At 57.9% G+C, this 115343-nt stretch carries 107 protein-coding genes, 1 other RNA gene and 3 pseudogenes (2 of these 111 cut by a window edge); 44 read left to right on the top strand and 67 right to left on the bottom strand.

Annotation, left to right across the window (positions count from 1 at the left end):
* Positions 1-136, top strand: the 3' portion of a protein-coding gene (locus ABVR31_RS05495; RefSeq protein ID WP_010617609.1) for a hypothetical protein. Its footprint begins 44 nt before the window's first position; only the last 136 of its 180 coding nucleotides appear in the window; the start codon falls outside the window, past its left edge; it ends in the stop codon at positions 134-136.
* Positions 137-190: 54 nt separating this feature from the next.
* Here the strand turns inward: ABVR31_RS05495 and ABVR31_RS05490 are convergent, their stop codons facing one another.
* The 4 genes from ABVR31_RS05490 to ABVR31_RS05475 all read right to left on the bottom strand — a co-directional run bounded on the left by ABVR31_RS05490 (position 191) and on the right by ABVR31_RS05475 (position 4423).
* The gene (locus ABVR31_RS05490; RefSeq protein WP_372772033.1) at positions 191-967 is read right to left on the bottom strand and encodes a DUF3750 domain-containing protein; all 777 of its coding nucleotides are present in this window, start codon (positions 965-967) and stop codon (positions 191-193) included.
* A gap of 123 nt (positions 968-1090) precedes the next feature.
* Positions 1091-1855, bottom strand: coding sequence for an SDR family oxidoreductase (locus ABVR31_RS05485; protein ID WP_372772031.1), 765 nt, complete (start codon positions 1853-1855; stop codon positions 1091-1093).
* Positions 1856-1865: 10 nt separating this feature from the next.
* Positions 1866-3053 carry an arabinose transporter gene (locus ABVR31_RS05480; protein WP_072208956.1) on the bottom strand — a complete coding sequence of 396 codons (1188 nt, stop codon included), beginning with the start codon at positions 3051-3053 and terminating at the stop codon, positions 1866-1868.
* Between the two features lie 53 nt (positions 3054-3106).
* Positions 3107-4423 (bottom strand): amidohydrolase family protein, encoded by a 1317-nt coding sequence (locus tag ABVR31_RS05475; protein WP_058758314.1) that lies wholly within the window; start codon positions 4421-4423, stop codon positions 3107-3109.
* Between the two features lie 140 nt (positions 4424-4563).
* On the opposite strand from ABVR31_RS05475, the gene ABVR31_RS05470 reads away from it, so the two are divergent.
* Positions 4564-5472: a LysR family transcriptional regulator gene (locus ABVR31_RS05470; protein ID WP_372772028.1), complete on the top strand. Its 909-nt coding sequence runs from the start codon at positions 4564-4566 to the stop codon at positions 5470-5472.
* A gap of 6 nt (positions 5473-5478) precedes the next feature.
* Here ABVR31_RS05470 and ABVR31_RS05465 read toward each other — a convergent pair whose 3' ends face one another.
* The 3 genes from ABVR31_RS05465 to ABVR31_RS05455 all read right to left on the bottom strand — a co-directional run bounded on the left by ABVR31_RS05465 (position 5479) and on the right by ABVR31_RS05455 (position 7357).
* Positions 5479-5847, bottom strand: a complete 369-nt coding sequence (locus ABVR31_RS05465; RefSeq protein ID WP_315658766.1) for a hypothetical protein — start codon at positions 5845-5847, stop codon at positions 5479-5481.
* A gap of 125 nt (positions 5848-5972) precedes the next feature.
* On the bottom strand, positions 5973-6893 hold the full coding sequence (locus tag ABVR31_RS05460; protein WP_372772026.1) for an NADP-dependent oxidoreductase: 921 nt from the start codon (positions 6891-6893) through the stop codon (positions 5973-5975).
* 20 nt (positions 6894-6913) lie between these two features.
* A complete protein-coding gene (locus tag ABVR31_RS05455) occupies positions 6914-7357 on the bottom strand; it encodes an ester cyclase (protein WP_058770844.1) in 444 nt (147 codons plus the stop codon).
* Between the two features lie 95 nt (positions 7358-7452).
* Here ABVR31_RS05455 and ABVR31_RS05450 point away from each other — a divergent pair, with 95 nt between their 5' ends.
* Positions 7453-8364 (top strand): LysR family transcriptional regulator, encoded by a 912-nt coding sequence (locus tag ABVR31_RS05450; RefSeq protein WP_211727083.1) that lies wholly within the window; start codon positions 7453-7455, stop codon positions 8362-8364.
* Between the two features lie 113 nt (positions 8365-8477).
* Here ABVR31_RS05450 and guaA read toward each other — a convergent pair whose 3' ends face one another.
* Both guaA and guaB read right to left on the bottom strand, forming a co-directional pair.
* Positions 8478-10058, bottom strand: a complete 1581-nt coding sequence (guaA, locus tag ABVR31_RS05445; RefSeq protein WP_021506569.1) for a glutamine-hydrolyzing GMP synthase — start codon at positions 10056-10058, stop codon at positions 8478-8480.
* Positions 10059-10130: 72 nt separating this feature from the next.
* On the bottom strand, positions 10131-11597 hold the full coding sequence (gene guaB / locus ABVR31_RS05440) for an IMP dehydrogenase (RefSeq protein WP_021506568.1): 1467 nt from the start codon (positions 11595-11597) through the stop codon (positions 10131-10133).
* A 168-nt stretch (positions 11598-11765) separates the two neighbouring features.
* Here guaB and xseA point away from each other — a divergent pair, with 168 nt between their 5' ends.
* The 4 genes from xseA (at position 11766) to ABVR31_RS05420 (ending at position 14883) form a co-directional block, all read left to right on the top strand.
* The gene (gene xseA, locus ABVR31_RS05435; RefSeq protein ID WP_058770878.1) at positions 11766-13133 is read left to right on the top strand and encodes an exodeoxyribonuclease VII large subunit; all 1368 of its coding nucleotides are present in this window, start codon (positions 11766-11768) and stop codon (positions 13131-13133) included.
* Positions 13134-13258: 125 nt separating this feature from the next.
* Complete coding sequence (locus ABVR31_RS05430) at positions 13259-14272, top strand: M4 family metallopeptidase (RefSeq protein ID WP_372772022.1); 1014 nt, start codon at positions 13259-13261, stop codon at positions 14270-14272.
* On the top strand, positions 14269-14598 hold the full coding sequence (locus ABVR31_RS05425; RefSeq protein WP_021314501.1) for a protealysin inhibitor emfourin: 330 nt from the start codon (positions 14269-14271) through the stop codon (positions 14596-14598). The genes ABVR31_RS05430 and ABVR31_RS05425 overlap by 4 nt, the downstream gene beginning before the upstream one ends.
* Before the next feature lie 102 nt (positions 14599-14700).
* On the top strand, positions 14701-14883 hold the full coding sequence (locus ABVR31_RS05420; protein WP_071813581.1) for a general stress protein: 183 nt from the start codon (positions 14701-14703) through the stop codon (positions 14881-14883).
* 86 nt (positions 14884-14969) lie between these two features.
* Here the strand turns inward: ABVR31_RS05420 and ABVR31_RS05415 are convergent, their stop codons facing one another.
* From ABVR31_RS05415 to ABVR31_RS05355, 13 genes are all read right to left on the bottom strand, one after another.
* Entirely contained in the window at positions 14970-17408 is a 2439-nt protein-coding gene (locus tag ABVR31_RS05415; RefSeq protein ID WP_372772020.1) for a glucose/quinate/shikimate family membrane-bound PQQ-dependent dehydrogenase, read from the bottom strand.
* A 329-nt stretch (positions 17409-17737) separates the two neighbouring features.
* Entirely contained in the window at positions 17738-17965 is a 228-nt protein-coding gene (locus tag ABVR31_RS05410; protein ID WP_058758301.1) for a zinc ribbon domain-containing protein, read from the bottom strand.
* 84 nt (positions 17966-18049) lie between these two features.
* Positions 18050-19540: a ribosome biogenesis GTPase Der gene (gene der / locus ABVR31_RS05405; RefSeq protein WP_021506563.1), complete on the bottom strand. Its 1491-nt coding sequence runs from the start codon at positions 19538-19540 to the stop codon at positions 18050-18052.
* Between the two features lie 176 nt (positions 19541-19716).
* Positions 19717-20898 carry an outer membrane protein assembly factor BamB gene (gene bamB, locus ABVR31_RS05400; protein ID WP_372772018.1) on the bottom strand — a complete coding sequence of 394 codons (1182 nt, stop codon included), beginning with the start codon at positions 20896-20898 and terminating at the stop codon, positions 19717-19719.
* Between the two features lie 19 nt (positions 20899-20917).
* Positions 20918-21535: a YfgM family protein gene (locus ABVR31_RS05395; RefSeq protein WP_021506561.1), complete on the bottom strand. Its 618-nt coding sequence runs from the start codon at positions 21533-21535 to the stop codon at positions 20918-20920.
* A gap of 39 nt (positions 21536-21574) precedes the next feature.
* Positions 21575-22849 (bottom strand): histidine--tRNA ligase, encoded by a 1275-nt coding sequence (gene hisS / locus ABVR31_RS05390; protein WP_031279395.1) that lies wholly within the window; start codon positions 22847-22849, stop codon positions 21575-21577.
* Positions 22850-22954: 105 nt separating this feature from the next.
* The gene (gene ispG, locus ABVR31_RS05385) at positions 22955-24076 is read right to left on the bottom strand and encodes a flavodoxin-dependent (E)-4-hydroxy-3-methylbut-2-enyl-diphosphate synthase (protein WP_021506559.1); all 1122 of its coding nucleotides are present in this window, start codon (positions 24074-24076) and stop codon (positions 22955-22957) included.
* Positions 24077-24114: 38 nt separating this feature from the next.
* A complete protein-coding gene (rodZ, locus tag ABVR31_RS05380) occupies positions 24115-25137 on the bottom strand; it encodes a cytoskeleton protein RodZ (RefSeq protein WP_150058768.1) in 1023 nt (340 codons plus the stop codon).
* The gene (pilW, locus tag ABVR31_RS05375; protein WP_372772014.1) at positions 25127-25861 is read right to left on the bottom strand and encodes a type IV pilus biogenesis/stability protein PilW; all 735 of its coding nucleotides are present in this window, start codon (positions 25859-25861) and stop codon (positions 25127-25129) included. The genes rodZ and pilW overlap by 11 nt, the downstream gene beginning before the upstream one ends.
* 75 nt (positions 25862-25936) lie before the next feature.
* Positions 25937-27106, bottom strand: coding sequence for a bifunctional tRNA (adenosine(37)-C2)-methyltransferase TrmG/ribosomal RNA large subunit methyltransferase RlmN (locus ABVR31_RS05370; protein WP_021506556.1), 1170 nt, complete (start codon positions 27104-27106; stop codon positions 25937-25939).
* 187 nt (positions 27107-27293) lie between these two features.
* Positions 27294-27725, bottom strand: coding sequence for a nucleoside-diphosphate kinase (ndk, locus tag ABVR31_RS05365; RefSeq protein WP_021506555.1), 432 nt, complete (start codon positions 27723-27725; stop codon positions 27294-27296).
* 169 nt (positions 27726-27894) lie between these two features.
* Positions 27895-30213: a peptidoglycan glycosyltransferase PbpC gene (pbpC, locus tag ABVR31_RS05360; RefSeq protein WP_372772012.1), complete on the bottom strand. Its 2319-nt coding sequence runs from the start codon at positions 30211-30213 to the stop codon at positions 27895-27897.
* Between the two features lie 6 nt (positions 30214-30219).
* On the bottom strand, positions 30220-35100 hold the full coding sequence (locus ABVR31_RS05355) for an alpha-2-macroglobulin (protein ID WP_372772010.1): 4881 nt from the start codon (positions 35098-35100) through the stop codon (positions 30220-30222).
* A gap of 146 nt (positions 35101-35246) precedes the next feature.
* Here ABVR31_RS05355 and sseA point away from each other — a divergent pair, with 146 nt between their 5' ends.
* Complete coding sequence (sseA, locus tag ABVR31_RS05350) at positions 35247-36086, top strand: 3-mercaptopyruvate sulfurtransferase (RefSeq protein ID WP_372772008.1); 840 nt, start codon at positions 35247-35249, stop codon at positions 36084-36086.
* A gap of 193 nt (positions 36087-36279) precedes the next feature.
* On the opposite strand, the gene sseB is transcribed toward sseA, so the two are convergent.
* The 5 genes from sseB to trmJ form a co-directional block, all read right to left on the bottom strand.
* Positions 36280-37047, bottom strand: a complete 768-nt coding sequence (sseB, locus tag ABVR31_RS05345) for an enhanced serine sensitivity protein SseB (protein WP_058758294.1) — start codon at positions 37045-37047, stop codon at positions 36280-36282.
* 52 nt (positions 37048-37099) lie between these two features.
* Positions 37100-38386, bottom strand: coding sequence for an aminopeptidase PepB (gene pepB / locus ABVR31_RS05340; RefSeq protein WP_058758293.1), 1287 nt, complete (start codon positions 38384-38386; stop codon positions 37100-37102).
* 57 nt (positions 38387-38443) lie between these two features.
* On the bottom strand, positions 38444-39613 hold the full coding sequence (locus ABVR31_RS05335; protein WP_372772006.1) for an IscS subfamily cysteine desulfurase: 1170 nt from the start codon (positions 39611-39613) through the stop codon (positions 38444-38446).
* 89 nt (positions 39614-39702) lie between these two features.
* Positions 39703-40200 (bottom strand): Fe-S cluster assembly transcriptional regulator IscR, encoded by a 498-nt coding sequence (gene iscR / locus ABVR31_RS05330; protein WP_031279392.1) that lies wholly within the window; start codon positions 40198-40200, stop codon positions 39703-39705.
* 135 nt (positions 40201-40335) lie between these two features.
* Entirely contained in the window at positions 40336-41079 is a 744-nt protein-coding gene (trmJ, locus tag ABVR31_RS05325) for a tRNA (cytosine(32)/uridine(32)-2'-O)-methyltransferase TrmJ (protein ID WP_031279390.1), read from the bottom strand.
* A gap of 122 nt (positions 41080-41201) precedes the next feature.
* Here trmJ and suhB point away from each other — a divergent pair, with 122 nt between their 5' ends.
* Complete coding sequence (gene suhB, locus ABVR31_RS05320) at positions 41202-42005, top strand: inositol-1-monophosphatase (protein ID WP_058758291.1); 804 nt, start codon at positions 41202-41204, stop codon at positions 42003-42005.
* 48 nt (positions 42006-42053) lie between these two features.
* On the opposite strand, the gene ABVR31_RS05315 is transcribed toward suhB, so the two are convergent.
* The 3 genes from ABVR31_RS05315 to ABVR31_RS05305 all read right to left on the bottom strand — a co-directional run bounded on the left by ABVR31_RS05315 (position 42054) and on the right by ABVR31_RS05305 (position 44863).
* Entirely contained in the window at positions 42054-43067 is a 1014-nt protein-coding gene (locus tag ABVR31_RS05315) for a hypothetical protein (RefSeq protein ID WP_058758290.1), read from the bottom strand.
* Positions 43068-43268: 201 nt separating this feature from the next.
* Complete coding sequence (locus ABVR31_RS05310; protein WP_141496579.1) at positions 43269-44246, bottom strand: nickel/cobalt transporter; 978 nt, start codon at positions 44244-44246, stop codon at positions 43269-43271.
* Positions 44237-44863 (bottom strand): DUF1007 family protein, encoded by a 627-nt coding sequence (locus ABVR31_RS05305; RefSeq protein ID WP_315658802.1) that lies wholly within the window; start codon positions 44861-44863, stop codon positions 44237-44239. Before ABVR31_RS05305 ends, ABVR31_RS05310 begins: the two co-directional genes overlap by 10 nt.
* A gap of 158 nt (positions 44864-45021) precedes the next feature.
* Between ABVR31_RS05305 and csiE the strand changes: the two genes are divergently transcribed.
* Positions 45022-46290 (top strand): stationary phase inducible protein CsiE, encoded by a 1269-nt coding sequence (gene csiE, locus ABVR31_RS05300; protein WP_315658804.1) that lies wholly within the window; start codon positions 45022-45024, stop codon positions 46288-46290.
* Here the strand turns inward: csiE and ABVR31_RS05295 are convergent.
* Positions 46287-47423, bottom strand: a complete 1137-nt coding sequence (locus tag ABVR31_RS05295; RefSeq protein WP_288445472.1) for a 3-phenylpropionate MFS transporter — start codon at positions 47421-47423, stop codon at positions 46287-46289. The two genes, csiE and ABVR31_RS05295, sit on opposite strands and share 4 nt — an antisense overlap.
* Before the next feature lie 124 nt (positions 47424-47547).
* Complete coding sequence (glyA, locus tag ABVR31_RS05290) at positions 47548-48801, bottom strand: serine hydroxymethyltransferase (protein ID WP_021506540.1); 1254 nt, start codon at positions 48799-48801, stop codon at positions 47548-47550.
* 337 nt (positions 48802-49138) lie between these two features.
* Between glyA and hmpA the strand changes: the two genes are divergently transcribed.
* Complete coding sequence (gene hmpA, locus ABVR31_RS05285) at positions 49139-50323, top strand: NO-inducible flavohemoprotein (RefSeq protein ID WP_372772001.1); 1185 nt, start codon at positions 49139-49141, stop codon at positions 50321-50323.
* 51 nt (positions 50324-50374) lie between these two features.
* Here hmpA and glnB read toward each other — a convergent pair whose 3' ends face one another.
* From glnB to purL, 5 genes are all read right to left on the bottom strand, one after another.
* On the bottom strand, positions 50375-50713 hold the full coding sequence (glnB, locus tag ABVR31_RS05280) for a nitrogen regulatory protein P-II (RefSeq protein ID WP_007886217.1): 339 nt from the start codon (positions 50711-50713) through the stop codon (positions 50375-50377).
* Between the two features lie 77 nt (positions 50714-50790).
* Entirely contained in the window at positions 50791-52122 is a 1332-nt protein-coding gene (glrR, locus tag ABVR31_RS05275) for a two-component system response regulator GlrR (protein ID WP_058758284.1), read from the bottom strand.
* A 2-nt stretch (positions 52123-52124) separates the two neighbouring features.
* Positions 52125-52796, bottom strand: a complete 672-nt coding sequence (gene qseG, locus ABVR31_RS05270; protein ID WP_150058775.1) for a two-component system QseEF-associated lipoprotein QseG — start codon at positions 52794-52796, stop codon at positions 52125-52127.
* Between the two features lie 3 nt (positions 52797-52799).
* Positions 52800-54227 carry a HAMP domain-containing sensor histidine kinase gene (locus tag ABVR31_RS05265; RefSeq protein ID WP_141496574.1) on the bottom strand — a complete coding sequence of 476 codons (1428 nt, stop codon included), beginning with the start codon at positions 54225-54227 and terminating at the stop codon, positions 52800-52802.
* 641 nt (positions 54228-54868) lie between these two features.
* On the bottom strand, positions 54869-58759 hold the full coding sequence (gene purL / locus ABVR31_RS05260; protein ID WP_372771998.1) for a phosphoribosylformylglycinamidine synthase: 3891 nt from the start codon (positions 58757-58759) through the stop codon (positions 54869-54871).
* 270 nt (positions 58760-59029) lie between these two features.
* On the opposite strand from purL, the gene mltF reads away from it, so the two are divergent.
* Entirely contained in the window at positions 59030-60487 is a 1458-nt protein-coding gene (gene mltF, locus ABVR31_RS05255; protein ID WP_021506534.1) for a membrane-bound lytic murein transglycosylase MltF, read from the top strand.
* On the opposite strand, the gene tadA is transcribed toward mltF, so the two are convergent.
* Positions 60484-60978 carry a tRNA adenosine(34) deaminase TadA gene (gene tadA, locus ABVR31_RS05250; RefSeq protein ID WP_241798360.1) on the bottom strand — a complete coding sequence of 165 codons (495 nt, stop codon included), beginning with the start codon at positions 60976-60978 and terminating at the stop codon, positions 60484-60486. The genes mltF and tadA overlap by 4 nt on opposite strands.
* Positions 60979-61035: 57 nt before the next feature.
* Entirely contained in the window at positions 61036-61674 is a 639-nt protein-coding gene (gene yfhb / locus ABVR31_RS05245) for a phosphatidylglycerophosphatase C (protein ID WP_010618503.1), read from the bottom strand.
* Between the two features lie 216 nt (positions 61675-61890).
* Here yfhb and ABVR31_RS05240 point away from each other — a divergent pair, with 216 nt between their 5' ends.
* The 6 genes from ABVR31_RS05240 (at position 61891) to ABVR31_RS05215 (ending at position 66175) form a co-directional block, all read left to right on the top strand.
* Positions 61891-62730: a MurR/RpiR family transcriptional regulator gene (locus ABVR31_RS05240; RefSeq protein ID WP_021506531.1), complete on the top strand. Its 840-nt coding sequence runs from the start codon at positions 61891-61893 to the stop codon at positions 62728-62730.
* 182 nt (positions 62731-62912) lie between these two features.
* A complete protein-coding gene (locus ABVR31_RS05235) occupies positions 62913-63275 on the top strand; it encodes a GtrA family protein (RefSeq protein ID WP_058781808.1) in 363 nt (120 codons plus the stop codon).
* On the top strand, positions 63272-64183 hold the full coding sequence (locus tag ABVR31_RS05230; protein WP_372771995.1) for a glycosyltransferase family 2 protein: 912 nt from the start codon (positions 63272-63274) through the stop codon (positions 64181-64183). The genes ABVR31_RS05235 and ABVR31_RS05230 overlap by 4 nt, the downstream gene beginning before the upstream one ends.
* On the top strand, positions 64180-64872 hold the full coding sequence (locus ABVR31_RS05225) for a hypothetical protein (RefSeq protein ID WP_372771993.1): 693 nt from the start codon (positions 64180-64182) through the stop codon (positions 64870-64872). The genes ABVR31_RS05230 and ABVR31_RS05225 overlap by 4 nt, the downstream gene beginning before the upstream one ends.
* Positions 64862-65602, top strand: coding sequence for a hypothetical protein (locus tag ABVR31_RS05220; RefSeq protein ID WP_372771991.1), 741 nt, complete (start codon positions 64862-64864; stop codon positions 65600-65602). The genes ABVR31_RS05225 and ABVR31_RS05220 overlap by 11 nt, the downstream gene beginning before the upstream one ends.
* Before the next feature lie 324 nt (positions 65603-65926).
* Complete coding sequence (locus ABVR31_RS05215; protein WP_010617759.1) at positions 65927-66175, top strand: YfhL family 4Fe-4S dicluster ferredoxin; 249 nt, start codon at positions 65927-65929, stop codon at positions 66173-66175.
* On the opposite strand, the gene acpS is transcribed toward ABVR31_RS05215, so the two are convergent.
* The 11 genes from acpS to rpoE form a co-directional block, all read right to left on the bottom strand.
* Positions 66172-66552, bottom strand: a complete 381-nt coding sequence (gene acpS, locus ABVR31_RS05210) for a holo-ACP synthase (protein ID WP_010617758.1) — start codon at positions 66550-66552, stop codon at positions 66172-66174. The two genes, ABVR31_RS05215 and acpS, sit on opposite strands and share 4 nt — an antisense overlap.
* Complete coding sequence (pdxJ, locus tag ABVR31_RS05205) at positions 66552-67283, bottom strand: pyridoxine 5'-phosphate synthase (RefSeq protein WP_372771989.1); 732 nt, start codon at positions 67281-67283, stop codon at positions 66552-66554. The genes acpS and pdxJ overlap by 1 nt, the downstream gene beginning before the upstream one ends.
* A gap of 60 nt (positions 67284-67343) precedes the next feature.
* Entirely contained in the window at positions 67344-68081 is a 738-nt protein-coding gene (recO, locus tag ABVR31_RS05200) for a DNA repair protein RecO (RefSeq protein ID WP_058775641.1), read from the bottom strand.
* Positions 68082-68084: 3 nt separating this feature from the next.
* On the bottom strand, positions 68085-68987 hold the full coding sequence (era, locus tag ABVR31_RS05195; RefSeq protein ID WP_058758278.1) for a GTPase Era: 903 nt from the start codon (positions 68985-68987) through the stop codon (positions 68085-68087).
* Positions 68988-69035: 48 nt separating this feature from the next.
* Positions 69036-69716 carry a ribonuclease III gene (rnc, locus tag ABVR31_RS05190; protein WP_021506523.1) on the bottom strand — a complete coding sequence of 227 codons (681 nt, stop codon included), beginning with the start codon at positions 69714-69716 and terminating at the stop codon, positions 69036-69038.
* A gap of 118 nt (positions 69717-69834) precedes the next feature.
* Positions 69835-70806 carry a signal peptidase I gene (gene lepB / locus ABVR31_RS05185; RefSeq protein ID WP_372771986.1) on the bottom strand — a complete coding sequence of 324 codons (972 nt, stop codon included), beginning with the start codon at positions 70804-70806 and terminating at the stop codon, positions 69835-69837.
* A 9-nt stretch (positions 70807-70815) separates the two neighbouring features.
* Positions 70816-72615 (bottom strand): translation elongation factor 4, encoded by a 1800-nt coding sequence (lepA, locus tag ABVR31_RS05180; protein ID WP_058758277.1) that lies wholly within the window; start codon positions 72613-72615, stop codon positions 70816-70818.
* Between the two features lie 218 nt (positions 72616-72833).
* A complete protein-coding gene (rseC, locus tag ABVR31_RS05175; RefSeq protein WP_021506520.1) occupies positions 72834-73298 on the bottom strand; it encodes a SoxR-reducing system protein RseC in 465 nt (154 codons plus the stop codon).
* Positions 73295-74251 (bottom strand): sigma-E factor regulatory protein RseB, encoded by a 957-nt coding sequence (gene rseB, locus ABVR31_RS05170; RefSeq protein WP_031279374.1) that lies wholly within the window; start codon positions 74249-74251, stop codon positions 73295-73297. The genes rseC and rseB overlap by 4 nt, the downstream gene beginning before the upstream one ends.
* Positions 74251-74907, bottom strand: coding sequence for an anti-sigma-E factor RseA (rseA, locus tag ABVR31_RS05165; protein WP_372771983.1), 657 nt, complete (start codon positions 74905-74907; stop codon positions 74251-74253). Before rseA ends, rseB begins: the two co-directional genes overlap by 1 nt.
* Positions 74908-74934: 27 nt before the next feature.
* The gene (gene rpoE / locus ABVR31_RS05160) at positions 74935-75513 is read right to left on the bottom strand and encodes an RNA polymerase sigma factor RpoE (RefSeq protein ID WP_372771981.1); all 579 of its coding nucleotides are present in this window, start codon (positions 75511-75513) and stop codon (positions 74935-74937) included.
* Between the two features lie 442 nt (positions 75514-75955).
* On the opposite strand from rpoE, the gene nadB reads away from it, so the two are divergent.
* Positions 75956-77563, top strand: coding sequence for an L-aspartate oxidase (gene nadB, locus ABVR31_RS05155; protein WP_059009950.1), 1608 nt, complete (start codon positions 75956-75958; stop codon positions 77561-77563).
* On the opposite strand, the gene ABVR31_RS05150 is transcribed toward nadB, so the two are convergent.
* Positions 77560-78309 (bottom strand): tRNA1(Val) (adenine(37)-N6)-methyltransferase, encoded by a 750-nt coding sequence (locus ABVR31_RS05150; protein WP_215800742.1) that lies wholly within the window; start codon positions 78307-78309, stop codon positions 77560-77562. The two genes, nadB and ABVR31_RS05150, sit on opposite strands and share 4 nt — an antisense overlap.
* A gap of 137 nt (positions 78310-78446) precedes the next feature.
* Between ABVR31_RS05150 and srmB the strand changes: the two genes are divergently transcribed.
* A complete protein-coding gene (gene srmB / locus ABVR31_RS05145) occupies positions 78447-79775 on the top strand; it encodes an ATP-dependent RNA helicase SrmB (protein WP_021506515.1) in 1329 nt (442 codons plus the stop codon).
* A 186-nt stretch (positions 79776-79961) separates the two neighbouring features.
* On the opposite strand, the gene grcA is transcribed toward srmB, so the two are convergent.
* On the bottom strand, positions 79962-80345 hold the full coding sequence (gene grcA, locus ABVR31_RS05140) for an autonomous glycyl radical cofactor GrcA (protein ID WP_021506514.1): 384 nt from the start codon (positions 80343-80345) through the stop codon (positions 79962-79964).
* A 264-nt stretch (positions 80346-80609) separates the two neighbouring features.
* On the opposite strand from grcA, the gene ung reads away from it, so the two are divergent.
* Positions 80610-81287, top strand: coding sequence for a uracil-DNA glycosylase (gene ung, locus ABVR31_RS05135; RefSeq protein ID WP_058775636.1), 678 nt, complete (start codon positions 80610-80612; stop codon positions 81285-81287).
* Between the two features lie 45 nt (positions 81288-81332).
* Here the strand turns inward: ung and grpE are convergent, their stop codons facing one another.
* Positions 81333-81911 (bottom strand): nucleotide exchange factor GrpE, encoded by a 579-nt coding sequence (gene grpE / locus ABVR31_RS05130; RefSeq protein WP_372771978.1) that lies wholly within the window; start codon positions 81909-81911, stop codon positions 81333-81335.
* A 122-nt stretch (positions 81912-82033) separates the two neighbouring features.
* On the opposite strand from grpE, the gene nadK reads away from it, so the two are divergent.
* From nadK to bamE, 3 genes are all read left to right on the top strand, one after another.
* Positions 82034-82912: an NAD(+) kinase gene (gene nadK / locus ABVR31_RS05125; RefSeq protein ID WP_058758272.1), complete on the top strand. Its 879-nt coding sequence runs from the start codon at positions 82034-82036 to the stop codon at positions 82910-82912.
* Positions 82913-82997: 85 nt separating this feature from the next.
* A complete protein-coding gene (gene recN / locus ABVR31_RS05120) occupies positions 82998-84659 on the top strand; it encodes a DNA repair protein RecN (protein ID WP_372771976.1) in 1662 nt (553 codons plus the stop codon).
* A gap of 184 nt (positions 84660-84843) precedes the next feature.
* Positions 84844-85191 (top strand): outer membrane protein assembly factor BamE, encoded by a 348-nt coding sequence (gene bamE / locus ABVR31_RS05115; RefSeq protein ID WP_021506509.1) that lies wholly within the window; start codon positions 84844-84846, stop codon positions 85189-85191.
* 50 nt (positions 85192-85241) lie between these two features.
* Here bamE and ABVR31_RS05110 read toward each other — a convergent pair whose 3' ends face one another.
* Both ABVR31_RS05110 and ABVR31_RS05105 read right to left on the bottom strand, forming a co-directional pair.
* On the bottom strand, positions 85242-85532 hold the full coding sequence (locus ABVR31_RS05110) for an RnfH family protein (RefSeq protein ID WP_021506508.1): 291 nt from the start codon (positions 85530-85532) through the stop codon (positions 85242-85244).
* Complete coding sequence (locus ABVR31_RS05105) at positions 85525-85959, bottom strand: type II toxin-antitoxin system RatA family toxin (RefSeq protein ID WP_021506507.1); 435 nt, start codon at positions 85957-85959, stop codon at positions 85525-85527. The genes ABVR31_RS05110 and ABVR31_RS05105 overlap by 8 nt, the downstream gene beginning before the upstream one ends.
* A 159-nt stretch (positions 85960-86118) precedes the next feature.
* On the opposite strand from ABVR31_RS05105, the gene smpB reads away from it, so the two are divergent.
* The 3 genes and pseudogenes from smpB to ABVR31_RS05090 all read left to right on the top strand — a co-directional run.
* Positions 86119-86601 carry an SsrA-binding protein SmpB gene (gene smpB, locus ABVR31_RS05100; RefSeq protein WP_021506506.1) on the top strand — a complete coding sequence of 161 codons (483 nt, stop codon included), beginning with the start codon at positions 86119-86121 and terminating at the stop codon, positions 86599-86601.
* A 43-nt stretch (positions 86602-86644) separates the two neighbouring features.
* Positions 86645-87009: a transfer-messenger RNA gene (gene ssrA, locus ABVR31_RS05095) on the top strand.
* Positions 87010-87332: 323 nt separating this feature from the next.
* Positions 87333-88274: pseudogene (locus tag ABVR31_RS05090) on the top strand (primase-like DNA-binding domain-containing protein); the annotation flags it as partial.
* Between the two features lie 276 nt (positions 88275-88550).
* On the opposite strand, the gene ABVR31_RS05085 reads toward ABVR31_RS05090, so the two are convergent.
* Positions 88551-89234, bottom strand: coding sequence for a restriction endonuclease (locus ABVR31_RS05085; RefSeq protein ID WP_372771972.1), 684 nt, complete (start codon positions 89232-89234; stop codon positions 88551-88553).
* A gap of 201 nt (positions 89235-89435) precedes the next feature.
* Entirely contained in the window at positions 89436-90161 is a 726-nt protein-coding gene (locus tag ABVR31_RS05080) for a hypothetical protein (RefSeq protein ID WP_372771970.1), read from the bottom strand.
* Between the two features lie 472 nt (positions 90162-90633).
* Between ABVR31_RS05080 and ABVR31_RS05075 the strand changes: the two are divergent.
* Positions 90634-90919, top strand: a pseudogene (locus ABVR31_RS05075) (capsid portal protein); the annotation flags it as partial.
* Between the two features lie 36 nt (positions 90920-90955).
* Here the strand turns inward: ABVR31_RS05075 and ABVR31_RS05070 are convergent.
* The 4 genes and pseudogenes from ABVR31_RS05070 to ABVR31_RS05055 form a co-directional block, all read right to left on the bottom strand.
* Positions 90956-91255, bottom strand: a complete 300-nt coding sequence (locus tag ABVR31_RS05070; protein WP_262265090.1) for a DUF1493 family protein — start codon at positions 91253-91255, stop codon at positions 90956-90958.
* Positions 91249-91467 (bottom strand): annotated as a pseudogene (locus tag ABVR31_RS05065) (STM2901 family protein); the annotation flags it as partial. The pseudogene ABVR31_RS05065 and the gene ABVR31_RS05070, both read right to left, overlap by 7 nt.
* A 129-nt stretch (positions 91468-91596) precedes the next feature.
* Entirely contained in the window at positions 91597-92025 is a 429-nt protein-coding gene (locus ABVR31_RS05060) for a tautomerase family protein (RefSeq protein WP_372771968.1), read from the bottom strand.
* 68 nt (positions 92026-92093) lie between these two features.
* The gene (locus tag ABVR31_RS05055) at positions 92094-92849 is read right to left on the bottom strand and encodes an SDR family NAD(P)-dependent oxidoreductase (protein WP_372771966.1); all 756 of its coding nucleotides are present in this window, start codon (positions 92847-92849) and stop codon (positions 92094-92096) included.
* A gap of 231 nt (positions 92850-93080) precedes the next feature.
* Here ABVR31_RS05055 and ABVR31_RS05050 point away from each other — a divergent pair, with 231 nt between their 5' ends.
* The 4 genes from ABVR31_RS05050 to ABVR31_RS05035 all read left to right on the top strand — a co-directional run bounded on the left by ABVR31_RS05050 (position 93081) and on the right by ABVR31_RS05035 (position 95873).
* A complete protein-coding gene (locus ABVR31_RS05050) occupies positions 93081-93992 on the top strand; it encodes an AraC family transcriptional regulator N-terminal domain-containing protein (RefSeq protein WP_372773979.1) in 912 nt (303 codons plus the stop codon).
* 284 nt (positions 93993-94276) lie between these two features.
* Positions 94277-94630: a hypothetical protein gene (locus ABVR31_RS05045; RefSeq protein ID WP_021506488.1), complete on the top strand. Its 354-nt coding sequence runs from the start codon at positions 94277-94279 to the stop codon at positions 94628-94630.
* 190 nt (positions 94631-94820) lie between these two features.
* Complete coding sequence (locus tag ABVR31_RS05040) at positions 94821-95006, top strand: YegP family protein (protein ID WP_021506487.1); 186 nt, start codon at positions 94821-94823, stop codon at positions 95004-95006.
* Between the two features lie 210 nt (positions 95007-95216).
* The gene (locus tag ABVR31_RS05035) at positions 95217-95873 is read left to right on the top strand and encodes an epoxyqueuosine reductase QueH (protein ID WP_031279356.1); all 657 of its coding nucleotides are present in this window, start codon (positions 95217-95219) and stop codon (positions 95871-95873) included.
* Positions 95874-95910: 37 nt separating this feature from the next.
* Here ABVR31_RS05035 and ABVR31_RS05030 read toward each other — a convergent pair whose 3' ends face one another.
* On the bottom strand, positions 95911-96588 hold the full coding sequence (locus ABVR31_RS05030; protein WP_372771963.1) for an SDR family oxidoreductase: 678 nt from the start codon (positions 96586-96588) through the stop codon (positions 95911-95913).
* A 159-nt stretch (positions 96589-96747) separates the two neighbouring features.
* Complete coding sequence (mgtA, locus tag ABVR31_RS05025) at positions 96748-99471, bottom strand: magnesium-translocating P-type ATPase (protein ID WP_372771961.1); 2724 nt, start codon at positions 99469-99471, stop codon at positions 96748-96750.
* Positions 99472-100222: 751 nt separating this feature from the next.
* Between mgtA and ABVR31_RS05020 the strand changes: the two genes are divergently transcribed.
* The 6 genes from ABVR31_RS05020 (at position 100223) to speG (ending at position 105813) form a co-directional block, all read left to right on the top strand.
* Positions 100223-101791, top strand: coding sequence for an ABC transporter substrate-binding protein (locus ABVR31_RS05020; RefSeq protein ID WP_372771959.1), 1569 nt, complete (start codon positions 100223-100225; stop codon positions 101789-101791).
* The gene (locus ABVR31_RS05015) at positions 101791-102843 is read left to right on the top strand and encodes an ABC transporter permease (protein ID WP_021506482.1); all 1053 of its coding nucleotides are present in this window, start codon (positions 101791-101793) and stop codon (positions 102841-102843) included. The genes ABVR31_RS05020 and ABVR31_RS05015 overlap by 1 nt, the downstream gene beginning before the upstream one ends.
* Entirely contained in the window at positions 102840-103697 is an 858-nt protein-coding gene (locus tag ABVR31_RS05010) for an ABC transporter permease (protein ID WP_031279350.1), read from the top strand. The genes ABVR31_RS05015 and ABVR31_RS05010 overlap by 4 nt, the downstream gene beginning before the upstream one ends.
* Positions 103687-104520 carry an ABC transporter ATP-binding protein gene (locus tag ABVR31_RS05005; protein WP_088515750.1) on the top strand — a complete coding sequence of 278 codons (834 nt, stop codon included), beginning with the start codon at positions 103687-103689 and terminating at the stop codon, positions 104518-104520. The genes ABVR31_RS05010 and ABVR31_RS05005 overlap by 11 nt, the downstream gene beginning before the upstream one ends.
* Positions 104513-105178: an ABC transporter ATP-binding protein gene (locus ABVR31_RS05000; RefSeq protein ID WP_021506479.1), complete on the top strand. Its 666-nt coding sequence runs from the start codon at positions 104513-104515 to the stop codon at positions 105176-105178. Before ABVR31_RS05005 ends, ABVR31_RS05000 begins: the two co-directional genes overlap by 8 nt.
* Before the next feature lie 89 nt (positions 105179-105267).
* Complete coding sequence (speG, locus tag ABVR31_RS04995; RefSeq protein ID WP_021506478.1) at positions 105268-105813, top strand: spermidine N1-acetyltransferase; 546 nt, start codon at positions 105268-105270, stop codon at positions 105811-105813.
* An 87-nt stretch (positions 105814-105900) separates the two neighbouring features.
* Here the strand turns inward: speG and ABVR31_RS04990 are convergent, their stop codons facing one another.
* From ABVR31_RS04990 to ABVR31_RS04975, 4 genes are all read right to left on the bottom strand, one after another.
* Positions 105901-106323, bottom strand: a complete 423-nt coding sequence (locus ABVR31_RS04990; protein WP_058758247.1) for a hypothetical protein — start codon at positions 106321-106323, stop codon at positions 105901-105903.
* Positions 106324-106422: 99 nt separating this feature from the next.
* The gene (mmuM, locus tag ABVR31_RS04985) at positions 106423-107355 is read right to left on the bottom strand and encodes a homocysteine S-methyltransferase (RefSeq protein WP_372773977.1); all 933 of its coding nucleotides are present in this window, start codon (positions 107353-107355) and stop codon (positions 106423-106425) included.
* Entirely contained in the window at positions 107345-108760 is a 1416-nt protein-coding gene (mmuP, locus tag ABVR31_RS04980; RefSeq protein WP_058776476.1) for an S-methylmethionine permease, read from the bottom strand. Before mmuP ends, mmuM begins: the two co-directional genes overlap by 11 nt.
* 133 nt (positions 108761-108893) lie before the next feature.
* Positions 108894-109232, bottom strand: a complete 339-nt coding sequence (locus ABVR31_RS04975; RefSeq protein ID WP_021506475.1) for a DUF2002 family protein — start codon at positions 109230-109232, stop codon at positions 108894-108896.
* A 149-nt stretch (positions 109233-109381) separates the two neighbouring features.
* Here ABVR31_RS04975 and ABVR31_RS04970 point away from each other — a divergent pair, with 149 nt between their 5' ends.
* From ABVR31_RS04970 to proV, 6 genes are all read left to right on the top strand, one after another.
* Complete coding sequence (locus ABVR31_RS04970) at positions 109382-109699, top strand: DUF883 family protein (RefSeq protein ID WP_021506474.1); 318 nt, start codon at positions 109382-109384, stop codon at positions 109697-109699.
* 344 nt (positions 109700-110043) lie between these two features.
* Entirely contained in the window at positions 110044-110286 is a 243-nt protein-coding gene (gene nrdH, locus ABVR31_RS04965) for a glutaredoxin-like protein NrdH (RefSeq protein WP_021506473.1), read from the top strand.
* A gap of 4 nt (positions 110287-110290) precedes the next feature.
* Positions 110291-110695, top strand: a complete 405-nt coding sequence (gene nrdI, locus ABVR31_RS04960; protein ID WP_021506472.1) for a class Ib ribonucleoside-diphosphate reductase assembly flavoprotein NrdI — start codon at positions 110291-110293, stop codon at positions 110693-110695.
* The gene (nrdE, locus tag ABVR31_RS04955; protein WP_072209956.1) at positions 110674-112812 is read left to right on the top strand and encodes a class 1b ribonucleoside-diphosphate reductase subunit alpha; all 2139 of its coding nucleotides are present in this window, start codon (positions 110674-110676) and stop codon (positions 112810-112812) included. The genes nrdI and nrdE overlap by 22 nt, the downstream gene beginning before the upstream one ends.
* A gap of 8 nt (positions 112813-112820) precedes the next feature.
* Positions 112821-113780, top strand: a complete 960-nt coding sequence (nrdF, locus tag ABVR31_RS04950) for a class 1b ribonucleoside-diphosphate reductase subunit beta (RefSeq protein WP_336701409.1) — start codon at positions 112821-112823, stop codon at positions 113778-113780.
* Positions 113781-114387: 607 nt separating this feature from the next.
* Positions 114388-115343, top strand: the 5' portion of a protein-coding gene (proV, locus tag ABVR31_RS04945) for a glycine betaine/L-proline ABC transporter ATP-binding protein ProV (RefSeq protein ID WP_372771953.1). Its footprint extends 241 nt past the window's final position; only the first 956 of its 1197 coding nucleotides appear in the window; it begins with the start codon at positions 114388-114390; its stop codon lies off the right edge, out of view.

Raw genomic sequence — 115343 nt, 5'->3', positions numbered from 1 at the left:
AAAAATGCAGGTGCTGCGCGTTGCGGGCGATACGCTGTGGTGCGCCCGCGTTGACGATCCGATCAAAAAAGAGATCGAGGTGAAGGCCGACAGCGTCAATCTCTATCATGAAGACGGGGATTTCGGCGTCTGTTAACGGCTGCGAGCCCGCGCCGCCCGCGAACCGATGCTGTCGCGGCGCGGCGCTGTCTCAGGGCTTATCATTCTGTAAATTATCCTGCCCTACCCCGCCGATAAACGGCAGCCGCAGACGCAGCGGGGTGAAATCCAGCCCCAGATTCAGTCCCAGCAGATTCACCTCCACGCCCTCTTCCGCTCCCAGCGTCACGCCCAGCACGCCGAGCAGCGACAGCTGCACGCCGCGCCCGGATGGCGGCAGACCAAGCGGATGCAGCAGCGAACGGAAATCCTTACCGATAGCATTGGCGGGCAAATCGAGCTTCAGCGCCGGCACTTCACGGCCAATGTGAGCGAGGAAGGTGTTGCTGTTGGGGCCCGGCCACGCATGATAGGTGTTGGGCCACGGATAGGATTGAATCGCCGCTTCAATCTGCGGGATCATCGCCTGCGCAGCCGCACCGCGATGTGACACCAGCAAACGCGGACGCGCACCGTACCAGTAGCCGTCCGGCAGATTGCTGTTGCGCCGCACTTTATCGCCGCTGCCCCAGCTGATCACCTCATAACGGTTGTAGCGGGTTTCTCCGGCGCGCTTAAAGATAATCCACGGATGCACGGCCACCGCGCCTTTCCAGCCGTAGGTCGGCGCAGCATACACCTGCACAATCGCCTCACTGGCGAAGCGCTGCGGATCCGGTGCCAGCCCGGCCGAATCACGGCGCGCTGTCGCCCAGCCGCCGCGTTCGGTGGTGAACTCACCGCTGCGCGTCGCCTGCGCCAGGCTGGCCGCCAGCGACAGTAACACCACACAGAGAAAAGAGAGTAAAACAGCTTTAACAGGCAACATGCATGGACATCCCGGTGGTGAAAAAACGCTCCCGCCATGATGCGCTGAAACGGCAGCGTCTGTATTCACCAACTATGCGGTGGACAAAAAATGCGTTGCGGTGCCCGGTCAGCTGATTTTTCCTTAGTCAGGCAGGGCGATACCACTGATATCGGCGCATATCGCCAGCAACTGCTGCTGCAGCCGTGGATTGCGCGCCTGCGGATTGGCCGCCAGCGCCTGACGGTGATAAAAGTACTCTCCGCTGACCCGCGCCTCATCGGCGGTGGCTAACCACACCTGGGTACGATGCGCCTGATCAAGATCGTCGGGTGCGCCGGCACCGCCCATTTTGGTCGGCACCCAGCCTGGCTCCAGCGCGTTGCTGTATACCTGCGGCCAGCGCCGGGCGATGGCAAACGCCAGTATGGCATCATGCAGTTTACTCTCAGCATAAGCCTGCGAAGCGTGCCAGCGCCGCCGCTGCCACAAAATATCATCCAGGTTAGCTTCGGCATGATGATGCATGCCGGAGCTGAGGTAAATCAGCCGCTGCGGCCGTTCAATCAGCGCCGTAAGAATATAGGGTGCCAGCGTGTTGATGGCGAACAGATGCGGCAGGCCATCTGCGGTTAACTGATAAGGCTCGCGATAGCCAACCGCCACGTTGTGGATCACCGCATCAAATATGCCGAGCGCATTAACCTGCTGCGCCACACTGCGGGCGCCGGCGATGGTTATCACGTCGCCGCTGACCACGGCTTCAGCCTGCGGTAGCGCCTCCTGCGCGGCGCGGGCACGCGCGGCGTTGCGTCCGTGCAGCACCACCTGATGGCCCTGCTCAACCAGCAGTTCAGCCGCCATCAGCCCGAGGCCGGTGGATGAACCGGAAATAAAAATACGTGACATGGAAAACCCCTTAAGCGTGAAGTGAAGCGGCGCGCGATGTCAGCGCCAGCAGCGCACCGAGCAGCGCACAGGCCGCACCAAACAGATAGACGGCGGCATAGCTGAAGTGGCTGGCGATGGCACCGGCAATCGGTCCGGAAATACCATAAGCGATGTCGAGAAAAGCAACGAAGGCGCCCATGGCGCTGCCGCGACTGGCCGGCGGCACGCGCTTCAGCGCTTCCACGCCGAGGGCGGGAAAGATCAGCGCACAGCCAAGACCGGTAATCAGCGCGCCGGTGAGCGCCAGGGTTTCGTCAGGCGCAAACCACAGCAGCATCTGCCCCAGCGCCTCCACCAGCAGTGAATAAGCCGCCACGCGGTAGCCACCAATGCGATCCGGCAGATGTCCCAGCACCAGGCGCACGGCGATAAAACCAACGCCAAACGCGGTCATCACCCAGCCGGCCAGCTGCCAGTGACGCGCGGCGAAGTAGAGCGAGGCGAAGGCCGTCAGGCCGGCCAGTCCGACGCCCTGCAGCATCAGGCCACAGCCTTCACGCCAGATGCGGCCAATCACCCGATAGAACGGCAAACGTGTCCCTCCGACCACGCGATAACCGCTGGCAGCCGTGGCGATGAGCGCTGCCAGCAGCGGAGCCGCGATGCAGGCCAGCATCGCCGCCGCTAAGCCGACGTGCTGATACAGCATCATACCGGCAGGGGCACCGAGCGACAGCGCGGCAAACATGGCGATGCCGGTCCAGGACATCGACAGACCGGCACGCTGTGGCCCGACCGAGGCGATTGACCAGGCCACGCAGCCGGTGACGAACTGGCTTTCGCCCATGCCCGCCGCCAGCCGTCCGGCAATCACCAGCGCCAGACTGACCGCCGGTGAAAAGCCCGGCAGCGCGGCCAGCCAGTAGAGCACGCCAGCCAGCGCACACACCGCCGCGCCCTGCAGCGCCGAGCGCTTACCGCCAACGCGATCGGTCAGTTGACCGGCGTAACCGCGCGTCAGCACGGTGGCAACAAACTGTATCCCGATCACCAGCCCGACCCACAGGTTGCTGAAACCGAGATGCTGATGGATAAACAGCGGGATTACCGGCAGCGGCAAGCCGACCGCCAGATAACCGCAAAACAGCGCGGCAATCACGCCGGTCGCTGGTCGCGACAAATGCGCAGCTTCAGCCTGCGCGCTTAATGCAGACATAACAGCCTCCATAAATGAACAGACAGCGCGGCAGGCCGCCGCGCTGCGGAAAATCAGGCAAACAAAGGATGGTGATAGCCGCTGGCATTCAGCAGATAGTCGCGCGAAGCGGTGATTTCCGCGTTCAGCTGTGCCACATCGACGTTGAGCAACTGACCATGACGTTTACGCAGTTCACCCGCCACCATCACGGTATCAACATCGGCGCGTTGCACCGCCTGCACCACCGTTGCCGTCACGCTGGTCAGCGGGAAAACGCCAATACCATCGGTGCGCAGCATAATGACGTCGGCCTGTTTACCTGGCGTGAGCGTGCCCGTTTGCTGCTCCAGCCCGGCCGCACGCGCGCCGTTAATCGTGGCCGACTGCAGTACGGCTTCCACGCTAATCGGTGCCGGTACGTCGCTTTCGCCCCGGAAGCGGCGATAGCGCATCGCTGAGCGCTGCTGGTTAAACAGCGCCTGCATTTCACCGAACAGATCGCTGCCGAAGGCGGTATCAAGATCGATACCGAGCGCCGGCGTCATTCCGCGATCGACCGCCTGCTGCCAGGCAAAGCTGTCGTCGTCGAAACCAAACAGCGCATCCGAACGCGGATTCACGGTAATGTTGACGCCCGCGTCCGCCAGCTGCTGCCAGGTGTGCGCCGGTACGCGCGTACAGTGGTTGAAAATGTTGTGCGGACCCAGCAAGCCGGCTTCGGCAAACTCCGCCGGCAGCTGCGCCAGGTCACCAATAAACTCGGTGAGAATGCGCATATCCAGCTCGCGCGCCACGCGCCACCACGCCAGGTTGAGCTGGCCAAACAGGCCAACCTGCACACGGCTGCCGGCGTGGTTCCAGCGGCTGGCGAGACGGGCCAGATCGCCCGGCAGATGATCGCTGGAAGCCTGCTTATCCATTGCTGCGCCAACCATGTGCAGTGCACGAATCCCGCTCTCCTGCAGCGCGTCAAGCGCCGCATCGGTATGCGCCGGACTGCGTGAACTGTGGCAGGCATCAATCACCGTGGTGATGCCGGCATCCAGGCATGCCAGCGCCGTCAGCCGGGTGCTCAGGTACATATCCAGCGGACGGTAATGCGCGCCGAGCGTTTCTGCCACCACATCGATATAGACAAACAGGTCGTCAACGTTGGGCATCAGGCGGCGCATCGCACCGAGCCACATATGGTGATGCGCATCCACCAGGCCCGGCATCACGATATGGCCGCGGGCATCAATCACCTGCGCATCGTCGGCGGAAAGGTTTTCCCCCACGGCGGCAATACGATCGTCCTCAATCAGCACATCGCCACAGACGAGGTCGGGCACGCTGGCGTCCAGCGTCAGGATAGTGCCGCCTTTAAAAAGGGTGCGCCGTACAGTCATAACATTCTCCTCAAAAGGGATCAGGAATCCGGCGGTCAGTGCCGGTCGCGTTTCGGGGCACACAATAAGTTGCAGCGCATTTTTGATAAAGGTAGGCTCAGGCAAATGATCTTTGCTAAAAATCAAAGATGGAGAACAGGATGAGTTTTGATGGCCGACTATTATCCGGCATGAGCGTGCTGGCAGCCGTGGTTGAAGCCGGCAGCTTCAGCCGCGCTGGCGAAGTGCTGGGGTTGTCCGCCTCGGGCGTCAGCCGGGCGATTTCACGACTGGAACAGCGTCTCGGCGTGCGCCTGCTCGATCGCACCACCCGCACCCTGCATCTCACCAGTGAAGGTGCCAGCCTGTATGAGCGGGCGGCGCCGCATCTGGAAGGGATTGAAGAAGCAGCAAACTACGTCTCCGGCGCCGCCGTGACGGTGCGTGGTACGCTGCGCGTGAGCCTCAATCCGCTGTTTTCCCGCTATGTGCTGGCGGCAAAGCTGCCGCTGCTGCGTGCCCGTTATCCGCATCTGGAACTGACGATTTTGCAGCAGCCCGATGTGGGCGATCTGGTAGCAGAAGGTATTGATGTTGCGGTGCGTTTCGGGCCACAGCCGCCGTCCACCATGACCTCACGCCTGCTGTTACAAACGCGCGTCCTGACGGTGGCCGCCCCGGACTATCTGGTACGCTGTGGCCGCCCGACGCAGCCGCAGCAGCTGACTGAGCACAATTGTCTGCAATACATCGATCCGCGCAGCAATAAGCCCTTTAGCTGGGAGTTTCATCGTGGCACGCAGCGGCTGACGGTCGCCACCCACGGCCATCTGACCACCACCGATCCGGATTTAATGGTGCAGGCGTGCGTCGGCGGTGCCGGCGTAGCCCAGGTGCTGGCGCTGAGCGTGCAACATCTGATCGCCAGCGGTGAACTGATCGAACTTTTCCCCGACTGGCCTGACGAAACCTATCCGCTGTTTATCACCCGGCCTTCGCGCCGTCTGGCCCCGGCGGCGGTGGAGGCATTTCTCGGGTTTTGCCTGGAGATTTGTGCGGAACAGAGCTGACGCAAATTACCGATTATCCTCAGCGCGTGTTTGCCGATAATAGCCCACCAGCTGAACGATGAAGGTGAGGGTCGCGAGTAAAAACAGTATCCCACCCAGGGGAATGGTGCCGAGCAGGAACCAGCCCATGACGCCTAATTCATACAGCAACTGGCCGCGATCTTCTCCCAGGATGTAACAGGGATGCACGTTGCCTTCGTCCAGCTGGCAGCCTGCCAGACTGGCGACATATCCGGCGCCCATCGCGCAGATCAGCGGCAGAAACGCGAGAAAAGCCGTACCGCACAGCATCACAAGATAAAGAATGATGATGGATGTCAGCGGGCGTTTGCCAGGTGGTGCGCGCTTGCCCGCGGCTCTGAAATTAAACAGCACGTTTCCTCCTGAAGCCTCTGCCGTTAACGCCAGATTATTAACACATCCTTATCCCCTGCGACAGACCGGTAAACAAACGCCCGCGGGGTAGCGGGCGCGTTTTTACTGCGACATGACGCCAGGCGTTAAGGATTGGCGCGGATAATCACTTTGCCGCGCGCATGGCCGGTCGCCACCTTCTCCAGTGCGGAGCGTGCATCATCCAGCGAAAAGATAGCGTCGGTGATGACCTGTAACTGCCCGGCCTGGAACAGGCTGCTCGCCCGGGCAAGATACGGCGTCGCGCTGGCGAAGAAGACAAACTCGCCGTGCTGGCCGCTGGTAGGCGTGATGCCAAACTCCACCAGCGTGGCAATGCGCCCGCCGGCGCGCAGCACGGACCAGGAGCGGCTCAGCGTTTCGCCGCCGACGCTGTCTATCACCAGGTCGATATCGCGCGTTGTTGCGAAGTCCTGCGTGCGGTAGTCAATCACTTCATCGGCGCCCAGACTGGTCACCAGCGCGTGGTTTTTCGCCGATGCCGTGGCGATGACATAAGCGCCCGCCTGATGCGCCAGCTGGACGGCCATGCTGCCGACGCCACCCGCTGCGGCGTGAATCAGCACGCGCTCGCCGCGCTGCAGCTGACCCACATCGAACAATGCCTGCTGCGCGGAGCCAAACGCGGTAGGCAGCGCCGCGGCCTGTTCGGCGCTCATCGCTGCCGGGACAAGGCATACGTCATCGGCGGCGATCACCAGGCTTTGTGCAAAAGCCCCGCCTGCGCCAGGTGGCGTGCGCCCGAATACGCGATCGCCCGGTTTTAAATGGCTCACGCGCTCGCCAGCTGCTGTAATCACGCCGCAGAAATCCATGCCCGGCACGTAAGGCAGGTCCACCGGGAAAACCTGCTGCATGTGCCCTGAGATGATTTTCACATCCAGCGGGTTAACGCTCGCCGCTTCAACCTGCACCGTCACCTCATCCGGACTGGCGGCGCGAAGTTGACGTTCGCCAATCGTCAGCACATCGGCGGTGCCAAACGTATCAATCAATGCTGCTTTCATTATCAACTCTCCGGTCTGATTCAGGCTTGTGGCGGAAACTGGCCAAGCTGGAGGAACAGGCCAAACCAATCTTCCATGTGCCAGGTGGTGATCAGACGGCCGTCCTCCAGCGCATGGAACTCATGCAGACGGAAGCTCACTTTCTTGCCGGTCGGCGCGATACCGAAAATTTCGCCGAGATGGGTGCCGCTGATTTCCGCCCGCGCCGCGATGCGGCCAGGCTCCTGAATCATGTCATGCACCACGATCTGCACGTCCGGAAAAGCCTGCGCCAGCATGCGAATGATCGGCTTGATGCCTTCCGGCCCGGGCGCCTGTCCCGGCGCCAGCGGAATGTCTTCCCATGACGGAGCCAGCACGCTATCGACCAGATCGGGGTTGTTGTCGCTGAAGGCCTGATAGAGCGTCTCTACCGCCTGTCGTTCAATTTTCAGCCGTTGTACGTATTCTGCTGCTGGATTCATCGTTATTCACTTTCAGGTGAGGGTTGGTTGTGGAATTTTGCGCAGCGCCCTACAATTCGTCCAACAAATATTTAATATGAGTGATTATTTGCCGTATGGATTTTCATGGCATCGATCTCAATCTGTTAGTGGCTTTTGACGCGCTGATGAACGAGCGCAACGTCACGCGGGCGGCAACCCAGGTGGGCGTCAGCCAGCCGGCGATGAGTGCCGCTTTGTCACGGTTACGCACCCTGTTCGGTGACCCGCTGTTCATGCGCAGCGCGGAGGGTTTACTGCCGACCGCGCGTGCGCGCGATCTGTCCGGCCCCATCGCCGGGGCGTTGCGCCAGCTCGAAGCGACGCTGGTGGCAAAGCCCGCGTTTGCAGCGGAAAAAGCGCAAATAAACTTCAAACTGGGCGTGTCGGAGTATCCGGCTTTCGTGTTGCTGCCTTCGTTAATGCAGGCGCTACAGGACGTCGCCCCCGGCGTGTCATTGAATGTGCAGGCGTTTACCAACCGCGATCACGCGGTCGATTTGTTAGATGCCGGCGCGATTGATGTCGCCATCGGCGTCATGCCTACCCATAGCGATAGCCGCATCATCTCCCGGCCGGTATTGCGCGACGAATTCGTCACCATCGTCGCCAGCAACCATCCGGCGGCCAGACGCGGCATGGACATGGAGAGCTACCTGGCGCTGCCGCATATTCTGGTCTCGCCGGAAGGTGAACTGTACGGCCTGGTTGATCAGGTACTGGCGCAGCAGGGTAAAAAGCGCCGGCTGGGGCTGACGGTCCAGCAGATGTTTACGGTGCCGTCTATCGTGGCGCAAACCCACATGACCGCGACCGTGATGAAGCGCGTGGCGCTGCATGCGCAGGCCAGTCGCCAGCTGGTACTGTTCCCTCCACCGCTGTCGTTGCCTGAAATGGTGTTCAACCTGATCTGGCACCGGCGCAGCGACGCGCATCCCGCCCAGCAGTGGTTCAGAGAATTTATTGAACAACAGGCGGCACGGCTGTAGGCGCTGTATCTGAATTCTGCGCGGATCGGGCGATGCGAAAGATGGCAGGATAAAAAAGCCCGCAGTTACGCGGGCTTTGAGGCTTCAGGTGCTGGCGGTTGCCAGTGCGGGCGTTACTCCCACTCAATCGTCGCAGGCGGTTTACCTGAAATATCATAAACCACGCGTGAGATGCCGTTCACTTCGTTGATGATGCGGTTGGAGACGCGGCCGAGGAAGTCGTACGGCAGGTGCGCCCAGTGGGCCGTCATGAAGTCGATGGTTTCGACAGCACGCAGGGAAACCACCCAGTCGTATTTACGGCCATCGCCCATCACGCCGACGGAGCGCACCGGCAGGAACACGGTAAAGGCCTGGCTGACTTTGTTGTACAGATCGGCTTTGCGCAGCTCTTCGATAAAGATGGCATCAGCACGGCGCAGCAGGTCGCAGTACTCTTTCTTCACTTCACCCAGTACGCGCACGCCCAGACCCGGGCCCGGGAAGGGATGGCGGTACAGCATGTCGTAAGGCAGGCCGAGTTCCAGACCGATTTTACGCACTTCATCTTTGAACAGCTCTTTCAGCGGCTCAACCAGGCCCATCTTCATCTCTTTCGGCAAACCGCCCACGTTGTGGTGCGATTTGATCACGTGCGCTTTACCGGTAGCCGAAGCCGCCGACTCAATCACGTCCGGATAGATGGTGCCCTGCGCCAGCCATTTCACGTCGGTCAGCTTCAGTGCTTCTTCGTCGAACACTTCCACGAACACGCGGCCGATGATTTTACGTTTGGCTTCCGGATCGTTCTCGCCCGCCAGCGCGTCGAGGAAGCGCCCTTCTGCCGCAACGTGCACGATGTTCAGACCAAAGTGGTCGCCGAACATGTCCATCACCTGCTCAGCTTCATTCAGACGCAGCAGTCCGTTATCGACGAACACACAGGTCAGGCGCTCGCCAATCGCGCGGTGCAGCAGCATCGCGGTCACGGATGAGTCCACGCCGCCGGACAGGCCGAGAATCACACGGTCTTCACCCACCTGCTCACGGATGCGCTCTACCGCGTCTTCGATAATTTTGGCTGGCGTCCACAGCGCTTCACAGCCGCAGATGTCGCGCACAAAACGCTCCAGCATGCGCAGGCCCTGACGGGTGTGCGTCACTTCCGGGTGGAACTGCACGCCGTAGAAACGCTTCTCTTCGTTGGCCATGATGGCAAACGGGCAGCTTTCGGTGCTGGCAACCGTCACGAAGTCTGCCGGGATCGCCGTGACTTTGTCACCGTGGCTCATCCACACGTCGAGCAGCGGTTTGCCCGCCGCGCTGATGGCATCTTCGATATCACGCACCAGCGCGCTCGGGGTTGTCACTTCAACCTGCGCATAACCAAATTCACGCTCGTTCGAGCCTTCAACCTTACCGCCCAGCTGCATCGCCATGGTCTGCATGCCGTAGCACACGCCCAGCACCGGCACACCAGCGTTGAACACATATTCCGGCGCGCGCGGGCTGTTATGCTCGGTGGTGCTTTCCGGACCACCGGACAGGATGATGCCGTTCGGGTTGAACTGGCGGATTTGCTCTTCGGTGACATCCCACGCCCAGAGTTCGCAGTAGACGCCCAGCTCACGCACGCGGCGCGCGACCAGCTGCGTATACTGAGAACCAAAATCGAGGATCAAAATACGATGTTTATGAATATTTTCAGTCGTCATTGAGGCGTTTCCATTGGGATGGACTTAATAATAAAAGCGCCCGGCTGGAGCCGGGCGGGAAATCTTACGGGATTATGAACCCATGCGGTAGTTCGGTGACTCTTTGGTGATGGTCACATCGTGCACGTGGCTTTCGTTAATGCCGGCGCCGCTGATGCGCACGAACTCGGCTTTGGTGCGCAGATCGTCGATGGTCGGGCAACCGGTCAGGCCCATGCAGGAGCGCAGGCCGCCCATCTGCTGGTGCACGATCTCTTTCAGGCGGCCTTTATAGGCAACGCGCCCTTCGATACCTTCCGGCACCAGTTTGTCGGCGGCGTTATCGCTCTGGAAGTAACGGTCAGACGAGCCTTTGGACATCGCGCCCAGTGAACCCATCCCGCGGTAGGATTTGAACGCACGTCCCTGATAGAGTTCGATTTCGCCCGGTGATTCTTCGGTACCGGCCAGCATGGAGCCAACCATTACCGCCGACGCACCCGCAGCGATGGCTTTGGCGATGTCGCCAGAGAAACGGATACCACCGTCAGCGATGACCGGAATACCGGTACCTTCCAGCGCTTCAACCGCGTCGGATACCGCCGTGATCTGCGGTACGCCAACGCCGGTAACGATACGGGTAGTACAGATGGAGCCCGGGCCGATGCCCACTTTCACCGCGCTCACGCCCGCGTTAGCCAGCGCCAGTGCGCCTGCACCGGTCGCCACGTTGCCGCCGATGATTTCAAGGTCCGGATATTTTGCGCGGGTTTCACGGATACGCTGCAGCACGCCTTCGGAGTGGCCGTGCGAGGAGTCGATCAGCAGTACGTCAACGCCCGCAGCGACCAGCGCATCAACGCGCTCTTCGTTGCCGGCACCGGCACCCACTGCGGCACCGACGCGCAGACGACCCTGCGCATCTTTACAGGCGTTAGGTTTACGCTCGGCTTTCTGGAAATCTTTAACGGTAATCATGCCCAGCAGGTGGAAGCTGTCGTCAACAACCAGCGCTTTCTCGACGCGTTTTTCGTGCATTTTCTGCAGCACGACTTCACGCGCTTCACCCTCTTTCACCGTCACCAGGCGCTCTTTTGGCGTCATGACCGCGGTCACCGGCAGCGTCATATCGGTCACGAAGCGCACGTCACGACCGGTAATGATGCCCACCAGCTCGTTGTCGGCGTTAACCACCGGATAACCGGCGAAGCCGTTACGTTCGGTCAGCTCTTTCACCTCGGCCAGCGTGGTGGTTGGCAGCACGGTCTGTGGCTCCGTTACGACGCCGCTTTCGTGTTTTTTCACCTTGCGAACTTCATCCGCCTGGCGCTCAATCGACATGTTTTTGTGGATAAAGCCCAGACCGCCTTCCTGCGCCAGCGCAATCGCCAGACCGGCTTCGGTCACGGTGTCCATCGCTGCAGACAGCATAGGAATGTTGAGACGGATGTTTTTGGTCAGCTGGGTGCTGAGATCGGCCGTGTTGGGTAAAACAGTGGAGTGAGCGGGAACGAGCAGGACGTCGTCAAATGTGAGGGCTTCTTTCGCGATTCTTAACATTGCAATATCTCCACCTGGGGCGTTTAAAACAGATAAAATATTGCCGCGGCATTATACAGGCCGAAATCGGTTGCCTCCAGTGTTTTTTCGGAAAAAGTCTTGATCCTCCGGGGCAGGCATGTAGTATCGGTTAATTAACCCTCTGATTTGAAATTTGATCCTCATCACATGTCGCTACCGCCAACCGCCAATATTTTTACTGTCAGCCGCCTGAACACCACGGTGCGCCAACTGCTGGAAAATGAGATGGGCCTGGTGTGGCTCAGCGCTGAAATTTCCAATTTCACTCAGCCCGCTTCCGGTCACTGGTACTTCACTCTGAAGGACGATGGCGCGCAGGTGCGCTGTGCCATGTTCCGCAACAGCAATCGACGCGTCAGCTTTCGCCCGCAGCACGGTCAGCAGGTGCTGGTGCGCGCCAGCATCACGCTGTATGAGCCGCGCGGCGACTATCAGCTGATTATCGAAAGCATGCATCCGGCCGGTGAAGGGCTGCTGCAGCAACAGTTTGAGCAGCTGAAAGCCCGGCTGGCGGCGGAGGGCCTGTTCGACCAGCAGTTTAAACAGCCGCTGCCGGAGCCGGCGCGCCAGGTGGGTGTGATCACCTCCGCTACCGGCGCGGCATTGCACGATGTGCTGCGCGTGCTGCATCGCCGCGATCCCTCGCTGCCGGTGGTGATCTATCCGACCGCAGTGCAAGGCGTTGATGCGCCCGCCGCCATCGTGCGCGCCATCGAGCTGGCCAACCAGCGTGACGAGTGCGACGTGCTGATCGTCGGGCGCGGCGGCGGTTCACTGGAAGATCTGTGGAGCTTCAACGACGAGCGCGTGGCGCGGGCCATCTTTGCCAGCCGCCTGCCAATCGTCAGCGCCGTTGGGCATGAAACCGATGTCACTATCGCCGACTTTGTTGCCGATCTGCGCGCGCCGACGCCTTCTGCCGCTGCCGAGCTGGTGAGCCGCAACCAGATCGAGCTGCTGCGCCGTTTGCAGTCTCAGCAGCAGCGCATGGAGATGGCGATGGATTATTACGTGGCGCAGCAGCAGCGCCGCTTCACCCGGCTGCAGCATCGTTTGCAACAGCAGCATCCGCAGCTGCGCCTGGCACGCCAGCAAACCACGCTGATTCAGCTGCAGCGTCGTCTGCAGGAAGCGGCCGACCAGCGGCTGCGCCTGGCGCATCGCCAGCAGGATCGCCTGCTGCAGCGCCTGCAATCCCAGCAGCCGCAGGGACGTATTCTGCGCGCTCAGCAACAGTTACAGCAGTGGCACTACCGGCTGCAGCAGGGCATGGAAAAACAGCTCAATCACAGCCGGCAGCGTTTTGGTACGCTGGCAGCACAGCTGGAAGGCGTGAGTCCGCTGGCGACGCTGGCGCGCGGCTTTAGCGTCACCACCGATGCTCAGGGCCAGGTGGTGAAAAAGACCCGTCAGCTGCATACCGGCGATCTGCTGCGTACCCGGCTGGATGATGGCTGGGTGGAGAGTCAGGTGACGGCGTTACAACCACAGAAGACGCGCAGCCGTAAGGCGTGATAATCTTTTCAGCCGCATAAATGGTTGATAACCCCCTGTAAATCGCGCGGGCTGCAGACGCAGCGGCGCGCGATTGATAAGCGGGTCTATACTTTCTGACATACCCATCCGTCAGGGAGTCCGACATGCCTTACAGCGTTATTCCTCCGTATATTCTGCGAAATATCATCGATAACTGTTCCGGCGCACAGCAGGATTACGCGCGGCGCACCCTCACCCACGTGCAACAGCTGATGGCGGAACATCCTCACACCGCCAGCACAGCCAGCACTGCGCAGCCCGGCAGTGTTTTGCGTGCTATCTACGATGCGGGTAATACGCAAAATCTGCCCGGCACCCTGATCCGTGAGGAAGGCCAGCCCGGTAACGGTGACGTCGCCGCCGACGAAGCGTGGAACTATCTCGGCATCACCTATGATTTCTACTGGCAGATCTATCAGCGCAACTCGCTGGACAACAAAGGCCTGAAACTGGATGGCACCGTGCATTACGGCAGGGAGTACCAGAACGCCTTCTGGAATGGCCAGCAGATGGTATTTGGCGACGGCGACGGTGAGATCTTCAATCGCTTTACCATTGCCATTGATGTGGTCGCGCACGAGCTGACGCACGGCGTGACCGAAACCGAAGCCGGGCTGATTTACTTCCAGCAGGCAGGTGCGCTCAACGAATCGATGTCCGATGTGTTCGGCTCGCTGGTGAAGCAGTATCACCTTAAGCAAAGCGCCGACCAGGCCGACTGGATCATCGGCGAAGGGCTGCTGGCGGCGGGTATTAAGGGCAGTGGCCTGCGCTCGATGTCTGCGCCCGGTACCGCCTATGACGATCCGCTGCTCGGCAAAGATCCGCAGCCTGCCGATATGGATCACTATATCGACACGCGCGAAGACAACGGCGGCGTACATCTTAACTCCGGCATTCCCAATCGCGCCTTCTATCTGGCAGCGACCGCGCTGGGCGGCTTTGCCTGGGAACGGGCCGGTCAGGCATGGTACGACACGCTATGCGATAAGGAATTGCCGCAGGATGCCGACTTCAGCACCTTTGCGCGCTTTACCGTACAGCATGCCGCAAAACGTTTTGATAATACGGTGGCACAGGCGATCCAGTCCGCGTGGCACGAGGTAGGTGTAAGGTGAATATTCAGCTGACCGATGACGCCATCATTGAGCTGGCGCGTGAAGGCGGCATTGCATTTATCCCCGGCCTGCGCAGCGAGCGGCGATTTGCGCTGGCGCAGCTGCCGGAACCGCAAAAGCAGCGCGTGTGCAACGTGCTGGAGCAGGCGCTGCCGCTCGGCGAGCCGGAGGAACAGGCCGCCAGTATCGGGCGCGGCGACCAGCGCTATTTTCGCATCCAGATAAGCTACGCGACCCACCGCGAAGCCGGAACGATTGTGATTCTGATTCCGGAAAACGTTGCGCCTCCTGAACTGCAGGCGCTGTGGCGCGATGGCGAAGAATAACTTAGACAGTTCCCACAGCATCGCCGTAACTAACTGACTATACTGGATAACGTGGCTAGCTAGTCCACATCAAAGAAAATACCCTTAGATGAGGTCTCTGCTATGACACAAACCAAGCAACGAGGCGGTGCCGGGAACTTTGCAGAGGACCCGGAGCGCGCCAGGGAAGCCGGTAGCGCGGGCGGCAAAGTCAGTGGGGGCAATTTCAGGAACGATCCTGAGAGAGCCAGGGAAGCTGGAAGAAAAGGAGGTCAAAAAAGCCGTCGCCCCTCTAAGCAGAAGTAAGTAAGGATCCTTACAGGAAGGAGTACGCCACGGACGGTTAATAAAAAAGGCCGACATCATGATGTCGGCCTTTCTTTTACTGCGGCTTACTTGCTGTCGGGCAGCGCGTAAGCAATCACGTAATCACCGCGATCCGGTGACTGACGCGCACCGCCTGCGGAGATCAGGATGTACTGTTTGCCGGTTTTCGGCGAAACATAGCTGATCGGTCCGCCCTGGCTGCCCACCGGCAGACGTGCTTTCCACACTTCTTTACCGGTTGAGCTATCAAAGGCGCGCAGGTAGTAATCCTGGGTGCCGGCAATAAATACCAGACCGCCCTGCGTTGCCAGCGTACCACCCAGCGTCGGCATACCGACCGGCATCTGCGCATGCATTTTGATACCAAACGGACCGGTATCCTGCACCGTACCAACCGGCACCTGCCACACAATCTGACGGGTCTTCATGTCGATGGCCGACAGCGTACCGAACGGCGGTGCCTGGCATGGAATGCCCAGCGGCGACATGAAGCGGTTTTTGTTTACTGCGTACGGCGTGCCTTTCAGCGGTACCGCACCCATGCCGGTGTTGATGGCTTCACCGCCGTTGCTGGCAGCCGATTTGGTGGTGTCCTGCGGAATCATCTGCACCCACAGGCCGAGACGCATATCGTTAACGAACATGTACTGGTTGTTCGGATCGAACGAGATGCTGCCCCAGTTCATGCCGCCGAGCGAGCCCGGGAAGCTGAGCGAAACATCGGTGTCCGGCACCGTGAACAGGCCGTCATAACGCATGCCTTTAAAGGCAATACGGCAAGCCAGCTGGTCAAACGGCGTCGCACCCCACATGTCTGACTCGGTCAGTTTCTGATTGCCAATGTTTGGCATTTCTACCGAGTGCGGCTGAGTTTTGGTGTACTGCTCGTTCGGGATATGGCCCTGCGGCATCGGCAGCTCTTCAACTTTGGTCAAAGGCTTGCCGGTCAGGCGATCCAGCACCCAGATCATGCCGGTTTTCCCGCCGATCACTACCGCAGGTTTGGTGGTGCCGTCCTTCATCGGGAAATCCACCAGGCTCGGCTGCATTGGCAGGTCGAAGTCCCACAGGTCATTGTGGACCGTCTGATACACCCACTTCTCTTTACCGGTGGTGGCATCCAGCGCCAGCACCGACGCGCCATATTTGTGGTCCAGCGCGGTACGGTTGGCACCCCACAGGTCCACCGACGAACTGCCCATCGGCAGGAACACGGTGTTCATCGCCGGATCGTAAGAGATTGGCGCCCATGAGTTTGGCGTGCTGCGGGTGTAATCCTGACCCGGCATCAGCACGGCATTTGGATCTTCATTGCCCGGGTCAAACGCCCAGCGCATCTGGCCGGTGATGACGTCGAAGCCACGCAGAACGCCGCCAGGCATGTCTGTCTGTACGTTATCCGCAACGCGACCGCCTACCACGACCGTGGTGCCCGCCACCTGCGGCGGCGAGGTCAGCTGATATTGCGGGTCCGGCGCGCTGCCAAGACCTTGCTTCAGATCGACCACACCGTGGTTACCGAAGTTTTCACACAGTTCACCGTTATCGGCGTTGATGGCAATCAGACGCGCATCGATGGTGTTCATCAGGATGCGACGCTGGCAGCTATCGCCCGCCGCCAGCGTTACCGCTGGCACCGGCGTGGAGCCCGGCTGCGTTGGCTGCTGTACCGGTTTGGTGGCATCAAAGTACGCCAGACCACGGCAGCGGTTCCACACCTGCGCCTGCGCATTGATTTCGCGCTTCCAGATCTGCTTACCGCTGTCGGCTTCCACCGCAATCACATTGTTGTGCGGCGTACACAGATACAGGGTATTACCCACCTGCAGTGGCGTTTCCTGATCTTCTGCACCGTTACCGGTCGGGCTGATCGGCGTGTCGCCGGTATGGAACGTCCAGGCAACCTGCAAGTCTTTCACGTTGTCGCGGGTAATCTGGTCGATAGCGGCAAAACGGTCACCCTGCGGCGTACGGCCGTAGCTGCTCCAGTCCTGCTGCGGTTTGCTTTTATCTACCGGGATCAGCGGCAGCTGCTTGCCGGTGAAGGCCACAGTCGGATGCGGCTGGAACATCTGGACAAAGGTGACCACCATACCAACGGCAATCACCGCCGACAGCGCATACGAAAGCTTCGCCAGCGAGGCCTTGCCTTCACGCTTACGCAGCGCCGGCCAGGTAATAAACGCCAGCACCATCAGGCCAGCCGGCACCATCAGGCGCGACACCAGCGGCCAGAACTGCCAGCCAGCATCGTACAGCGCCCAAATCAGCGTACCGGCGAAGACCAGAATGAACAGCGTAACCGCCGAGGATTTACGGCGAAAGAACTGAATCGCCGACAGTAACATGACGATACCGGCAATGAGGAAGTACCAGCTGCCGCCCAGGGCCACCAGTTTACCGCCACCGATCGCGAAGAACAGGCCGATCGCCAGCAGGACCAGTCCGAATAACACGGACCAGATACTCAACCCTTTACCGGGACGAGCGGAATTTTCTGCCATAACACAAACTCTCCTGAAAAAATAACGCGTGGCGGCCGGAATGCGGGAGCAGCCGGTCAATGTCCTCCTGACTGAGCAGGGACAGGAAGTTATCCGTTACGCTTTATTTTATATCTGTTGGTACGGGAGCTACGCCCGTTATGCAGCGCTTGTGAGCGAGGCCGCAGGATCAATATCCGCTGGCATTCGCGACAAGGCGGGCAGGATTGTACCATCCGGTACAATTAAAAGTGAACATCCATAACGCGGTAGTTACTGGGCAATAGCATTTTTGCTACAAACGCAGCGCGAAGCGAGCAGCCAGTGCCACTTCGCGCTATCGCAAACCCTCATTCCATGACGTCTTCCGGGCGATAATGCACGCGTCTGCTGGAGATCAGGCCGTGACCGTGGGTACAGAAATAATCTATGGCACCGCACGCCTTCAGCACCTGCAGCGGCTGCTGGCAGTCGGGACAGCAGGCCAGCGCGGTGAAATGACGCTGGCAGTGCGGGCAATCGAAGCGTTGTTCGCTGTAAGTGAGCGGTTGCTGACAGTGAGGGCATGGGGTGAGCATGATGACTCCGGAATCGTGGCTGAGGATCGTGATAAACCGGATGTTACGCCAAAAAAAGAGGGCCCATTCGGGCCCTCATCATGTTTAGCGTTTGTTTTTCTTCAGATGCGATATCAGACGCTTACGCTTACGCTGCTGGGTTGGCGTCAGCAGGTTACGTTTGCCCGCATACGGGTTATCGCCCTCTTTAAACTGGATGCGAATCGGCGTTCCCATCACGTTCAGCGAGCGGCGGAAGTAGTTCATCAGGTAACGCTTGTAGGAATCCGGCAGATCCTTCACCTGATTACCGTGAATCACCACAATCGGCGGGTTATAACCACCGGCATGCGCGTATTTGAGTTTCACGCGACGGCCACGCACCAGAGGCGGCTGATGGTCGTCAGCAGCCATGTTCATGATACGCGTCAGCATGGAGGTATTTACGCGCTTGGTCGAGCAGTCGTACGCTTCGGTCACGGATTCAAACAGGTTGCCCACACCGCTGCCGTGCAGTGCCGAGATAAAGTGCACGCGCGCGAAGTCGATAAAGCCGAGACGGAAGTCCAGCGTCTCTTTCACTTCATCTTTAATCTCCTGCGACAGGCCATCCCACTTGTTGACCACAATCACCAGTGAGCGCCCACTATTCAGGATAAAGCCGAGCAGCGACAGGTCCTGATCGGAAATGCCCGCACGCGCGTCAATCACCAGCATCACCACGTTGGCATCTTCAATCGCCTGCAGCGTTTTGATGACGGAGAATTTTTCCACCGTATCAGTGATTTTGCCGCGCTTACGCACGCCCGCGGTATCAATCAGAATGTACTCGCGGTCATCACGCTCCATCGGAATGTAGATGCTGTCGCGCGTGGTGCCCGGCATGTCGTACACCACTACACGGTCTTCACCGAGGATACGGTTGGTGAGCGTTGACTTACCTACGTTCGGACGCCCGACAATCGCCAGTTTGATCGGCAGACCGGTCGGATCGAAGGCTTCTTCCTCTTCTTCCTCCAGCGCTTCACCGTTCTCTTCGGCGGCTAACGCGGCCCAGTAGGCTTCGTTTTCGTCCTCTTCGCTGACTTCCCGCGGCGCGATATCATCCATCCACGGCAGCAGCGCGGTTTCCAGCAGGCTGGTGACGCCACGACCGTGCGACGCGGCAATCGGGTGAATCTCACCCAGGCCGAGCGCGTAGAAGTCCAGCACCGCAGCATCCGGATCGAGACCATCAGTTTTGTTGGCAACGAGGAACGTCGCTTTATCGCGCGAACGCAGATGATTGGCGATCTGCTGATCCGCCGGCATGACGCCAGCACGCGCATCAACTAAAAACAGCACCACATCGGCCTCTTCAATCGCCAGCAGCGACTGCTCCGCCATGCGGTTTTCCACGCCTTCCTCGGTGCCATCAATACCGCCGGTATCGATAACAATAAATTCGCGCCCTTCCACTTCGGCGCGACCATATTTGCGATCGCGAGTCAGTCCAGGGAAATCGGCCACTAACGCATCACGTGTGCGCGTTAAGCGGTTAAACAGCGTGGATTTCCCCACATTGGGACGCCCAACCAGCGCGACCACAGGTACCATAACACTTGCCTCAGTTTTAAAAATAAATCGCCCGAATGGCGTGATTATAACGGCATTTGCCGTCAGGTTCAGGCCGCAGGCGCCAAGAATATCATGCCTGACTAAAAACAGAACGGCCCCTGACGAATCAGGAGCCGTATCAATGCGTGCGAAACGCTGCCCGTCGGGCCATCGCCTTAACGGGTGATGGCGTAGACCTCACCGCCTTTCGCCTGGATCAGCAGCTTGTCACCGGCCACGACTGGCTCGGTCTGGAAGCCCTCGCTGTCCAGTTTCTGCTGCGCCACAAAGCGGCCGTCCAGGGTGTTGATCCAGTGCACGTAGCCTTCGCTATCGGCGACCACCAGGTAACCGTTGAACAGCACCGGAGACGTCAGGTTACGGTGCAGCAGATCGCTCTGACGCCAGATCGCCACGCCGCCATCGGCGTTGAGCGCAATCACGCGGTCATCCTGATCCACCAGATAGATGCGACCGGCATCGACGATCAGATCTTTGACGCCGCCGATTTCACGCTTCCACAGAATCTGACCGGAACGCAGATCCAGCGCCGTCAGGTTACCGTTGTAGGCCAGCGCATAAACCACGCCATTGACGATCACCGGCGTGGTGTCGACATCGTTAAGACGATCAATCTCAGTTGCGCCGCTTGGCTGGGAGATACGCTGCTGCCAGATCAGCTGGCCCTGGTTCATGATCACCGCGCTGACGCGGCCGTTATCGCCGCCAACAATCGCGCCGCCGAACGCTACTGCCGGCGCCGATTCACCGCGCAGCGACAGCGCTGGCATATCCAGATTCACGCTCCATTTCACCGCGCCGCTGCTCTGATCGAGCCCCTGCAGCATACCGTTGCTGGTGTGAATCAGCACCAGACCATCGCTCACCACCGGACGCGACAGTGCTTCACCAGCCACTTTGGTCTGCCAGGCAATGCTGCCGTCGCTGCTGTTCAGGGCAAATACCTGCCCCCGCTCGCTACCGATGTAAAGGCGATCGCCATTGGCCGTGATACCGCCAGACAGCAGTGCCGAAATGTTTTTCGAGAAGAAGCCGGTCTTCTCAGAGAGGTTCACTTTCCACTTCTCTTTGCCGTTGCTGGCGTCGAGCGCTTTCACGATACCGAAGCGGTCGGCGGCATACACGGTGCCGTCCTGCCAGGCGGGATGCAGATTGGAGTAGAAATCACCCACGCCGTCACCGACCGAGGTGCTCCACGCGGTTTCCGGCGTGAACTGGTTTTCAACCTTCGGCAGCGGGGCCATTTTCACTACATCTTCTTCGCCGCTGAACAGCGAGCAACCGCTGAGCAGAGTGACTGACATCAGCCCTGGCAGCAGGTATTTACGTAATTCCATGTGCGCTCTCTTGACTGGCTTAACTTAAGTTATTCATCTTCATCTGCAGCATCTGCTTCAGCGCAGGAGAAGCCTGCGATTCCGCACCTTTGCTCCAGGCATCGCGGGCGCCCTGCTTATCGCCTTTGCTCAGCAGTGCTTCGCCACGAATGTCCGCCACAATGGCTGTCCAGCCATCACCCTTTACATTGTTCAGGGTAGTAAGGGCGGCATCGGCCTGATTTTGCTGCAGTTGAATGCGTGCCAGACGCAGGTTGATCACCGCCTGCAGATTGGCATCTTTGGTGTCTTTCAGCCCGCTCTGTAACAGCGTGATGGCTTTGTCTAACTGATTGGCGGCAACGTACTGTTTAGCCAGATCCAGCGCGGCCAGCGCACCGTAGGTGTTGTTGTTCTCGCTGGCGAAGCTGGCGACCGCTTCCAGCGTCTGCGGCTTGTCTGCCTGCATGGCGCTGGTCAGCTGCTGATACTGCGCCGACGCGGCTTTGTCCGCTCCTTCCTGATGGCTGCTCCAGAAACGCCAGCCACCCAGTGCAGCGATACCGACGATAACCCCGACCGCCAGTGCTTTGCCATTATTGGCAAAGAAGCGACGCAGCGCATCAACCTGTTCGTTTTCGTTGCTGTAAACTTCCACGCAATCCCTCTCCTTAAAATGCCTGTTGCAGTGCTGCGCTTACTGCAGCAGCGTGTGCAGCGTCGCGGCGGCGTCGCTCTGCGCCAGCGTCTGCTGATCGCCGGTGCGCAGGTCTTTAATCACCACCTGGCCCGCTTTCACTTCGTCTTCGCCCAGCACCAGCGCAATGCGTGCGCCCCACTTGTCTGCACGGGCAAACTGCTTTTTGAAGTTACCGCCGCCGAAGTTGGTCATCAGCTTCAGCGCCGGGTCGGCATCACGCAGTTTTTCCGCCAGTTGCATCGCGGCGGACTGCACGCCCTGCCCCGAAGCGATAACATAGACATCAACAATGCGCGTCGGTTCAAATTCCGGATTCACCGCCTGCACCAGCAGCACCAGACGCTCGAGCCCCATGGCAAAACCGACCGCCGGCGTCGCGCGGCCGCCCAGTTGCTCCACCAGACCATCATAGCGACCGCCGCCGCACACGGTGCCCTGCGAGCCGAGGCTGCTGGTCACCCATTCGAACACGGTGCGGTTGTAGTAGTCGAGGCCGCGTACCAGGCGCTGATTGATGCGGTATTTGATGCCGGCATCGTCGAGCAGCGCGCACAGGCCGCTGAAGTGTTCACGTGACTCCTCGTCGAGGAATTCACCCAGCGTCGGCGCGTCGTTAAGCAGCGTCTGAATATCCGGATTTTTGCTGTCCAGCACGCGCAGCGGATTGGTATACATGCGGCGTTTGCAATCTTCGTCCAGCACCTCTTTATGCTGTTCGAGGAAGGCCACCAGCGCGCTGCGGTAGTTGGCGCGCGCGTCCAGTGAACCGATGGAGTTCAGCTCCAGCTCAACGTGGTCAGCAATACCCAGCGCTTTCCACCAGCGATGGGTCAGCATGATCAGCTCGGCGTCCACGTCCGGCCCCTGCAGGCCAAACACTTCGACACCCATCTGGTGGAACTGGCGATAGCGCCCCTTCTGCGGACGCTCGTAGCGGAACATCGGACCGATGTACCACAGGCGCTGCTCCTGATTGTACAGCAGACCATGTTCGATACCGGCGCGCACGCAGCCTGCGGTGCCTTCCGGACGCAGCGTCAGGCTCTCGCCGTTGCGGTCTTCAAAGGTGTACATCTCTTTTTCAACCACGTCGGTGACTTCACCGATCGCGCGGCTGAACAGTGGGGTTTGCTCGACGATTGGCAGACGGATTTCACTGTAGCCGTAGCTGGCCAGCACCTGCTTCAGGGTGCCCTCAATACGCTGCCAGATGGCGGTATCTGCCGGCAGGTAATCGTTCATCCCGCGAATCGCTTGAATATTCTTCGCCACGTTAAAATCTCTTAATACAAAAAAACCTGTCCGGCATCATACCTTATGAGGATGAAACCGCACAGGTTCAATCACAACTGGCGTGCGCCGGGCGCACACCGTCCTTTATTTTTCCAGCTGCTGCACGTTGATGCGACGGCTCTCGTCCAGCATGGTGGCTTTTGCACGGATGCGCGCTTCCAGCTGATCGATCATGTCATTGTTGTCGAGGCGATCGCGCTGGCGCACGCCATCTTCGTAGAAACCGCTCTTCTTGTTGCCGCCGGTGACGCCGAGCGTCGAGACCGTGGCTTCGCCGGGACCGTTCACCACGCAGCCAATGATCGAGACGTCCATCGGCGTGATGATGTCTTCCAGCCGCTCTTCCAGCGCGTTCACCGTGCCAATGACGTCAAACTCCTGGCGCGAACAGGTCGGGCAGGCGATGAAGTTGATGCCGCGTGAGCGGATGCGCAGTGATTTCAGGATGTCGTAGCCGACTTTGACCTCTTCAACCGGGTCGGCGGCCAGCGAAATGCGCAGCGTATCGCCAATCCCTTCCGCCAGCAGCAGACCAAGGCCGATCGCTGATTTCACCGCTCCCGCACGCGCGCCACCGGCTTCGGTGATGCCAAGGTGCAATGGCTGATCAATGGCTTTTGCCAGCAGACGGTAAGATTCCACCGCCAGGAACACATCGGAGGCTTTGACGCTCACTTTGAACTGGTCAAAGTTGAGGCGATCGAGGTGATCAACATGACGCATCGCGGATTCGAGCAGCGCCTGCGGCGTTGGCTCACCGTATTTTTCCTGCAGATCTTTTTCCAGCGAACCGGCGTTAACGCCGATACGGATCGGAATATTGTGGTCACGGGCGCAGTCCACTACCTGGCGAATACGCTCGTTGTTACCGATGTTGCCCGGGTTAATGCGCAGGCAATCGACGCCGTACTCGGCCACTTTCAGAGCGATGCGGTAGTCAAAGTGAATGTCCGCTACCAGCGGCACGTTGACCTGCTGCTTAATCAGTTTGAAGGCTTCCGCCGCATCCATGGTAGGCACGGACACACGCACGATATCCACGCCGACGCGCTCCAGCTGACGGATCTGATTCACCGTGGCTTCGACGTCCGTGGTACGGGTGTTGGTCATTGACTGAACGGCGATAGGCGCGCCATCGCCAACCGGCACCTTGCCGACGTAAATACGTGTAGATTTGCGACGGATAATGGGTGCTTCGTTATGCATATTCTCTCTCCACAATTACCCGGAAAGCGCGCTGCGCGTTATTGCGCACCCAGCGTCAGACGGGCAACCTGGTTATTACGGATAAAACGACTTAAATCAACGGGCTGATTCTGATATTGCACGTCAACCGCACCCGGAGCGCCAATTTTCAGACGATACGGAGCGGTGCCGGACAGGCTGAGTTTACCGCCGCTACGTTGCAATCCGCTGAACAGCTTCTTACCGGTCGCATCGGTGACTTCCAGCCAACAGTCAGCTTTGAAGTTCATCACCACTGCGTTAGGATCGCCCGCGGGCTGGCTGACGGCAGCGGTACCGGTTGGCATTGAGCCTGCCGGCACGCTGTTGGCCGGCGCCGGTGAGGTGGCCGCTGGCGGTGCGTTGTCAATCGGCGCCTGGCTCGGAGACACCACCGCGTTGTCGCTGCTGGTTGCCGTGTTGCTGCTGGTCGCTGCTGGCGCACTGCTGGTACTGCCAGCGTTGTCTGGCGTGCTGACCGCACCGGCACCGGTGTCGATCGGCGTACCGGCCGCGTTAGTATCGCTGTCGGTAGTGCTGTCCGTGCTGTTGTCACCCAGCGGAATCGACTGGCTGTTGTCGCTGCTGCTGCCGTTCTGGTCAGCCATCGACACCAGATCCGCCTGCGAGGCTTTATGGTTCTGCCACCACCAGGCGCCGGTCAGGCCGACCACCACGAAAATCACCAGCCAGGTGAAGATCATCAACCAGCCGTCACGCTTTTTACGACGCTTACCCAGTGAGAAGCTCTGCATCGGCTCAATTTTCGCCGCACGCACCGGAGCCTGCTTCGCCATCATCGGCAGCAGGTCATCTTCAGGTACATGCACCAGACGCGCATAAGAGCGAATATAGCCGCGCAGGAAGGTCGAGGCCAAATCCGCCGGGGATTTATCCTCTTCAATATCACGCACGGTAGAAAGTTTCAGGCACAGGCGCTCAGCGACGTTTTGCTGGGTCAGCCCCATCTGCTCACGGGCCAGACGCAGGCGTTCACCTGTGGAATGTACTGCAGAATTCTCTTGAGTGGCTTCAGTATTCATTAGCTAAATAACGCTGGTACTGTATCGATTGTGGAAAACTTCGCGCCAACCGGTCGCCATAACGTGTAACGTCAGCAGCGTTTCCCTGTTGCGCGGCGAAACGTATCTGTAACCCCAGACTCTCTGCCGTTGCCGGCAAATGCTGATGGTAAACTTCTAAAAGCAGCGGCACTGAAGCCCACTGCTGCTGTTCAAGCCGTCGTTCCACTTCCGTCAGCAGCATACTGCCCTGCTCCGGTGCGGCATCCAGCGCGAGATCGAACTGCTGGCGCGCGGCGCGATCCTCTCCCGCCTGCAGGTAACAATAGCCCGAAAACAGCAGGGCATCCTGAGCGGCGTCGCTGTGCTGCGCTTCAGTTGCCAGCTTAAACTGTTGATGCGCTTCGTCATACTGCCTCAAACCGCAGAGAAACGCACCGTAATTGTTAGCCACATAACCATTCAGCGGCGCTAACTGCTGCGCGCGCTGGTAGTAATGGCGCGTCCGGGCGTTATTCTGCTGTGCCTGCGCGACGCGCGCAAGCGCCAGCGGCACCCGGTAATCGCGCGGCGCGGCCTGCTGCGCGCGCAGCAAATTGCGCTGCGCCGCGGCATAATCCTTCACCGACAAATAGTGCAATCCCAGCTGCAGCCGGATATCGGCCGCTCCGTGCCGCGCCGGTGCTTCGACACACCCGGTTACAACAAAGCCGGCCAGCAGCGCGGCGGGTAATCCTTTACGCATCTCAGTCTCTCCCTGTCAGTTCAGCGCAGAGACTGCCATGCCTGACGCCCGATGCGTAGCAGCGGGCGCGATCTTTCAGAGCGCCTTCACAGAGATGGCTTCACCGGCCATTTTTTTACGCAGCGTACGCTTGGTGCGGTCGATAACATCGCCGGCCAGCTGACCACAGGCGGCATCAATGTCGTCGCCGCGCGTTTTACGCACGATGGTAGTGAAACCGTACTCCATCAGCACTTTGGAGAAGCGGTCAATACGGCTGTTCGAGCTGCGGCCATACGGCGCGCCCGGGAAGGGGTTCCACGGAATCAGGTTGATCTTGCACGGCGTCTCTTTCAGCAGCGCCGCCAGCTCATGCGCATGTTCGGTGCTGTCGTTGACGTGATCCAGCATCACGTACTCAATCGTCACGCGGCCCTGATTAGCGTTGGATTTGCCAATGTAGCGCTTCACCGCCGCCAGGAAGGCTTCGATGTTGTACTTTTTGTTGATTGGCACGATGTCATCGCGGATGGTGTCATTCGGTGCGTGCAGCGAAATCGCCAGCGCCACGTCGATCATATCGCCGAGCTTGTCCAGCGCCGGCACTACGCCCGAGGTCGACAGCGTCACGCGACGTTTGGAGAGGCCGAAACCGAAGTCATCCAGCATGATCTCCATCGCCGGCACCACGTTGGTAAGGTTGAGCAGCGGCTCGCCCATGCCCATCATGACCACGTTGGTGATCGGACGCTGGCCGGTCACTTTAGCGGCACCGATAATTTTTGCCGCGCGCCATACCTGACCGATGATTTCAGACACGCGCAGGTTACGGTTAAAGCCCTGCTGCGCGGTCGAACAGAATTTACACTCCAGCGCACAGCCTACCTGCGAGGAGACGCACAGCGTGGCGCGGTCGGCTTCCGGGATATACACGGTTTCCACCAGCTGATCGCCGACGCGAATCGCCCACTTAATGGTGCCATCGCTGGAGCGCATCTCTTCCGCCACTTCCGGCGCACGAATTTCAGCGCGCTGCATCAGCTTGCCACGCAGCACTTTATTGATGTCTGTCATCTGCTCGAAATCATCGCAGCAGTAGTGGTACATCCACTTCATGACCTGATCGGCACGGAACGGTTTTTCGCCCATCTCAACAAAGAATTCGCGCATCTGCTGACGGTTAAGATCCAGCAGGTTAATTTTTTCGTTTTTCGGGGAAACAACCACGGGGGAAGCGGACGATGGCGTCACAATCTGTTCGGACATAATGTTCTCTGGCCTCGTTGTTACACGTTACGGCTCTGGTTAAGAATAGGAAAAAAACAGCGCCCTCGCTGAGCCAGGCTCAACAAGGGCGCATAATTGTACTACATCTGCTGCGTGATGCCAGGGGAACGTCTTAGCCACCGGTTACAAGGTGTAAAGACGCCTGTCCGCATCCGCTACCGCGCACTTAGCGGGTACGTGGGCAGACTTCGTTTTCTGCGAAGAAGTAAGCGATTTCGCGTGCCGCAGATTCTGCAGAGTCAGAACCGTGGGTGGCGTTTTCGGTGAAGCTGTCTGCGTAGTCAGCACGCAGCGTACCGGCCAGCGCGTTGTCCGGGTTAGTTGCACCCATCAGATCGCGGTGACGCTGGATAGCGTTTTCGCCTTCCAGAACAGATACCACAACCGGGCCAGAAGTCATGAACTCAACCAGACCATCAAAGAACGGACGACCTTTGTGCTCCGCGTAGAAGCCTTCAGCCTGCTCTTTGGTCAGGTGCAGCATTTTCGCACCAACGATTTTAAAGCCAGCGCTTTCGAAACGGTTGTAGATAGCACCAATCACGTTCTTAGCGACGGCGTTTGGTTTGATGATGGAGAAAGTGCGTTCGATTGCCATGATTACCTCTGATTAGCATCCTGAAGAAACCGGGAACCCGCTCCCGGTAAGAAAACGCGCCGATTATAGGGAGATCGGCGCGCCTTGCCTATGAGTGAAGAGAGGAATTATTGAAAATAATTGATTTCTGTCGGGGCAAACACGCAAAAAATATGCCATAGCGCTGCGTTTAGCCACGCGTGAAGGACACCGAAGCCAGCTGCCCGGCCTCATCCATCACCACCAGCTGATAACGACCGGGCTCGCGCAGCACCAGCGAGGCGCTGTTTTTTCCCGCAGCAAGCTCCACCGGCTGCCCGTTTAAAAACCACCAGCGCTGCGTACCCTGCCCGCCCTGCACCGCCACCGGCAGCAGCAATACGACCTTACCGGGCAGCGGCTGCACGCGCTGGCCATTGATCACGCCGGTCACCAGCAGCGGCGCGCTGTCCCCCTGATTCAGCGGCGGACAGGTCGCATCCACTGGCGGCAGGCGCTGCGCCCGCCGTTCGCCCGGTGGCAGCCATGGCTCGAGCGGCAGCGGCCACATCACGCGTTCCCGGCTTTGCGCATCCGGACAATCCGCCGCCACGCGCAGCCCTTTGCTGTTTTGCCAGAAGCGCTGGCGTAAGCCATTGACGCCCTCCTGCCCCGGCGCCAGCAGCGTTGGCGGCACGGTCTGATTCAGCACCCAGCTGTAACGCCGCTGCCGGCAGTTCTCGTCGCCGGCGGGCAACGGCTGGCCGCCGGGCCAGCAGATACTGACGGCGCTGACCGTCGCCGGGCGCGGATCGCCGGGCACGCCGCGCGCCGGCAGGTGTCCCGCCAGCAGGTGATTAACCTGCTGCATCACCGGCACCGCCGACGCGTAACCGAACTGGCCGGCAACCGGTGTGGCATCCGGCCTGCCCACCCAGACGCCAATCAGATAGCGTGGCGTGATACCAACGCTCCAGGCGTCGCGATAGCCGTAGCTGGTGCCGGTTTTCCACGCCAGCGGCACGATATCGGCGACCGCCCCGCTGGCGGCAGGCTGCGCCTCACCGGCGAGGATGCGGCGTACAATCCACGCCGCGCCGGGCGACAGTAACGGGCGCTGCATCAGCGGCTGCTGTGGCAGCCAGCGCAGCTGCGCAGCATTACCGTGGCGGGCAAAGGCGCTGTAGGCGGCGACAATGTCGTCCAGCCGCGCGCCGGTGCCGCCCAGCACCAGCGACAGATTCGGTTCACCGCCCGCCGGAAAACGCAGATTCAGGCCGACGTTGCGCAGCCGCGCGGCGACGTTTTTCGCTCCAAGTGCCTCCAGCAGCTGCACCGCCGGCAGATTGAGCGAACGCTGCAGCGCTTCGCTGGCGCTGACCGGACCGTGAAAGCCGCTGTCGAAATTGCCGGGACGATAGTCGCCAAAGCGGCGTGGCACATCCTGCAGCAGCGATTCGCCATGAATCAGGCCATCATCCAGCGCCATGCCGTAGACAAACGGCTTGAGCAGCGATCCCGGCGAACGCACGCTGGCAATCATATCCACATGGCCAAAGCGGCTGTCGTCATTGAAAGACACCGAGCCGACGTAGCCGCGCACCTTCATGCTGCTGTGGTCGATAACCAGCAGTGCCAGCGAGGTGCGCGGCGGCAGCCGGGTTTGCAGCGACGCAGCGAGGTTCTCCAGTTCGCGTTGCAGCGACACATCCAGCGTGGAGGTAATTTTGCTGTCGGGCGACAGCGACAGCAGCCGGCGCGCCAGCAGCGGTGCCAGCTGCGGCAGCTGGCGCGGCGGCAGCCATACCGGCTCCTGTTTGATTTCGGCGACGGTCTGCGCCGGCCACACCTGATACTGCGCCAGGCGATCCAGCACTTTATTGCGGGCAGCTTCAGCGCGCTGCGGCCAGCGGTCCGGGCGCAAACGGCTGGGTGCCTGCGGCAGCACCGCCAGCAGCGCCGCCTCGCCGCGGGTAAGCTGCGACGCCGGTTTGCCCAGCCACATCCAGCTGGCAGCGCCGACGCCCTCAACCGTGCCACCAAACGGGGCGCGGTTGAGATACAGCGTGAGGATCTCGCGCTTCGATAGATGCCACTCCAGCTGCAGCGCACGCCACGCCTGCACCAGTTTGCCACGCAGGGTACGCGGCTGCGGATCAATCAGCCGCGCCACCTGCATGGTCAGCGTGCTGCCGCCAGAGACAATGCCGTGCTGCAGCAGGTTTTGCCCGACGGCGCGCACTATCGCCAGCGGGTTAATGCCGGGATGGTGCCAGAACCAGCGGTCTTCGTAGGCCAGCAGCGCCTCGATATAGGCCGGTGACACCTCATCCAGCGTCACCGGATAGCGCCACACACCCTGTCGATCGGCAAAGCGCCACAGCGGCGTGCCATCTTCCGCCACCACCACCCGCGCCGGCTGTAACTGGCGCAACGGCAGCGGATCGAGCCGGTCCAGCAGCCATACTGCGCCCATCAGCAGCAGTAGCAGCAGCGCCAGCCCGCACAGGCGTCGGTGGCGCTGCGTCACGGGCGCTTAACGCACATGAAGTTTTTCCGGCGTGGTGCCGATGGCGCGCCACGCGGGCACATACATCGACTCCACCTGCGGTGGCGGCAGACGATAACTGCCCGGCGTCACTGCGCGCGCCAGATACAGCAGCGTGCCGGGCGTGTAGCCATCCAGCGCCAGCGCGGCGACAAAGCGGTCGTCGCGGAACTCAAGATGTTTAATGTTGGCCTGCTGCATGTCCATCATGCTCTCTTTCAGCGCATCGGCACTGTCGCCCAGGCTGGCGCTGCTGTCGCTCAGGTTTTGATTTTCCAGCTCCAGCCCGGCCGGCAGCAGATCCACCACCAGCGCATCGCTGACGCGCTGACTGGCACCCACCTTCAGCCGCACCACCAGCAGCTCACCGCTCTTAAGGTTATTGAGATCAGCCGGTTTGCCGTCCAGCGTGAAGTATTCGCGACTGATGCTGAGCACATTGCTGACCGGTGACGGCGCGGTGCGCGGATAGCCGACCACATTGAGCGTACCGTACAGCGGCGACGGCGTGTCGCTGGTCACCGTCAGGCCCTGCTGCAACTGCTGCGCGCTCAGCCCGAGACTCAGCGGTCGATCGCTGCGCAGCGACTGGTCCTGCAGTGTGGCCTGCCAGGCTTCACCCGGATGCTGCTGCAGCGTCCGCGCGGCAAGGAACAGCGCATTGTTCTCCTGCGTAGAGAACCAGCGCTGCCCGTGCAGCGTTTGCGCCAGTTCAATCAGCAATGGCCCCTGCTGCTCCGGCAGCAGCTGATTTTCCGTCAGCAGCGCCAGGGTCAGCGCGCGGTCACGCAACGGACTGCCGTAATCGCCCAGCCACATGTCAGGCTGGCGTTGCAGCGCGATGCCCTGCATCAGCGCCAGCTGCGCGCGCTGCGTATCGCCCATCTGCTGCAGCGCTACGCCAAGCTGCACCAGCGCCAGTCCGGACTTCGCCTGGGCGCGTTGGTCATACAGCGCCCGCAGCGCGCCGAGCGGCGCCTGCTGCTGACGCGCCAGCACCAGCCCTGCGTAGGCCTGCACGCTAAAACGCAGCGCATCGGTATCGCTACTCCAGCTGGTTTCGATTTGCGCCGGATCCTGCAAATAACGCAGCAGGCGCTGGTCGGCGCGATTAATCACGCCCTCCGGCACGCTGTAGCCCGCTTCGCTGGCGCGCAGCAGGAAGTCAGTGACGTAAGCGGTGAGCCAGAACTCCTCGCTGCTCTCTTTGCTCCACAGGCCAAAGCTGCCGTTACCGCGCTGCATGCCGGCCAGGCGCGCAATGCCGGTGTCGATTGCCACGCGGCGCGCCTCATCGCTGCTGGTTTTGATGCCCATCGCGCTGAGCTGGGCGTGATTGGTGAAAAGTGAAGGCCAGATACCGCTGGCGGTCTGCTCCAGACAGCCATAGGGATAAGCGTAAAGCTGGCTGATGTAGCTGGCGATATTCAGCGGCGGCTGAGAACTCAGCGACAGCTGGCCGCTCAGCGTGCCAGCCTGCAGGCCGTTGAACGCGCTTGCCATCACCTGCCAGCGCTGCCCGCTGTTCATTACGTTATCGAAACTCAGGGTTTGCGCCGGATAAGCCGGACGCACGCCAATCTTCCAGTGGCGCACGCTCGGTGCCAGCGTCTCGTTCGGCAGGCTCAGCCCCGAAACGGTCACCTGCACGTCGCCCTCACCAAAACCGTCCTGCGCTTTAATCGGAATCGCCAGCGTGGTACGCGCCCCTTTCGCCAGCTGCACCCTGGCCGGGATTTGGCCGTTGAGTGCAATCAAGCCGCTGGCGTTAACCGCGACGTTCAACGTTTGAGGTTGATCGGTGAGGTTGGTCAAATCCAGCGCCAGTGTTGATTGATCGCCGCTGGCAAGAAAGCGCGGCGTCGCCAGTTCGCTTACCAGCGGTGCGGCGACCACCATTTTACGATCCGCCGCGCCGAAACTGTCTTCGCTCCACACCTGCGCCATCAGCCGCAGCTCGCCGTTGAAGGCCGGTACCGGCAGTTCCAGCGTGCCCTCGCCGCTGGCATCCAGCGTCACCGGCTGCAGCTGCTGCGCCACAATCTGCGCCTCGGTGACCGGCTTTTTACCGCCGCGTGACAGTGCATCGGCATCATCCCCGTCACCGCCAAAACGCAGCGCCGCCAGTTTGCCACCGCCCTCAATCAACTGTCCGAACACGTCATACTGATCGGCGTTGTAGCGCTTGCGGCCAAAGAAGCCGTTCCACGGATCGGGGGTGGCATAGTCGGTTATGCTCAGCACGCCGCTGTCAACCGCCGACAGCAACACCTGCACCTGCTGCGGCAGCGCACCGCCTTCGCGGCGTGCTTTAACCTTGACTTGCACGGTTTGTTCCGGCCGAATCCTGTCCGGTGCCTCAAGCGCCAGCGTCAGGCGGCGCGCGGCGGTTGCCATTGGCAGATGCAACAAGCCGACCGCGCGTTTTGGCGTGGTGCCGTTCGCTTTGTCGCCGTTGCGCACCACAATCGCGCTGAGATACAGATCGTGGCGTTTCCACTCCGCACTGACTGGCACATCAATGGTTGCGCCGCCCGCCGGCACATCCAGCGGTTGCCACCACAAGGTGCCGCTGCTCGACTCCACCAGCAGATAGCCTTTGCCGGCCGCCGGGGATTCCACCGTGACACGCGCGGTGTCGCCGGGTTGATAGGCGGCTTTGTCGATCTTCAGTTTGACCTGATCCGGACGCAGCGCGCCGGTGCCGTTGGTGTTGTCCTGCCACCAGTAACCAGCCTGGAAACGCACGCTGCTGACGATGTTGTCACCGGCATGCACTTCAAGACGATAGGTGCCCCACTCTACCGGGAAGCTGACTTTCTGGCTGCCGCCCGCCGCAATGCTGATGCGCTGCTGCTCTTCCTGCAGATCTTTTTCATCGTAACGTGACTGCCAGCCTTCGCTGTCGGAGAAGCTCCAGAAGTAGTCGCGACGTTCGTGGATCAAACGCACATCAAGATCCTGCGCCGCCAGCTTTTCGCCCTGCGCATTGGCGTATACCACGTCAAATTCGGCGAGGCTGTTTTCCGGTACGGTTGGCTCGTCGTTATAACGATCGGTGCGATAGTCGTACACCGATTCGCTGTTAAACAACGGACGAATGCCCGGCAGTGCGGCCGCAGGCCAGATCGCTTGCGTGGCACGCCGCGTTACCGGACGACCGCCGGTCTCCAGCAGGCTGGCCTGCAAAATCAGGTTGAGCGGAGAGTGGCTCTCCGCCCAGCTGCTTTCGACCTTAAGCTGCAGCCTGCCGCTGTCGTCCAGCTTTTCATCCACATCATCAAGGCTACGTTTCAGTTCCTCAGTGATGTCGCCAAACTGATAACCTGGCAACGCAGCGACCGCTTCACGCGCCGGACGCAGGAACAGCTGGCCTTGAAGTTCGTTGCCTGCCGCTGGCGCACCATACAAATAGCGACCTTCAACATCAAAGGTGACGTCGGCATCTGGCGACAGTGGCTGAGTGTTGCTTTTAAGCGACAGCGCCATCCGTTCGGGCAGGAAATCTTCTACATTGAACGGCCAGCTGCGCGGCTGGTTGTCGCCGCTGTTAATACGCAGCGTCCATTTACCGGTCATCGCCGAGGCCGGTAAGGCAAAACGTTGTTGATAAACGCCGTTCTCTGGCTGCCAGACGAAGGTTTGTGCCACTTCACCATTCGGCTGCACCACTTCAGCTTTCACCGGCTGCGGCGGCAGTGGTTTGCCATCGGCATCGCGCAGCAGCGCATTAACGATGACCGTTTCGCCAGGGCGATAGAGATCGCGCGGGCCAAAAATGAAGAACTGTTTGTCGTAGCCTTGCGGGCCATCAATCGGGAATTCGGCCAGATCCAGGGCCGGGCGATTAAGGTCGATGAGCGAAGTCTGGCCTTTACTGGTCGCCAGCAGCAGCTTGCCTTTGGCGTTAGCCGCTAAACGCAGATGACCCTCGCTGTCGCTGCTGCCGCTCGCCAGCTGTTGGCCTTTTTCATCCAGTAGCTGCACGCTGACATCCGCCAGCGGATCGCCACTGGCGAGGCTTTGTGTAAACAGTTCCAGCTGGGTGGGAAAACGGTGCAGCGACAGACCAATGTCGCTCAGGGTGAACAGTGTCGCCGGTTGCGTGTAGTTGTAGGTGCCGGCCTGTTTCATCACCGCCAGATAGACACCCGGCTGTTTCAGCGCCGCGACGTCGCCGAGCGGCAGCTGCATTTTTTCCCGCGTATTGCGTGCCGGGTTGAGATCGAAGCGGCCGCTGTAAACCAGATCGGCGTTTTTCAGCAGATCGCGCGATTCCCAGTACGACAAATTGTTGCCGTAATTCCACTGGGCGAGAAAATCTGCCAGCGAGGCATTTTTCACCCGGAAGAAATCAACATCGATCTGGTTAACGTTGAGCGCCAGTACCGGCAGTCCCTGCGCCAGGCGCAGCGGCAGCAGCGAGCCACGACTGGCGAAACCGACCATCGGCTGGATGTCGCGCGTGGTGAGTGTCTGGCTGAATGGGCTGGCTAAGGCACCACCATCCGCGGCCTTCAGGCCGGCATTGACAGTGACGGTGAGCTTGCGCGCCGGCTGCGGATGGCGGAAGCGCAGCACTTTGCCGTTCTGCGCCAGCTCCCAGCCTCCGTCGACCTTGCCGCTGCTGTCGTCGGTGAGGCTGATCCAGTGGTTGAAATCCTGCTGACCGTCGAGCGCGCGGTTAAAGGTCAGTACCAGCGCCGCCGCGCCGTCCAGCTGCAGCTCGGAAAGGTCGATCACCGCGAGAGCGCGTGTCGCGGCCTGCGGCGCAGGCGTATCAGCCGCCTGCAACGACGGCTGCGCGCCGCCCAGTAATGCGCCGCCGATCAGCACGCTGAACAGCAGTCGTTTTACACATCTTGCCATGGTAATTCCCTCACCAGCCCCAAAAGGTTAAACGTGTTGTGCTGCGCAATTTCACATCAAGCCGCCAACTTTAGCAATGTTACCCTTGAGATAGCCTTCACATTCCCGGACACTGGGCCTTTGCCGCTGATGGAGAAGAGGTTGCTATGACAGCCATGTTTGTGTCCGCTGATTGGTTGAATGAACATTACCACGAAGAGCGTTTGCAGGTGCTGGATGCCCGCATGCTGCCGCCAGGTCAGGAAGCGGTGCGCGATATCACGGCGGAGTATCTGGCCGGGCATCTGCCGGATGCGCCTTTTTTCAACATCGAAGCGCTGTCCGATCACACCAGCCCGTATCCGCATATGATGCCGCGCGCAGAGACCTTTGCCGTGGCGATGCGCGAGCTGGGCATCAGCCAGGATAAACATCTGGTGGTGTACGACGAAGGCAATCTGTTTTCCGCGCCGCGCGCCTGGTGGATGCTGCGCGCCTTTGGCTGTGAACAGGTGTCGATTCTGGCGGGCGGCCTGCAGGGCTGGAAAGCCGCTGGCTTCAGCCTGGCTACCGGTCCGGTAAATCTGCCTGAAGGCGAGTTTGACGCGCAGTATGACAGCAGCCAGGTAAAGCGCCTGACCGATGTGCTGCTGATCAGCCACGAGGGCGGCGCGCAGATTGTCGATGCGCGCGCGGCCAACCGTTTCAATGCCGAAGTGGATGAGCCGCGTCCCGGCCTGCTGCGCGGCCATATCCCGCACAGCCTGAATATGCCGTGGAACGATCTGGTGGCCAACGGTGAGCTGAAACCGGTCGCCGAGCTGCGCGATCTGTTTGCAAAGGCAGGGATTAAGCTGGATCAGCCGATTGTCGCCAGCTGCGGCTCCGGTGTGACGGCGGTGGTGGTGATTCTGGCGCTGACCGCGCTGGGCGTGCGTGACGTGACGCTGTACGACGGTTCGTGGGGAGAATGGGGCAGCCGCGACGATTTACCGATTGAGAAATAAGTGAATCAGGTCGCCGTAAGGTGCGCGTTGTCGGATGTTGTGCACATTTATCCGGTCGCCGTAAGGTGCGCGTTGTCGGATGTTACACACATTTATCCGGTCGCCGTAAACGGCGACCCTACGTGTAGGGTGCGCATTTATGCGCACCTGGTAGCATCGGTGCGATTTACCGGCGCACTGATGCACACCGGCACTAAATAATCCGCTGGCTGCCTTTGAAATCGCGCAGGAAACTGCCCCAGCGGCGCTCATAAAACGGCGTAATGTGCGCGGTGAAGAAATGGCTGACACCCTGCTCGTTGCTGACCACTTCACAGATATCAATCGGCGCGTCATCGGGCAGCGTATCGGTCGCCACGCTGCCGGCCGCCTGAATAATCGCATCAATATCGCTGTCGGCTTCAATCCCAATCAACAGATTCGCCTGTTCATCGGCACGCTCACGAATGCTGGCAACGTAGGCGCGACGCACCTGTTTGTATTTCGCAAACAGCTGGGTCAGCGAATCGATCATCTGCGCTGGCGGCTCGGCCACTTCGGACAGCAGCAATGCATGACCGCCCTCCAGCACCGTTTGCTGGCTCAGCGCACTGCCCTCTTCGCCCAGCAGATGCGCGATCTCACCGGGTGAAAACTCTTTGCCGGCCGGCAGTTTTGGATTGAGGAACAGCGTTTCGCCCAGCGTCATTTCAAACAGCGTGCGCGTCGGTAAACGCAGATACGGCTGCTCACCCTGGATGGCTTCGCTCATTGCTGCTTCTGAGGTAAAGAAAGGGATCACGCTGCCGCCGCCCTCTTTCTCCCAGTGCTGTAATTCTACCGGCGAGGTGGCATCAAACTGCTCTGCGGGACTTTCGCCCGGCACCCAGACATCGGCCTCCAGCAATAGCTGAAAAAATTCCGGACGGTGCGCAGGCTCGGTGGCTGCCAGTTTCAGCACCTCTTCAAGACGGTTACTCATAAGGGATAGGCTTCCAAAAAAGACGGCAGGTTGCAGCCTGCCGTTGTCGGGATTATTTCAGTAACAGATTGGCAATGGTACGCACGCCAAGGCCTGTCGCACCGGCAGACCACTGATCCACCGCGCTTTTGCGATAGGTCGCGGAGCAGTCAATGTGCAGCCAGCCCTGCTGATAGTTGCTGACGAACCACGAGAGAAACGCTGCCGCGCTGCTGGCGCCCGCTGCATGTGCCGCGCTGGCGATGTTATTCAGATCGGCAAAGTTGGACGGCAGATGGTTGCGGTGGAATTCGGCCAGCGGCAGACGCCAGAAAGCTTCATTCTCGCTGGTGGCGCTGCCCAGCAGCGACTCCGCCAGCACGTCGTCAAAGGTAAACAGTGCATGGTAATCGTTGCCCAGCGCGGTTTTCGCGGCACCGGTCAGTGTCGCCGCATCAATCAGCAACTGCGGACGCTGTTCGCTGGCGTCGATCAGTCCATCGGCCAGTACCAGACGCCCTTCGGCGTCGGTGTTCATCACTTCAACGGATTTCCCGTTGCGATAGCGGATGATGTCGCCGAGGCGGAACGCGTTGCCGCTGACCATGTTATCGGCGCAGCACAAGAACAGCTTCACGCGCTTATCCAGGCCGCGCGCAATCGCCAGCGCCAGCGCACCGGTTACCGTTGCCGCGCCGCCCATGTCGGATTTCATCGAATCCATGAACGCGCTCTGCTTCAGGCTATAACCACCGGTATCAAAGGTGATGCCTTTGCCCACCAGGCAGGCGTACACCGGCGTGCTGTCGTCGCCGCCGGGGTTGAAGTCCAGCGTCAGCAGCACCGGCGGACGCGTCGAGCCGCGGCCTACGGTATGAATTCCGGCATAGCCCTGCTCACGCAGATCCTCACCTTTGATGATGCGATAGCTCACCGCATCACCGCCTACTTCGCTGATCAGATCGATGGCACTGTGCGCCAGCTGCTCCGGACTCAAATCTTCCGCAGGCAGGTTGATGGTGTCGCGCACCCAGTCAACGATCTTCAGGCGCCGATCGAATTCGGCCTGATCGGCCTCACTCAGCGTCGGCCATTCGACCTGACGCTGGCCTTTCGGGCTGCGGAAACCCTGCCAGAACGCCCAGCATTTCTCCAGATCCCAGCCTTCGCCGCTCAGCGCGACGTGGCGAATGCCCTGACCGTCCAGCTTGCGTCCGGCACGTTGAATGCTCATCAGCGCATCGGCACCGGTCAGGTGAACGGTCATGCCACTTTCATTGCTGCTCAGCAAGGCTTTCTCGCCCCAGCGCGCGTCGGCGGCCTGGGAGCTGAGCGTAATCGTCATGGGTTGTGTTGTCATCGCGTGGCTCCGTTTGCGTTTGTTATCCCTGCGCACTGACCGGCGCAGGGCGAAAATTTAGCGGGAAGTGGCCGGCGTCAGCGCCCGTAAGCGCGTTACCGCCTTATGTACCACCCCGATGGCATAATCGATCTCTTCCTGCGTGGTAAAGCGACCCAGCGAAAAGCGCAGCGAGCTGTAAGCCAGCTGCTGATCCACGCCCATGGCGCGCAGAACGTAGGAAGGTTCAAGGCTGGCAGAAGTACAGGCGGATCCCGACGACAGCGCCAGATCTTTCAGCGCCATGATCAGCGATTCGCCATCGACGTGGGCAAAACTGATATTGAGGATGTTCGGCGCGCCCTGTTCGAGTGAACCGTTGAGCTGTACGTCGCTTAGCGTGCTGATGCCCTGCCACAGACGATGGCGCAGCGCAGCCAGACGCGCACTCTCGTCCGCCATCTCTTCGCGCGCGATGCGATAGGCTTCGCCCATGCCGACAATCTGGTGCACCGGCAAGGTCCCCGAACGCATGCCGCGCTCGTGACCGCCGCCGTGCATCTGCGCGTCGATCTGCAGTTTTGGTTTACGCCGCACCCACAGCGCGCCGATGCCTTTCGGCCCGTACAGCTTGTGCGCTGAGAACGACATCAAATCCACCGGCAGCGCGCTGACGTCGAGCGGCAGTTTGCCCACGCTTTGCGTGGCGTCCACGTGGAACAGGATGTCGCGCGCGTGACACAGCGCGCCCAGCGCGGCGATGTCCTGAATCACGCCGGTTTCATTATTGACGTGCATCAGCGACACCAGCACGGTGTCGTCGCGCAGTGCCGCTTCCAGCATCGCAGGCGTGACGATGCCGTCCGCGCCAGGCTGCAGAAAGGTGACCTCAAAGCCTTCGCGCGCCAGCTGAGCACAGCTGTCGAGCACCGCTTTATGTTCGGTCTGACTGGTGATGATGTGTTTACCGCGCGACTGATGCTGCTGCGCCGCGCCTTTGAGCGCCAGGTTATCGGCCTCGGTGGCACCGGAGGTAAACACGATTTCGCGTGGATCGGCGTTGATCAGTTCGGCAACCTGGTTGCGCGCCACGTCAACGGCCTCTTCAGCCTGCCAGCCAAAACGGTGGGAACGGGAAGCGGGGTTACCGAAGGTGCCATCCAAAGTGAGGAACTGCATCATTTTGCTGGCGACACGCGGATCCGCAGGCGTTGTCGCTGCGTAATCCAGGTAGATCGGTAATTTCATTGCGCTAAAACTCCGTATAAAAAATCATACGTCTTTATAGCACGATTCAGCCTCTCCTGGGTTAACAGCAGAGGCTGAACGGGAGAGGATCAGGCGCGCAGATTGACGTTGATGGTTTCCTGCACGCGATGCTGCTGGAAGCGACGGTTATCAACGCTGTTCTGGCGATCGGCCACGTCGAGGATCTCCTGGTTATTCACCAGTTCCGCCAGCGTGATGTTGTTGAGGAAATCGCTGATGCGCTCGCTCAGGTCGCGCCACAGAACGTGGGTCAGGCAGCGCTCGCCGCCCTGGCAACCCTCTTTACCCTGGCATTTGGTGGCGTCAACGGATTCGTCCACCGCGGTGATTACCGCGCCAACTGCAATCGCCCCGGCGTCTTTGCCTAACAGATAACCGCCGCCCGGACCCCGCACGCTGGCCACCAGACCGTGCTTACGCAGACGCGAGAATAACTGCTCCAGATAGGAGAGCGAAATGCCCTGACGCTCTGAAATATCGGCCAGCGGTACCGGGCCCTCGTGCGAGTGCAGGGCAACGTCCAGCATAGCGGTTACGGCATAACGTCCTTTGGATGTCAGTCTCATAGCATACAACCTCGTAAGCGTCCGCCAGCGAGTCGGCGGGTTATCTGAAGAATGGAGGCCAGTCTGACATTCCCGAGTATTTTGGTCAACTATTTAACCGAGTATTTCGCTCAACTATTTAACCTGGTGTTTTACTCAACTATTACCCTTGTCGTTTTTGGGTTTTTCAAACGACGACAGCATGCCGCGCAGAATGTTGAGTTCATCGCGCTCCGGACGCGCACGGGTATAGAGGCGACGCAGTTTGCTCATCACCTGGCTCGGTGTGCCCTGGCGGATAAAGCCGCTGTTTAGCATCATCTGCTCGATGTGCTGATAGAAGCGCTCCAGATCGTCAACCAGCGGATACGGCGAGGCTTCGTACTGCGGCTGCGGACTGGCTTTCTCCTGCGCGTCCAGCCACGCCATGCGCACTTCATAGGCGATAATCTGCACCGCCATCGCCAGGTTGAGCGAGCTGTACTCCGGGTTGGCCTGAATGGCGACATGATAGTGGCACTTCTGCAGCTCTTCGTTGGTCAGGCCCACGCGCTCGCGACCAAACACCAGCGCCACCGGCGCCTGCTGGCCCTCTTCCACGCTTTTGATGCCGCATTCACGCGAGTCGAGCATCGGCCACGGCAGTGAGCGCGAACGGGCGCTGGTCCCCACCACCAGGCTACAGCCGGCAATCGCCTCATCCAGCGTATCGACGATCTTCGCCTCACCGATCACATCGCTGGCACCGGCAGCCAGTGAAATGGCCTGCGAGTCCGGTTTCACCAGCGGATTGACCAGATACAGGTTGCTTAAGCCCATGGTTTTCATGGCGCGGGCAACGGAACCCATGTTGCCGGTGTGCGAAGTTTCTACCAGTACGATTCGGATATTTTGCAGCATAATAGATAGCGATAAGGAAATGATGGCGCGCATCCTAACATAAAAGCAGGACATTTGCTGAACACCCTGATATACTCCGCGCCGTTTTCACCCCGTTCTTTAACATCCAGTGAGAGATACCGATGCATCCGATGCTCAACATCGCCGTGCGCGCAGCGCGCAAGGCCGGAAATTTAATTGCCAAGAATTATGAAACCCCGGACGCCGTCGAAGCCAGCCAGAAAGGCAGCAACGACTTCGTTACCAATGTTGACCGCGACGCAGAACGTCTGATTGTCGAAGTGATTCGCAAATCCTACCCGCAACACACCATCATCACCGAAGAAAGCGGTGAGCTGGCGGGCGACGATCAGGATGTTCAATGGGTAATCGATCCCCTGGATGGCACCACCAACTTCATCAAACGTCTGCCCCACTTTGCTGTTTCTATCGCCGTGCGCATCAAAGGTCGCACCGAAGTGGCGGTGGTTTACGATCCAATGCGTAACGAACTGTTCACCGCTGTACGCGGTCAGGGCGCGCAGCTTAACGGCTATCGCCTGCGCGGCAGCACGGCGCGTGACCTCGACGGCACCATTCTGGCTACCGGCTTCCCGTTCAAGCTGAAGCAGCACGCTACGCCGTTCATCAACATCGTGGCAAAACTGTTTACCCAGTGCGCTGATTTCCGCCGTACCGGCTCTGCTGCGCTGGATTTGGCCTATGTGGCCGCAGGTCGCGTTGACGGTTTCTTTGAGATTGGCCTGAAGCCATGGGATTTCGCTGCCGGTGAACTGCTGGTGCGTGAAGCGGGCGGTCTGGTGACCGATTTCACCGGTAACCACGGCTATATGCTGTCTGGCAACCTGGTGGCCGGTAACCCGCGTGTGGTGAAGGCGATGCTGGCCAGCATGCGCGAAGAACTGAGCGAAGCGCTGAAGCGCTAAGCAAAAAAAAGGCGGCTAAATCAGCCGCCTTTTTTATTACCGACTTTGTTACCGACGCTCGTGGGTTAACACGGTGCGCGGCTGGGTACGCCGACCGACACCACCGAGGACCGCCGCCAGCACCGCCTCGATCAGCATCATGAAGAAGGCAAACCAGCTGGCTTTCGCCGTTGCCGCCGCGGCTTTCTCTGCGGCTTCACGCGCTTTCTGCTCCGCTTCCTGCTTCAGTTGCTGATATTTCTGCATCGCCTGTTGATAGCTCTGCTCAGTCTGATTAACGATCTGCTCCGCTTCCTGATCGCTTTTTCCGGTCCGCGCTTTAATAATGTTTTTCAGCGCATCACGGTCTGCAGCCTGCAGCGTATCGGCATGACGACTCAGTACACCACGGATCCAATTGGCAATATCATTGTCGGCATTCTGTGGATTCTGTGCCGTCTGTTTCGCCTGGTTTTGCGCATTATTCGCTTCGCTATTTACATCCTGCTGTAAATTTTCCGGCTGCAGTTCCGGTTTGCCGGTCTGACGCAGCGTAGTTTGCAATTCATTTTGCAAATCATCCAGGTTGATATTATTTTCCTGCAGCTTCTCTTTCGCCATATTGGTCACCGATGGCGCTACGGCAGAAATACCGTTACCCAGGGCATTAAAACCGGAGCCTAAAATATTAAAGGCACCGCCGATAATACCGCTGGCAAGGGAAATCGCCAGCCACAGCGTAATCAGGGTACTGACACCAAACATCAGCAGACCGTGCAGCGCACCTTCGCGCTGAGCCAGCCGTCCGGCAACGTAGCTACCGACCGCCAGCGCAATCAGCATGCTGGCCCCGGTCCAAATCAGCGCCCCGGTCCCCAGATGTTCCAGCGGATTTTGTTCCTGCTGGGGATCGATGGTCGTGGCGCCGATCGCGGTTCCCAGCAGCCCCAGTAAAATATGAATGATTAATGCCGCAATCACCCCTGCAAATACGGCACTCCAGGAAATGCGTTTCAACGGTAAACCGCCGTGCGTTTCCACCACCGTTTCCGTGCTGCCATTATTAGTCCAGGTTTCAGGCATATTTATTTCCTCACAAACATTGACGATAAAGAGTAACGCATATAAGAGCACACCCTGTCCTTTTTGATATTATCTAGCGTAGACAGAGAAAACTCTTTTCACCAGATCGTCGGGCAAGAGAAATTAAACTCTGCGTCGCGGGCAAAAAAAAACGCAGCATATTCAGGGAATATGCTGCGCTTATTTTTTAAAGCGTATTAATTAAAAAGGACGCAGACCGCCACCGAAGCCGGGCGTAGCACTGTGCCATAAAATAAAGCCGGCCAGCAGCAACAGCAGGCTGCCAGCCAGCATCACGGCCGGCAACAACCATTGCGCTGCCCCTCTGCTGCTGACCCTGCCGAGACGCACCGCCAGCACGCGCGAGCGCTGCACCAGCAAACCCAGCAGCGACACGGTGAGCGCGGTGCCCAGCGCCATGGTCAGCGCCGAGGCCACGCCCCAGCCATATACGCCAATCACTTTGGCAAACAACAGCATCATGATGGCACCGGAACAGGGCCGCAGCCCCATCGACAGCACCACCAGCGCCTGGGTTCTGCCGCTCACCGCACCGGCCAGCTGTTGCGCGCTCGGCAGGTGGGCATGACCGCAGCCGCAGTCAGCATGATGCTGATGATGTGGCCGTACCGCGCGAATCTGGAGCCCGGTCGCCGGACGGAACGCGCGGCGTAACCCCTGCAGCGCGCGCCAGCCCACCCAGACGCCGAGCGCCATCACCAGCAAATAGCTACCTTTCTCCAGCCAGTAACTGGTGAGATGCAGCTGGCGCGACGAGGTTTGCAGCACCACCAGCATCAGCGTCACCAGAGCAATCGCCACCGCGCCCTGCAACAGCGCCGCCAGCAGCGTCAGCTTCATGCTGGTTTTCAGCTGCGCCGGGTGGGTAGCGAGAAAGGTGCTGATCACCACTTTGCCGTGGCCCGGCCCCAGCGCATGCAGCACGCCATAGGCAAGGCTGAACAGCATCAGCGTGACACCGGCCTGCTGCGGCTGCTGCGCCACCTGTTGCAGGAGCTGCGTCATCTCACGGTGCAGCACCTTCTGCCACAGTACGCTTTGCAGCAGAATTTGCGGCCAGTGCAGCCACAGCAACGCGCCTGCGGTAATCAGCAGCGCAGCCAGCAGCCACAGCGGCCACCAGCGACGGGAAGCGCCAGGCAGTGAAATTAACGACATGTCAGGGTTACCGTCTGGGCAAACTGCTGGCCGAGATCCATATCTTCGGGCGGTGCGTCAGCTTTATCCAGCGACAGCGCGTACTGTTTTAGCGAGTCATCCGGTTTGGGCGTGTGTAAGTCAAACTGGCAATGGGCTTTCACGGTCTCATCCATGGTGATGGCTTGCGGATTGTCATAATACATATCAACAAAGTAACTGGGATCGAAGGTCTGGATGCGGTATTGCCTGGCGCTTAACGACTGCGGTTCGCTGAACGGCACAATGAACTCCAGCACCGCTTTATTGCCCTTGCGCGACAGCTGATACTCCTGCGGCAGGTTGAGAAATTTCACCCGATTTTTATCCTGCCACACTTCGGTAAAATAGTGCTGGCCCAGCACATTGGCCATTACCTGTGCCGCCAGCTTTTTCCACACCACCTCGCCGGGTTTGGCGTTGCCGGCATCGTACAGCAGATCGGCGGAGGTGATTTCATCCATGGTCCATACCATCTTCATCGCGCTGAGATGATCGTCCTTACCGATCAGTTCGGTCTGCATATCAATAAAGCTGTGTGGATGCGCCCACACGGCGCCGCTGAACAACAGCGTAAAGCTAACGAGCGCAATTTTCATATGTTATAAAGTAACAAATTTTAAGGTCAGAAGGATACCGGGCCAGAAAAAACTGTGACCCGCCCTGAAGCTCTGAACAAAAGTCATGACAAAGGCCAGGGTCAGCGCGTGGAGTTGGCTATTCTTAGCTGAAAAATGACCTGCGGATAACACGATTGATGAGTTCAGCGCATTCTACTGCTCCCCTCTTCAGCCGCGCCCAGCGTCGTTGCCATCTGCTGTTGCTGCTGTTTCTGCCTGCTCCCGCGTTAACGCTTGAAAAGCTCTGCCAGTTGAATGGCGTGGACCCTGTTGTCGCCCGACAGGATATCGCGGATGTCGGAGATGAGATACAGCGCTTTCACCAGCTGGAATTACACCAGATGGTGGATGGCAGCTTTCGCATTCATGGCACGGAACTGGACCGGCGTCTGTGCCTGCTGCACTGGCTGCGCCGCGCGCTGCGCCTGTCGCAGGATTTCGTCTGCACGCATTTTGCGCCGGCACTGCGCCAGCGGCTGAAGGTGCTGAAAATTGAGAAAGCGCTGTGGGATGAAACCAATCTGCAGGCGCTGATCCAGCATTGCAGCCTGCGGCTGGCGCGCGATTTCACGCCTCGCGACCGGCTGTTTCTGCAAATCTTCATGAAATATGCGCTGTGTCAGCGTCAGACGGCGCTGTTCAGCGAGCGCCAGCGCGCCTGGCTGGCGGCGAAGATTGAACGCAGCGCAGCGGATGACGTGATCCATCACTGGCAAAAACGTTGCCATCTGGCACCGGACGTCAGCGAAACCGATTTCTGGACGCTGCTGTTCAGCCTGATTCACGCGCCAGACGGCAGCCAGCTGGCGGACAGTCAGGCACACAAGCTGATGGCTGCGGTGGAAGCGCTGATTGCCCGCTTTGAGCAACTGGCGCAGACGCGCATCAAAAATCAGCAGCAGCTGAAGCTGCAGCTCTATACTCACCTGGCGCAGGCGCTGGATCGCAGCCACTTTGCCATCGGCATTGATAACAGCGTGGCGCTGGACGTGGCGCGTCTCTATCCGCGCCTGCTACGTACCACGGCGCGTGCGCTGCAGCACTTCAGCAGCGATTTCGGCACGCAGTTTAGCGCGGAAGAAGTGAGCCTGGTGGCGGTGCAGTTTGGTGGCTGGCTGATGCAGGAGAGCGCGCTACAGGAGAAGCAGGTGCTGTTACTGACCGGCGCTGACGCGGCGCTGGAACAGCTGCTGGAGCAGCAGCTGCGGGAAATGATGCTGCTGCCGATCAATATTACCTATCAGGATATGCTGCACTTTCAGCGTGAAGGCGCACCGCGCGATGTGGCGCTGGTGGTGACGCCCTACGCCACCGCCCTGCCGCTCTATTCGCCGCCGCTGATCCACGCTGAGCTGCCGCTGAGCAATCACCAGCAGCAGCGCATTCGTCAGCTGCTGGAGTCTTAAGCCGCGCGTGGCCGCAGGAACAGCGCCGGCAGCGCCACCAGCGCCATGACCCAGAACAGCTGGCCGTGCAGGTGGGTAAACAGCACGCCGCACACCATCGTCATCACCGCGATGCCGCCGCCCATTGCCAGCGCCGAATAGAGCGACTGCAGACGAATCACCTCTGCGCCTTTGCGCGCGGCAATAAAGCGCATCGCCGCCAGATGGCAGACGGTAAAGCTGCCGCAGTGCAGAATCTGCGCCACAATCAACAGCGGTAGCGCTGTGCTGGCACCCAGCAGCGTCCAGCGCACCAGCGCGCACACGCCGGACAGCAGTAGCAGATCGCGCGCGCTCCAGCGGCGAAACAGCCGGTTACTCAGGGCAAAAATCACGATTTCGGCCACCACGCCCAGCGACCACAGGTAGCCCACGACCGACGCGGAGTAGCCCGCTTCCTGCCACCAGATGGCGCTGAAGCTGTAATAAGCAGCGTGCGCGCCCTGCATCAGCGTTACGCACAGCATGAAACGCCAGACACTGTTCTCGCGCAGCAGGTCGCGCCACGCCGCCCAGCCACCGCTCGCGCCCTGGCGTAGCTCACCCTGCGGTCGGGTTTGTGGCGGCAGCAGCATGCCGGACAGCATCGCCAGCACGCCTGCGCTCAGCAGCAGCAGAATCACCTGCGATGACCAGGCGCTGACCAGCATACCGGTAAGCGCCGAGCTGATAACAAACGCCAGCGAGCCCCACAGCCGTACCGGACCATAGGCCAGCCCGATTTGCTGTGTCCAGGTGGCCGCCAGCGCATCACTCAGCGGCACCAGCGGCGAGAAGAACAGGTTAAAACCAATCATCACCAGCAGCAGCCATAGCCACTGACCGCCCAGCCAGAAACCGAGCGCGAACAGACAGGTCGCCAGCGCCAGCAGGCGCAGCGCAACAATCAGCTGCGCTGGATTTTTCACCTGCGAAGCAATCAACAGGCTGCCGGCAAAGCGCGCCACCATGCCACAGCCGAGCAGCAGGCCAATTTTTTCCGCATCCAGCCCGTTGCCTTTCAGCCACACGCTCCAGAACGGCAGATAGATGCCATAGCAGAAAAAGTAGGTGAAGTAGCTCAGTCCCAGCCACCTGGCCGATCCGATGGTCATGTTTCCTCCTGTTGACGCTCCGCCGTGCGCGGAATGGCCGTTACTTTCTCAAAGCCGCCTGCGAAAGGGAATAAAAAAAGGATGGCTTGCGCCATCCTTCTTCACACTGCGGGTTTAGCGCTTATCAGGCATAAACCGGCAGACGGGCACAGATATCCAGCACTTTCTGTTTGGTGCGCTCGATAGTGGCTTCGTCGTTGATGTTGTCGAGAACGTCAGCGATCCAGCCCGCCAGCTCGCGCACTTCCGCTTCTTTGAAGCCGCGACGGGTCACTGCTGGCGTACCGATACGCACACCGGAGGTCACAAATGGGCTCTTCGGATCGTTAGGTACGCTGTTTTTGTTCACGGTGATGTTAGCGCGGCCCAGAGCGGCATCCGCCTCTTTACCGGTCAGACCTTTGCTCACCAGATCGATCAGGAACAGGTGGTTGTAAGTACCGCCTGAGACGATGTTGTAACCGCGCTCCAGCAGCACTTCCACCATCGCTTTGGCGTTCTTCGCAACCTGCTGCTGATAAGCCTTGAACTCCGGCTCCATGGCTTCTTTGAACGCGACGGCTTTACCGGCGATAACATGCATCAGCGGGCCGCCCTGACCACCCGGGAACACCGCGGAGTTCAGTTTCTTGTACAGCTCTTCGTCGCCGTTTTTCGCCAGGATCAGGCCACCGCGCGGGCCGGCCAGCGTTTTGTGCGTGGTCGAGGTCACGATGTGCGCGTGCGGTACCGGGTTCGGGTAGACATCAGCAGCGATCAGACCGGCAACGTGGGCCATATCAACAAACAGCCAGGCGCCGATGCTGTCGGCGATTTCACGCATTTTGGCCCAGTCGCACACGCCAGAGTAAGCAGAGAAGCCGCCCACGATCATTTTTGGCTTGTGGGTCTGCGCCAGTTCGGCCAGCTCTTCGTAATTGATTTTGCCGGTTTCATCGATGCCGTAAGGGATAACGTTGTACAGCTTACCGGACAGGTTGACCGGCGAACCGTGGGTCAGGTGACCACCGTGTGCCAGGTTCATGCCCAGAATGGTGTCGCCCGGCTGCAGCAGCGCGGTGTACACCGCGAAGTTAGCCTGGGAGCCGGAGTGCGGCTGCACGTTAGCGTAATCCGCGCCGAACAGCGCTTTGGCGCGATCGATCGCCAGCTGCTCAACAATATCCACATATTCACATCCGCCGTAGTAGCGTTTGCCCGGATAGCCTTCGGCATATTTGTTGGTGAGCTGTGAACCTTGCGCCTGCATAACGCGTGGGCTGGTGTAGTTTTCCGAAGCAATCAGTTCAATGTGCTCTTCCTGACGCACCTTCTCCTGCTCCATAGCCTGCCACAACTCGGCATCATAATCGGCAATGTTCATATCACGCTTTAACATCCGCATCTCCTGACTCAGCAACTTTTTAACGGCAGTTTAAGCCCCGGCTAAGGGGCGAAGGCCAACAGTGTAAACGGTTTTGCCAGGGGACGGTAGCGCCAATCCCCTCTTTTTACGCAAACGATTGGCAAGGCGCTGGCACGGGATTTTTACGCTTTTTAGCCGGGGAAGAAAACCGGATATTTGTTCATCAGCAGCGGGAAAATTTTTCAGCTTTGCGCGCCCGCCAGCAGATTGGCACTCGTCACCCCAGACAAAACGGGGGATTTACAGTGCGCGGCAACAGGCATAACATGCATTTAAAATACATATTTAAAATTACCCTGAGGATCAGCCTATGCTTGACGCGCAAACCATCGCCACCGTGAAATCTACCCTGCCCGCGATTGCTCAACTCGGCCCGCAGCTGACCGGTCACTTTTATCAGCGGATGCTGACGCAGCATCCCGAGCTGAAGAACGTGTTTAACATGAACAACCAGCGCAGCGGCAATCAGCGTGAAGCGCTGTTTAACGCGATCTGTGCGTACGGCAGCAACCTGGAAAATCTTGAGGCGCTGCTGCCGGCGGTGGAGAAAATTGCGCAGAAGCATGCCAGCCTGAATATTCAGCCGGCGCAGTACGCGATTGTCGGGGAAAACCTGCTGGCGACGATTAAAGAGCTGCTCAATCCAGGCGATGAAGTACTGGCGGCGTGGGGCAAAGCCTATGGCGTGCTGGCTGAGGTGTTTATCCAGCGTGAAGCAGCGATTTACCGTGCGTCGGAAGAAAAGGTCGGCGGCTGGCGCGGCGCGCGCGATTTTCGTATCCGTGCGATTACCGCGCAGAGCTCGGTGATCAAAAGCATTGAGCTGGTGCCGAATGATGGAGAGCCGGTGGCGGACTTCCTGCCCGGCCAGTATCTGACCCTCAGTCTGCGCCCGGCGGACAGCGACTACAGTCAGCACCGCCAGTATTCGCTGACGCATCTGCCGGATGGCAAAGCCTATCGCATTGCAGTGAAGCACGAAGCGCAGGGCAGCGTCTCCGGCTGGCTGCATCAGCATGCGAAGGTTGGCGATATCGTGCAGTGCGCCGCGCCGGCCGGGGATTTCTTCCTGCAGGCAGCAGCGCAGACGCCGGTGACGCTGATCTCAGCCGGCGTCGGGCAAACGCCGCTGTTAGCCATGCTGGCCAGCCTGGCGGAGCAGCAGCATCCGGCCGCAGTATGCTGGCTGCACGCCGCCGAAAACGGCGCGCAGCACGCGTTTGCTGATGAGGTCGCGGCGCTGGGTGCGCAACTGCCGCGCTTTAGCCGCCACGTCTGGTATCGCCAGCCGCAAGCTGACGACGCGGGACGTTACGACGCGCAGGGTCTGATGGATTTAGCCACCGTCTCAACCGCACTGACCCAGCCCGAGGGTGAGTTCTGGATTTGCGGCCCGCTGGCATTCATGCAGTTTGTCGCGCGCCAGCTGACCGATGCCGGCATCAGCGCCGACCACATTCACTACGAAGTGTTCGGTCCGCACAAAGTGCTGTAAATGAAAAAGCCTGCACACGGCAGGCTTTGTGTCTGGTGAGGAGCGAAGGGCTCAGATGGCCTCTTCGTCTTCCTCGCCGGTACGAATACGCACGACGCGCGCCACGTCAAAGACAAAAATTTTGCCGTCGCCGATTTTACCGGTCTGCGCGGTTTTCATGATGGTTTCTACGCAGGTATCGACGATATCATCGCCCACCACCATCTCGATTTTCACTTTTGGCAGAAAATCGACCATGTATTCGGCACCGCGATACAGCTCGGTGTGGCCTTTCTGACGTCCGAAGCCTTTCACTTCGCTGACCGTCATCCCGGTGATGCCCACTTCTGCTAAGGCTTCACGCACATCATCGAGTTTGAATGGTTTGATAATTGCATCGATCTTTTTCATCACAGATCCTTTTTTCGCTCCCTCCATGATGGACGGGTAACTATGAGTATAAGTGTTCCTGACGCTGCCGCAGCAAGCTACTCTTTAAATTCGCTGGCGTCCAGTTCGTGGCGCGACAGCAGCTTATAAAACTCGGTACGGTTGCGTCCAGCCAGACGCGCCGCATGCGTCACATTACCTTTGGTCATCTGCAGCAGTTTGCGCAGATAGTTAAGCTCAAACTGGTTGCGTGCTTCGACAAAGGTCGGTAGCGCCGTGTTCTCGCCAGCCAGCGCCTGCTCTACCAGCGCGTCACCAATTACCGGCGACGTAGTAAGCGCCACGCACTGCTCAATCACGTTAACCAGCTGGCGCACATTTCCCGGCCAGCTGGCACTCACCAGCCGTTTCATCGCATCGACCGAGAAGCTGCGCACAAACGGTTTGTGGCGATCGGCCGACTGGCGCAGCAAATGGTTGGCCAGCAGCGGGATGTCTTCGGCGCGTTCGTGCAGTGCCGGGATCCTGAGATTCACCACGTTGAGACGATAGTAGAGATCTTCGCGGAAGCTTTTCTTCTCCATCGCCTTCGGCAGATCGCGGTGCGTGGCAGAGATGATGCGCACGTTGATGTCGAGATCGCGGTTGCTGCCCAGCGGACGCACTTTGCGCTCCTGCAGCACGCGGAGAAGTTTTACCTGCAGCGCCTGCGGCATGTCGCCAATCTCATCGAGAAACAGCGTGCCGCCTTCCGCCGCCTGAAACAGCCCTTCGCGCGCACTTACGGCACCGGTGAAGGCGCCTTTGGCGTGGCCAAACAGCTCCGACTCCAGCAGCTGTTCCGGCAGCGCGCCGCAGTTGATGGCAATGAAAGGTTTGCCGGCGCGCGGACTGGCAGCATGAATCGCCTGCGCCAGCACCTCTTTACCGGTGCCGCTCTGGCCGTTGATCAATATACTGACGTCAGATTGCGCCACCATGTGCGCCTGCTCCAGCAGCCGCAGCATCAGCGGATTACGCGTGACGATCGCTTCGCGCCAGCCGTCATCGCTGACCGGCGCGCGCTGCGCCAGTGCTTCGTCAATCGCTTTGTATAGCGCATCGCGATCGACCGGTTTGGTCAGAAAGCTGAACACGCCCTGCTGCGTGGCGGCTACCGCGTCCGGAATCGAGCCGTGCGCGGTCAGGATGATGACCGGCAGTCCGGTATGGCGCTTCTGGATTTCAGCAAACAGCGCCAGGCCATCCATTTCATCCATGCGCAGATCGCTGATCACCAAATCGACTTTCTCTTTCTGCAGATGACGCAGGGCTTCCGGCCCGCTGGCCGCGGTCGCTACCTGATAGCCTTCACTGCTGAGACGCATACCGAGCAGCTTGAGTAAGCCCGGATCGTCATCCACCAGCAGTAAGCGTGCGGCCTGTTTCATGGTTACTGCTCCTCGCTTTGGGCATCGCTGGCACCGTGTGTGCTGTCGCCGCTGTCCGGCGCTTTGCGCGATGACAGCTGACGCTCGATGTCAGTCAGTCGCTGCAATTTACGCTGGGTATCGTCCAGCGTTTGCCGCAGTTGCGTTTGCTGCTGACGCAGGCGATCCAGTTCGGCGTCATTGCTTTGCTGCAGCGCGGCGTAGCGGCCGCGCGCCTCGCTCAGCTCCAGCTGCGCGGCCTGGTTACTGCGCCACAGCTGCAGCAGCGGACGCACCGCCGCCGGATAATCCGCGCTATAGCTGTCGAGCGTATCAACGTACTGACGGCGCTCCACCGGCGTCACGTTGCCGTTCGCCAGCAGGATGCCCTGCTTAAAGGCGCGCGCCCAGTTCTGTACCGGCCAGCGCCGCGCTTCCGCCCGCGCTTCGGCCGCCGACAGCCGCTCACCGCAGTCGATAGCGCGCTGCCAGTAAAGTGGATTGCTCATGGCCGCTGGTGCTTCAATCTGCCAGACATTCTGGCAATCGGTGGCCAGATAATCCGCCAGGCGCACGTCCGGCTCCGGCAGGTTCACCGCACCGCGCGGCGTACTGCTCTGGGGCGGCGCCTGACAGGCGCTCAGGCCGATGGCAATCAGTGCGCCGATGAGAAATCGGCTGGATGTGAGTTTCATTAATCAGGCATTCCCGGCGCTGGTAGTCAAAATGATACGAAAACAGACGTCCGCGTCCGTGCGCGTGACCAACTGCAAATCACCCTGCATCCTGCGCAGGCAATCTTTGGCGATGCTTAATCCCAGCCCGCTGCCTTTCACCGGCCCTTTGCGCTGCTGGCTCCCCTGATAAAAGGGCTCAAAGATCATCGCCTGCTCTTCAGCCGGAATCGGCGTGCCGGTGTTCGCCACCTCAATCCACACCTGGTTGCCCTTCTGCTGGCTCTGAAGCCAGATGTTACCGGATTCGCTACCGTAGTTCACGGCGTTCGAGTAGAGGTTATCAATCACTCGCTGCAACAGCGTCGGTTCCGCCAGACAATAACGGGCCTGCAGATCGACATGCGTGTGCATCTGGCGCGCGCTGGCGGGCAGTGAGTGCACCCTGACGACGCTATCAATGATAGCGTCGATAGCCACCGGTTCCAGCCGCATTGGGCTGTCCGCCAGCCGGCGATTGTAGTCGAGCAGCTGTTCAATCAGCCGCTGCAGATGACGGCTGCTGGTGTCGAGAATGGCGACAACTTCCTGCTGTTCCGCATTGAGCGGGCCGGCAACCTGATCGGCCAGCAGTTCGGTGCCTTCGCGCAGGCTGGCCAGCGGCGTTTTGAGTTCGTGCGACAGGTGGCGCAGAAACTCATGCCGCTGTGCTTCCAGCCAGCTAAGACGTTCGCTGAGCCAGACAATGCGCTGTCCCAGCGAGCGGATTTCGCGCGGCCCGCGAAAGCTGACGCTATTGCCCAGCGTTTTGCCCTCGCCCAGTCGGTTGATCATGCGTTCGACGCGCTTAACCGGGCCGATAATCATGCCGGTGAACAGCAGCACCAGCACCAGACTGATCAAAAACAGTATCAGCGCCTGCCAGCCAAAAAACTGGCCGCGATCGGCAATTTCGCGCTGCAGCTGCAGGCCACGTGAAAACACCACTTCACGCGTGGCCTGCACCATGCGGGTGTTGGCGGCGGAGAATGCCTCCAGCGCGCTCGCCGCCGGTGCCAGCAGATTGCCGTTATCACACTGCAGCTTTTCCAGCTGCGGCAGCGCGCTCTGCAATATTTTGAACGTTGGCAAATCGGGCAGGCTGGCGGCATGGCTGCTGAGCATCTGGCCGTAGCGGCTCCACTGCGTTTGATACAGGCGTGCCAGACTGGCATCGCCCAGCACGCAATACTGGCGATAGCTACGCTCCAGCTCCAGCGCCGTACGCGCCATCGCCTCACTGCGACGCACGTCGGTAAAGGTGTTGCGGTTGGTGTCCGCCGCCTGATTACTCAATGCTGAAAGGCTTTCCCATGCCTGCCATGCCAGCACCAGCAGCGGCAGCAGCACCAGCAGAAAGGCCATTAAAACCAGTTGCCGCAGGGATCGGGGAAACAGACGCCATCTCTTCACAACCGCGCTTCCTTTGAGGTGAGTTGCAGGCATGCTAGCGAAGTCCGGCAAGGTTAGAAAGGCTGAAAACGAAAACGGCAGGCCTTTTGGCCTGCCGTGAGAGCGACGCCGCAGCATCGCCTGCAAAATAGGTGGAGCCTAACTCAACGTTGCGTCCGGTGCTTGATAACGTTGCAAAGCAAGCGATTATCGGTTGGGTGGACGGCAGGCTCCGTTTGGTGCGTCATTCGATATTTTATGAGCTCAACCGCAGTGCGGGGCAATCATAGACAGGAGAATGAGCAACATAATGAGTATAGCAACTATCGTGCCAGAAAATAAATAGCCTTGTTAATCAGCACACTGCCAGCTCAGAGAGGGAATTAACGACGCTTTCGGACCGGCTGGTCTGGAAAAAGTGTCGCCGATTAGCAACGGCTTTAACGCGCTAACTTCGTGCCCATAAAAAACAATGATTTAAATGTCACCTTTTAGCGACAACTCAGTCGTGGGATTGTCGTCATTTTCCGACATGCCACAGATGTCAGGGAATCACAGCGGATCGAGAGCAGTGCCCACGCAACAAAAAATAAAAAAGGCCGCGTTGAGCGGCCTTTGCACGGTGCCCGTGAATGGGCACCGGTAAGAGACAGGATTCAGGTTTAACCCAGCTGCTTGCGCGCGTTGCGGAAAATGCGCATCCACGGGCTGTCTTCGCCCCACTCCGCCGGGTGCCACGAATTGCTGACGGTGCGGAACACGCGCTCCGGATGCGGCATCATAATGGTGACGCGCCCGCTTTCGTTGGTCACGGCGGTGATGCCGTTCGGTGAGCCGTTCGGGTTTGCCGGATAGGTCTCGGTGACTTTACCGAAGTTATCGACGAAGCGCAGCGCCACCAGCCCTTTCGCTTCCAGCTCAGCCAGATGCGCACCGTCACGTACTTCAACAAAACCTTCACCGTGCGAGACGGCAATCGGCATGCGTGAACCGACCATGCCGTCCAGCAGCAGTGACGGGCTGGCGGCCACTTCCACCAGGCTGAAGCGTGCTTCAAAGCGCTCGGACTGGTTACGCACAAAGCGTGGCCACAGCTCACTGCCCGGAATCAGTTCACGCAGATTCGACATCATCTGGCAGCCGTTACACACGCCCAGCGCCAGCGTCTGCGGACGATGGAAGAAGTTTTCAAACTCGTCACGCACGCGGCTGTTGAACAGAATCGATTTCGCCCAGCCTTCGCCCGCACCCAGCACGTCGCCGTAGGAGAAGCCGCCACAGGCGACCAGCGCGTGGAATTCCTCCAGACCACGACGGCCCGCCAGCAGATCGCTCATGTGCACGTCAACCGCGGTGAAGCCTGCGCGGTGGAAGGCAGCGGCCATCTCAACGTGCGAGTTCACGCCCTGCTCGCGCAGCACGGCAACGCGCGGACGCGCGCCGGTGGCGATCATCGGTGCCGCCACATCCTCTTCCGGACGGAAGGTCAGCTGCACGTTCAGGCCAGGATCGTTATCGTCTTTCTTCGCTTCATGTTCCTGATCGGCACAGGCCGGGTTATCGCGCAGGCGCTGCATCTGCCAGGTGGTTTCAGCCCACCAGGTACGCAGGGTGGTACGGCTTTCGCTGTACACCGCGCTGTCGCCGGAGCGGATAACAAAACGGTCGCCCGGCAGCGCTTTACCGATGACGTGAACATTGCTGCTCAGACCGTGATCGGCAAATACTTTTTCCACAGCCGCGCGGTCGGCAGCGTTAATCTGCAGTACGGCGCCCAGCTCTTCCGTAAACAGTGCTGCCAGCGCATCGCTGCCCAGCGCGGCGATATCCGCCTCAATACCGCAGTGGCCGGTGAAGGCCATCTCAGCCAGCGTGACCAGCAGACCGCCATCCGAGCGGTCGTGGTAAGCCAGCAGTTTCTGCTCGCTGACCAGCGTCTGAATTGCATTGAAGAAGCCAGCCAGCTGCGCGGCATCGCGCACGTCGGCCGGTTTGTCGCCCAGCTGGCGATACACCTGTGACAGCGCCGTGGCGCCGAGGGTGTTAGCACCGTTGCCGAGATCCACCAGCAGCAGCAGGTTGTCGCCTTCCGGCTGCAGCTGTGGCGTTACGGTGCGACGCACATCTTCAACACGTGCAAAAGCCGTAATGACCAGCGACAGCGGCGAAGTCATTTCGCGCTGTTCAGTGCCCTGCTGCCAGCGGGTTTTCATCGACATGGAGTCTTTACCCACCGGAATGGTGATCCCCAGCGCCGGGCACAGCTCTTCGCCCACCGCTTTTACCGCGGCGTACAGGCCAGCGTCTTCGCCCGGGTGACCGGCTGCAGCCATCCAGTTTGCCGACAGCTTCACGCGCTTCAGTGAACCGATCGCGGTCGCGGCCAGGTTGGTCAGCGCTTCGCCCACCGCCAGGCGGCCGGACGCAGCGAAATCAAGCAGCGCTACCGGCGCACGTTCGCCCATGGCAAACGCTTCACCGTGGTAGCTGTCGAGGCTGGCGGTGGTCACGGCGCAGTTCGCCACCGGGATCTGCCACGGCCCGACCATCTGATCGCGCGCCACCATGCCGGTTACGCTGCGGTCACCGATGGTCACCAGGAAGGTTTTTTCCGCCACGGTTGGCAGGTGCAGCACGCGGTTTACCGCATCGGCAATGGTAATGCCGTCCCGCACCAGCGCATCACCTTTCGCCTGCTGGCTGGCCACGTCGCGCGTCATTTTTGGCGTTTTACCCAGCAGCACGTCGAGCGGCATGTCGATCGGTTTGTTATCGAAGTGGCTATCGGCAAGGTTCAGGTGCTGCTCTTCGGTCGCTTCACCAATCACCGCGTACGGCGCACGTTCGCGCTGGCACAGCTCATCGAACAGCGCCAGTTTGTCCGGCGCAACCGCCAGCACATAACGCTCCTGCGACTCGTTACACCACACTTCCAGCGGGCTCATGCCTGGTTCATCGCTGAGGATGTCGCGCAGGTTGAAGTTGCCGCCGCGGCCACCGTCGCTCACCAGCTCCGGCATGGCGTTAGACAGGCCACCGGCACCAACGTCGTGGATAAACAGAATCGGGTTGGCTTCGCCCAGCTGCCAGCAGCGGTCAATCACTTCCTGACAGCGACGCTCCATCTCCGGGTTATCACGCTGCACCGAGGCGAAGTCGAGATCGGCATCCGACTGGCCGGACGCCATCGAGGACGCCGCACCGCCGCCAAGGCCGATATTCATCGCCGGACCACCCAGCACAATCAGCTTGGCGCCAACCACGATTTCACCCTTCTGCACGTGATCGGCGCGGATGTTACCAATACCGCCGGCCAGCATGATCGGCTTGTGATAGCCGCGCAGTTCAACGCCGTTGTGGCTGTTGACCTGCTCTTCATAAGTACGGAAATAGCCGTTCAGCGCCGGGCGACCAAATTCGTTGTTAAACGCGGCGCCGCCTAACGGGCCTTCGGTCATGATATCCAGCGCGGTAACAATGCGATCCGGCTTGCCGAAATCCTCTTCCCACGGCTGTTCAAAGCCGGGAATACGCAGGTTGGAAACCGAGAAGCCGACCAGACCCGCTTTCGGCTTCGCGCCGCGTCCGGTGGCACCTTCGTCACGGATTTCCCCGCCGGAACCGGTGGCGGCACCTGGCCATGGCGAAATGGCCGTCGGGTGGTTGTGGGTTTCCACCTTCATCAGGATATGCGCGGCTTCCTGATGGAACTCGTATTCACCCTGCTGCGCATCCGCGTAGAAACGCCCGACCTCGGAGCCTTCCATCACCGCGGCATTGTCTTTATATGCCGACAGGACGTGTTCCGGATGCTGCTCAAAGGTGTTTTTAATCATTTTAAACAGCGACTTCGGCTGTTTTTCGCCGTCGATAATCCAGTCGGCGTTAAAAATCTTGTGACGACAGTGCTCGGAGTTCGCCTGAGCGAACATATAGAGCTCGATGTCGTTCGGATTGCGGCCCAGTCTGGTGAAGGCATCGAGCAGGTAATCAATTTCGTCATCGGCCAGCGCCAGGCCGAGCGTGCGGTTAGCCTGCTCCAGCGACTCGCGCCCTCCGCCCAGCACGTCTACGCTTTTCAGCGGCTGCGGCTCATGATGCGCGAACAGCTGTTCTGCCGCGCTGAGCTCCGTGAACACGGTTTCCATCATGCGATCGTGCAGCAGGCTGGCCAGCTGCTGCCACTGCGCGTCAGTCAGCTGCGGTGCCTGTACATAGAAGGCCAGACCGCGCTCCAGGCGCAATACCTGTGGCAGGTCGCAGTTGTGGGCGATATCGGTGGCTTTCGATGACCAGGGAGAAATGGTGCCGGGACGCGGCGTCACCAGCAACAGACGCCCTTGTGGCGCATGTTCGGCGAGAGAAGGACCGTATTTCAGCAGACGCTGCAGGCGGGCTTGCTGTTCCGCGCTGAGCGGTGCGCTGACATCGGCGAAATGGACGTACTCGGCGTAAATATCACTCACCGGCAGATGAGCGTCCTGAAAGCGGGTCAGCAGTTTGTTTACACGAAATGCCGACAGAGCGGGCGAACCACGCAGAATTTCCATCATTAAAGATCTCTCGTCTTCGAAGCGCCGGGCGACGCTTCATGGGGCGCAACAGGGAAAACGGGCGGTATTATAGAGAAATGGCACGGGTTACGAAACCGTTTGCGCAGAAAAACTGAGCCTCAGGATTTGCCTGAATTTTGCGCAAATCTTGCTATATAAGTTGCCCTGTTGCGCTTTGTTGCGCAAAATGCCCCTCGCTCTGGGAGTGCAAAACAACATAAATACTGCCTTTAAAAGACAGAGGCCTGTGAGCCATTACGAGACAACTATTTGAAACGCCTGAAATTAAATTATCTGTTTATCGGTCTGATCACCGTGCTGCTTGCGCTGGCGCTGTGGCCGTCCATCCCCTGGTACGGGGGCGGAAAAGACGCGTTATCACAGATCAAATCGCGGGGAGTGTTGCGCATCAGTACCGTCAACTCGCCGCTGACTTACTACACCATCAATAATGCACCAGCCGGTATGGACTACGAGCTGGCGAAGCGTTTCGCCGATTATCTTGGCGTGAAGCTGGAAGTCACGGTGCGGCCCAACCTCGGCGACCTGTTTGACGATCTCGACGACGGCAAAGCCGACCTGCTGGCCGCCGGGCTGATCTACAACAGCGAGCGCCTCAGCCGTTATCAGAGTGGCCCGAGCTACTATTCCGTGTCACAGCAGCTGGTATATCGCATCGACAAGCCGCGGCCCAAAAACCTTGGTGATCTGAAAGGCCGGCTGATTGTGCAGTCCGGTTCAGCCTATCTGTCAACGTTACGTTCCGCCAAAGCGGACAGCTATCCCGATCTCGACTGGGCCATTTCCACCGATATGGGCCAGAAAGCGCTGCTGGAAGCGGTCGCCGACGGCAAGCTCGACTATACCGTGGGGGATTCGGTGACCATCGGCCTGCTGCAGCGTATCCATCCACAGCTGGCAGTGGCGTTTGATATTACCGATGAAGAGCCGGTGACCTGGTATCTGCCGCGTAACGATGACGATAGCCTGAACGCCGCCATGCTCGACTTCTACAGTCAGATGGGGGAAGAAGGCACCATGGCGCGGCTGGAAGAGAAGTATCTCGGCCACGTCGGCACCTTTGATTATGTCGATACCCGCACCTTCCTGCGCGCAATTGATAACACGCTGCCGGATATCAAGCCGCTGTTTGAGAAGTACGCGTCCAGTATCGACTGGCGCCTGCTGGCGGCGATTTCCTACCAGGAGTCGCACTGGAATCCGCAGGCGACCTCGCCCACCGGCGTGCGTGGCATGATGATGCTGACGCGCAATACCGCTGACAGCCTCGACGTGAACGATCGTCTCGATCCGGAACAGAGCATTCGCGGCGGCAGCGAATACCTGCGGCGCATGATGGAAAAAGTGCCGGAGACCATTCCGGAAGATGAACGCATCTGGTTTGCGCTGGCGGCCTATAACATGGGCTACGCACATATGCTGGATGCACGCCGGCTGACGCTTAAACAGGGCGGCAATCCGGACAGCTGGGCCGACGTTAAGCTGCGCCTGCCGATGCTGAGCCAGAAGCGCTATTACGCGCAGACCACTTACGGCTATGCGCGCGGCCACGAAGCTTATAACTACGTTGAGAACATCCGTAAGTATCAGATCAGCCTGGTAGGCTATCTGCAGGAGCAGGAGAAACGGCTGGCGCAGCAGTCGGCGCTGGAAGCGGAACTCGGTGCCGGTTATCCGGCCGTTGAACCGAAGATTGCGATGAACTAATCGGCGCGCAGCGCCTGCCGCTGCGCACGTTTCTGTTCGCGGCGCATACGGAAGAAGTCGCTCAGCAGCATGGCGCACTCCTCGGCCAGCACGCCATGCGCAATCTCAATCTGATGATTCATGCCCGGATGGCCGATCACATCCAGTAGCGAACCGGCAGCACCGGTTTTCTCATCCTTCGCGCCATAGACCAGACGGGTAATCCGGCTGTGCACCATGGCACCGGCACACATCACGCACGGCTCCAGCGTTACGTATAAGGTGGTGTCGAGCAGCCGGTAGTTATCAATCACTTTTCCGCCCTGACGCAGCGCCATAATCTCGGCATGCGCGGTGGGATCGCACTGGCTAATCGGCCGGTTCCAGCCCTCGCCAATCACTCTGTCACCCTGCACCAGTACCGCACCGACCGGCACTTCGCCCTGCTCCCACGCACGCCGCGCCAGTTCAAGCGCGTGGCGCATCCAGTATTCATCAGTTTGTGGGTTCAACGGGCAACTCCTGCGGTTTAACAAGGCGGCGCATTATAGACGGAATCCAGCTGCGATTCACTCCAGCTGTTGCAGTTCACCGCGCGGCGTCACGCGCCAGCGGTGCTGGCAGAAAAACAGCAGCGGATTATCCTGCTTGCTGTCGCTGTAGCCGCTGTACAGCTGCAGCGGCGTACCGATTTTTTCCTCGAGCTGCGCCACTTTTTCATGGCCGAGACAGCGCATGGCTAATACCCGGCCGCCACGGCCCGGTTTCATCTGGCTGGCGATCAGCTTCACGCGCGGCAGAAACGCGGAATCAAAATAGACCTGCTCCACCAGCGACTGCGGCGAGCCGGTAATCAGCCAGACATCGGCGTCTTCGCTACTGAGGTAGTCAGTCAGCCGCTGCTGCACCACCGGAAACGCGGTAACGCGCTCGCGAAACCAGCGGGCAAATTCGGCCTCACGCTGGCGCAGCGTGGCCTCACGGTGGCCAAAGGTGATAGCCCACAGCAGCAGGCTCATCGGCCAGCGCGCGGCGCGGCCCTTTATCAGCATACCCATGCCGATGACCGGCAGCAGCGGCACCACCAGCACCAGATTGAGCGGCTGGCGGCGCAGCAGATAACGCATAAACGTGCCAAACATGTCCTGCTGATGCAGCGTGCCGTCCAGGTCAAAAAATACCACGCGGCGATGCGAACCCTTTGTCAAACCCGACTCCTTTTTCTAAACGCGGCGATACCTGCTCTACAGTGTAGCCAGCATCGCGCGCCGGGGCGAAAGCTGTCATTTTTAATTCCAGTGGCTACAATGCCATTTGAATAGTTTATTCTCTGCGTCGGCGCAATGTCATCTGACATTCCTGGCCAGACATTTCCTTCCGCGAGCGGCTAAGCTGTGTGCGGGACTATGGATTAAGGATCGGACATGAGTTCATTGCTGCGAATTCGCCAGCTCTACCCACGCCTGGCGCTGAACGAGCGTCGGCTGGCGGATTTTTTGCTGTCGCAGCCTGATCGGGCACGGCATCTGAGTTCACAAAAACTGGCGGAAGAGTCAGGCGTCAGCCAGTCGAGCGTGGTGAAGTTCGCCCAGAAACTGGGTTACAAAGGCTTTCCGGCGCTGAAGCTGGCGCTGAGTGAGTCGCTGGCCGACCGCGATGCCATCACCGTGCACAACCACATTCTGAGTGACGATCCGCTTAAAGTTGTCGGCGAAAAGCTGCTGACGGAAAAGATTTCGGCGATTCGCGCCACGCTGGATATCAACAGCGAAGAGAAACTCACGGAAACGCTGCAGCTGCTGAAAAACGCCAACCGTATTCTGCTGGTCGGCATTGGCGCCTCCGGGCTGGTGGCGAAAGATTTTTCGTGGAAGCTGATGAAGATTGGCATCAACGCCGTAGCCGAGCAGGATATGCACGCGCTGCTGGCCAGCGTTCAGGCGATGGCACCCGGCGATGTGCTGCTGGCAATCTCCTACACCGGCGAACGTCGCGAGATCAACCTCGCGGCGCAGGAAGCAGCAGCCATTGGCGCCGATGTGCTGGCGTTTACCGGCTTTACCCCGAATTCGCTGCAGCAGTGCGCCACGGTCTGTCTGTATACCGTCGCCGAGGAGCAGAGCACGCGCAGTGCGGCCATCTCCTCCACCAGCGCCCAGCTGGCGCTGACCGATCTGCTGTTTATGGCGCTGGTGCAGAACGATCCGGAACGCGCCTCCAGCCATATTCGTCACAGCGAGGAGCTGGTGAAAAAGCTGGTCTGATTGCCCCATGATCAGGGTATTCCCCACCCTGCCTTAGCCCGAAATTGATCATCGGGCGGGGCAATGCTTTTGTTGCCTGTCGCTATCCTTGTTTTGGCCCGATTAAACGCATTTTCAGCATCGGGCTTGCAGGATAATTTCCGATGTATATGATCAGGGCAAATTTACTCATCTCTCTCGTCATGCTGAAACTTATTTCCCGTTATGCAGGAATTGGCGTTATCAACACCGCGATTCACTGGACGGTGTTTGCGCTTATTCTCAAGCTGTTCGAGTCAGGCCAGGCTATGGCAAACTTTGGAGCATTCTGCGTTGCGGTGACGTTTTCCTTTTTTGCTAATGCCCGCTGGACCTTCTCTTCTGCAGCCACGCCCTTGCGTTACCTGCTTTATGTCAGCTTTATGGGAGGCATGGCGGCGCTGGTTGGCTGGATGGCCGACGCCTGCACGCTTTCCCCGGTGGTTACCCTGATACTCTTTTCCTTTATTAGCCTGGGTTGCGGCTTCATCTACTCAAATTACATCGTTTTCAGGGAAGTAAAATGAAATTGTCTCTCGTCGTGCCCGTCTTCAATGAAGAGGAGACCATTCCACTCTTTTATCAGGCGGTTCGTCATGAATTAGCCGGCTATCAGGTGGAAATTGTTTTTATCAATGACGGCAGTAGCGATGGCAGCGAAAACATCATCAATGCCCTGGCCATCTCGGATCCGCTGGTCATTGCGCTGTCATTCACCCGCAATTTCGGCAAAGAACCCGCGTTGTTTGCCGGACTGGAGCATGCCACCGGTGACGCGGTTATCCCGATTGATGTTGATCTGCAGGATCCCATCGCCGTTATCCATCAACTGGTTGAACGCTGGCAAGCGGGTGCCGATGTGGTTCTGGCTAAACGGAAAGATCGCAGCGCCGATGGGCATGTCAAACGTAAAACAGCCGAGTGGTTTTATCACTTTCACAACCAAATCAGCTCGCCGAAAATAGAGGAAAACGTTGGCGATTTTCGTCTGCTGTCGCGCGAGACGGTAGAACATATAAAAAGCCTGCCGGAAAGGAATCTGTTCATGAAGGGCATTTTATCCTGGGTTGGCGGTAACACAGCGATTGTGGAATATGATCGGGCTGAACGCGTCACAGGGGTGTCGAAATTTAATGGCTGGAAATTGTGGAATCTGGCATTAGAAGGATTAACCAGTTTTTCCACCTTCCCCTTACGCATCTGGAGTTACATCGGCGGTAGCGTCGCGTTACTCTCCTTTCTTTATGGATTCTGGATGATCATCGATAAACTGCTCTGGGGCAATCCGGTGGCGGGTTACCCTTCGTTGCTGGTTTCCATTCTGTTTTTGGGTGGAGTGCAACTTATCGGCATCGGTGTTCTGGGCGAATATATTGGCCGAATCTACATTGAGTCCAAACAAAGACCACGCTACGTGATTAAGAGCAGGAAATGAAAAAAACAGTTTTTGAGCGTCATCCCTCCGCCATGTATCTGATACTGGCCGTCGCTTTACTCATCGGTTATAGCCCGGTTTATTTATCAACATACGGATTTTCCGACGACTGGTTCTATTTATACGCATCCACTACCGATGCATTCAGTATTTTCAAATGGGATATCTTATCGGGCCGACCTTTTTATGGTGCTATCCGCTACTTCTTCGCTTTCCTGATCGATGACGTGCAGGATTTGACCTGGCTCCGTGCACTCTCATTATTAAGCCTGATTTTACTGGGCGGGTACATTATCCGTTTCCTTGAGCGTCGCAGCATTTTCGCCAGCGCGGTCCAGCGTCTGACGTTTGCCACGTTGATTTGTTTGCTGCCCTCATTTCAGGTTTTTGTCGGCTGGACAGTCTGCTTTCCTTATGTCCTGTCCGTACTGCTGGCGGGCATCAGTTATTCAACGCTGGCGGAAAACAAAGGCCTGGGCCGGGTGCTACTGTCGGCTATTTGCCTGACGCTTTCCTTTGCGATTTACCAACCCGCAGCCATGAGCTTTTTATTCTTTGCCCTGCTCGATCTGGGCATGACCCGGAATAATTATCAGCGCAGCGCGGTGATCAAGCTGATGTTGATGCTGGGATTTGGCATGGTGATGGCGCTGGTGCTGGCGAAAGTTTCTGCCGCTCGTGCTGTTTAATGAAGTACTGGCCAGAACCAATATCACCTTAGCGCCGCTGAAAAAAATCACCTGGTTTATCGCTGAACCGCTCAGAAATGCGCTGTGCAACTTTGATACCGGGCGCTCGATTGTCAGCATTATCATCTCCTGCTCACTGATCATCGTGGGCATTGTGAAGGCACCCGATTTCAAACCGCGTAAAGCTTTTCTGTTCCTGTTTTTTTTGGTCGCGGCGGGCATTCCTAATCTTTTGGTGAGTGAAGACTGGGCAGCCTATCGCACGGTTATCGCGCTGTCGTTAATCACTACCTCAGCCTTCATTGCTGGCTTATTCGTGATCTTTAATAAGCTGAAGATAACCACGTCTGCCAGTATCGTTTGCCTCGTTATTGCGGTGCTCTCATGCATGCTGAATATTCAGAAAGGCTTCTCTACGCCTCAGCAGCGCGAGTATCAGTTGTTAAGCAGCGCAATCACCGGGAACGTGCCTGCAGAATACTCTGGCCAGCTTTATTATCGTATCGATAGCGACAACTTACCTGCTGTCGCAAAATCCAAAAAATACGATGAGTTCGGTTCGCTTTCGCTGGGTATGCCATGGACCTTTGCCGGTATGGCCGACGCGATTAAAAAAGAGCACGCGATGAAGTTTTCCTTGCCAAAAGCGCCCGTTATCTACGGCAGCGATCAATGTCCAGGTGACTGTCTGACGCTGGATGCCACTCACGTGCTGGCACCGGTAAAATAAAGGCCAGCGCCGCCACTATTTCGCTAACCGCGCAACGGCTCTGCTTACCGTTGCGTGGTTTTCTGGCTATGGCGCGGCATCAGATCGGCTGGTCGCAGCCACGTCGCCATGTTCTGCTGGCGGCTGAATACTACGCTAAGTCATTTTTTGAACGCCACTCGTCGTGATAATATGCGTGCCGCTCAGGGGATCGCCCCGCTGGTTTACGCCTGCATCGATTGAAAAATCACACTGCAAGGCGCTATTTCAGCAGGCGTTTTACGCCGAAGAGCGGAACTAACCATGAAACATGCAATGAAAACAAGCAACTGATGAGCTTATGCCATGGCACTGATAATCACTGAGCGCTGCATTAACTGCGACATGTGCGAGCCTGAGTGCCCGAACCAGGCGATCAGCATGGGTGAATCGATCTATCAGATCGACGCTGACCGCTGCACTGAGTGCGTGGGTCATTATGATGAGCCGACCTGTCAGAGCGTCTGCCCGATTGATAACACTATTCTTTCAGACCCACAGCACGTGGAAAGTCGCGACGCGCTGTGGGAGAAATTTGTGCTGCTGCACGCTTAATCTTCGATAATCACCGTGGCGCAGGCGTAGTGACGCTCGTCGGCCAGCGTGACGTGCACATGCTGCACGCCCAGCTGGCTGGCAATCACTTTGGCCTGTTCAAAGAAACGCAGGCCAGGCTTCCCCAGCGCATCGTTGTACACTTCAAACTGATTGAACGCCAAGCCGCCGCGAATGCCGGTGCCGAAGGCTTTTGCCGCCGCCTCTTTCACCGCAAAACGTTTGGCCAGGAAGCGCACCGGCTGCTGATGCGCCTGATACTGCTGCCACTCAGCTTCGCTCAGCACGCGGCGCGCCAGGCGATCGCCGGAGCGTTCAATTACGCCGGCGATACGCTCGATCTCGACGATATCGCTGCCCAGCCCCAGAATGGCCATTAGCGACGCGCTTCCCGCATTAGTGCCTTCATGTCGCTGACCGCCGCTGCAAGACCGCTGAACAGCGCACGACCAACAATCGCGTGACCAATGTTCAGCTCATGCATTTCCGGCAGCGCAGCAATCGGCTGCACGTTGTGATACGTCAGACCGTGGCCAGCATTGACCTTCAGGCCGCGGCTGGCGGCAAAGGTCGCAGCGCTGGCGATACGCGCCAGCTCGGCTTCGCGTGCCAGCCCTTCCGGTGCTTCAGCATAGGCGCCAGTGTGGATTTCAATGTAAGGCGCACCGCTGGCGACCGCCGCTTCAATCTGGCGCTGATCGGCATCGATAAACAGCGACACCAGAATGCCCGCCTCGCTCAGCTGTTTGACTGCCGCATTGACTTTATCCTGCTGACCGGCCACATCAAGGCCGCCTTCCGTGGTCACTTCCTGGCGCTTTTCCGGCACCAGGCAGACAAAATGCGGTTTGATGTCGCAGGCGATGCCCACCATTTCGTCGGTGACTGCCATCTCAAGATTCATGCGGGTATGAATGGTGTCGCGCAGGATCCGCACGTCGCGATCGGTGATGTGACGGCGATCTTCACGCAGGTGCACGGTAATGCCGTCTGCGCCCGCCTGCTCCGCGACAAACGCGGCCTGTACCGGATCGGGATAATTTGTGCCACGCGCGTTACGTATGGTGGCAATGTGATCGATGTTGACCCCTAACAGCAACTCAGCCATGACAATCCTTAAATGTGTTCAGTATGTTTGCAGTGTAACGCGCGGAGCCTGTCAGGTGCATCACCCGCGCTCGTCGTTTGCCACGTTCGGTCGTTTTTTCGGCACAAACTGACGGAACAGCTCCTGGCTCTTCAGCGGCTTACCGCCCAGATAAGGTTTCAGCGCCATGCGCGTGAAGCGTTTGGCGGCACGCAGCGTGTCGGCGTCGGGAAATTCGCGCTCCCACAGCGCGCGCAGCTGGCGGCCGGTGAAACTGCGCTGATTGACCACCAGACTGGCGATAAAGCCTTTCTCTTCGCGATAGCTGTAGGTCATGCTGTCGTCAACCGCCTCGCCGCTGCCGGCGCAGTGCAGAAAGTCAACGCCGTAGCCCAGATGGCCCAGCAGTGCCAGCTCAAAACGGCGCAGCGCTGGCTCGGGCGAACCATTGGCCGCCGCCAGCGTCTGGATACAGGAGAGATAATCGAAGAACAGTTCGGAGAACGGGATTTCCTGCTCCAGCACCCGCGACAGCAGCTCGTTAACATACAGGCCGCAGTAGAGCGTGATGCCGCTGAGCGGCAGCGCCAGCGATACCGCTTCAGCGTTACGCAGGGTTTTGACTTCGCCACGGCCGCCCCAGCGCACCAGTAGCGGTGTGAAGGGTTGCAGTGCGCCTTTCAGCTGGGAACGGCGCGAGCGTGCGCCCTTGGCAAGGACGCGGACGCGTCCCTGACTTTCGCTGAACAGGTCGAGCAGCAGGCTGGTTTCGCTGTAAGGGCGACTATGCAGCACAAAGGCGCGTTGCCAGCCTTCCATCAATTAGTCGTCTGTATAACCCAGGCTGCGCAGCGCACGTTCGTCGTCCGCCCAGCCCGATTTCACTTTGACCCACAGCTCGAGATGGACTTTCGCCTCGAACATCTCTTCCATGTCTTTACGCGCTTCGATACCGATGGTTTTGATTTTGGCACCTTTGTTGCCAATCACCATCTTCTTCTGCCCTTCGCGCTCGACCAGAATCAAACCGTTGATGTCATAGCCGCCGCGCTCATTAGAGACGAACTGCTCGATCTCCACAGTTACCGAATATGGTAACTCGGCGCCGAGGAAGCGCATCAGTTTTTCACGGATGATTTCTGAGGCCATGAATCGCTGCGAGCGATCGGTGATGTAGTCTTCCGGGAAGTGGTGATCCGACAGCGGCAGGCGCTTGCGGGCAATCTCCGCAATGGCATCCACGTTTTTACCGGTTTCGGCGGAGATCGGCACGATCTCGAGGAAGTTCATCTGCTGGCTGAGGAACTGCAGGTGCGGCAGCAGGATGCTTTTATCCTGGATGTTGTCGACTTTGTTTACCGCCAGCACCACCGGAACTTTGCCGTCACGCAGCTTGTTCAGCACCATCTCATCGTCAGGCGTCCAGCGCGTGCCTTCCACCACAAAAATTACCAGCTCAACGTCACCGATGGAGCTGCTGGCAGCACGGTTCATCAGGCGGTTGATCGCCCGCTTCTCTTCCATGTGCAGGCCGGGTGTATCCACGTAGATCGCCTGATAAGCGCCTTCGGTATGAATACCCATGATGCGGTGGCGCGTGGTTTGCGGCTTGCGCGAGGTAATCGACACCTTCTGCCCCAGCAGCTGGTTCAGTAAGGTGGATTTGCCGACGTTAGGCCGGCCGACAATCGCAATAAAGCCGCTGTATGTTTCGAGTTCGCTCATTCGGGTCCTGATTGGGCAGCCTCACTGCTGAGGCTGCGAAATGACAATTTATTCGAGGCCGAGCTTGATTAACGCCTGTTCGGCGGCGGCCTGCTCTGCTTTACGGCGGCTGGAGCCCACGCCCACCACCGGTTCAGCCATCCCACTCACCTGACAGTGAATGGTAAATTCCTGATCGTGCGCTTCGCCACGCACCTGTACCACCAGATAAGATGGCAGCGGCAGATGACGGCCCTGCAGATACTCCTGCAGGCGCGTTTTCGGATCTTTTTGCTTATCGCCCGGGCTGATCTGCTCAAGGCGATTCTGGTACCAGTCGAGAATCAGCTTCTCGACCGTCTGAATATTGCTGTCGAGAAAGATGCCACCGATCAGCGCTTCCACGGTATCCGCGAGGATGGATTCCCGGCGGAACCCACCGCTTTTCAGCTCGCCCGGCCCCAGACGCAGACATTCGCCCAGCTCAAACTCGCGCGCCATTTCGGCCAGCGTGTTGCCGCGTACCAGCGTGGCACGCATGCGGCTCATGTCGCCTTCGTCCACGCGCGGAAAGCGGTGATACAGCGCGTTGGCAATCACATAGCTGAGGATAGAATCGCCAAGAAATTCAAGACGCTCGTTATGTTTGCTGCTGGCGCTGCGGTGAGTCAGAGCCTGCTGCAGTAATTCCGGATGAGTAAAAGTGTAGCCCAGTTTGCGCTGCAGCTTGTTAATGAGGATGGGGTTCATGCGATTCCAGTTGTTCTGTGCGTCTGTGACTCTGCATACCAAACAGGGCTGAAGGTCCAGCACGTTCTGTTTGGTGTGCAGTGGCTCCCTGACTCGCAGGAAGCCAACCGTTTTTAAATCAGTGAATACCGCCAATGCGACTCAGTCGCACGCCGGTCGGCCACTGTCCTTCCTGTTTCTCAAAGCTCATCCAGATAGCAACCGCTTTGCCGACCAGATTCTTCTCGGGCACAAAGCCCCAGTAGCGGCTGTCGGCGCTGTTATCACGGTTATCGCCCATCATGAAGTATTGCCCCTGCGGCACAATCCACGTGGCCTGCGGCTGACCCGGCTGCTGATAATACATGCTCGCCTGGCTCTGCGCTTCGTTCACCAGCAGGATATCGTGCGTGACGTTGCCCAGCGTCTCTTTGCGCGTACCAAGACGCAGGCCGCCCCGCAGCGTTTCGCCCTGCGGCACCTGGTAGAAACCGTTGCCGGTTTCGTTACCATCAAAGCCGCTGAAGGTCTGGATGAAATCGCTCGGCTCAATGTTGGTATAGGTCACCGGCAGCGCCGTGTCACATTTGCCCGTGCCGCAGCCTGGGTTGATGGTCAGCGTTTTGCTGTAAGGATCAAACACCACTTTGTCGCCCGGCAGGCCGATCACGCGCTTGATGTAATCCACGCTCGGATCTTTCGGGTATTTGAACACCGCGACATCTCCGCGCTGCGGATGGCCGGTCGGGATCAGCGTGGTTTGCGTGATCGGATTTTTGATGCCGTAAGCAAATTTCTCCACCAGGATGAAGTCGCCAATCAGCAGCGTCGGCATCATCGAGCCAGAAGGAATCTGAAACGGTTCGAAGATAAACGAGCGCACGATCAGTACCACCGCCAGCACCGGGAACACCGACGCTGCGGTTTCAACCCAGCCCGGCTGCGCGGCCACTTTGGCCAGCGTTTTGCTGTCGAGCGAATTACCTGCCTGAGCCTGTGCCGCCGCCTGCTTTGCCCGGCGCGCCGGGGCCCACTTAAAGCGATCGATACACCAGATGATGCCGGTTAACAGAGTGGCAATCACCAGAATCAGGGCGAACATGTTAGCCATTAAAGTTCCTTATTTGCTGTCTTTACCGACATGCAGAATGGCAAGGAATGCTTCCTGCGGCAGCTCAACGTTGCCGACCTGCTTCATTCGCTTCTTACCTTCTTTCTGCTTCTGCAACAGCTTTTTCTTACGGCTGACGTCACCGCCATAGCATTTCGCCAGGACGTTTTTACGCAGCTGTTTCACTGTTGAGCGAGCGATAATGTGGTTGCCGATTGCAGCCTGAATCGCAATATCGAACTGCTGGCGCGGGATCAGATCTTTCATCTTCTCCACCAGCTCGCGGCCACGATACTGTGAGTTATCACGGTGCGTAATCAGCGCCAGCGCATCAACGCGTTCTGAGTTAATCAGGACGTCGACGCGCACCATGTCAGAGGTCTGGAAACGTTTGAAGTTATAGTCCAGCGACGCATAGCCGCGCGACGTTGATTTCAGACGGTCGAAGAAGTCGAGTACCACTTCCGCCATCGGAATCTCATAGGTCAGCGCAACCTGTTTGCCGTGGTAAACCATGTTAGTCTGCACACCGCGTTTTTCGATACACAGCGTAATGACGTTGCCCAGAAACTCCTGCGGCAGCAGCATATGACACTCAGCGATCGGTTCGCGCAGTTCAGCAATATTATTCAGCGGCGGCAGCTTCGATGGGCTGTCGACGTACACCACTTCTCCGTCAGTGGTTTCCACTTCGTACACAACCGTTGGCGCGGTGGTGATCAGGTCGAGATCGTATTCACGCTCCAGACGCTCCTGGATGATCTCCATGTGCAGCAGGCCGAGGAAGCCACAGCGGAAGCCAAAGCCCAGCGCGGTGGAGCTCTCTGGCTCATAGAACAGTGAGGCGTCGTTCAGGCTCAGCTTGCCTAAGGCATCACGGAAAGCTTCGTAGTCGTCGGAGCTTACCGGGAACAGACCGGCATACACCTGCGGCTTCACTTTTTTGAAGCCCGGCAGCGCTTTATCCGCAGGGTTGCGCTGCAGCGTCAGGGTATCGCCCACCGGCGCGCCGAGGATGTCTTTGATGGCGCACACCAGCCAGCCTACCTCGCCACACTTCAGCTCGGTACGGTCAATTTGTTTTGGCGTGAAAATGCCGAGGCGGTCAGCGTTGTACACCTGGCCGGTACTCATTACCTTCACTTTATCGCCTTTGCGCAGCGTGCCGTTTTTAATACGGATCAGCGACACCACACCGAGGTAGTTATCAAACCAGGAGTCGATGATCAGCGCCTGCAGTGGGCCTTCCGCATCACCTTCCGGCGGCGGAATATCCCGCACCAGACGCTCCAGCACATCCGGTACGCCGACGCCGGTTTTCGCCGAGCAACGCACCGCATCCGCGGCGTCAATGCCGACGATATCTTCAATCTCTTCCGCCACGCGCTCCGGGTCGGCCGCAGGCAGGTCGATCTTGTTCAGTACCGGTACCACTTCCAGATCCATTTCCATGGCGGTGTAGCAGTTCGCCAGGGTCTGCGCTTCAACGCCCTGACCTGCATCAACCACCAGCAATGCCCCTTCACAGGCCGCCAGCGAGCGGGAAACTTCATAAGAGAAGTCAACATGGCCTGGGGTGTCGATAAAATTGAGCTGGTAAGTTTCACCGTTTGGCGCGTGGTAATCGAGCGTAACGCTCTGCGCTTTAATGGTGATGCCGCGCTCGCGCTCCAGATCCATCGAATCCAGAACCTGCGCCGCCATCTCACGATCGCTCAGGCCACCGCAAATCTGAATCAAACGGTCAGAGAGCGTTGATTTGCCGTGGTCAATGTGAGCGATAATGGAGAAATTTCGTATGTGCTTCATTTATATGAATATCTTCACGTAGAAAATCAGTTGAAAACGTGAGCACAGACACATTCAGGCAAGTGAGCTTTACCCGGAACCCTGTCAGCCTCATTAATGACGACGCATATTACACTGTTAACGCCGCGCGTTAAAGAATGGAACTGCGGGGAATCGCAACAGAATTCAGCGATTAAGACGAAATGAAAAGGCCGCGCAATACGCGGCCTGAACGGGGATCAACTGTGGTTTTCCACCCGTAGCGCATCAGGCGGGAGCGCAACGCTGAGAATCACCGGCTGGAACGCTTCGCGATCGCCAAACCGGCTGGAAACCCCTTTGGCAACAATAAAGCCGCCAACGCCACCCAGCAGCGCACCGCAGGCCGCCGCCAGGTCGCTGTGGAACAGCATCTGGAACAGGCCCGCGACCAGGAACAGACCGAACAGCGGCGTCATATACACCAGCAGCGCAGAACCGAGCAGGCTGCTTTCGCGAATGCCCAGCTCAATGCGCTGGCCCGGCTGTAGCGGCTCCGGACTGGCGATGGTCATCACATGGGCGTTTTTCGGTCCCAGCTGGTTGAGCGCATGGCTGCCGCAGCCTTTGCGCGCTGAACAACTGTTGCAGGAGGTTTTCGCTTCCGAATGCAGAGTAGCGACGCCCTCTTTCCATGCCACCACGGTGGCCCATTCTCTCATCATTTTGTGGCACCTGAATCTATGCTGTCCGCGATACGTTTGGCAGTGGTCGGCGGCAATTCGCCCACCACGGTAATTTCACGATTATCGCGCACTTCGGTCTGCACCGTACGACGCCCAGTGCGCAATGACTGTGGCGAACTGCTTTTATCGGCAGGCGTGATGTTGATAGCGAAGCTGAACAAGCCATCGCTGTACAGACGGGATTCTACGGTTTTGTTCATCGCTGGAATATCACGCCGGCTTTGCGAAATCAGCTTCATGCCGGCCGGCAACCAGCCCGGTTGCCAGCTGAGTTGCACTTTGTCGCCCGCCGGTAACGACAGCGACGGCGGCAGATTGGCTTTTTCCAGCCCCTGCATCAGATTGCGCACGCCTTCATCGACGGCAAAACTGATGACGCGGAACTGCTCCAGCGTCTCACCGTCGCGATCCAGCAAATCAATCCGCAGCGGCAACTTGGTATCGACGTCCAGCCACACCACGTAGCTGTAACGCGTGCCGTCACGCGACACGATGCGCACCACTTCGCACATCTGATCGGCCATGCGGGAACGCCCTACCGGAATAAAATCGTAGGCATCGCCGAGGCGCGAGAAGTCAGCAAACATCAGCGCCGGCAGCGCATCAATAATGTGGTTGCCCGGCAGTGAGAACGGATCGAGACCCGGTTCGAAATAGCTGATGTCGTTGCCGCGCTGGATCACCTCACGGCGCGGTCCGTCCATCTGTAACAGCTGAGCGAACACACGATTGTCGATGACCGCATGGCGGTAACGCAGGGATTCAATGCCCAGACGTGAGACATTGATATAGGCGAATTCGTAGTTGAGGTTCTGGCTGGCCTGCTCCATCTGCTGTAACAACGCCCCGGACGCAGATGTCTGCGCCGGGGCGGTAGATGACCAAAGCAGGCTGCCTGCCAGCAGGCTAACGGCACACCAAAGCTGCTTCATTACTGCTGTTGAGTTCCTAACGACTGAGTTCCGGGAACGTTAGCCTGCGCCTGTTGCGGCGCATTGCTTTCAAACTGCACCTGATCGGCATGCAGACGGCGTTGCAGTTCGTAATCCTGCAGCATGGCATTCACACGGCGGCGCTGCTCCTGCACCTGCTGATTTGAGCTGTTGGTATCAAAAGCATCAGATGGCACGCCCAGGCTGACCGGTGACGCTTTACCCATCATCGGTAAGGTATTGAAGGCTGGCGCATCCGACGTTTCCGTCGCACTACCCGCTGGTGAGCTGTTGTAGTGCTGCACACCGACGATCACCGCCAGCGACACACAGGCCGCCACACCGATCTGCGTGACCTGAGCAACCCAGCCGCCACCGCGACGCCAGAACGGCATTTTCTGCCAGCGCGACGGCTCCGGCTGTGCTTCCGGGATCAACGAATTCACTTTGCGCACCGGCTCGTTTTCGATCGCGGCAGCAACGCGTGCGGAGATATCAAAATGCAGCACTTCGCCCACATCGCCCCGCAGGGTGTCGCGGATCAGATGGTAGCTCTCCCAGCTTTTTTGTAGATCTGCATCCTTCGATAACGACGCCAGCAGCTCGTTATCTAAAGTTTCACCATCCATTAAAGCGGAAAGTTTTTCTTTCTGCATGTTTTGGTACCCTTCCAGTAGCCGTTATCACTGACGTTGGATAAGCGGTTGAACTTTATTATCAATGGCTTCCCGGGCCCGGAAGATACGTGAACGTACGGTACCTACCGGACAATCCATGATGGCGGCGATCTCTTCGTAACTCAGACCATCCAGTTCCCGCAGGGTGATGGCCATACGCAGATCTTCAGGCAACGCCTCAATCGTCCGAAAAACAATTTGTTTCAGTTCGTCTGACAACATTAAGTTCTCAGGGTTCGAAATTTCTTTTAGCGCACCCGCACTTTCGAAATTTTCCGCTTCAATCGCGTCCACATCGCTGGACGGCGGCCGGCGCCCCTGAGCCACCAGATAATTCTTCGCGGTGTTGACCGCAATGCGGTACAGCCACGTGTAAAAGGCGCTATCACCCCGGAACGACTCCAGTGCGCGATACGCTTTAATGAAAGATTCCTGAACCACATCAGGCACATCGCCTGACGGGACATAACGTGAAACCAGGCTCGCCACTTTATGCTGGTATCGGATCACCAGTAAATTAAATGACTTTTGATCTCCTTTCTGAACCCGCTCAACGAGAACCTGATCCGTTAACTGCTCGCTCATCCGAGGTAATGTCTCCCCAAATCTCTTTTATGCGTAAGTGAACTGCCAGCACATCTCATTTATTGTGAGCAAGCATGCGCTTAGAGTCCCGTTCTGGCCTGAAGTTCACCACGACCTGATATTTTCTGTACCGGTGCCCTGACATCGTTGTTGTTGATGGTCTTTCAGTGTAGCGACTTACCGCACTGGTGGTGTCGTTGGCGGCATCGATAATCGCTGGCAGAGTACCCTATGACGCCGCATTTTTCACCTTTATTCCCTGAATTTTCAGCGTGTTTGGTATAAAAAACACTAATCGCTTATTTTCAGACATAACTTACTGAAATCGCATTACAATCTGATTATTGCGTCGAATTTTCCCGCGTTTTTTGTTCAAAATACTTCACACCAGCGGCGTCCGGGCTTATGCTCGGGGGACCTTTTGTTTAGTAAATTAAACATCATGAACCCCATTCCCGATCATAGCTGTGATGTACTGATTGTTGGCAGCGGCGCGGCCGGTTTATCTCTGGCGCTGCGGCTGGCACCGCATTATCAGGTAACGGTGCTGAGTAAAGCGCAGATTAGCGAAGGCTCCACGCTGTATGCACAGGGCGGGATTGCGGCGGTGTTTGATGAAAACGACAGCATTGAATCACACGTCGAAGATACGCTGATTGCCGGCGCAGGCCTGTGTGATCGTGAGACGGTGAATTTTATCGCCAGCAATGCGCGCCCGTGCGTACAGTGGCTGATCGATAACGGCGTGGCGTTTGATCGCGAGCCACAGGATAACGGCAATGCGCGCTATCACCTGACGCGCGAAGGCGGTCACAGCCATCGCCGTATTTTACACAGCGCCGACGCCACCGGGCGCGCGGTCGAAACCACGCTGGTCAGCCAGGCGCTCAGCCATCCCAATATTCGCGTTATTGAACGCGCCAACGCGGTGGACTTAATCCTCTCTGATAAAATTGGCCTGCCCGGAACGCGGCGCGTGGTGGGCGCGTGGATCTGGAATCGCAATCGCGAACAGGTTGAAACCTGCCGCGCCCGCAGCGTGGTGCTGGCCACCGGCGGTGCGGCGAAGGTATATCAGTACACCACTAATCCGGATGTCGCTTCCGGCGACGGCATCGCGATGGCGTGGCGCGCCGGCTGCCGGGTGGCCAATCTGGAGTTCAATCAGTTTCACCCTACCTGCCTGTTTCATCCGCAGGCGCAAAACTTTTTGCTGACCGAAGCGCTGCGCGGCGAAGGTGCCTGGCTACTGCGCCCGGACGGTTCGCGCTTTATGCCGGATTTCGATGCGCGCGCCGAACTGGCACCGCGCGATATCGTGGCGCGCGCGATCGATCACGAAATGAAGCGTCTGGGCGTCGACTGCATGTATCTCGACATCAGCCATCAGCCGGCCAGCTTTGTGCGTGCCCACTTTCCGATGATTTATGACAAGCTGCTGACGTTTGGCCTCGATCTGACACAGCAGCCGATTCCGATTGTGCCTGCCGCACATTACACCTGTGGCGGCGTGATGGTGGATCAGCATGGTCGCACCGATGTCGACGGGCTGTATGCGATTGGTGAGGTCAGCTATACCGGTCTGCACGGCGCTAACCGCATGGCATCGAATTCGCTGCTGGAGTGTCTGGTGTATGGCTGGTCGGCGGCCGAAGATATTGTGCGCCGTCTGCCGCAGATGCACGCCGTCGATCACCTGCCGGCGTGGGATGAAAGCCGCGTCGACGATGCCGATGAACGGGTGGTGATTCAGCACAACTGGCACGAGCTGCGGCTGTTGATGTGGGATTACATGGGCATCGTGCGTACCACCAAGCGGCTGGAGCGCGCCCTGCGCCGCATTACGCTGCTACAGCAGGAGATAGATGAATACTATGCGCATTTTCGCCTCTCCAACAATCTGCTGGAGCTGCGCAATCTGGTACAGGTGGCAGAGCTGATGGTGCGCTGTGCGCTGGCGCGCAAAGAGAGCCGCGGGCTGCACTTCACCCGCGACTATCCGCATATGCTGCCCGAGGCACAGCCAACGGTGCTGCAGCCGGTAGCCTAGCGGAACAGATAGAAATCGGTTACCAGGCTCAGCCAGTCCGCCGAATAGCTTTTATCTTCATCACGAATGGCGAGACGCTCCTGCACGAGTTCGCCTGCGGCAGGTGAAAAGCCCAGCACCAGCCGGTTCGGCGGTCGCTGCGCGTAAGGTGCTACATCATAGCGATAACGCAGATGCCAGCCTTCGGCGCGCGCCAGTGCAATCAGGTTTTCGCCGGCATCCGCGGGCAGCACCACGCAAAACAGCCCCTCTTCTTCAATCAGCTGTGCCGCACAGCGCAGCAGGGTGGGATGATCAAGCGTTGCCGTGCTGCGCGCGGTATCGCGTTCGACGCTGGCTGAGGCCATACCCGGGGTGAAAAACGGCGGATTGCTGACAATCAGCGAGTAGCGTTTTTCTGCCTGCTCACTCCAGCTGACGATATCCTGCGCATGCACCGCGATGCGATGCGCCCACGGCGACGCGGCGACGTTCTCCTGCGCCTGCGCGGCGGCGCTGCGCTCCAGTTCGACGGCATCGAGACTGACGTCATCCGGCGTGCGCTGCGCCAGCATCAGCGCAATCAGACCGCTGCCGCAGCCGATATCCAGTATGCGCCGTACGCCTGCCACCGGTGCCCAGGCACCGAGCAGCACCCCATCGGTGCCGACCTTCATGGCACAGCGATCGTGCGCGACAAAAAATTGCTTAAACGTGAACCCATCTTTTCTTAACATCGCCCGCGCTGGCGGTTGCGGCTGAGACATGCTTAACGACCATTGAATTTGCTCCTGCCGGAAGTGTAACGTGGTCGCGAAGTGAATTCACCTTCACCTGTGCAACACAAACAGATGAAGATTGTGGCTGAACTGTCTATAATCAGCGCCCCAAACTGAGGTAGACCATGACCGTAACCACATTCTCCGAACTCGAACTCGACGAAAGCCTGCTGGAAGCCCTGCAGGATAAAGGCTTCACGCGCCCGACTGCCATTCAGGCTGAGGCCATTCCTGCCGCGCTGGAAGGCCGTGACGTTCTGGGTTCGGCACCAACCGGAACGGGGAAAACCGCAGCCTACCTGCTGCCCGCTTTACAGCACCTGCTCGATTTCCCGCGTAAAAAATCAGGGCCGCCGCGCATTCTGATCCTCACGCCGACGCGTGAACTGGCGATGCAGGTTGCCGACCAGGCGCGCGAGCTGGCCAAACATACCCATCTCGATATCGCCACCATCACCGGCGGCGTGGCCTATATGAACCACGCGGAAGTGTTCAGTGAAAATCAGGACATCGTGGTCGCAACTACCGGCCGCCTGCTGCAGTACATCAAAGAAGAGAACTTTGACTGCCGCGCGGTAGAAACGCTGATTCTGGACGAAGCCGACCGCATGCTGGACATGGGCTTTGCGCAGGATATCGAGACCATTGCCGGTGAAACGCGCTGGCGCAAACAGACGCTGCTGTTCTCGGCCACGCTGGAAGGCGACAACATCAAAGATTTCGCCGAGCGCCTGCTGAACGATCCGGTAGCGATTGAAGCCGATCCAAGCAAAAGCGAGCGCAAAAAGATTCAGCAGTGGTATTACCGCGCCGACAACCTTGAGCACAAAACCAAACTGCTGGTGCATCTGCTTAAGCAGCCGGAAGTGAAGCGTGCCATCGTGTTCGTACGCAAACGTGAGCGCCTGCATGAGCTGGTGACCTGGATGCACGAAGCCGGCCTGCGCAGCAGCTACCTCGAAGGCGAAATGGTACAGGCGAACCGTAACGAAGCGATCAAGCGCCTGAATGACGGTCGCGTTAACGTGCTGGTCGCGACCGATGTCGCCGCGCGCGGTATCGACATTGATAACGTCACCCACGTCATCAACTATGACTTACCGCGCACCGCCGATGTCTATCTGCACCGCATTGGCCGTACCGGCCGCGCCGGACGCAAAGGTACCGCGATCTCGCTGGTAGAGGCACATGACCATCCGCTGCTGGGTAAAATCAGCCGCTACGTCAACGAGCCACTGAAATCGCGCGTAATTGATGAGCTGCGTCCGGAAACGCGTGCACCGAGTGCTAAAGTCACCGGTAAACCGTCGAAAAAGGCGCTTGAGAAGCGCAAAGAGAAGAAAGCGAAAGAAGAAGAGAAACCGCGCGTGAAGAAACGTCACCGCGATACTAAAAATATCGGTAAACGCCGCAAGCCAAGCGGCAGCAGCACACCGGAGAGCGGTGCGGAATAAAACAGCATCGCGGCAATTAAATCGCCTCCCTGAGGCGATTTTTTGCTTTCTGGCCTGCTGAAAAAGCACTTTCGCGGCGTAAAATCTCTCAAGCTGCCCTCTTCTCTCTTCAGGAAATAAAAAAAGCCGCGCCAGTAAACACCGGCGCGGCTTGTATTGCTGTGTGCGTTTTCGTCAGCCGATCAATTACAGGCTTTCGGTAAAGGTACGGGTGATGACGTCACGCTGCTGTTCTGGCGTCAGCGCGTTAAAGCGCACCGCATAGCCCGACACGCGAATGGTCAGCTGCGGATATTTTTCCGGATGCTTCACCGCATCTTCCAGCGTTTCACGGCGCAGCACGTTAACGTTGAGGTGCTGACCGCCTTCAACGCGCACCTGCGGTTTCTGCTCCAGTGGAATTTCACGGTAAGCAATCTCGCCAAGGTCGCTGACTGCAACAACCTGATCTTCCGTGAAATCACCTTTTGCGCACAGGCAGCGGGCTTCGGCTTTCTCATTGTCCAGCAGCCAGAACGAGTTCAACAGCTGCGGGTTTTGTGCCTGAGTAATTTGAATACCGGTAATCATAGAGGCCTCCAGGGCTTAGCGCTGCGGCAGGAGCACAGCGCGGTTCTTCGGGTTATGTGATACTCTGGTATATCACCGCGCTGACCGGCTCGTTTTGACCTGTATCAATTTCGTCCGGCCAGAATTTTTGCTTCCACTCTAGTGAGTTGATTTATAACAACTTTTTTTCATTAACTTTTTCTGCAATTGTTCAACTTATTTTTACCCTTCTGCTGCCCCGCCGGACACGCTAAGCTAAAGGCATCAATTTGCAGGGAGTCAATGATGGCTGAGAAGCTGACCTGGCACGATGTGCTGGCTGAAGAGAAAGAAAAACCTTACTTCGTGGAAACGCTCAAAGCGGTAGCCGAAGAGCGTGCGGCGGGCGTGACGGTCTATCCGCCGCAAAAGGACGTCTTCAACGCGTTCCGTCTCACCGAGCTGGGCGATATTAAAGTGGTAATCCTCGGCCAGGATCCGTACCACGGCCCGAATCAGGCGCATGGCCTGGCGTTCTCGGTCCTGCCGGGCGTGGCCATTCCGCCGTCGCTGCTCAATATGTACAAAGAGCTGGAACAGGACATTCCTGGCTTTCAGCGTCCGCAGCACGGCTTTCTTGAAAGCTGGGCGAAACAGGGTGTGCTGCTGCTGAATACGGTGTTAACCGTGGAAGCTGGCAAAGCGCATTCGCACGCGCGTTTCGGCTGGGAAACCTTCACCGACAATGTGATCAGCGCCATCAACACCCATCGCGAAGGGGTGATTTTCCTGCTGTGGGGATCGCACGCGCAGAAGAAAGGCAGCATTATTGATGCGCAGCGTCATCACGTATTGAAAGCACCGCATCCTTCGCCGCTTTCGGCGCATCGCGGCTTTTTTGGCTGTCAGCATTTTTCCAAAGCCAATGCGCTGCTGAGCCAGGCTGGCCAGACGCCCATTGACTGGACGCCGGTGCTGCCTTGAAAACACAAACGGCCGCATCAGCGGCCGTTGTTACACGGGAGCGGCTTAGCCTTTGGCTTTTGATACCGCAACCATCGCCGGACGCAGCAGGCGACCGTTGAGGGTGTAACCGCGCTGCATCACCATCAGCACGTGGTTTGGCGCCACTTCTTCAGACTCCATCATCGACATCGCCTGATGCACATCCGGGTTGAACGGCACATTAGTTTCGCCCACCACTTCCACACCGAACTTGCGCACCGCACCCAGCAGTGATTTCAGCGTCAGCTCGATGCCTTCAATCATCGAAGCCAGCTCGGTGTTCTCTTTATCCGCCACTTCCAGCGCGCGCTCCAGGCTATCAATCACCGGCAGCAGCTCGTTGGCAAACTTTTCCAGCGCAAACTTGTGCGCTTTTTCCACGTCCATTTCGGCACGGCGACGGATGTTTTCAATCTCAGCCTGCGCGCGCAGCTGAGCGTCACGCACGCCACCCTGCGCCTGCGCTAATTCCGCTTCCAGCTGGGCGATACGCTCATCACGCGGATCCACCTCAGATGCTGTCTCCGCTTCCGGCTGCTGTTGTTCCTGTTGAATTTCGTCTGAGACTTGCTCGTTTGGGGTGTTCTGTTCTTTACTACTCATGAATTTCTCCGCGTTTTGCACATTCATCTCGCTGGTTGGCTTATTATGGGGATCAGTTTGACGGTTTCAAGTGAACCCATCACATTGCCTGGCCGTTTTGGCTTATGAGGAACACCCGCTAAATGAACAAACACTTTAACTGCATTGGGATCGTCGGCCATCCGCGCCATCCCACTGCGTTAACCACCCATGAAATGCTCTGGCGCTGGCTGACTGACAAAGGCTATGACGTGATCGTGGAACAGCAAATCGCCCGCGAGCTGAACCTGCAGGATGTGCGTACCGGCAGCCTGGCGGACATCGGCCAGTATGCCGATCTGGCGGTGGTGGTCGGCGGCGATGGCAACATGCTGGGCGCCGCGCGCGTGCTGGCTCGTTACGACATCAAGGTGATTGGCATCAACCGCGGCAATCTCGGCTTCCTCACGGACCTCGATCCGGATAACGCGCAGCAGCAGCTGGATGACGTGCTGCAGGGCGATTATTTCGTGGAAAGCCGCTTTTTGCTGGAAGCGCAGGTATGCAAAGAAGAGTGTTCGCCGCGCATCGGCAGCGCCATCAATGAAGTGGTGCTGCATCCGGGCAAAGTGGCGCACATGATTGAATTTGAAGTCTATATCGACGAAGTGTTCGCCTTTTCCCAGCGCTCGGACGGGCTGATTATCTCCACGCCAACCGGTTCAACCGCTTATTCGCTTTCGGCGGGCGGGCCGATTTTAACGCCGTCGCTCGATGCGATTGCGCTGGTGCCGATGTTCCCGCACACGCTGTCGGCGCGTCCGCTGGTGATCAACAGTAGCAGCACCATTCGCCTGCGTTTTTCCTCGCTGCGCAGCGACCTGGAGATCAGCTGTGACAGCCAGATCGCCCTGCCAATTCAGGAAGGGGAAGATGTGCTGATTCGCCGCAGCGCCAATCACCTCAATTTAATTCATCCAAAAAATTATAATTATTTTAATACTTTAAGCTCAAAACTCGGATGGTCAAAAAAATTATTCTGAAAAGGCCTGCCGGCTACTTTACTGGATAAAAAACCAGTTTATACTGTATGAAAAACCATATCTGTTTTTACATACAGGTGATTGTATGCTGGCACAACTGACCATCAGTAATTTTGCAATCGTTCGTGAACTGGAGATCGACTTTCATCGTGGCATGACAGCGATCACCGGCGAAACCGGCGCAGGGAAATCCATCGCGATTGATGCGCTGGGCCTGTGCCTTGGCGGCCGTGCTGAAGCAGACATGGTGCGTCAGGGGGCCAGCCGCGCGGATATCTGCGCACGCTTCCAGCTGAAAGCGTCACCCTCTGCCCAGCGCTGGCTGGTGGAGAACCAGCTCGACGACGGCAACGAATGTCTGTTGCGCCGCGTGATCAGTGCCGATGGCCGCTCACGTGGCTTTATCAACGGCACGTCCGTACCGCTGTCGCAGCTGCGCGAACTCGGTCAGTTACTGATTCAAATCCACGGTCAGCATGCGCATCAGCTGCTGCTTAAAACCGATCACCAGAAACACCTGCTGGATGCCTACGCCGCGCACGACGATCGGCTGGCGGAGATGCGTCAGCACTATCAGCGCTGGCACCACAGCTGCCGCGCGCTGGCACAGCATCAGCAGCTGTCGCAGGAGCGTGAAGCCCGCCGCGAACTGCTGCAGTATCAGCTGAAAGAACTCAACGAGTTTGCGCCGCAGCCAGGCGAGTTTGAGCAGATTGATGAAGAGTACAAGCGCCTGGCGAACAGCGGTCAGCTGCTGTCCACCAGCCAGCAGGCGCTGCAAATTCTTGCCGACAGTGATGACACCAACCTGCAAAGCCTGCTCTACAGCGCGCGTAATATGCTGAGTGAGCTGGTCTCGCTGGACGATAAAGTCAGCGGCGTATTTAACCTGCTGGAAGAAGCCGCGATTCAGTTAAGTGAAGCCAGCGATGAGCTGCGCCACTACTGTGAACGGCTCGACCTCGATCCTAATCGCCTGTACGAGCTGGAGCAGCGTCTGTCGCGGCAGATTGCGCTGGCACGCAAGCACCATGTTTCACCGGAAGCGCTGCCGGTGCTGTATCAGCAGCTGCTGGATGAAGCGGAACAGCTGTCGCAGCAGGAGAGCGATCAGGAAAGCCTGCAGAGCGACGTCGTGGCTCATCATCAGGCCGCGCTGGCCTGTGCTGAAGCCCTGCATCAGCAACGCGTTGCCTCGGCGCAGGAGCTGAGCCAGTTGATTACGCAAAGCATGCGCACCCTCGCCATGCCGCACGGTGAATTTGCCATTATGCTGGAATTCAATGCCGATCAGCTGACGGCCGAAGGTGCCAGCCGTATTGATTTCCGTGTCACCACCAACCCGGGCCAGCCGCTGCAGCCGCTGGGTAAAGTGGCCTCAGGGGGTGAGCTGTCACGTATTGCGCTGGCGATTCAGGTGATCACCGCACAGAAAATGGAAACTCCGGCGATGATTTTCGATGAGGTTGACGTCGGTATCAGCGGTCCGACGGCCGCTGTCGTTGGCCAGATGCTGCGCCAGCTGGGCGAATCGACTCAGGTGATGTGCGTAACTCACCTGCCGCAGGTCGCGGGCTGTGGTCATCAGCACTTCTTCGTCAGCAAAGAGACCGATGGTGCGATGACTGAAACCCACATGCAGCAGCTGGATAAGCGTGCGCGTCTGCAGGAACTGGCACGCCTGCTTGGCGGCAGCGAAGTAACACGCAACACGCTGGCGAACGCAAAAGAACTTTTAGCAGCCTGACACCGCACTTTTTTGCGGCCTGGTGGTCATATGCTTGCTCTGTAGAGGTTTCCAATAGCTCAAAGGTTTATTATCATCGGCAGTCATATCGCCATAATAAAGCCTGCCGTATGCAGAGTTCAGAATTTGATGGCAACAAAACTGCCTGATGAAAGGCGTTTGGCCCCAGAAAAGGAATGTATAGATGCGCTGTAAAACGCTGACTGCCGCGGCAGTGGTAATGTTGATGATGACCGCCGGATGTTCCACCCTTGAGCGCGTTGTGTATCGTCCGGATATCAATCAGGGGAATTACCTGGTCGCCAACGACGTTTCGAAGATTCACACCGGCATGACGCAGCAGCAGGTTGCTTACACGCTCGGTACGCCGATGATGCACGACCCGTTTGGCAGCAACGTCTGGTATTACGTGTTCCGTCAGGAGCCAGGTCATGAGAGCGTGAAGCAGCAGACGCTGACGCTGACCTTCGACAGCAACGGTACGTTGACGAACATCGATAACAAACCGCGCCTCACCGGCACTGAAGACTGAGTGAGCCGCAACAAAAAAGGCGCCTGAGCGCCTTTTTTAATGCCTGTAATTTACTTTTTCGTTGCCGCGCGCTCTGCCCGCTGCCGGCGCATCTCTTTTGGATCGGCAATCAGCGGGCGATAAATCTCGACCCGATCGCCATCCTGCAGCGTATCGCTCAGCTTGACCGGACGGCTGAAAATGCCGACCTTATTGCTGCTTAGATCGATATCTTTGCGCAGCGTCAGCAGCCCGGATGCCTGAATCGCCTGCTCAACCGTGGCGCCCTCTTCCAGGCTAACCTCACGCAGATACTGTTTATCCGGTAGCGCGTACACCACTTCAACGCTAATATCAGCCACGGTAAACCTCTTTGGCGCGCTGGGTAAACGCCTGCACCATGCTGTTGGCCAGCTCTTTAAAGATGCGGCCAAACGCCATCTCGACCAGCATATTGGTGAACTCAAAGTCGAGGCTGAGCTCAACCTTGCAGGCATCGTCGCCGAGCGAGATAAATTTCCAGCCACCGGTCAGCTTGCGGAACGGCCCATCGACCAGCTGCATATGAATGCTCTGGTTATCGGTCAGGGTGTTACGCGTGGTAAAAGTTTTACTGATGCCGGCTTTGGAGACATCCACCGCGGCGGTCATCTGGTTACCGCTGTTATCCAGCACGCGGCTGCCGGTACAGCCCGGAAGAAATTCAGGATAAGCATCCACATCATTCACGAGCCGGTACATCTGCTCAGCGCTATACGGGACCAGCGCTGAACGGCTAATCTGGGCCATAATGGTTCCTGTTGGTCACAAAACCGTTGAATTATACCATTTTAAGCTACTAAACAAAAATTCACGCCTTTGCCAGCTGTGCTAAAATAGTGTGTTTTTTACCGCCCCGCAGGACAGGGGATGCGCCCACAGACTGAGTGATGTAGACTACGCCGCACTATGACAAAGAAAAAAGCTCACAAACCCGGTTCAGCCACTATTGCCCTCAACAAACGCGCTCGCCATGAATATTTCATTGAAGAAGAGTTCGAGGCCGGCATGGCGTTGCAAGGATGGGAAGTCAAATCACTGCGTGCCGGTAAAGCGAACATCAGCGACAGCTATATTTTGCTGCGCGATGGCGAAGCCTATCTGTTCGGTTCCACTTTTCAGCCGCTGGCGGTGGCATCAAGCCACGTGGTGTGCGATCCCACGCGCAACCGCAAGCTGCTGTTGAACCAGCGCGAACTGGACTCCCTGTACGGCCGCGTTAACCGCGAAGGTTACACCGTGGTCGCGCTGTCGCTGTACTGGAAAAACGCCTGGGCCAAACTAAAGATTGGCGTAGCACGCGGTAAGAAAGAACACGACAAGCGCGCGGACATTAAAGATCGCGAGTGGAAGATGGACAAAGCACGAATTATGAAGAATGCCAGCCGTTAACCACTGGAATCTTTTATAATTTTTTGCTAGAGTAAGAAGTCTTGGGGCTGATTCTGGATTCGACGGGATTCGCGAAACCCAAGGTGCATGCCGAGGTGCGGTAGGCCTCGCTAAAAAACCGCAAAAAAATAGTCGCAAACGACGAAAACTACGCTTTAGCAGCTTAATAACCTGCTTAGAGCCCTCTCTCCCTAGCCTCCGCTCTTAGGACGGGGATCAAGAGAGGTCAAACCTAAAAGAGATCGCGTGGATGCCCTGCCTGGGGTTGAAGCGTTAAAACTAATCAGGCTAGTTTGTTAGTGGCGTGTCTGTCCGCAGCTGGCAAGCGAATGTAAAGACCAGACTAAGCATGTAGTACCGAGGATGTAGGAATTTCGGACGCGGGTTCAACTCCCGCCAGCTCCACCAAAATTCTCCATCGGTGATTACCAGAGTCATCCGATGAAGTCCTGAGAGCCCGCACTGCGCAAGCCCTGCGGGCTTTTTTGTGTCTGTAATCTTTCGGGATAACCCGCCTGAATACCGAGAAATTGTTGTACGTTTGGTACATGCTATGGCGTAAGAAAAATGAGCATCAGGTTGAACGTAAACAATTCATCATCACGCCGAACTTGATCGCGCCACGCATGGGAGAACAATCCCGCCGCCTGACTGGCTTCCGTATTGGCTTGTTTGATATTGTCACCGTCACGTTTAGTTCGCACAGTGTTCAGGCGAAAACCTCACAGGCGTTCCGGCGCTCATTGACGCGGTCCGCCGGGTATAATCATGACAAAGAGGATCGTATCCTCGCGGCGTTATTTATGGTGCTGGCAAACCGTTACGACTGGCAGATGTTTTTGGAGGTGACTGGTCCCGGTGGAAGCGAGAAAAGCGTTTTAGCGTCGATCGCCACGCTGCTCGCTGGCCGCGATAACACCACCTCAGCCACCATCGACACCCTTGAATCATCGCGGGAACGCGCCAGCGTGGTGGGTTTCTCGCTCATTATCCTGCCTGACCAGGAGAAATGGAGCGGCGATGGCGCAGGCATCAAGGCGATAACCGGCGGCGATGCGGTGGCAATCGACCCGAAATATCGCGATGCCTATTCCACACACATCCCGGCGGTGATTCTGGCAGCTAATAACAACCCAATGCGCTTCAGCGATCGCAGCGGCGGCGTGTCGCGCCGTCGGGTAATCCTGACGTTCCCGGAAGTGATACCGGCAAAAGAGCGTGACCCGCATTTGCTGGACAAAATCAGCACCGAGTTGGCCGTCATCGTTCGTCACCTGATGCAACGCTTTGCCTCACCTGACGAAGCCCGCGAGTTGTTGCAAGCGCAGCAATCATCCGGCGAAGCGCTGGAGATTAAGCGACAGGCCGATCCGCTGGTCGATTTTTGTGGCTACCTGATGCCGCTCAGCACGCCGAATGGACTGTTTATCGGTAACGCCAATATCCGCCCGATGAACCCGAAACGTTATCTCTATCATGCGTATCTGTCATTCATGGAGTCACGCGGCCATCAGCATCCGCTGAGCCTGACCGCATTCGGCCAGGCGGTGCCGCAGACGCTTAAAGAGTATGAGCCCACCCTTCTGAAGCGCAGGACTAATAACGGCATCCAGACCAATCTCATGCTACATGAAGACAGCGAGGCGGATTGGTTGCCCACATGCAGCGACTGATAATATGATTTCACATAAACCGGTTTAGGCCGGTTTTTTTATATTTGATGTAACTATCAACATCACCCCAAGACTGCTAAGAGTGAAAAGCAGACATGCGGAAGCATAGGCTATGTATGAAAGTTAATTATGATAAATACCATCATCCAGAGAGGGGCCAGCGGCAGTAACCCCCGTGATAGTCCCTAGCGGTTCAAAGATAGTCCCACCAAATATCGCATCAAACTCTGCTTTGGTGTCTGATAAATATTCTAAGATAATTTCTAGCAGCTCTCTTTACGTATCACAATGCCATTCCATGTGAGGACAAATTTGGGTGAGAACTCTGGTCTTAAAATCATCCAGACTCTTTGGGACGTTCAGCAAGTTGCCAGTGTTTAAAGCTTTCGACATAAACCTGTAATTAAGCATAGAGAGAGCCATTACTGATACACCTTTCTCTTGCCTTAACCGATCGAACTTCTCTTGTTCTCGAAGGTTAAGTTTGGCATATTCGCGATCGCGCTTATAGTTGACAGGTTCAACATATTGAAGCGGTTCGTCTGCAGCATCGCCGATACGTGGGCAAAAGTACCTATTCCACCAAGCCTCAAAATACCTTTGTTGGAACTCTAGATATGTCATCCCAATAATATTGGTATTTTGAGTGTATTTTTTAGCACCTTGCTGAAGCCCATGCTTTGAAATAATAAATCCAATATTTGCCCCGGTTTCATGCATTACCGTTGTGAACGAATGGACCACAGTCTGTGGTATAGAACTACCCCAGTTTTTACATTCCACGATGTATCTGATTTTGTCCACACTCCTAACATCTGTCGCGAGAACATCCACATTCACCGAGCCACGCGGTGTTTCTAAATCGACCTCAACTTCTGCAAGTAAGCCCACATTACGGAATATCCGTTGGACACCTGTCTGCAATTCTTGCCAGTTCTGTGGTAATGGGTCATCGATCACTTCTACTTTTCCTATGCATTTTCAGAATGCAGTTAAGGGTACCTGAAGGCACAAAAGGAGTCGCTTATAAAAGGTTCGATTTTGGGAAAAAAGTTGGCTTATAGCACAAAGCGGATTGTTCGCGATCCTGCGTCTGCTATGGTGAAATACAGACATTCCCCTCTACTTGTTCTAGCAAGTAGAGGGGGAACATCTTAATGCCTAAATGGTTAATCCAAAATCCCATGGAAATACATCAATCTCTGATGTATTAGACACTGCTGCCCAGTTAATTTTAATATCTTTTGGTTGGCTGATGAGCTTGTTTTCATCCTTATTCCAATCAAAGCTAACATCTAGCAGTGGACCTGGATGGTGGGGCGATAAAACTCCGAAGGCTATATAGTGCCAAGCCCCTCTAGGCCCCTCTCTTCCAGTTATAAAAAGCTCACTGTGCCGCGTTGAATCTTTAAATTCCAGAGAAAGGTGCTCAGCAGCTAAGAGATTGTCAAGCTTCAACCTCCCAAGACTCGGACAATCAAAGTGCCAAGCTGGAAAATCGAAAGTTGTTTTATCATCGATTAGTGCTACGCTAATAGTTTTTACTGAATCATTTGAGTCGAAAAAAATTGAAAGTAAAGAATCGGAAAACCTGTATCCCCACCACCGTTCTCCTATTTTCGTAGGCGCACCAATTTGTTGTTCAACCCACCGCGCCGGAGCACCAAGCTCTATCCCTGTAAAGATGTTTTCTGGAGTTTTTCGTAGTTCAATTCGTAAGCTTGGACGTTCTATTTTCTCTCTTAAAAATCGAATTCCACGTTTACTCATTGCTAACCACAAAAGGCCTGCCCACCCTAAGAAGCTACCGATAGCGTTTACAACAATGTCACTGATAGGGATTTGGGATAAAATATTTTTAGAATAAATAATAATTGAGTGCAGCATTCCTTGTTACCTATATTTGATTAATGTTTTAACTGAACTGACCTGCTCCTCGGTAATCATAACAGAGTGTTCAAGTTACTTTCGCTAATGCCAGAAAACGAACTATTGCAAACAGCAGCGTTTAATAACTTCATATCACACGTAGCGGCTCTTGTCGCTTTTTGTCATCTTGGCTAATGTGCTCACCAAAAGCGCGCACTAGTGTACATCTCGCCTCAAGCCATCAACCACTTAAGACATTGAAATTTATATATAAAAACCAAATGTGAACAGTGTGCACACTTTTCCCATAAATCATTTTATTTTGGATTTAGCGCCGGGCACTCGTTATCCTTTCCCTGGGGCTCCGGGATATGAGATCCAATAATTGGTACACGTTTAGGTACACGGGACAAAGTTGAAGTAGACAAAAAAACCTAAATACATGAACTTGCGAGTTTTGTTCAGACTCCGCCAGCCCAAACAAAATATGAGAGACGGGATTCAGATCAACCCGCTGTCAGAGGTGGCGGCCAAAGATGAGTTTCTGAACATTAAGAACGTCAGCCGCGACGACATGATGGCCGTGTACCGCCGCAGATGCTGGGAATTATCCCGAACAACACCGGCGGGTTCGGTGACGATGAAAAGATCAGTCACGTGTTTGTGCGCAACGAACTGATGCCGCCGATAAAACGCTTTGAGGAGTTAAATGACTGCTTGGTAATGAGTTTATTAGGTTTGCGCCCTACAACCGCGATCTGAAAGATGGCAGCTAACTCACAGCGGCAGGATTGAGCGCCTGCGGGCGCTTTTTATTTATCAGTCCAGTGACCGGCGCGCGCAGAATCAATTAGCAGCTGAATGGTGAGCGGTTTTTCCGCCTTACCATTATCTGCCGGAAAATAACGCCCGAAATTTATTTCTTTCGGGTTGAGAGAAAATCGCTCCGCGAATGTTTCCAGCAGCTCAGCGGCGTCTTCCGGCGCCATCCTGAAATCTTTGTTCAAATCCGTTGTATGTGTCAGTGGAAAACGCTTACGCAGCCAGAAACAGTAACCGTTATATTCTTCAACCAGTGCGAATATCGCCTTTTCAGTATCATCCATCACCAGATTTTATCCTCCGCCTGGACTATCGTGTTGTAACGGTTCATCGACTCCCAGCCTATAACCCCTACGTCTGACGCCATTACAGCCCAGCCAATAACTGGCACGGTCCTGCCAATAAAGATGCCTGTCTTATGAGTCATTATAATTTTCATGTTAAACGGATTTCCAACTATAGTTGGCAGCGGGGGAGGCAGTCTGTATTTTTGCAGCAACCTATCCCTTCTCCAGCCCGCTGCAATCCCATAGGGTGCTCGAAAATTTAGCGTGGAGTTCAGACAACACTCACTATAACCTTCATGTCATTCCCTGAGGTTTCCCGGCCCCCCCTATCAAAAACATTTCCTTCAAATCGCCGGAGCATTGTCATCGCTGGCGCGAAGCGCTGCGAGATCGGCCTGCTGACCGAATATCCCCCAGTTTGCTTCTTCGATTTCCTGTATCACCACATAAACAGGCGCGACAGAGGTGCCTGACGGACGACGATCCAGAATTGCAGTTGCTCCCTCGATCAGCTTCTTCTTTGCTTCCTCATCCAGGCCACCTTTGATGACATATATCTGAAGGGACACAACCGGCAACCATGCGGGTTTGTCTCCCATAAAAACGGCATCAGAAGAGTATTCGGCAAAGTAGGTCCATACCGTACTACGCACCAGAGGGGAGTCTGGCAGCGCCTCGCAATCAAGTCCTAACTGTGTCAAATCTCTGGCAATCTGTTGACGCTCAGCGGCATCAAAGGTGCCTGCTGGCGCATGAATGATCATTTTAGGCATCAAATACCTCTTATTGCATCAGGAGAACAGGATGGATTCCGCACCGGGCGGAATCCATCATCGGGCAACTAAATGGACTGCCCACCGGAGACTTCAATGCGCTGACCGGTGACCCAGCGGTTGTCCGGACCCAGCAGGCTGGCAATCATCGGACCGATGTCATCTGGCAGGCCCACGCGACCCAGTGCGGTCATGCCAGCAAACGCCTGGTTGTAATCAGGGATGTCACGCACCGCGCCACCCAGGAAGTCGGTCTCAATCGCTCCCGGGGCCACGGTATTCACGGTGATGCCGCGGCTGCCCAGTTCTTTCGCCATATACACGGAGAGAATTTCAACGGCGCCCTTGGCAGCCGAATAGGCTGAGAAGCCCGGGAACGACACGCGGGTCAGCCCCGAAGAGAAGTTGACGATACTTCCGCCATCGACCAGCAGCGGCAGCAGCGACTGCGTCAGAAAAAACACCCCTTTGACGTGTACGTTAAATAACGCGTCGAACTGCTCTTCCGTGGTTGCGCTAAAGTCGGCCATTTCCCCATGCCCGGCGTTGTTGATCAGATGGTCGAACGTTTCACGTCCCCAGTCACCTTTCAGGATATTGCCCACGGCGGCGACGAAACCCGGGAAGGACGATACGTTACTGGTGTCCAGTTGCAGCGCAACTGCCTTACGGCCAAGCGCCTGAATTTCATTCACCACGGCATCCGCCGCCTCTTTACCAGTACGATAAGTCACGATGACATCCCCACCATGGCGGGCAATGCTCAGTGCGGTATTACGGCCAAGACCCCGGCTGGCGCCAGTTACAAGAGAAAGGGTTGTCATGAAATATCTCCTCAATAGTGGGAGAGTGATTCTAACAATCGGCAGACCTTCAGGGTTGCCCAATAATTTTTAATTATTGCCTGATTATTTTTATATTTTTATTTTGATGCCGTATTTACTAGAATTGTTGCATCTGAAATTTTTTATTAATTGCCTGATAATATGAAAAAGCATCTTCACTCGTATGAGGAACGTCCTGCTGGAGACGACGAGTTTCAATCTGCCGGGAGGATGGCGGCTTTGCTGCAGGCGGCAAGACAGTACGCTGATGAACACCACAACGGAGCGGGCGTTGCTGCAACGCCGGTGGATGGGGTGTTCATTCTGCGCGAGACCGCACCTACCGCGTTGCAATTCGCTATCACTAAACCGCTAATCGCAATGGTGCTGCAAGGCAGTAAACGCGTGACTATGGGCAGCGATCGTTTTGATTTTGGCGCGGGGGAATCCCTGCTGATCACCATGGACGTGCCAACCGTGAGTCAGGTTATCAGCGCCAGTGCCGACACCCCTTATTATTCTCTGGTCGTGGAACTGGATGCGGCGGTGATTAGTGAACTGATGGCAAACATGGTCGGGCTGGAGGCTGCCACGGATTTACCCGTCAGCATTGATCAGATCGAAGAAGATGTGGCAGAAGCCGCTTTGCGCCTGCTGAACATGCTCAGCAGACCGCGCGCGCTCGCCGTGCTGGGCAGCCAGTTGGTGCGGGAGTTACATTACTGGCTATTGTCAGGACGACACGGCAGCGCGCTGCGCGCCCTCGGCAGCACTGACAGCCATGCCCGGCGGATTGCGCGGGCAGTCGCAATCATTCGGGCCAATTATGCGCAACCGCTGCGCATGAAAACCCTCGCTGACGCCGCCGGTATGAGCCTCTCGGTATTTCATACGCATTTCCGCCATGTCACCACGCTCACCCCGCTGCAATTCCAGAAACAGCTGCGCCTGCTTGAAGCGCGGAGACTGATGCTGACGGAAGGGACAGCGATCGGTATTGCTGCTAATGCGGTGGGATATGAGAGCGTGACGCAGTTTACCCGTGAATATTCACGGCTGTTTGGTTCACCGCCAGCCCGGAATATTCGGGAAACCCGCGCACTCGAGCGTTCAGTCCTGTCCGGTGAGCCGATAAGGCAATAAATTATTCGAGTCTGTCGCTGCCGGGACGTACATCCTGGCGGGCGACGAACCCAGCCGGTAGCATCTGATCACCCGAACGACGCCGATGTTTACTGCTTTACCCTCAATCAACCGTTACGAACGACAGCTCGCGAAAGCGCCTCTTCCTGCTGCGCATTTATGCCAGAAACCCTCACAGAAACGGTACGATTCACTTACAGTTTATTCCTAATGCCCTGCGTTGCGCTCTGTGCCACTCTTAACTACGCTCATAACACTTATGATGCTTAATGAGGGAATATATTATGAAAAAGACGATTATTGCGTTATCCGCCATTCTTCTGACTTCTACGGCGTTTGCCGCCACACACGCAACCGATGAAACCGTCGCTGACGCCAAAGCGGGCGCCAATACAGCGAAAGAGAAACTGCATCAGGCGCAGCATCAGGGTGAAGAGCAGCAGCTCAAAGCCAAACATGCTGCCGAAGGCAAAAGCGATAGCCTGACCAGCAAAGCGAGCGAAAACTCGCAGAAAGCCTGGAACAGCACCAAAGAAGGTACTGAAAAAGGTTGGGACGCCACCAAAGAAGGCGCGCAGAAAGGCTGGAACAAAACCAAAGAAGGTGCCAGCGATCTGAAGAAGAAAGTCTCTGAGTAATAGCGCTAACTATTTTTCCCAAAAGGCCGCGATGCGGCCTTTTTTGTGCCTGCCAACAACCGGATTGATACAAAACGCTGCGATCCCGCTCCTGGATTCGGGCAAATTCCTAATCAGTGATTGATTAATGAGCAGGCAGCGCGAATAGTAAGCGAACCGGCCATCGGGTGCCGGCACAAGGAGAAAGCACATGGGATATTACGTACTGAGAAAAAGTGATACAGCATTGTCGCAGAAATACTGGTTTGTGCTTAAAGCCAGCAACGGCGAAACCATCGCCACCAGCGAGATGTACAGCTCTAAACAGGCGGCGGAAAACGGCATCCGTTCGGTGCAGCAGAACGGTGCGTCGACCACCATTCACGACGAGACCTGACCTGCGCAGTCATGCGCAGTGATGCGCGAAGGTGGATCATTGACCCTGCAAGCGGCGCAATGTATTACGCGATCAATCGCGCCGCTAAGCATCTCCGGCAAGCGGGTACCACGCAGTACCACAGCCCCCTCTAAAACGCCACCGGCGCTTTGCATCGGCCGGCCTTTGCCCCTACACTTGCCGCATCGCCCTTAACCATTAATTAACTTTATGTCCGATACATTTCAACGCCAGCCGCTGCCCTTGCCCAACGGCCACAATAAAGTGCTGCTGCACTCCTGCTGCGCTCCCTGCTCGGGAGAAGTGATGGAAGCGATGCTGGCTTCCGGCATCGATTACACCATCTTCTTCTACAACCCGAACATCCATCCGCTGAAAGAGTACGAGCTGCGCAAAGAGGAGAACATCCGCTTTGCCGAGCAGTTTGGCGTGCCTTTTGTTGATGCCGATTACGACAAAGACAACTGGTTCGAGCGCGCGCGTGGCATGGAGTGGGAGCCGGAGCGCGGCGTGCGCTGCACCATGTGTTTCGACATGCGCTTCGAGCGCACCGCGCTGTACGCGCATGAACACGGCTTCCCGGTGATCACCAGTTCACTCGGCATTTCGCGCTGGAAGAATATGCAGCAAATCAACGACTGCGGCGTACGCGCGGCGGCGCGCTATCCGGATATGCTGTACTGGGAGTTTAACTGGCGTAAAGGTGGCGGTTCGTCGCGCATGATTGAGATCAGCAAGCGCGAGCGCTTCTATCAGCAGGAGTATTGCGGCTGCATCTATTCGCTGCGCGATACCAACCGCCACCGCGTGGCGAGCGGTCGCGAACGTATCGAAATCGGCGTGCAGTACTATTCGCCGGATGAGTAAGAAAAAAACCTGCTGGCGCTAACCAGCAGGCTAAGCATTACCAGTTCAGCAGCTGGCCGCGGTAATCCACGTAATGATGGCCGCCACGCCCGCTAAACTGCTGCAGTTGCGTGACCATGCCCTGCGCACTCTCGGTGACGGTGATATCCGCGCCCTCACCGCCCATATCCGTTTTTACCCAGCCCGGATGCAGTGACAGCAGCGTGCTGCCCTGCTGGTGCATCTGCGTCGCCAGCGCGCGGCTCAGCATATTCAGCGCCGCTTTGCTGGCTGAGTAGAACGGCATCGCCGCGTCACGGTTCTCGTTGAGGCTGGCGAGACGCGACGTGGTCAGGCCCAGTACGCTCTGTTTATCGCGCAGCAGCGGCAGCAGGTTCTCCGCCAGACGCACCGGCGCCACCGCATTGGTAAAGAACAGCTCGCTAAGCTGCGCATCGTCCACGTCGCGCAGCTGCGATGCGTGCGGACCGAGAATCCCGGCGTTAATCAGGATGCAATCAAAGGGTGCGTCGCCGAGCTGCCGGACCAGCGCGTCACGCTGCGCGCCATCGGTGATATCCAGCGCCAGCCACTGCAATTGCGGATGCTTAAACGAAACCGCCGTGGAACGGTAGGTGGCGGTCACCTGCCAGCCCGCCTGCAGTAGTTGCTGCACCACGGCCAGGCCAATGCCTTTTGACGCCCCAATAATCAATGCTCGCTGTTGTTGGCTCATCTGTCTCTCGCTGGTTGGTGTGCCACGAAAAAGGGCAGGATACCCTGCCCTGTTGTCCTTACCGGAACACTAACGTTAGCACGACGATGACCACCATAATTATCAGCAGGTGGCACACCGTTTTATCCAGGTTGCGTTGCTTCATCGCGCCTCCTGCACTCAGAACCACTGGCCAAAGCGCTTGATGTACAGCGTTTTCATGCCCTGCGCCACCAGGCAGTAGCCGAGCAGCGTGGCCAGCAGCCAGGGGAAATAGCTCCATGGCAGCGGCACCAGGCCGACCATCGCGCCGAGCGGCGAGAACGGCAGCAGAATGCCGGCAATCATTACGCAGGCGGTGGTCAGCAGCACCGGCAGCGCCGCGCGGCTCTGGATAAACGGAATCTTGCGCGTGCGCAGCATGTGCACCACCAGCGTCTGCGACAGCAGCCCTTCCACAAACCAGCCGGACTGGAACAGTGACTGCATCGCTGGGGTATTCGCCGCGAACACATACCACATCAGCGCAAAGGTGGTGATGTCAAAAATTGACGACGTTGGCCCAATCCACAGCATAAAGCGTTTGATGTTGCGCGCGTCCCATTTGCGTGGTTTGCGCAGGAACTCGCGATCCATTTTGTCCCACGGCAGCGCCAGCTGTGACAGATCGTACATCAGGTTCTGAATCAGCAGGTGAATCGCCAGCATCGGCAGGAACGGGATGAACGCGCTCGCCACCAGCACCGAGAACACATTGCCGAAGTTCGAACTGGCGGTCATGTTCAGGTACTTGATGATGTTGCCGAACGTCTCGCGCCCCTTCATCACGCCCTCTTCCAGCACCATTAAATCCTTTTCCAGCAGGATGATGTCTGAAGACTCTTTGGCGATGTCCGCCGCGCTGTCGACCGAGATCCCCACATCGGCGTCACGCAGCGCCGGCGCATCATTAATGCCGTCACCGAGAAAACCCACCGTATGGCCCTGCTGCTGCAGCGCACGCAGAATGCGTGACTTCTGCAGCGGCGTCAGTTTGGCAAACACCGAGCTACGCGCCGCGGCCTGCGCCAGCTGTTCATCGCTCATCGCCGCAATCGCCTCGCCGGTGAGGATCTCGCCACAGTCGATGCCCACCTGCTGGCAAATGCGCGCCGTCACTACCGGATTATCGCCGGTCAGCACTTTGACCGTTACGCCGTTCTCATTCAGCGCGGTAATCGCCTTCGCCGCACTCTCCTTCGGCGGATCGAGGAAGGTCAGCAACCCTTCGATGGTCAGCCCCTGCTCATCCGCGACGCTCAGCGCCTGTTGCAGGCCCGGCTCCGCCAGCGCGCGGCTGGCCACCAGCAGCACGCGGAAGCCCTGCTGATTGTACTGATGCGCCAGCGCCAGCAGCTCCGCGCGACGGGTTTCATTGAGCGGCTGAATCAGTTTGCCTTCGCGTTCGGCGCTGGCAATGCTCAGCATCTCCTCGACCGCGCCCTTACAGATCAGCATCTGCTGGTTGAGGCGGCGGTCACGCACCACCACTGAAACGCGACGACGCACAAAATCAAACGGCAGCTCATCCACTTTGCTGTAGTAGTCACTCATGTCCGCGCTGATGCGTCCTTTGCCGTAACGCAGGATGGCGCGGTCCATCAGGTTAGGCGTGCCGCTCTGGTAATGGCTGTTGAGCCAGCTCAGCATCAGGACGCGCGAATTCTCTACCCCGGCACAGTCGAGATGGTGCTCGAGGATAATGTTGTCCTGCGTCAGCGTGCCGGTTTTGTCGGTACACAGAATGTCCATGGCGCCGAGGTTCTGGATCGCGTTCAGGCGTTTGACGATCACTTTACGGCGCGACATGGCAATCGCCCCTTTGGCCAGATTCGAGCTGACAATCATCGGCAGCATTTCCGGCGTCAGCCCCACCGCCACCGCCAGCGCGAACAGAGAAGCATCCAGCCAGTCGCCTTTGGTCAGGCCGTTAATCAGCAGCACCACCGGCACCATCACCAGCATGAAACGAATCAGCAGCCAGCTGACGCTGTTCACGCCGCGATCGAAAGCGGTTTGTGAGCGGTTACCGACAATCGATTTCGCCAGGCTGCCGAAGTAAGTTTCCCCGCCGGTCGCCACCACCACCGCTTTGGCGCTGCCGCTGGAGACGTTAGTGCCCATCAGGCATACGCTGCCCAGTTCCAGCAGCGATGCATCTTTGTCGCTAGCGCTGGCCTGTTTACTGGTCACGTGACCGGTGACGTCATATTTCTCCACCGGCAGCGATTCGCCGGTCAGAATTGCCTGGCTGATAAACAGATCGCGTGAGTCGAGCAGCCGCACATCGGCCGGTACCAGATCTCCCGCTGAGAGATAGATGATGTCGCCAGGCACCAGGCTGGTGATGTCCACTTCCTGTTTCTGTGGCGCCTGCTGTACCGATTCCCGGCGCAGCACGGTGGCGGTGGTGCGCACCATCGATTTCAGCGCCTGTGCCGCTTTGTTGGTGCGAAACTCCTGCCAGAAGCGCAGCAAACCGCTGAGCGTTACCATCGTCACAATGATGATGACACCGGTCAGATCGGTCTCCTCGCCATGGCGCAGCGGCATCCAGTAGTCGGTGAAAAAGCTCACCAGCGCCAGCGCCAGCAGCACATAAATGAACGGATTATTAAAAGCCTGGATCAGCTGCACCAGCGCCGGTGGCGCTTTATCATGCTCCACCTGATTGCGACCATAAATCTGCAGCCGCGCTTCCGCTTCGCGTTCGACCAGCCCCAGCGCATCGCTGCGCAGGCGCAGCAGCGTTTCGTCGGCGGTAAAAGCGGCTTCGTCTTCAATCAGATAGCGTGCGGTTTTCTGACGTGCCGGACGCACGGTGTTCCAGGCTTTTTTTTCCTGGTTGAGTTTCATGTCAGTCATGATGACACTCCTCGTTTATTTTTTTACGGCAATAACGATCCCTGCGCGCCAGGCGCACAAGTCGAAAACATTAATTGTCACGGCGTGACCGGATTAAATTAAAAATAACCTGTCGGGAATTTCCATATTACCTCCCGGAAATAATGGGCGAAGAAAGTCGCTCGCTGAATAACGAGTGAAATAACATAATCCTGGATAACGCTGCGCGCAGCAGCAGCCTGAAGCGGCTTAACGCGCAGGGAAGCTCAGCACGCTGAAGATCAGCGCGCGCATCGAGGCGGAGGAAAAAGTGCGTTTAAAATCATGTGCATGATGCTATTCCCACGGGCATCAGCCCGCTATGGTGTCATTATCAGGGAACAATCATCAGAAACAGGTGAGGATTGCTGCCCGCCATGTTGGCAAGCAGCGACAAAAGAATTCGCGCGTCAGCTTGCCTTGTATTGCCATCGATAAGGGTGACTGTCCAACTGAATTCTCCTGTGTGAAGTTGCGGCTATTATAGGAGGGCGAAAAGCGAAGTAAAGTTAATTATCCTGGGGTTCAGGTTGATTTAATTTTCGTTGCGATTTGGTTGATAATGCGTGCGGATATAAGGTGCATCAGATTAATCCGATCGCGTTACGCCCTCTTGCTTATAACTGAAGCGCACCGCTTAGAACCTTACGGCATATGCATAGCCATAAATTGACTATTCTTCACTGTAACGCTCTCGTAAACTCGCGTTACTTTTTTAAGGCAAGGAAACAACATGAAAAAAATTATTCCCTCACTGCTGGCGCTGTCGCTGGTAGCCGCCTTCTCTGCGCAGGCCGCCACGCCGAAAGATACGCTGGTGATTGCGCAGTCTACGGATGATGCGGACAGCTTTGATCCGGCCCAGGGCTTTGAACTGACCACGGTGCAAGCGTTCACTAACATTTATCAGCGCCTGGTGCAGTCCGATCCGGCCAATCCGACCGATCTTAAGCCAACGCTGGCGACGTCGTGGCAGCCGGGCAGCGATAACCGCAGCCTGACGTTTGCGCTGCGCAAAGATGCGAAGTTTGCCAGCGGTAACCCGCTGCGCCCGGAAGATGTCATCTTCTCGCTGGGCCGCGTGGTGAAACTCAACCTCGATCCGTCCTTTATTCTGACCCAGCTCGGCTGGAACAAAGACAACGTTGACAGCTTCCTGAAAAAGGTCGATGAAGACCACGTACAGATTAGCTGGAGCGCCAACGTCAGCCCGGCCTACGTGCTGAGCCTGCTGTCCGCGCCGGTCTCCTCGATCGTAGATGAAAAAACCGCGCAGGCCAACGCCAAAAACGGTGATTTCGGCCACGCGTGGCTCGGCACCCACTCGGCCGGCAGCGGCCCGTTCCAGATTCGTAAAGTGGTGCTGCATGAAGCGATACTGCTCAGCGCCAACCCGACCTCACCGGCCGGTGCACCGAAGCTGAAAAACATTCTGATCAAAAACGTGCCGGAGCCGGCAGCGCGCCGTCTGCTGCTGGAACAGGGCGATGTCGATATCGCGCGTAACCTCGGTGCTGACCAGATCGCTGCGCTGAAGGGCAAAGCCGGCGTGAAGACCGAAGCGATTCCGATGGCGTCGCTCTACTACATTCAGTTCAACGTCGGTGCCAGTCCGGTACTGAAGAACCCGGCGCTGTGGGAAGCAGCACGCTACCTGTTCGACTATAAAGGTATCGCCAATGACCTGCTGAAAGGCCAGTTTGAAGTGCACCAGACCTTCCTGCCGAAGGGTTTCCTCGGTGCGCTGAACGACACGCCTTACAGCTACGATCCAGAGAAAGCCAAAGCGATTCTGCAGAAGGCCGGTCTGACCAACGTCAGCTTTAAGCTCTCCACCAGCAATCAGCCGCCGTACCTTGATATCGCGCAGGCACTGCAGGGCAGCTTCGCCAAAGGCGGTGTGAAGGTGGAAGTGCTGCCGGGCTTAAGCTCTGAAGTGTCTACCCGCGTGAAGGCGCATCAGTATGAAGCTACGCTCAACGCCTGGGGCGCGGATTACTTTGACCCGAACACCAACGCCGCGTCCTTCGCTTACAACCCGGAAGATGGCAGCAAAACCATTGCTTACCGTTCAGACTGGCACATCCCGGAGCTGAGCAAACAGACGCTGGCGGCGACGGCCGAAGCCGACAGCAATAAGCGCGTTGCGCTTTATCAGGCGATGCAGCGTGAAGTGCTGAAGAACTCGCCGTACGTGATTGGCCTGCAGGCGCGTAACCTGATTGCGCTGCGCGACAATCTGCAGGGCTATGTGCAGGGGATCAACCCGGACATGGTGTATTACGCGCAGGTTTCGAAGTAATGGCAGCGTCAGCGTCATCGGCCGGGTTCGCCCGGCCACTCTGGCAGCGCTTCAGCCGCCTCGTCACCAGTCTGCTGTCGCTGCTGGTGACGCTGGTGGGTTTGTTAGCGTTTACTTTCATGCTGTCGCACCTGTCGCCAGTCGACCCGGTACAACAAATCGCCGGCGATCACGCCAGCGAGGCCACCTATGCTCAGGTGCGTCATGACCTGGGGCTGGATCAGCCGGTGCTGGTGCAGTTCTGGCGCTATATCAGCCATCTGGCGCAGGGCAATCTCGGCCTGTCGCACCTGACCAATCAGCCAGTCAGCGCCGACCTGATGCGCACCTTCCCCGCCACGCTTGAGCTGGCGACCTGTTCGATGATTTTCGCTGCGGTGTTCGGCGTGACGCTCGCACTGCTGGCGGCGTGGAAACCGGGCAGCGTCATCGATAATGTGGCGCGCTTTATCTCGCTGCTGGGCTACTCGGTGCCGGTGTTCTGGCTCGGCCTGCTGGGCCTGCTGCTGTTCTACGCCGTGCTGCACTGGTCCGCCGGTCCGGGCCAGCTGGATGATATCTGGATCTATACCCTCGAACCAAAGACCGGCTTTGTACTGATTGATAGCTGGCTCTCCGGCGATGCGGAAATGTTCCGTAACGCGATTGCCCATCTGTGGCTGCCGGTGGTGATTCTCGGCCTGCTGGCGATGGCGGGCATTACGCGTTTACTGCGCGCGGCGCTGCTGGAAGAGAGCAGCAAAGAGTATGTGGTGCTGGCGCGCGCGAAAGGCGCTGGCCGGGCGCGCATTCTGCTGCGTCATATTTTCCCCAACGTGCTGGGCACGCTAATCACCGTTATTGCCCTCTCCTACGCCACGCTGCTGGAAGGGTCCGTGCTGACGGAAACCGTATTCGCCTGGCCGGGCGTCGGTCGCTACATGACCAACGCGCTGTTTTCCGCGGATGTTCCGGCGATTCTCGGCGCTACGTTGCTGATTGGCAGCTGCTTTATCCTGCTCAATGCCGTGGCCGACGCCCTCACCTGGTTAACCGATCCGAGAACCCGATGACTCAACAACTTCATGAACTGGAAACCGTGCGTCCGCGCCGGCGCCGGGCGCGTATCACCTCGCTGACCATCGGCCTGACGCTGGTGATCGTGCTGGTGGCCATGGCGCTGCTGGCGCCGCTGCTGGCGCCGTTTGATCCTAACGCGCAGGTGATTGAACAGCGTCTGCTGGCGCCGTCGGCGCTGCACTGGTTCGGCACCGACGGCTTCGGCCGCGATTTATTGTCGCGCGTGATTTACGGCGCACGTCCGACGCTGCTGCTGGTGTCGCTGATTCTGGTGCTGACCATCCCGGTTGGCCTGTTAGTCGGCATCACCGCCGGCTACGTCGGCGGCTGGACCGAACGCGTGCTGATGCGCATCACCGATATTTTTCTGTCGCTGCCCAACCTGGTGATTGCGCTGGCGCTGGTGGCAATGCTGGGTCCGGGCCTGATGAACGGCGCACTGGCGCTGGCGCTCACCAGCTGGCCGCCGTTTGCCCGGCAGGCACGCGCGGAAACCCTGGCATTGCGCCGCAGCGATTACCTCGCCGCCGCGCGCATGCAGGGCATTACCGGCCTGCGCCTGATGTTTGGCCACATTCTGCCGCTCTGCCTGCCGACCGCCGTGGTGCGTGCCGCGCTGAGCCTCGGCGGGATTATTCTTTCTGCCGCCGGTCTGGGCTTCCTCGGCATGGGCGTACAGCCGCCAACCGCCGAATGGGGCTCGATGGTAGCAGAAGGCAGTAAAGTGATTTTCGACCAATGGTGGGTGGCGGCAGCGCCCGGCGCAGCCATTCTGTTCGCCAGCCTGGCGTTTAACCTGACAGGCGACGGCCTGCGTGACCGACTGGATACCCGCCATGCCAAATGATCTGTTAATTGATGCGCAGGGGCTGACGATTCGCAGCCACGACGCGCTGCTGGTGGATAACATCAGCTTTACCCTTGGCCGCGAACGCGTGGCGCTGGTCGGCGAATCTGGCTCGGGCAAATCCCTGACCGCGCGTGCGCTGATGGGCCTGCTGTCGCCCGCGCTGCAGCTGCAGGCAGACCGGCTGCAGGTGGCGGGCGCAGACGCCCTGCACCTGCGCGAGCGCGACTGGATTGGCCTGCGCGGCGGCAAAGTGGCGATGGTCATGCAGGATCCGAAATACGCGCTCAACCCGACGCGCACCATTGGCTGGCAGGTTGAAGAGCCGCTGGTGCTGCACCGCAAGCTGAGCCGCGCCGAGCGCAAAGAGAAAGTGTGCGAGATGCTGGACGCGGTGGGCCTGCCCGAGCCGCGCCAGCTGATGAAGCGCTATCCGCATCAGCTCTCCGGCGGCATGGGCCAGCGCGTGATGCTGGCGATCGCGCTGATTACCGATCCCGATCTGCTGATTGCCGATGAGCCGACCTCGGCGCTCGATCACGCCATGCGCGATCAGGTGCTGGCGCTGATTCGTCGTCTGGTGGAGCAGCGCAATATGGGCCTGCTGCTGATCAGTCACGATCTGCAACAGGTTTCCGAGCACTGTCAGCGGGTGATGGTGATGTACAAAGGCCGCCTGCTGGACACCCTGCCGGCGGCGCAGCTGTCGGACGCCAGCCATCCTTATACCCGCACGCTGTGGGCCTGCCGTCCGGGTAAGGCCACGCACGGCGAACGCCTGCCGGTGCTGGATCGCGCGGCGCTGGAGAAAATGCATGATTGAATTAGCCAACCTGAGCGTCTCGCACAAACAGGGTTATGAACTGCGCACCGTGGTGCACGATGTGAACCTGCAGGTGGCGGCCGGCGAGTGCTTCGGTCTGGTGGGGCCTTCCGGCTGCGGTAAATCGTCGCTGCTGTGGGTGATGGCCGGACTGAATCCGCACTGGCGCGGCCAGATGACGCTGGCGAATACCGCCGTGCAGCCGGGCAAACCCTTTACCGGCCAGCTGCGGCGCGATGTGCAGATGGTGTTTCAGGATCCCTACGCTTCGCTGCATCCCCGCCACCGCCTGCGCCGCACGCTGGCGGAACCGCTTAAGCTGCTGCGACGCGATAACATCGACGATCGCATCAACGCGGGCTTCCGCCATGTCGGGCTGGATCCGGCGCTGGCGGATCGCTATCCGCATCAGCTGTCCGGTGGACAGCGTCAGCGCGTGGCCATCGTGCGCGCCCTGCTGCTGGAGCCAAAGATCCTGCTGCTGGATGAGCCGACGTCAGCGCTGGATATGTCTGTGCAGGCCGAGATCCTGAATCTGCTTAACGATCTGAAACAGAATGATGGCCTGACGATGGTGCTGGTCAGCCACGATCCTGACGTGATCGATCATATGTGCGATCGCGCCGCGCGCATGGCGCAGGGCCGGATTGTTGGTTAGCATGGCATGAGCGCAACGCGGCGCAGTTTATCCTGAAGGTCGATTGCGCCGCTGCCCAACAGCCATTCAGTCATCTAAAGGAACACCGTATGACGGTAAAATTACGTCCGCTGGAGCGGGAAGATCTGCACTTTGTTCATCAGCTGGATAACAATGCCAGCGTGATGCGCTACTGGTTTGAAGAGCCGTACGAAGCGTTTGTGGAGCTTTCTGACCTGTATGACAAGCACATCCACGATCAGACCGAGCGGCGCTTTGTGGTGGAACACGACGGGCAAAAAGCCGGGCTGGTCGAGCTGGTGGAGATCAACCACGTGCATCGCCGGGCGGAGTTTCAGATCATCATCGACCCGGCGCATCAGGGCAAGGGCTTAGCCAGCAGAGCGGCAAAGCTGGCGATGGATTACGGCTTTTCGGTGCTCAATCTCTACAAGCTGTATCTGATTGTCGATCAGGAGAACGAGAAGGCGATTCATATCTACACCAAGCTCGGTTTCGAGGTGGAAGGCGTGCTGAAGCACGAGTTTTTCATCAACGGCGAGTACCGCAACACCATCCGCATGTGCATTTTCCAGCAGCAGTACCTGGCGCAGCATAAATCCGGTAATGCGATGGTGAAACCTACCGCGCAATAATAACCCTCGGCACAAACCGTAGCGGCGCAATTTATTGCGCGTATTTAACTAAGCGCGATAAATCGCGCCGCTACGCATCCGTGCAAATTATCCGCCGCGCGCGCCGACCACGTTGAGATGCGGCTGCGGGTGCGCTGGCTTCAGGTCATACATGCCGCCATAAAACGGATCGACCACCAGCCAGCCGGGGAAACCGAGCAGCGGAATATTGCCCAGCACGTACCACAGGTTGGCGCTGGCCTCGATGGGCAGCGTCAGCGGTACATAGCCCGGACTCTCCAGCATCACCTGATAATGTTTCTTACCAAAATAGGTGCCATTGGATTTCGCCAGATCCACCGTCTGCGGCGTATAGCCCTGCGCCACCGCGCGGCCGGTTTCATCCTGCACGGTGAAACGCGCGCCCTGCGGCACAGAGTCAATTTTTACCGGTTGCGTTTCGGTGCCAACAATGGTGGCACAGCCGCTCAGCAGCAGCGCACAGGCGGGAAGAAGATGTCGCAGGTTCATAGCAGGTCCGCTTCAGAATCAGAAAGGACAGTCTAAACTGCCCTCTCTGCCTTTTCACTCGCCTCAATCGCGCTATCAGTGGCGCTTTTCTGCGCTTTATTACGGTTGACAACAGGCGGCAATCGCCGCGATATCCTGTGGCGTGGTGCGACAGCAGCCGCCTATCAGCCGTGCGCCCGCCTGTTGCCATTCGGGGAATTTATCGTGCAGCGTGCAGCCAGACGGCGCCGAGTGCCAGCTTTTGCTGACCGCATCATACTGCTCGCCGGAGTTAGGATAGACCAGCAGCGGCTTGTCCGTCAGCGTCTGTAGTGTTTGCAGCGCCGGCGTCACGCTCTCCAGCGCTACGCAGTTGAGGCCGACAGCGACCACCTGCGGCGCGGCATTGAGGACTTCCGCCACCTTGCTCAGCGGTGTGCCGTCACTCAGGTGTTGCGCATCGCGCAGCGTGAAGGAGAACCACGCGCTGCTGTGCGGAAACTCTGCCAGCAGGCTAATCAGCGCCTGAATTTCACCAAACGACGGCAGCGTTTCACACGCCAGCAAATCCACGCCCGCCTCCAGCAGCGCCGCCACGCGCGGACGGTGGAAATCCTTCATTTCAGCAGCCGGCAAGGCGTAGTCGCCGCGATACTCGGCGCCGTTGGCCAGATAAGCGCCATAAGGACCGACCGATCCGGCCACCAGCAGCGGTGCCTCGCTGCCAGATGCAGCACGGTAATCGTCGCGCGCGCGCTGGGCCAGCGTCACGCTCTGGCGAATCAGCGCGCTGGCCTGGCCGCTATCCAGTCCGCGGGCGGCAAAGCCCAGCGGCGTCGCCTGATAGCTGGCGGTGATCGCCACGTTAGCGCCGGCGGCGAAGTAGTCATAGTGCACCTGATAAATCAGCTCGGGATTTTCCATCAGCACTTTGGCTGACCACAGCGTATCGGCCAGATTACAGCCGCGCGCCTCCAGCTCTGTCGCCAGCGCGCCATCCAGAATCAGGGTATCAGTGTGAGTCAGGGCCGCAGCGATGGGGTTACGCGACATCATCAGTCTCCTTAGCGTTGAAAGCGTGTTGGCGTTTTTGCGTCAGATAATAAGCAGCGTAGCAGAACAGTACAAAAGGAATGCCGCACCATAGCGCGATGCGCTGTGACGGGTCAAAGGCCAGCCCGATGCACGCCAGCAGACACAGGGTAAATCCGAGGATCGGCACCAGCGGATAGAACGGCGCGCGGTACGCCAGCTGCTGCGGCGCATTGCCCGCCTGAAGATAGCGCCGACGGAACATGTAGTGTGAGGCGCAAATGCTCAGCCACACCGCTACCACGGCAAAGCCGGAAATCGCTGACAGTGCCACAAACACCGTATCCGGCGCGATCACGCTGGAAAACAGCGCCAGCAGGCCGCCGAGCATACTGACGGTGATGGCCAGCTGCGGAATGCCGCGCCGGTTGACCCGGGCAAAGCAGCGCGGCAGCGTGTTTTCATTGGCCAGCGACCACAGCATCCGTCCCGAGGCGTACAGTCCGGAGTTCGCCGCTGACAGGATCGCGGTGAGGATCACGAAGTTGAAAATATCCGCCGCGTACGGGATGCCAATCTTTTCGAACACCAGTACGAACGGACTTTTAACGATGCCCGCCTGATCCATCGGGATCAGCGCGGCCAGCACAAACACCGTGCCGATAAAGAAGATGATCAGGCGCGCCACGGTGGTGCGAATCGCCAGCGGCAGCGCTTTCTGCGGCTGCTCGGTTTCACCCGCCGCAATCCCGATCAGCTCGGTCCCGGAGAAGGCAAAATTCACCGCCACCATGGTCATCAGAATCGGCAGCGTGCCGTGTGGCAGCCAGCCGGAAGCGGTCAGGTTATGTAATCCCGGCGCCGCGCTGCCGTCTTTCATCGGGATGAACCCCAGCATCGCCGCCGCGCCCAGCACGATAAAGGCAATGATGGTGATCACTTTAATGATGGAGAACCAGAACTCCCCTTCGGCAAAGAAGCGCGTCGAAACACTATTCAGCAGATAGATGGCGACACAGAACACCAGGCACCACAGCCACACCGGCACCGTCGGGAACCAGTACTGCATGCAGAAACCGGCGGCGGTCAGGCTGGAGCCGAGCGCCACCGTCCAGGTGAGCCAGTAGAGCCAGGCCACGGTGTAACCGGTCGCCGGACTGAGGTAGCGCGCGGCGTAGACGTGAAACGCGCCGGTTTCCGGCATCGCTACCGCCAGCTCGCCAAGACACACCATCACCAGCCATACCACCAGCGCACCAATCAGATAGGCCAGCAGCGTGCCCGCTGCGCCGGTGGTGGAGATGATGTAGCCGGTGTTGAAAAACAGCCCGGTGCCAATCACGCCGCCGAGCGACAGCATCACCAGATGCCGCACCTTCATGCTGCGCTTGAAGTTTGCCTGCGAAGGCGTCGGTTCAGTTTGCATTCTTTATATCCATATGGACGTCTAAACTTCTATATGGACACAGAGTTATACGCATCCGCGCGGCAATTTGCAACGTGGGAAAGGGTAAGGATTGGGAAAGCGTGTGCGGCCCCGCCGCGACGGGGCACACCAGTCAGGCGCCGAAGACGCCCTGCAGATAACGCTCAAGCGCCATGCGCGAGCTAAAACCGTGGGGAATACCGTAGTGCTCCTGCGAATCCCCCATAAGGTAGAGAGGGAACTGCGTGTAGTGGTCGCAGGTTTTCATCTCTGATGCGGGTTCAGCGAAATGCTGACTTTTTTCTTTCAGGGTGGGATGAATGATCAACGCTGTGCGCCCCATGCGGGCTTCGCGATTCACATAGACGTAGTTTTCGCCACGGCGATAACCATAAGTTTTGGGTGTCAGGACGTCCATTTCGAATCCTGCTTTTTCCAGTACGCGCGCTACCTCATCCGGACGTAAATACATGCTTGCTCCTCTCTTCTCACAGCCCCGCAACCTTACATCAGCACGACAGCACAGGACATTCGGAATTTCCCTAAAGCCTGGCACACGGCTGCGTTTAGTCACGTTTCGTCTACACTTAGTATTACGTTTTAAGTCAAAGGGAGCGAAAAATGTTTAATCGAACCAGCAAAAACGATGACATTGATATCAATCAGGATGTAAACGAACTGGCCGATTCGCTGGAAGCCTTACTGAAATCTTACGGCAGCGAAGCCAAAGATGAAGTGGATAGCGCACGCAGCCAGGCGCAGGCCCTGCTGAAACAGACGCGCGCTAAACTCAACGGCAGTGGCAACCGCGTGACTCAGGCCGCGCGCGATGCGGGTTATCAGGTGGATGCTTACGTGCATGACAAACCGTGGTACGGCGTGGGTGTCGGTGCCGCCGTCGGTCTGGTGCTGGGCGCGCTGCTGATGTCACGCCGCTAAATCGCTAAGAAATCATCAGGAGCCTCGCGCATGCGGGGCTTTTTTTTGCGCGTCACTCCGCATTAGCGCGCCGATCCGGCTGCTGTCAGGCTGGTTAAAATTGCCGCAAAACCCTTTACAAAAATTTTTTCCCTGCGCCAGGGCGCACCATCGCTGGCATTCGCCCTATTCCGACTGCTTAAATCACAAAACCCTATATCTGGTGGGCTTGACCACCAATACCACTACATCTAGTATTCAACACATCAACTCGCTACCAGATGTCAGCAGGGACGACGTTCGCAGCAAAAGGGTTTTTGCTTCGTATCTCGCAACCTGACCACAACCAGAGGGAAATACGAATCATGCGCATTATTATTTACACTAAGAGCCAGTGTGTCCAGTGTGACGCCACCAAAAATGCCATGGATCGCAGTGGCATCGACTACCAGCTGATTAACCTCGATAGCCAACCGGAAGCCATCGATCAGCTCAAATCGCTTGGCTATCGCCAGGTGCCCGTGGTGATGACGCACAACGACCACTGGAGCGGCTTCCGTCCCGACAAAATCGCCGGCCTGCGCCAGCTCGCTGCCGTCGGGGGATAAAGCGATGTTTCCACTGGTCTATTTTTCCAGCCAGTCGGAAAACACGCACCGGTTTATCACCCGTCTCGGCCTGCCTGCGCGGCGTATTCCGCTCGACGCCACGCAGCGCCTGCACATCGACCAGCCCTACATTTTAGTGGTGCCGAGCTACGGCGGCGGCAGCGCGCGTGGAGCAGTGCCGAAACAGGTGATTCAGTTCCTTAATGATGACGCCAATCGGCGCGGTATTCGCGGTGTGATTGCTGCGGGCAATCGCAACTTTGGCGCGGGCTTCTGCCTGGCCGGCGACATCATTGCGCAGAAATGTCAGGTTCCCTATCTCTACCGCTTTGAGCTGATGGGAACCGCCGACGATATTGCCCATGTTAAAGCGGGAGTGACCCAATTTTGGCAACGACAGACACCCTGAACAGCACACAGCTGGACTACCACGCGCTCAACGCGATGCTGAACCTGTATGACGCCGATGGCCGCATCCAGTTCAGCAAAGATCATGAAGCCACACGCCAGTTTTTCCTGCAGCACGTGCAGCCCAACAGCGTGCCATTCGACTCGCACGGCGAGCGTCTGCGCTATCTGGTGGCCGAAGGCTATTATGAAGCCGGGGTACTGAACCAGTACGATTTCGCCTTCCTGTGCCAGCTGCACGAAGAGGCTGACGCCTGGGGCTTCCGTTTTCACACCTTCCTCGGTGCGTGGAAGTTTTATACCAGCTATACGCTGAAAACCTTCGACGGCAAACGCTATCTGGAAACCTTTGAGCAGCGCGCCTGCATGGTGGCGCTGACGCTGGCGCGCGGCAATGAAACGCTGGCGCGGGAACTGCTGGCCGAGATGCTGAGCGGTCGCTTCCAGCCGGCTACGCCCACGTTCCTAAACTGCGGTAAACAGCAGCGCGGCGAGCTGGTCTCCTGCTTCCTGCTGCGCATTGAAGACAATATGGAGTCGATTGGCCGCGCGGTGAATTCGGCGTTGCAGCTGTCGAAGCGCGGTGGCGGCGTGGCGTTTCTGCTCTCCAACCTGCGTGAATCCGGCGCGCCGATCAAGCGCATTGAAAATCAGTCGTCGGGCGTAATTCCGGTGATGAAGATGCTGGAAGATGCGTTCTCCTACGCCAATCAGCTTGGTGCGCGTCAGGGCGCGGGCGCGGTGTGGCTGAATGCGCACCATCCGGATATCCTGCGCTTCCTCGATACCAAACGTGAAAACGCTGACGAGAAGATCCGCATCAAAACGCTGTCGCTTGGCGTGGTGATTCCGGATATCACCTTCCAGCTGGCCAAAGAGAACCGCGATATGGCGCTGTTTTCGCCTTACGACGTTGAGCGTATTTACGGCAAGGCGTTTGCTGATATCAGCATCAGCGAGCACTACGAGGCGATGCTGGCCGACGATCGCATCCGTAAAACCTTCATCAAGCCGCGCGACTTCTTCCAGACGCTGGCGGAAATTCAGTTTGAGTCCGGCTATCCCTACATCATGTATGAGGACAGCGTGAACCGCAGCAACCCAATTGCCGGTCGCATCAACATGAGTAACCTGTGTTCGGAGATCCTGCAGGTTAACAGCGCCAGCGAGTATCACGACGACCTGAGCTATCGCCGCGTCGGCAAAGATATCTCCTGTAACCTCGGCTCCCTGAATATCGCCCACGCCATGGACTCGCGTAATCTGGCGCAAACCGTGGAAGTGGCGGTGCGCGCGCTGACGGCGGTTTCCGAGATGAGTGACATTACCTCCGTGCCGTCGGTGGCAGAAGGCAATCGCCGTTCACACGCTATCGGTCTCGGGCAGATGAACCTGCACGGCTATCTGGCGCGTGAAGGCATGGCTTACGGTTCGCCAGAGGCACTGGATTTCACCAACCTCTATTTCTACTGCGTGACGTATCACGCCCTGCGTACCTCCAACCTGCTGGCGCAGGAGCGCGGCGCGAGCTTTGACGGCTTTGCGCAGTCGCAGTACGCCAGCGGTGCCTATTTCGACAAATATACCCAACACAGCTGGCAGCCGCGTACTGCCCGGGTGGCGCAGATTTTTGCCGATGCCGGCATCGCCCTGCCCGACCAGGCGGACTGGCTGGCACTGCGTGCGTCAGTGATGCAGCACGGTTTGTATAACCAGAACCTGCAGGCGATTCCGCCGACCGGTTCCATCTCTTACATCAACCACGCCACGTCGAGCATCCACCCGATTGTGTCGCGCATTGAGATCCGTAAAGAGGGCAAAACCGGCCGCGTGTATTACCCGGCTCCGTTTATGACCAATGACAACCTTGAGCTGTATCAGGATGCCTACCAGATTGGTCCCGAAGCGATTATTGATACTTACGCCGAAGCCACCCGGCACGTCGATCAGGGCCTGTCGCTGACGCTGTTTTTCCGCGATGACGTCACGACGCGCGATATCAACAAAGCGCAGATCTACGCCTGGAAGAAAGGCATCAAAACCCTCTATTACATTCGACTGCGTCAGATGGCGCTACAAGGCACGGAGGTACAGGGCTGCGTTTCCTGTGCACTGTGATGATGACTATGCAACTTAAACAAATTCAGGCGATTAACTGGAACCGCATCCAGGACGAGAAAGATCTCGAAGTGTGGAACCGTCTTACCAGCAACTTCTGGCTGCCGGAGAAGGTGCCGCTGTCCAACGATCTGCCGGCATGGCAGTCGCTCGACCCGCAGCAGCAGCAGCTTACGATTCGGGTGTTTACCGGTCTGACGCTGCTCGACACCATTCAGAACGTCATTGGCGCACCGGGGCTGATGGAAGATGCGCTGACGCCGCATGAAGAGGCGGTGCTGTCGAACATCAGCTTTATGGAAGCGGTTCACGCGCGCTCTTACAGTTCGATCTTTTCCACGCTGTGTAACACCGCCGACGTGGATGCCGCCTACCGCTGGAGTGAGGAGAATGCCGCCCTGCAGAACAAGGCAAAGATCGTGCTGGAGCACTACCGCGCCAGCGATCCGCTGAAGAAGAAAATCGCCAGCGTCTTTCTGGAGTCGTTCCTGTTTTACTCCGGCTTCTGGCTGCCGATGTACTGGTCAAGCCGCGGCAAGCTGACCAATACCGCCGATCTGATTCGGCTGATTATCCGTGATGAAGCGGTACACGGTTATTACATCGGCTATAAGTACCAGAAAGCGCTGGAAACCGTTGACGACGTGCGCCGCGCTGAGCTGCAACAGTTCGCCATCGATTTACTGCTGGCGCTATATGAAAACGAGGTGGTGTACACCGAAGCGCTGTATGCCGACGTGGGCTGGGCCGAAGAGGTGAAAACCTTCCTGCATTACAATGCCAACAAGGCGCTGATGAACCTGGGTTACGAAGCGCTGTTCCCGGCGGAGCTGACGGCGGTAAATCCGGCGATTCTGTCGGCGCTGTCGCCCAACGCCGATGAAAACCACGATTTCTTTTCGGGTTCCGGTTCATCCTATGTGATGGGTAAAGCGGTTGAAACCGAGGACGAGGACTGGAATTTTTAGTCGCGTGCGGTGCGCGGTAAAGGGTGCACATTGCACCGTAAGCGGTGCGCATCAATGCGCACCCTACGGTTGGGTTAATCATGTCGCCTGAAATGCACCCAGCGGTTAGGTTGATGCATCTGTAAGGTCGGCATTCATGCCGACCGGAACGCGCCTCCAGCGGTTAGGTTGATGATACATCCACAGGGTCGGCATTTATGCCGACCCTGTTAATTTCATATCGATCCCACCACGTTCTGCTCATTCATTTTCCTCTCCTGCATTCTCGCCATCTCCCCCGAAATAACGTTAATTCCGCGCGTGATTATTTTACCTATTTAGCGCCATTCATCGTCGGAATATTTCGCCTGACTAAGCGTGATTTATCCGCCTTCCGGCAATAATTCTGGCCGAAACCGGTTTAATTTCACAAAAAATTCAGAAAAAATTTATCCCGTCTCATCCCTTGCAGGCACTGGAATTAGCCACTGTCGCGCCATACGTGTCACGCCAGATATTTCCGTCAAGGGTTGTCAGATAATCTCACTATGCTACGGTATAGGCGCTTAAATTTACGCAGGGTACAACAAGAAATAGTCAGACATTTAACCAGGAATTTCATTACTGCATGGCAATTAAACTCGAAGTAAAGAATTTATATAAGGTATTTGGCGATCATCCCGAAAAGGCATTTAAGCTGATTGAAAAAGGCGAGAGTAAAGAGAGTATTCTGGCGAAAACCGGCCTCTCACTCGGCGTCAAAAATGCCAGTCTGGCCATTGAAGAAGGCGAGATCTTTGTCATTATGGGGCTGTCCGGCTCCGGCAAGTCCACTATGGTTCGCCTTCTCAATCGTCTGATCGAGCCGACACGCGGCCAGGTGATTATTGATGGCGTCGATATTGCCAAAATATCCGACGCAGAATTGCGTGATGTGCGCAGAAATAAAATCAGCATGGTATTCCAGTCATTCGCACTGATGCCGCACATGACGGTGCTAAATAATACGGCCTTTGGCATGGAATTAGCTGGCGTGGCGCTGCAGGAGCGGCAGGAAAAAGCGCTCGACGCGCTGCGTCAGGTCGGGCTGGAAAATTATGCTCATGCCTGGCCCGATGAACTCTCCGGCGGAATGCGTCAGCGTGTTGGATTAGCCCGCGCACTGGCGATTAATCCGGATATATTGCTAATGGACGAAGCCTTTTCCGCACTTGATCCATTAATTCGCACGGAAATGCAGGATGAACTGGTAAAACTGCAGGCGAAACATCAGCGCACCATCGTGTTTATTTCCCACGATCTGGATGAAGCCATGCGTATTGGCGACCGCATCGCCATCATGCAGGGCGGCGAAGTGGTGCAGGTCGGCACGCCGGATGAAATCCTCAATAATCCGGCCAACGATTATGTGCGCACCTTCTTCCGCGGCGTGGATATCAGTCACGTCTTCAGCGCCAAAGATATCGCCCGCCGCAGTGCCGGCGCGCTGATTCGTAAGGCCGCCGGTTTCGGTCCGCGGTCGGCGATCAAACTGCTGCAGGATGAAGACCGCGAATATGGCTACGTGCTGGAGAAACAGAAATT

The organism is Pantoea sp. WEP (assembly GCF_041678305.1).
GTDB lineage: Bacteria > Pseudomonadota > Gammaproteobacteria > Enterobacterales > Enterobacteriaceae > Pantoea > Pantoea dispersa.
This window is presented reverse-complemented; position numbering and strand designations above follow the sequence as displayed.

What these genes read in the sequence shown, in the direction of transcription:
- ABVR31_RS05080 (WP_372771970.1), bottom strand. Translation starts at nt 90,161, where the DNA reads ATGCTGCACTCAATTATTATTTATTCTAAAAATATTTTATCCCAAATC.
- sseB (WP_058758294.1), bottom strand. Translation starts at nt 37,047, where the DNA reads ATGAGTAACCGTCTTGAAGAGGTGCTGAAACTGGCAGCCACCGAGCCT.
- nadB (WP_059009950.1), top strand. Translation starts at nt 75,956, where the DNA reads ATGAACCCCATTCCCGATCATAGCTGTGATGTACTGATTGTTGGCAGC.
- ABVR31_RS04970 (WP_021506474.1), top strand. Translation starts at nt 109,382, where the DNA reads ATGTTTAATCGAACCAGCAAAAACGATGACATTGATATCAATCAGGAT.
- ABVR31_RS05410 (WP_058758301.1), bottom strand. Translation starts at nt 17,965, where the DNA reads ATGCTCACCCCATGCCCTCACTGTCAGCAACCGCTCACTTACAGCGAA.
- speG (WP_021506478.1), top strand. Translation starts at nt 105,268, where the DNA reads ATGACGGTAAAATTACGTCCGCTGGAGCGGGAAGATCTGCACTTTGTT.
- mmuP (WP_058776476.1), bottom strand. Translation starts at nt 108,760, where the DNA reads ATGCAAACTGAACCGACGCCTTCGCAGGCAAACTTCAAGCGCAGCATG.
- pepB (WP_058758293.1), bottom strand. Translation starts at nt 38,386, where the DNA reads ATGACAACACAACCCATGACGATTACGCTCAGCTCCCAGGCCGCCGAC.
- rseA (WP_372771983.1), bottom strand. Translation starts at nt 74,907, where the DNA reads ATGCAGAAAGAAAAACTTTCCGCTTTAATGGATGGTGAAACTTTAGAT.
- ABVR31_RS05225 (WP_372771993.1), top strand. Translation starts at nt 64,180, where the DNA reads ATGAAAAAAACAGTTTTTGAGCGTCATCCCTCCGCCATGTATCTGATA.
- bamE (WP_021506509.1), top strand. Translation starts at nt 84,844, where the DNA reads ATGCGCTGTAAAACGCTGACTGCCGCGGCAGTGGTAATGTTGATGATG.
- ABVR31_RS05235 (WP_058781808.1), top strand. Translation starts at nt 62,913, where the DNA reads ATGCTGAAACTTATTTCCCGTTATGCAGGAATTGGCGTTATCAACACC.
- ABVR31_RS05010 (WP_031279350.1), top strand. Translation starts at nt 102,840, where the DNA reads ATGACTCAACAACTTCATGAACTGGAAACCGTGCGTCCGCGCCGGCGC.
- grpE (WP_372771978.1), bottom strand. Translation starts at nt 81,911, where the DNA reads ATGAGTAGTAAAGAACAGAACACCCCAAACGAGCAAGTCTCAGACGAA.
- ABVR31_RS05240 (WP_021506531.1), top strand. Translation starts at nt 61,891, where the DNA reads ATGAGTTCATTGCTGCGAATTCGCCAGCTCTACCCACGCCTGGCGCTG.
- ABVR31_RS05355 (WP_372772010.1), bottom strand. Translation starts at nt 35,100, where the DNA reads ATGGCAAGATGTGTAAAACGACTGCTGTTCAGCGTGCTGATCGGCGGC.
- acpS (WP_010617758.1), bottom strand. Translation starts at nt 66,552, where the DNA reads ATGGCCATTCTGGGGCTGGGCAGCGATATCGTCGAGATCGAGCGTATC.
- nadK (WP_058758272.1), top strand. Translation starts at nt 82,034, where the DNA reads ATGAACAAACACTTTAACTGCATTGGGATCGTCGGCCATCCGCGCCAT.
- iscR (WP_031279392.1), bottom strand. Translation starts at nt 40,200, where the DNA reads ATGAGACTGACATCCAAAGGACGTTATGCCGTAACCGCTATGCTGGAC.
- grcA (WP_021506514.1), bottom strand. Translation starts at nt 80,345, where the DNA reads ATGATTACCGGTATTCAAATTACTCAGGCACAAAACCCGCAGCTGTTG.
- lepB (WP_372771986.1), bottom strand. Translation starts at nt 70,806, where the DNA reads ATGGCTAACATGTTCGCCCTGATTCTGGTGATTGCCACTCTGTTAACC.
- trmJ (WP_031279390.1), bottom strand. Translation starts at nt 41,079, where the DNA reads ATGCTGCAAAATATCCGAATCGTACTGGTAGAAACTTCGCACACCGGC.
- lepA (WP_058758277.1), bottom strand. Translation starts at nt 72,615, where the DNA reads ATGAAGCACATACGAAATTTCTCCATTATCGCTCACATTGACCACGGC.
- guaB (WP_021506568.1), bottom strand. Translation starts at nt 11,597, where the DNA reads ATGTTAAGAATCGCGAAAGAAGCCCTCACATTTGACGACGTCCTGCTC.
- ABVR31_RS05295 (WP_288445472.1), bottom strand. Translation starts at nt 47,423, where the DNA reads ATGACCATCGGATCGGCCAGGTGGCTGGGACTGAGCTACTTCACCTAC.
- glnB (WP_007886217.1), bottom strand. Translation starts at nt 50,713, where the DNA reads ATGAAAAAGATCGATGCAATTATCAAACCATTCAAACTCGATGATGTG.
- ABVR31_RS04975 (WP_021506475.1), bottom strand. Translation starts at nt 109,232, where the DNA reads ATGTATTTACGTCCGGATGAGGTAGCGCGCGTACTGGAAAAAGCAGGA.
- ABVR31_RS05485 (WP_372772031.1), bottom strand. Translation starts at nt 1,855, where the DNA reads ATGTCACGTATTTTTATTTCCGGTTCATCCACCGGCCTCGGGCTGATG.
- qseG (WP_150058775.1), bottom strand. Translation starts at nt 52,796, where the DNA reads ATGAAACTCACATCCAGCCGATTTCTCATCGGCGCACTGATTGCCATC.
- ABVR31_RS05475 (WP_058758314.1), bottom strand. Translation starts at nt 4,423, where the DNA reads ATGACTGTACGGCGCACCCTTTTTAAAGGCGGCACTATCCTGACGCTG.
- ABVR31_RS05315 (WP_058758290.1), bottom strand. Translation starts at nt 43,067, where the DNA reads ATGCCTGAAACCTGGACTAATAATGGCAGCACGGAAACGGTGGTGGAA.
- ABVR31_RS05105 (WP_021506507.1), bottom strand. Translation starts at nt 85,959, where the DNA reads ATGGCCCAGATTAGCCGTTCAGCGCTGGTCCCGTATAGCGCTGAGCAG.
- ABVR31_RS05430 (WP_372772022.1), top strand. Translation starts at nt 13,259, where the DNA reads ATGCCTTACAGCGTTATTCCTCCGTATATTCTGCGAAATATCATCGAT.
- ABVR31_RS05415 (WP_372772020.1), bottom strand. Translation starts at nt 17,408, where the DNA reads ATGGCAGAAAATTCCGCTCGTCCCGGTAAAGGGTTGAGTATCTGGTCC.
- ABVR31_RS05020 (WP_372771959.1), top strand. Translation starts at nt 100,223, where the DNA reads ATGAAAAAAATTATTCCCTCACTGCTGGCGCTGTCGCTGGTAGCCGCC.
- recO (WP_058775641.1), bottom strand. Translation starts at nt 68,081, where the DNA reads ATGGAAGGCTGGCAACGCGCCTTTGTGCTGCATAGTCGCCCTTACAGC.
- csiE (WP_315658804.1), top strand. Translation starts at nt 45,022, where the DNA reads ATGAGTTCAGCGCATTCTACTGCTCCCCTCTTCAGCCGCGCCCAGCGT.
- ABVR31_RS05310 (WP_141496579.1), bottom strand. Translation starts at nt 44,246, where the DNA reads ATGTCGTTAATTTCACTGCCTGGCGCTTCCCGTCGCTGGTGGCCGCTG.
- recN (WP_372771976.1), top strand. Translation starts at nt 82,998, where the DNA reads ATGCTGGCACAACTGACCATCAGTAATTTTGCAATCGTTCGTGAACTG.
- sseA (WP_372772008.1), top strand. Translation starts at nt 35,247, where the DNA reads ATGACAGCCATGTTTGTGTCCGCTGATTGGTTGAATGAACATTACCAC.
- pdxJ (WP_372771989.1), bottom strand. Translation starts at nt 67,283, where the DNA reads ATGGCTGAGTTGCTGTTAGGGGTCAACATCGATCACATTGCCACCATA.
- rpoE (WP_372771981.1), bottom strand. Translation starts at nt 75,513, where the DNA reads ATGAGCGAGCAGTTAACGGATCAGGTTCTCGTTGAGCGGGTTCAGAAA.
- ABVR31_RS05000 (WP_021506479.1), top strand. Translation starts at nt 104,513, where the DNA reads ATGATTGAATTAGCCAACCTGAGCGTCTCGCACAAACAGGGTTATGAA.
- hmpA (WP_372772001.1), top strand. Translation starts at nt 49,139, where the DNA reads ATGCTTGACGCGCAAACCATCGCCACCGTGAAATCTACCCTGCCCGCG.
- ung (WP_058775636.1), top strand. Translation starts at nt 80,610, where the DNA reads ATGGCTGAGAAGCTGACCTGGCACGATGTGCTGGCTGAAGAGAAAGAA.
- ABVR31_RS05005 (WP_088515750.1), top strand. Translation starts at nt 103,687, where the DNA reads ATGCCAAATGATCTGTTAATTGATGCGCAGGGGCTGACGATTCGCAGC.
- mgtA (WP_372771961.1), bottom strand. Translation starts at nt 99,471, where the DNA reads ATGACTGACATGAAACTCAACCAGGAAAAAAAAGCCTGGAACACCGTG.
- ndk (WP_021506555.1), bottom strand. Translation starts at nt 27,725, where the DNA reads ATGGCAATCGAACGCACTTTCTCCATCATCAAACCAAACGCCGTCGCT.
- ABVR31_RS05335 (WP_372772006.1), bottom strand. Translation starts at nt 39,613, where the DNA reads ATGAAATTACCGATCTACCTGGATTACGCAGCGACAACGCCTGCGGAT.
- ABVR31_RS05420 (WP_071813581.1), top strand. Translation starts at nt 14,701, where the DNA reads ATGACACAAACCAAGCAACGAGGCGGTGCCGGGAACTTTGCAGAGGAC.
- mmuM (WP_372773977.1), bottom strand. Translation starts at nt 107,355, where the DNA reads ATGTCGCGTAACCCCATCGCTGCGGCCCTGACTCACACTGATACCCTG.
- der (WP_021506563.1), bottom strand. Translation starts at nt 19,540, where the DNA reads ATGGTACCTGTGGTCGCGCTGGTTGGGCGTCCCAATGTGGGGAAATCC.
- ABVR31_RS05460 (WP_372772026.1), bottom strand. Translation starts at nt 6,893, where the DNA reads ATGAAAGCAGCATTGATTGATACGTTTGGCACCGCCGATGTGCTGACG.
- ABVR31_RS05490 (WP_372772033.1), bottom strand. Translation starts at nt 967, where the DNA reads ATGTTGCCTGTTAAAGCTGTTTTACTCTCTTTTCTCTGTGTGGTGTTA.
- xseA (WP_058770878.1), top strand. Translation starts at nt 11,766, where the DNA reads ATGTCGCTACCGCCAACCGCCAATATTTTTACTGTCAGCCGCCTGAAC.
- suhB (WP_058758291.1), top strand. Translation starts at nt 41,202, where the DNA reads ATGCATCCGATGCTCAACATCGCCGTGCGCGCAGCGCGCAAGGCCGGA.
- smpB (WP_021506506.1), top strand. Translation starts at nt 86,119, where the DNA reads ATGACAAAGAAAAAAGCTCACAAACCCGGTTCAGCCACTATTGCCCTC.
- nrdH (WP_021506473.1), top strand. Translation starts at nt 110,044, where the DNA reads ATGCGCATTATTATTTACACTAAGAGCCAGTGTGTCCAGTGTGACGCC.
- glyA (WP_021506540.1), bottom strand. Translation starts at nt 48,801, where the DNA reads ATGTTAAAGCGTGATATGAACATTGCCGATTATGATGCCGAGTTGTGG.
- ABVR31_RS05035 (WP_031279356.1), top strand. Translation starts at nt 95,217, where the DNA reads ATGTCCGATACATTTCAACGCCAGCCGCTGCCCTTGCCCAACGGCCAC.
- rseC (WP_021506520.1), bottom strand. Translation starts at nt 73,298, where the DNA reads ATGATGAGAGAATGGGCCACCGTGGTGGCATGGAAAGAGGGCGTCGCT.
- ABVR31_RS05055 (WP_372771966.1), bottom strand. Translation starts at nt 92,849, where the DNA reads ATGACAACCCTTTCTCTTGTAACTGGCGCCAGCCGGGGTCTTGGCCGT.
- ABVR31_RS05030 (WP_372771963.1), bottom strand. Translation starts at nt 96,588, where the DNA reads ATGAGCCAACAACAGCGAGCATTGATTATTGGGGCGTCAAAAGGCATT.
- ABVR31_RS05215 (WP_010617759.1), top strand. Translation starts at nt 65,927, where the DNA reads ATGGCACTGATAATCACTGAGCGCTGCATTAACTGCGACATGTGCGAG.
- ABVR31_RS05370 (WP_021506556.1), bottom strand. Translation starts at nt 27,106, where the DNA reads ATGTCCGAACAGATTGTGACGCCATCGTCCGCTTCCCCCGTGGTTGTT.
- ispG (WP_021506559.1), bottom strand. Translation starts at nt 24,076, where the DNA reads ATGCATAACGAAGCACCCATTATCCGTCGCAAATCTACACGTATTTAC.
- ABVR31_RS04990 (WP_058758247.1), bottom strand. Translation starts at nt 106,323, where the DNA reads ATGAACCTGCGACATCTTCTTCCCGCCTGTGCGCTGCTGCTGAGCGGC.
- ABVR31_RS05230 (WP_372771995.1), top strand. Translation starts at nt 63,272, where the DNA reads ATGAAATTGTCTCTCGTCGTGCCCGTCTTCAATGAAGAGGAGACCATT.
- nrdI (WP_021506472.1), top strand. Translation starts at nt 110,291, where the DNA reads ATGTTTCCACTGGTCTATTTTTCCAGCCAGTCGGAAAACACGCACCGG.
- rodZ (WP_150058768.1), bottom strand. Translation starts at nt 25,137, where the DNA reads ATGAATACTGAAGCCACTCAAGAGAATTCTGCAGTACATTCCACAGGT.
- srmB (WP_021506515.1), top strand. Translation starts at nt 78,447, where the DNA reads ATGACCGTAACCACATTCTCCGAACTCGAACTCGACGAAAGCCTGCTG.
- ABVR31_RS05040 (WP_021506487.1), top strand. Translation starts at nt 94,821, where the DNA reads ATGGGATATTACGTACTGAGAAAAAGTGATACAGCATTGTCGCAGAAA.
- era (WP_058758278.1), bottom strand. Translation starts at nt 68,987, where the DNA reads ATGAGCGAACTCGAAACATACAGCGGCTTTATTGCGATTGTCGGCCGG.
- ABVR31_RS05470 (WP_372772028.1), top strand. Translation starts at nt 4,564, where the DNA reads ATGAGTTTTGATGGCCGACTATTATCCGGCATGAGCGTGCTGGCAGCC.
- ABVR31_RS05305 (WP_315658802.1), bottom strand. Translation starts at nt 44,863, where the DNA reads ATGAAAATTGCGCTCGTTAGCTTTACGCTGTTGTTCAGCGGCGCCGTG.
- ABVR31_RS05050 (WP_372773979.1), top strand. Translation starts at nt 93,081, where the DNA reads ATGGCGGCTTTGCTGCAGGCGGCAAGACAGTACGCTGATGAACACCAC.
- rnc (WP_021506523.1), bottom strand. Translation starts at nt 69,716, where the DNA reads ATGAACCCCATCCTCATTAACAAGCTGCAGCGCAAACTGGGCTACACT.
- ABVR31_RS05455 (WP_058770844.1), bottom strand. Translation starts at nt 7,357, where the DNA reads ATGAATCCAGCAGCAGAATACGTACAACGGCTGAAAATTGAACGACAG.
- guaA (WP_021506569.1), bottom strand. Translation starts at nt 10,058, where the DNA reads ATGACGACTGAAAATATTCATAAACATCGTATTTTGATCCTCGATTTT.
- ABVR31_RS05150 (WP_215800742.1), bottom strand. Translation starts at nt 78,309, where the DNA reads ATGTCTCAGCCGCAACCGCCAGCGCGGGCGATGTTAAGAAAAGATGGG.
- pilW (WP_372772014.1), bottom strand. Translation starts at nt 25,861, where the DNA reads ATGCGTAAAGGATTACCCGCCGCGCTGCTGGCCGGCTTTGTTGTAACC.
- rseB (WP_031279374.1), bottom strand. Translation starts at nt 74,251, where the DNA reads ATGAAGCAGCTTTGGTGTGCCGTTAGCCTGCTGGCAGGCAGCCTGCTT.
- ABVR31_RS05060 (WP_372771968.1), bottom strand. Translation starts at nt 92,025, where the DNA reads ATGCCTAAAATGATCATTCATGCGCCAGCAGGCACCTTTGATGCCGCT.
- ABVR31_RS05450 (WP_211727083.1), top strand. Translation starts at nt 7,453, where the DNA reads ATGGATTTTCATGGCATCGATCTCAATCTGTTAGTGGCTTTTGACGCG.
- purL (WP_372771998.1), bottom strand. Translation starts at nt 58,759, where the DNA reads ATGATGGAAATTCTGCGTGGTTCGCCCGCTCTGTCGGCATTTCGTGTA.
- ABVR31_RS05480 (WP_072208956.1), bottom strand. Translation starts at nt 3,053, where the DNA reads ATGTCTGCATTAAGCGCGCAGGCTGAAGCTGCGCATTTGTCGCGACCA.
- ABVR31_RS05015 (WP_021506482.1), top strand. Translation starts at nt 101,791, where the DNA reads ATGGCAGCGTCAGCGTCATCGGCCGGGTTCGCCCGGCCACTCTGGCAG.
- bamB (WP_372772018.1), bottom strand. Translation starts at nt 20,898, where the DNA reads ATGGAATTACGTAAATACCTGCTGCCAGGGCTGATGTCAGTCACTCTG.
- nrdF (WP_336701409.1), top strand. Translation starts at nt 112,821, where the DNA reads ATGCAACTTAAACAAATTCAGGCGATTAACTGGAACCGCATCCAGGAC.
- glrR (WP_058758284.1), bottom strand. Translation starts at nt 52,122, where the DNA reads ATGAAACAGGCCGCACGCTTACTGCTGGTGGATGACGATCCGGGCTTA.
- ABVR31_RS05045 (WP_021506488.1), top strand. Translation starts at nt 94,277, where the DNA reads ATGAAAAAGACGATTATTGCGTTATCCGCCATTCTTCTGACTTCTACG.